94 protein-coding genes, 3 tRNA genes, 1 other RNA gene and 1 pseudogene (2 of these 99 running past the window's edge) are annotated in these 115,343 nt (G+C 66.3%); 43 read left to right on the top strand and 56 right to left on the bottom strand.

Annotated elements, in window-relative coordinates:
* Both glmU and glmS read left to right on the top strand, forming a co-directional pair.
* Positions 1 to 984, top strand: partial view of a bifunctional UDP-N-acetylglucosamine diphosphorylase/glucosamine-1-phosphate N-acetyltransferase GlmU gene (gene glmU, locus NFE57_RS04800; RefSeq protein ID WP_252134427.1) — the 3' portion only. Its footprint begins 363 nt before the window's first position; the window shows 984 of its 1,347 coding nt (coding positions 364–1,347); its start codon lies beyond the left edge, outside the window; it ends in the stop codon at positions 982 to 984.
* A gap of 99 nt (positions 985 to 1,083) precedes the next feature.
* On the top strand, positions 1,084 to 2,907 hold the full coding sequence (gene glmS, locus NFE57_RS04795; RefSeq protein WP_252134426.1) for a glutamine--fructose-6-phosphate transaminase (isomerizing): 1,824 nt from the start codon (positions 1,084 to 1,086) through the stop codon (positions 2,905 to 2,907).
* A 77-nt stretch (positions 2,908 to 2,984) separates the two neighbouring features.
* Here the strand turns inward: glmS and NFE57_RS04790 are convergent, their stop codons facing one another.
* On the bottom strand, positions 2,985 to 4,106 hold the full coding sequence (locus NFE57_RS04790) for a mandelate racemase/muconate lactonizing enzyme family protein (RefSeq protein WP_252134425.1): 1,122 nt from the start codon (positions 4,104 to 4,106) through the stop codon (positions 2,985 to 2,987).
* A 162-nt stretch (positions 4,107 to 4,268) separates the two neighbouring features.
* Between NFE57_RS04790 and NFE57_RS04785 the strand changes: the two genes are divergently transcribed.
* The 12 genes from NFE57_RS04785 to NFE57_RS04730 all read left to right on the top strand — a co-directional run bounded on the left by NFE57_RS04785 (position 4,269) and on the right by NFE57_RS04730 (position 18,980).
* Positions 4,269 to 7,007, top strand: a complete 2,739-nt coding sequence (locus NFE57_RS04785) for a TonB-dependent receptor (RefSeq protein WP_252134424.1) — start codon at positions 4,269 to 4,271, stop codon at positions 7,005 to 7,007.
* Positions 7,008 to 7,021: 14 nt separating this feature from the next.
* Entirely contained in the window at positions 7,022 to 8,878 is a 1,857-nt protein-coding gene (locus NFE57_RS04780; protein WP_252134423.1) for an alpha-L-fucosidase, read from the top strand.
* Positions 8,879 to 8,885: 7 nt separating this feature from the next.
* Complete coding sequence (locus NFE57_RS04775) at positions 8,886 to 10,346, top strand: sugar porter family MFS transporter (protein ID WP_252134422.1); 1,461 nt, start codon at positions 8,886 to 8,888, stop codon at positions 10,344 to 10,346.
* A complete protein-coding gene (locus NFE57_RS04770) occupies positions 10,346 to 11,131 on the top strand; it encodes an SDR family NAD(P)-dependent oxidoreductase (protein ID WP_252134421.1) in 786 nt (261 codons plus the stop codon). The genes NFE57_RS04775 and NFE57_RS04770 overlap by 1 nt, the downstream gene beginning before the upstream one ends.
* Positions 11,132 to 11,145: 14 nt before the next feature.
* Complete coding sequence (locus tag NFE57_RS04765) at positions 11,146 to 12,720, top strand: alpha-L-fucosidase (protein WP_252134420.1); 1,575 nt, start codon at positions 11,146 to 11,148, stop codon at positions 12,718 to 12,720.
* 79 nt (positions 12,721 to 12,799) lie between these two features.
* Positions 12,800 to 14,368, top strand: coding sequence for an alpha-L-fucosidase (locus NFE57_RS04760; RefSeq protein WP_252134419.1), 1,569 nt, complete (start codon positions 12,800 to 12,802; stop codon positions 14,366 to 14,368).
* Between the two features lie 82 nt (positions 14,369 to 14,450).
* Positions 14,451 to 14,750 (top strand): UxaA family hydrolase, encoded by a 300-nt coding sequence (locus NFE57_RS04755; protein WP_252134418.1) that lies wholly within the window; start codon positions 14,451 to 14,453, stop codon positions 14,748 to 14,750.
* On the top strand, positions 14,747 to 15,949 hold the full coding sequence (locus NFE57_RS04750; protein ID WP_252134417.1) for a UxaA family hydrolase: 1,203 nt from the start codon (positions 14,747 to 14,749) through the stop codon (positions 15,947 to 15,949). The genes NFE57_RS04755 and NFE57_RS04750 overlap by 4 nt, the downstream gene beginning before the upstream one ends.
* A complete protein-coding gene (locus NFE57_RS04745) occupies positions 15,949 to 16,386 on the top strand; it encodes a hypothetical protein (RefSeq protein WP_252134416.1) in 438 nt (145 codons plus the stop codon). Before NFE57_RS04750 ends, NFE57_RS04745 begins: the two co-directional genes overlap by 1 nt.
* Positions 16,387 to 16,406: 20 nt before the next feature.
* Positions 16,407 to 17,201, top strand: a complete 795-nt coding sequence (locus NFE57_RS04740; protein WP_252134415.1) for an SDR family oxidoreductase — start codon at positions 16,407 to 16,409, stop codon at positions 17,199 to 17,201.
* A gap of 46 nt (positions 17,202 to 17,247) precedes the next feature.
* Positions 17,248 to 18,087: an amidohydrolase family protein gene (locus NFE57_RS04735; RefSeq protein WP_252134414.1), complete on the top strand. Its 840-nt coding sequence runs from the start codon at positions 17,248 to 17,250 to the stop codon at positions 18,085 to 18,087.
* A gap of 125 nt (positions 18,088 to 18,212) precedes the next feature.
* Positions 18,213 to 18,980 (top strand): IclR family transcriptional regulator, encoded by a 768-nt coding sequence (locus NFE57_RS04730; RefSeq protein ID WP_252134413.1) that lies wholly within the window; start codon positions 18,213 to 18,215, stop codon positions 18,978 to 18,980.
* Between the two features lie 36 nt (positions 18,981 to 19,016).
* Here the strand turns inward: NFE57_RS04730 and NFE57_RS04725 are convergent, their stop codons facing one another.
* From NFE57_RS04725 to NFE57_RS04680, 10 genes are all read right to left on the bottom strand, one after another.
* Positions 19,017 to 19,859, bottom strand: a complete 843-nt coding sequence (locus NFE57_RS04725) for a fumarylacetoacetate hydrolase family protein (protein WP_252134412.1) — start codon at positions 19,857 to 19,859, stop codon at positions 19,017 to 19,019.
* A 39-nt stretch (positions 19,860 to 19,898) separates the two neighbouring features.
* Positions 19,899 to 21,578, bottom strand: coding sequence for a D-lactate dehydrogenase (dld, locus tag NFE57_RS04720; RefSeq protein WP_252134411.1), 1,680 nt, complete (start codon positions 21,576 to 21,578; stop codon positions 19,899 to 19,901).
* A gap of 136 nt (positions 21,579 to 21,714) precedes the next feature.
* The gene (gene eda / locus NFE57_RS04715; protein ID WP_252134410.1) at positions 21,715 to 22,320 is read right to left on the bottom strand and encodes a bifunctional 4-hydroxy-2-oxoglutarate aldolase/2-dehydro-3-deoxy-phosphogluconate aldolase; all 606 of its coding nucleotides are present in this window, start codon (positions 22,318 to 22,320) and stop codon (positions 21,715 to 21,717) included.
* A complete protein-coding gene (gene glk, locus NFE57_RS04710) occupies positions 22,317 to 23,285 on the bottom strand; it encodes a glucokinase (RefSeq protein ID WP_252134409.1) in 969 nt (322 codons plus the stop codon). The genes eda and glk overlap by 4 nt, the downstream gene beginning before the upstream one ends.
* Positions 23,286 to 23,319: 34 nt before the next feature.
* Positions 23,320 to 25,143, bottom strand: a complete 1,824-nt coding sequence (gene edd / locus NFE57_RS04705; protein ID WP_252134408.1) for a phosphogluconate dehydratase — start codon at positions 25,141 to 25,143, stop codon at positions 23,320 to 23,322.
* A gap of 87 nt (positions 25,144 to 25,230) precedes the next feature.
* Complete coding sequence (gene pgl, locus NFE57_RS04700) at positions 25,231 to 25,938, bottom strand: 6-phosphogluconolactonase (protein WP_252134407.1); 708 nt, start codon at positions 25,936 to 25,938, stop codon at positions 25,231 to 25,233.
* A gap of 43 nt (positions 25,939 to 25,981) precedes the next feature.
* Positions 25,982 to 27,442, bottom strand: a complete 1,461-nt coding sequence (gene zwf, locus NFE57_RS04695) for a glucose-6-phosphate dehydrogenase (RefSeq protein WP_252134406.1) — start codon at positions 27,440 to 27,442, stop codon at positions 25,982 to 25,984.
* 31 nt (positions 27,443 to 27,473) lie between these two features.
* Positions 27,474 to 28,400, bottom strand: coding sequence for an N-acetyl-gamma-glutamyl-phosphate reductase (gene argC / locus NFE57_RS04690; RefSeq protein WP_252134405.1), 927 nt, complete (start codon positions 28,398 to 28,400; stop codon positions 27,474 to 27,476).
* Positions 28,397 to 28,696: an SH3 domain-containing protein gene (locus NFE57_RS04685; RefSeq protein ID WP_252134404.1), complete on the bottom strand. Its 300-nt coding sequence runs from the start codon at positions 28,694 to 28,696 to the stop codon at positions 28,397 to 28,399. The genes argC and NFE57_RS04685 overlap by 4 nt, the downstream gene beginning before the upstream one ends.
* A 25-nt stretch (positions 28,697 to 28,721) precedes the next feature.
* Positions 28,722 to 29,042: a MarR family transcriptional regulator gene (locus NFE57_RS04680; protein WP_252134403.1), complete on the bottom strand. Its 321-nt coding sequence runs from the start codon at positions 29,040 to 29,042 to the stop codon at positions 28,722 to 28,724.
* 232 nt (positions 29,043 to 29,274) lie between these two features.
* On the opposite strand from NFE57_RS04680, the gene secG reads away from it, so the two are divergent.
* Positions 29,275 to 29,688, top strand: a complete 414-nt coding sequence (secG, locus tag NFE57_RS04675) for a preprotein translocase subunit SecG (RefSeq protein ID WP_252134402.1) — start codon at positions 29,275 to 29,277, stop codon at positions 29,686 to 29,688.
* A gap of 93 nt (positions 29,689 to 29,781) precedes the next feature.
* The gene (pyrG, locus tag NFE57_RS04670; protein ID WP_252134401.1) at positions 29,782 to 31,416 is read left to right on the top strand and encodes a CTP synthase; all 1,635 of its coding nucleotides are present in this window, start codon (positions 29,782 to 29,784) and stop codon (positions 31,414 to 31,416) included.
* 96 nt (positions 31,417 to 31,512) lie between these two features.
* Here the strand turns inward: pyrG and NFE57_RS04665 are convergent, their stop codons facing one another.
* Positions 31,513 to 31,980, bottom strand: coding sequence for an Hsp20 family protein (locus tag NFE57_RS04665; protein ID WP_252134553.1), 468 nt, complete (start codon positions 31,978 to 31,980; stop codon positions 31,513 to 31,515).
* Between the two features lie 460 nt (positions 31,981 to 32,440).
* Between NFE57_RS04665 and NFE57_RS04660 the strand changes: the two genes are divergently transcribed.
* The 4 genes from NFE57_RS04660 to NFE57_RS04645 are packed head-to-tail and all read left to right on the top strand — an operon-like array spanning position 32,441 to position 35,439.
* Positions 32,441 to 33,691 (top strand): lipoprotein-releasing ABC transporter permease subunit, encoded by a 1,251-nt coding sequence (locus NFE57_RS04660; protein ID WP_252134400.1) that lies wholly within the window; start codon positions 32,441 to 32,443, stop codon positions 33,689 to 33,691.
* Entirely contained in the window at positions 33,684 to 34,367 is a 684-nt protein-coding gene (locus tag NFE57_RS04655) for an ABC transporter ATP-binding protein (RefSeq protein ID WP_252134399.1), read from the top strand. The genes NFE57_RS04660 and NFE57_RS04655 overlap by 8 nt, the downstream gene beginning before the upstream one ends.
* A gap of 17 nt (positions 34,368 to 34,384) precedes the next feature.
* Positions 34,385 to 34,963, top strand: a complete 579-nt coding sequence (locus NFE57_RS04650) for a GNAT family N-acetyltransferase (RefSeq protein WP_252134398.1) — start codon at positions 34,385 to 34,387, stop codon at positions 34,961 to 34,963.
* The gene (locus tag NFE57_RS04645; protein ID WP_252134397.1) at positions 34,960 to 35,439 is read left to right on the top strand and encodes a glutathione peroxidase; all 480 of its coding nucleotides are present in this window, start codon (positions 34,960 to 34,962) and stop codon (positions 35,437 to 35,439) included. The genes NFE57_RS04650 and NFE57_RS04645 overlap by 4 nt, the downstream gene beginning before the upstream one ends.
* Here NFE57_RS04645 and NFE57_RS04640 read toward each other — a convergent pair.
* The 5 genes from NFE57_RS04640 to NFE57_RS04620 all read right to left on the bottom strand — a co-directional run bounded on the left by NFE57_RS04640 (position 35,436) and on the right by NFE57_RS04620 (position 45,836).
* Positions 35,436 to 38,294, bottom strand: coding sequence for a TIM-barrel domain-containing protein (locus tag NFE57_RS04640; RefSeq protein ID WP_252134396.1), 2,859 nt, complete (start codon positions 38,292 to 38,294; stop codon positions 35,436 to 35,438). The two genes, NFE57_RS04645 and NFE57_RS04640, sit on opposite strands and share 4 nt — an antisense overlap.
* Positions 38,291 to 39,904, bottom strand: a complete 1,614-nt coding sequence (locus NFE57_RS04635; protein WP_252134395.1) for a DUF5597 domain-containing protein — start codon at positions 39,902 to 39,904, stop codon at positions 38,291 to 38,293. Before NFE57_RS04635 ends, NFE57_RS04640 begins: the two co-directional genes overlap by 4 nt.
* A gap of 74 nt (positions 39,905 to 39,978) precedes the next feature.
* Positions 39,979 to 41,415: an efflux transporter outer membrane subunit gene (locus NFE57_RS04630; RefSeq protein WP_252134394.1), complete on the bottom strand. Its 1,437-nt coding sequence runs from the start codon at positions 41,413 to 41,415 to the stop codon at positions 39,979 to 39,981.
* Positions 41,412 to 44,621, bottom strand: a complete 3,210-nt coding sequence (locus NFE57_RS04625; RefSeq protein ID WP_252134393.1) for an efflux RND transporter permease subunit — start codon at positions 44,619 to 44,621, stop codon at positions 41,412 to 41,414. The genes NFE57_RS04630 and NFE57_RS04625 overlap by 4 nt, the downstream gene beginning before the upstream one ends.
* Positions 44,622 to 44,627: 6 nt before the next feature.
* Complete coding sequence (locus NFE57_RS04620) at positions 44,628 to 45,836, bottom strand: efflux RND transporter periplasmic adaptor subunit (RefSeq protein WP_252134392.1); 1,209 nt, start codon at positions 45,834 to 45,836, stop codon at positions 44,628 to 44,630.
* A 516-nt stretch (positions 45,837 to 46,352) separates the two neighbouring features.
* Here NFE57_RS04620 and NFE57_RS04615 point away from each other — a divergent pair.
* Together NFE57_RS04615 and mgrA are read left to right on the top strand one after the other, a co-directional pair.
* Positions 46,353 to 46,814 carry a hypothetical protein gene (locus tag NFE57_RS04615; RefSeq protein ID WP_252134391.1) on the top strand — a complete coding sequence of 154 codons (462 nt, stop codon included), beginning with the start codon at positions 46,353 to 46,355 and terminating at the stop codon, positions 46,812 to 46,814.
* 130 nt (positions 46,815 to 46,944) lie between these two features.
* Positions 46,945 to 48,012: an L-glyceraldehyde 3-phosphate reductase gene (gene mgrA, locus NFE57_RS04610; RefSeq protein WP_252134390.1), complete on the top strand. Its 1,068-nt coding sequence runs from the start codon at positions 46,945 to 46,947 to the stop codon at positions 48,010 to 48,012.
* A 3-nt stretch (positions 48,013 to 48,015) separates the two neighbouring features.
* Here the strand turns inward: mgrA and NFE57_RS04605 are convergent, their stop codons facing one another.
* The 9 genes from NFE57_RS04605 to NFE57_RS04565 all read right to left on the bottom strand — a co-directional run bounded on the left by NFE57_RS04605 (position 48,016) and on the right by NFE57_RS04565 (position 62,215).
* Positions 48,016 to 49,602, bottom strand: a complete 1,587-nt coding sequence (locus NFE57_RS04605; RefSeq protein WP_252134389.1) for a sensor histidine kinase — start codon at positions 49,600 to 49,602, stop codon at positions 48,016 to 48,018.
* Entirely contained in the window at positions 49,587 to 50,285 is a 699-nt protein-coding gene (locus NFE57_RS04600; RefSeq protein ID WP_252134388.1) for a response regulator transcription factor, read from the bottom strand. Before NFE57_RS04600 ends, NFE57_RS04605 begins: the two co-directional genes overlap by 16 nt.
* A 130-nt stretch (positions 50,286 to 50,415) precedes the next feature.
* On the bottom strand, positions 50,416 to 52,197 hold the full coding sequence (gene ggt, locus NFE57_RS04595) for a gamma-glutamyltransferase (RefSeq protein WP_252134387.1): 1,782 nt from the start codon (positions 52,195 to 52,197) through the stop codon (positions 50,416 to 50,418).
* 11 nt (positions 52,198 to 52,208) lie between these two features.
* A complete protein-coding gene (locus NFE57_RS04590; RefSeq protein WP_252134386.1) occupies positions 52,209 to 54,806 on the bottom strand; it encodes a TonB-dependent receptor plug domain-containing protein in 2,598 nt (865 codons plus the stop codon).
* A 142-nt stretch (positions 54,807 to 54,948) separates the two neighbouring features.
* Entirely contained in the window at positions 54,949 to 58,143 is a 3,195-nt protein-coding gene (locus tag NFE57_RS04585; RefSeq protein WP_252134385.1) for an autotransporter outer membrane beta-barrel domain-containing protein, read from the bottom strand.
* A 68-nt stretch (positions 58,144 to 58,211) separates the two neighbouring features.
* A complete protein-coding gene (locus tag NFE57_RS04580; protein ID WP_252134384.1) occupies positions 58,212 to 60,614 on the bottom strand; it encodes a TonB-dependent receptor in 2,403 nt (800 codons plus the stop codon).
* Complete coding sequence (locus tag NFE57_RS04575; protein WP_252134383.1) at positions 60,601 to 61,569, bottom strand: FecR family protein; 969 nt, start codon at positions 61,567 to 61,569, stop codon at positions 60,601 to 60,603. Before NFE57_RS04575 ends, NFE57_RS04580 begins: the two co-directional genes overlap by 14 nt.
* A gap of 33 nt (positions 61,570 to 61,602) precedes the next feature.
* Positions 61,603 to 62,115, bottom strand: coding sequence for an RNA polymerase sigma factor (locus NFE57_RS04570; protein WP_252134382.1), 513 nt, complete (start codon positions 62,113 to 62,115; stop codon positions 61,603 to 61,605).
* Positions 62,116 to 62,141: 26 nt separating this feature from the next.
* Positions 62,142 to 62,215: transfer RNA gene (locus NFE57_RS04565), tRNA-Cys, on the bottom strand.
* Between the two features lie 156 nt (positions 62,216 to 62,371).
* On the opposite strand from NFE57_RS04565, the gene NFE57_RS04560 reads away from it, so the two are divergent.
* The 4 genes from NFE57_RS04560 to NFE57_RS04545 are packed head-to-tail and all read left to right on the top strand — an operon-like array spanning position 62,372 to position 67,886.
* Positions 62,372 to 63,040, top strand: a complete 669-nt coding sequence (locus NFE57_RS04560; RefSeq protein ID WP_252134381.1) for a protein-L-isoaspartate O-methyltransferase family protein — start codon at positions 62,372 to 62,374, stop codon at positions 63,038 to 63,040.
* Between the two features lie 8 nt (positions 63,041 to 63,048).
* Positions 63,049 to 64,572 carry a TolC family outer membrane protein gene (locus NFE57_RS04555; protein WP_382279547.1) on the top strand — a complete coding sequence of 508 codons (1,524 nt, stop codon included), beginning with the start codon at positions 63,049 to 63,051 and terminating at the stop codon, positions 64,570 to 64,572.
* A gap of 28 nt (positions 64,573 to 64,600) precedes the next feature.
* A complete protein-coding gene (locus NFE57_RS04550; protein ID WP_252134552.1) occupies positions 64,601 to 65,074 on the top strand; it encodes a DUF2497 domain-containing protein in 474 nt (157 codons plus the stop codon).
* A 52-nt stretch (positions 65,075 to 65,126) separates the two neighbouring features.
* Entirely contained in the window at positions 65,127 to 67,886 is a 2,760-nt protein-coding gene (locus tag NFE57_RS04545) for a valine--tRNA ligase (protein ID WP_252134379.1), read from the top strand.
* An 89-nt stretch (positions 67,887 to 67,975) separates the two neighbouring features.
* Here the strand turns inward: NFE57_RS04545 and NFE57_RS04540 are convergent, their stop codons facing one another.
* Positions 67,976 to 68,872, bottom strand: coding sequence for a diacylglycerol/lipid kinase family protein (locus tag NFE57_RS04540; RefSeq protein WP_252134378.1), 897 nt, complete (start codon positions 68,870 to 68,872; stop codon positions 67,976 to 67,978).
* Between the two features lie 190 nt (positions 68,873 to 69,062).
* On the opposite strand from NFE57_RS04540, the gene hemB reads away from it, so the two are divergent.
* Both hemB and NFE57_RS04530 read left to right on the top strand, forming a co-directional pair.
* Complete coding sequence (hemB, locus tag NFE57_RS04535; RefSeq protein ID WP_252134377.1) at positions 69,063 to 70,052, top strand: porphobilinogen synthase; 990 nt, start codon at positions 69,063 to 69,065, stop codon at positions 70,050 to 70,052.
* Complete coding sequence (locus tag NFE57_RS04530) at positions 70,049 to 70,579, top strand: GNAT family N-acetyltransferase (RefSeq protein ID WP_252134376.1); 531 nt, start codon at positions 70,049 to 70,051, stop codon at positions 70,577 to 70,579. Before hemB ends, NFE57_RS04530 begins: the two co-directional genes overlap by 4 nt.
* Here the strand turns inward: NFE57_RS04530 and NFE57_RS04525 are convergent.
* The gene (locus NFE57_RS04525) at positions 70,576 to 71,082 is read right to left on the bottom strand and encodes a hypothetical protein (RefSeq protein WP_252134375.1); all 507 of its coding nucleotides are present in this window, start codon (positions 71,080 to 71,082) and stop codon (positions 70,576 to 70,578) included. The genes NFE57_RS04530 and NFE57_RS04525 overlap by 4 nt on opposite strands.
* Before the next feature lie 80 nt (positions 71,083 to 71,162).
* On the opposite strand from NFE57_RS04525, the gene NFE57_RS04520 reads away from it, so the two are divergent.
* The 3 genes from NFE57_RS04520 (at position 71,163) to gdhA (ending at position 74,868) form a co-directional block, all read left to right on the top strand.
* A tRNA-Arg gene (locus NFE57_RS04520) sits at positions 71,163 to 71,239 on the top strand.
* Positions 71,240 to 71,479: 240 nt separating this feature from the next.
* Positions 71,480 to 73,255, top strand: coding sequence for a GGDEF domain-containing protein (locus NFE57_RS04515; protein WP_252134551.1), 1,776 nt, complete (start codon positions 71,480 to 71,482; stop codon positions 73,253 to 73,255).
* Positions 73,256 to 73,518: 263 nt separating this feature from the next.
* Entirely contained in the window at positions 73,519 to 74,868 is a 1,350-nt protein-coding gene (gene gdhA / locus NFE57_RS04510) for an NADP-specific glutamate dehydrogenase (RefSeq protein ID WP_252134374.1), read from the top strand.
* A gap of 99 nt (positions 74,869 to 74,967) precedes the next feature.
* On the opposite strand, the gene NFE57_RS04505 is transcribed toward gdhA, so the two are convergent.
* The 5 genes from NFE57_RS04505 to NFE57_RS04485 form a co-directional block, all read right to left on the bottom strand.
* Positions 74,968 to 75,186: a hypothetical protein gene (locus tag NFE57_RS04505; RefSeq protein WP_252134373.1), complete on the bottom strand. Its 219-nt coding sequence runs from the start codon at positions 75,184 to 75,186 to the stop codon at positions 74,968 to 74,970.
* 65 nt (positions 75,187 to 75,251) lie between these two features.
* A complete protein-coding gene (locus NFE57_RS04500; protein WP_252134550.1) occupies positions 75,252 to 76,508 on the bottom strand; it encodes an N-succinylarginine dihydrolase in 1,257 nt (418 codons plus the stop codon).
* Positions 76,505 to 77,521 (bottom strand): arginine N-succinyltransferase, encoded by a 1,017-nt coding sequence (locus NFE57_RS04495; protein ID WP_252134372.1) that lies wholly within the window; start codon positions 77,519 to 77,521, stop codon positions 76,505 to 76,507. The genes NFE57_RS04500 and NFE57_RS04495 overlap by 4 nt, the downstream gene beginning before the upstream one ends.
* On the bottom strand, positions 77,518 to 78,726 hold the full coding sequence (locus tag NFE57_RS04490) for a hydrolase (RefSeq protein ID WP_252134371.1): 1,209 nt from the start codon (positions 78,724 to 78,726) through the stop codon (positions 77,518 to 77,520). Before NFE57_RS04490 ends, NFE57_RS04495 begins: the two co-directional genes overlap by 4 nt.
* 202 nt (positions 78,727 to 78,928) lie before the next feature.
* Complete coding sequence (locus tag NFE57_RS04485) at positions 78,929 to 79,156, bottom strand: hypothetical protein (protein WP_252134370.1); 228 nt, start codon at positions 79,154 to 79,156, stop codon at positions 78,929 to 78,931.
* A 125-nt stretch (positions 79,157 to 79,281) separates the two neighbouring features.
* Between NFE57_RS04485 and NFE57_RS04480 the strand changes: the two are divergent.
* Positions 79,282 to 80,048: pseudogene (locus tag NFE57_RS04480) on the top strand (IS5 family transposase).
* Here the strand turns inward: NFE57_RS04480 and NFE57_RS04475 are convergent.
* The 3 genes from NFE57_RS04475 to NFE57_RS04465 all read right to left on the bottom strand — a co-directional run bounded on the left by NFE57_RS04475 (position 80,045) and on the right by NFE57_RS04465 (position 82,591).
* Positions 80,045 to 81,043, bottom strand: coding sequence for a DUF481 domain-containing protein (locus tag NFE57_RS04475; RefSeq protein ID WP_252134369.1), 999 nt, complete (start codon positions 81,041 to 81,043; stop codon positions 80,045 to 80,047). The pseudogene NFE57_RS04480 and the gene NFE57_RS04475 overlap by 4 nt on opposite strands.
* Before the next feature lie 85 nt (positions 81,044 to 81,128).
* Entirely contained in the window at positions 81,129 to 81,614 is a 486-nt protein-coding gene (locus tag NFE57_RS04470; protein ID WP_252134549.1) for an RNA pyrophosphohydrolase, read from the bottom strand.
* Between the two features lie 2 nt (positions 81,615 to 81,616).
* Positions 81,617 to 82,591, bottom strand: a complete 975-nt coding sequence (locus NFE57_RS04465; protein ID WP_252134368.1) for an alpha/beta hydrolase — start codon at positions 82,589 to 82,591, stop codon at positions 81,617 to 81,619.
* Between the two features lie 140 nt (positions 82,592 to 82,731).
* On the opposite strand from NFE57_RS04465, the gene NFE57_RS04460 reads away from it, so the two are divergent.
* On the top strand, positions 82,732 to 83,778 hold the full coding sequence (locus NFE57_RS04460) for a cupin-like domain-containing protein (RefSeq protein WP_252134367.1): 1,047 nt from the start codon (positions 82,732 to 82,734) through the stop codon (positions 83,776 to 83,778).
* 5 nt (positions 83,779 to 83,783) lie between these two features.
* On the opposite strand, the gene dinB is transcribed toward NFE57_RS04460, so the two are convergent.
* Positions 83,784 to 84,863, bottom strand: a complete 1,080-nt coding sequence (gene dinB / locus NFE57_RS04455) for a DNA polymerase IV (RefSeq protein ID WP_252134366.1) — start codon at positions 84,861 to 84,863, stop codon at positions 83,784 to 83,786.
* A 72-nt stretch (positions 84,864 to 84,935) separates the two neighbouring features.
* Between dinB and NFE57_RS04450 the strand changes: the two genes are divergently transcribed.
* Positions 84,936 to 86,312, top strand: coding sequence for a DUF4139 domain-containing protein (locus tag NFE57_RS04450; protein ID WP_382279535.1), 1,377 nt, complete (start codon positions 84,936 to 84,938; stop codon positions 86,310 to 86,312).
* An 8-nt stretch (positions 86,313 to 86,320) separates the two neighbouring features.
* Positions 86,321 to 87,919: a DUF4139 domain-containing protein gene (locus NFE57_RS04445; protein ID WP_252134364.1), complete on the top strand. Its 1,599-nt coding sequence runs from the start codon at positions 86,321 to 86,323 to the stop codon at positions 87,917 to 87,919.
* 137 nt (positions 87,920 to 88,056) lie between these two features.
* Here NFE57_RS04445 and NFE57_RS04440 read toward each other — a convergent pair whose 3' ends face one another.
* The 9 genes from NFE57_RS04440 to NFE57_RS04400 all read right to left on the bottom strand — a co-directional run bounded on the left by NFE57_RS04440 (position 88,057) and on the right by NFE57_RS04400 (position 97,833).
* Positions 88,057 to 89,373, bottom strand: coding sequence for a sensor histidine kinase (locus NFE57_RS04440; protein ID WP_252134363.1), 1,317 nt, complete (start codon positions 89,371 to 89,373; stop codon positions 88,057 to 88,059).
* 38 nt (positions 89,374 to 89,411) lie between these two features.
* Positions 89,412 to 90,128 (bottom strand): response regulator, encoded by a 717-nt coding sequence (locus tag NFE57_RS04435; RefSeq protein ID WP_252134548.1) that lies wholly within the window; start codon positions 90,126 to 90,128, stop codon positions 89,412 to 89,414.
* An 85-nt stretch (positions 90,129 to 90,213) separates the two neighbouring features.
* Complete coding sequence (locus tag NFE57_RS04430; protein WP_252134362.1) at positions 90,214 to 90,738, bottom strand: EF-hand domain-containing protein; 525 nt, start codon at positions 90,736 to 90,738, stop codon at positions 90,214 to 90,216.
* Between the two features lie 219 nt (positions 90,739 to 90,957).
* A complete protein-coding gene (locus tag NFE57_RS04425) occupies positions 90,958 to 91,653 on the bottom strand; it encodes a glutathione S-transferase N-terminal domain-containing protein (RefSeq protein ID WP_252134361.1) in 696 nt (231 codons plus the stop codon).
* Between the two features lie 126 nt (positions 91,654 to 91,779).
* The gene (locus NFE57_RS04420; RefSeq protein ID WP_252134360.1) at positions 91,780 to 93,039 is read right to left on the bottom strand and encodes an adenosylmethionine--8-amino-7-oxononanoate transaminase; all 1,260 of its coding nucleotides are present in this window, start codon (positions 93,037 to 93,039) and stop codon (positions 91,780 to 91,782) included.
* Complete coding sequence (bioD, locus tag NFE57_RS04415) at positions 93,036 to 93,662, bottom strand: dethiobiotin synthase (RefSeq protein ID WP_252134359.1); 627 nt, start codon at positions 93,660 to 93,662, stop codon at positions 93,036 to 93,038. The genes NFE57_RS04420 and bioD overlap by 4 nt, the downstream gene beginning before the upstream one ends.
* Positions 93,659 to 94,783, bottom strand: a complete 1,125-nt coding sequence (locus NFE57_RS04410) for an 8-amino-7-oxononanoate synthase (protein WP_252134358.1) — start codon at positions 94,781 to 94,783, stop codon at positions 93,659 to 93,661. Before NFE57_RS04410 ends, bioD begins: the two co-directional genes overlap by 4 nt.
* A 191-nt stretch (positions 94,784 to 94,974) precedes the next feature.
* Positions 94,975 to 96,396, bottom strand: a complete 1,422-nt coding sequence (gene astD, locus NFE57_RS04405; protein ID WP_353653866.1) for a succinylglutamate-semialdehyde dehydrogenase — start codon at positions 96,394 to 96,396, stop codon at positions 94,975 to 94,977.
* Positions 96,397 to 96,450: 54 nt separating this feature from the next.
* Complete coding sequence (locus tag NFE57_RS04400; protein WP_252134356.1) at positions 96,451 to 97,833, bottom strand: protein adenylyltransferase SelO; 1,383 nt, start codon at positions 97,831 to 97,833, stop codon at positions 96,451 to 96,453.
* A gap of 37 nt (positions 97,834 to 97,870) precedes the next feature.
* Here NFE57_RS04400 and NFE57_RS04395 point away from each other — a divergent pair, with 37 nt between their 5' ends.
* Both NFE57_RS04395 and NFE57_RS04390 read left to right on the top strand, forming a co-directional pair.
* Positions 97,871 to 98,746 (top strand): alpha/beta fold hydrolase, encoded by an 876-nt coding sequence (locus tag NFE57_RS04395; RefSeq protein WP_252134355.1) that lies wholly within the window; start codon positions 97,871 to 97,873, stop codon positions 98,744 to 98,746.
* 32 nt (positions 98,747 to 98,778) lie between these two features.
* Positions 98,779 to 99,897 (top strand): glycoside hydrolase family 130 protein, encoded by a 1,119-nt coding sequence (locus NFE57_RS04390; RefSeq protein WP_252134354.1) that lies wholly within the window; start codon positions 98,779 to 98,781, stop codon positions 99,895 to 99,897.
* 3 nt (positions 99,898 to 99,900) lie between these two features.
* On the opposite strand, the gene NFE57_RS04385 is transcribed toward NFE57_RS04390, so the two are convergent.
* The 5 genes from NFE57_RS04385 to NFE57_RS04365 all read right to left on the bottom strand — a co-directional run bounded on the left by NFE57_RS04385 (position 99,901) and on the right by NFE57_RS04365 (position 106,774).
* Positions 99,901 to 100,788 carry an acyl-CoA thioesterase gene (locus tag NFE57_RS04385; protein ID WP_252134353.1) on the bottom strand — a complete coding sequence of 296 codons (888 nt, stop codon included), beginning with the start codon at positions 100,786 to 100,788 and terminating at the stop codon, positions 99,901 to 99,903.
* A gap of 125 nt (positions 100,789 to 100,913) precedes the next feature.
* Positions 100,914 to 102,041 (bottom strand): acyl-CoA dehydrogenase family protein, encoded by a 1,128-nt coding sequence (locus NFE57_RS04380; RefSeq protein WP_252134352.1) that lies wholly within the window; start codon positions 102,039 to 102,041, stop codon positions 100,914 to 100,916.
* A gap of 65 nt (positions 102,042 to 102,106) precedes the next feature.
* Positions 102,107 to 103,294, bottom strand: a complete 1,188-nt coding sequence (locus NFE57_RS04375; RefSeq protein WP_252134351.1) for an acyl-CoA dehydrogenase family protein — start codon at positions 103,292 to 103,294, stop codon at positions 102,107 to 102,109.
* Between the two features lie 35 nt (positions 103,295 to 103,329).
* Complete coding sequence (locus NFE57_RS04370; protein ID WP_286207652.1) at positions 103,330 to 104,640, bottom strand: amidase family protein; 1,311 nt, start codon at positions 104,638 to 104,640, stop codon at positions 103,330 to 103,332.
* Between the two features lie 106 nt (positions 104,641 to 104,746).
* Complete coding sequence (locus tag NFE57_RS04365) at positions 104,747 to 106,774, bottom strand: 3-hydroxyacyl-CoA dehydrogenase NAD-binding domain-containing protein (RefSeq protein ID WP_252134349.1); 2,028 nt, start codon at positions 106,772 to 106,774, stop codon at positions 104,747 to 104,749.
* A gap of 185 nt (positions 106,775 to 106,959) precedes the next feature.
* On the opposite strand from NFE57_RS04365, the gene NFE57_RS04360 reads away from it, so the two are divergent.
* The 3 genes from NFE57_RS04360 (at position 106,960) to NFE57_RS04350 (ending at position 110,167) form a co-directional block, all read left to right on the top strand.
* On the top strand, positions 106,960 to 108,702 hold the full coding sequence (locus NFE57_RS04360; RefSeq protein ID WP_252134348.1) for a class I adenylate-forming enzyme family protein: 1,743 nt from the start codon (positions 106,960 to 106,962) through the stop codon (positions 108,700 to 108,702).
* Positions 108,703 to 108,921: 219 nt separating this feature from the next.
* The gene (locus NFE57_RS04355) at positions 108,922 to 110,037 is read left to right on the top strand and encodes an AI-2E family transporter (RefSeq protein WP_252134547.1); all 1,116 of its coding nucleotides are present in this window, start codon (positions 108,922 to 108,924) and stop codon (positions 110,035 to 110,037) included.
* Positions 110,038 to 110,090: 53 nt separating this feature from the next.
* Positions 110,091 to 110,167: transfer RNA gene (locus tag NFE57_RS04350), tRNA-Asp, on the top strand.
* On the opposite strand, the gene NFE57_RS04345 is transcribed toward NFE57_RS04350, so the two are convergent.
* The 5 genes from NFE57_RS04345 to NFE57_RS04325 all read right to left on the bottom strand — a co-directional run bounded on the left by NFE57_RS04345 (position 110,156) and on the right by NFE57_RS04325 (position 111,653).
* A complete protein-coding gene (locus NFE57_RS04345) occupies positions 110,156 to 110,365 on the bottom strand; it encodes a DUF2842 domain-containing protein (protein ID WP_252134347.1) in 210 nt (69 codons plus the stop codon). The genes NFE57_RS04350 and NFE57_RS04345 overlap by 12 nt on opposite strands.
* Positions 110,362 to 110,913: a 5-formyltetrahydrofolate cyclo-ligase gene (locus tag NFE57_RS04340; RefSeq protein ID WP_252134346.1), complete on the bottom strand. Its 552-nt coding sequence runs from the start codon at positions 110,911 to 110,913 to the stop codon at positions 110,362 to 110,364. The genes NFE57_RS04345 and NFE57_RS04340 overlap by 4 nt, the downstream gene beginning before the upstream one ends.
* An 81-nt stretch (positions 110,914 to 110,994) precedes the next feature.
* Positions 110,995 to 111,150, bottom strand: a non-coding RNA gene (ssrS, locus tag NFE57_RS04335) — 6S RNA.
* A gap of 12 nt (positions 111,151 to 111,162) precedes the next feature.
* Entirely contained in the window at positions 111,163 to 111,471 is a 309-nt protein-coding gene (locus NFE57_RS04330; protein WP_252134345.1) for a cell division protein ZapA, read from the bottom strand.
* Entirely contained in the window at positions 111,471 to 111,653 is a 183-nt protein-coding gene (locus tag NFE57_RS04325) for a hypothetical protein (protein WP_252134344.1), read from the bottom strand. The genes NFE57_RS04330 and NFE57_RS04325 overlap by 1 nt, the downstream gene beginning before the upstream one ends.
* 164 nt (positions 111,654 to 111,817) lie before the next feature.
* Between NFE57_RS04325 and tkt the strand changes: the two genes are divergently transcribed.
* The 3 genes from tkt to NFE57_RS04310 all read left to right on the top strand — a co-directional run.
* Positions 111,818 to 113,782 carry a transketolase gene (gene tkt / locus NFE57_RS04320; protein ID WP_252134343.1) on the top strand — a complete coding sequence of 655 codons (1,965 nt, stop codon included), beginning with the start codon at positions 111,818 to 111,820 and terminating at the stop codon, positions 113,780 to 113,782.
* 85 nt (positions 113,783 to 113,867) lie between these two features.
* Entirely contained in the window at positions 113,868 to 114,878 is a 1,011-nt protein-coding gene (gap, locus tag NFE57_RS04315) for a type I glyceraldehyde-3-phosphate dehydrogenase (RefSeq protein WP_252134342.1), read from the top strand.
* Between the two features lie 61 nt (positions 114,879 to 114,939).
* A protein-coding gene (locus NFE57_RS04310; protein WP_252134341.1) for a phosphoglycerate kinase crosses the window boundary here: on the top strand, positions 114,940 to 115,343 show its start. 790 nt of this gene lie beyond the right edge of the window; the window shows 404 of its 1,194 coding nt (coding positions 1–404); its start codon is at positions 114,940 to 114,942; the stop codon falls past the right edge of the window.

Raw genomic sequence — 115,343 nt, 5'->3', positions numbered from 1 at the left:
CACGGCGACGATGAACCGGCGACGGTGGTGCTCGGCTTCCGGCCGGTCGATCCGGGCGCTTATGGTCGCGTGATCGCGGATCGCGATGGGCGGATCGCCAAGATGGTCGAATTCAAGGACGCGTCGCCCGAGGAACGCGCCGAAACGCTGTGCAATTCGGGGCTGATGGCGGTGCGCGCGCGCGATCTGTTCGCGCTGCTGGCGCGCGTCGACAATGAGAATGCGGCGGGCGAATATTATCTGCCCGATATCGTCATGCTCGCCGCCGCCGATGGTCGCGCCTCGGCGGTGATCGAGACCGATGCGCACGAGGTTGCGGGCGTCAACAGCCGCGCCGAACTCGCCGGCGTCGAGCACGCCTGGCAGCAGCGGCGGCGCGCGGCGGCGATGGCCGAGGGCGCAACGCTGATCGCGCCCGAGACGGTGTGGTTCGCGCACGACACCGCGATTGGTCGTGACGTGACGATCGAGCCGCATGTCGTGTTCGGGCCCGGCGTGTCGGTGGCCGACAACGCGGTGATCCGCGCGTTCAGCCATCTCGAGGGTGCGACCGTGGGCGAGGGCGCCAGCGTTGGGCCGTATGCGCGACTGCGCCCTGGCGCGGTGCTGGGGATGGGCGCGAAGGTGGGCAATTTCGTCGAGATGAAACAGGCCGTGCTGGGGGCCGGTGCCAAGGCCGGGCATCTGACCTATCTCGGCGATGCCGATGTCGGGGCGGGTGCGAATATCGGCGCGGGCACGATTACCTGCAATTACGACGGTTTCTTCAAATATCGCACGCGCATCGGCGAGGGTGCGTTCATCGGCTCGAACAGCGCGCTGGTGGCGCCGGTTGCGATCGGTACGGGCGCGATCGTCGCCGCCGGATCGGTGGTCACGCGCGATGTCGAGCCCGATGCGTTGGTCGTGGCGCGCGGCGAGCAACAGGTGAAGCCCGGCTGGGCACGCCGATTCCGTGACCGGATGACGGCAAAGAAAAAGTAACGCGCTTCCCCGCAAGGGAGGCGCATCGGGGCATCGCGCCCCGCCACCACTGACCCACCCCCAGCCCCTCCCTTTGTCGGGAGGAGGGAGAATGATCGTATGTGTGGAATTGTCGGGATCGTCGGCCAGGATAACGTCGCCGAGCGACTGTTCGACGGGCTGAAGCGGCTCGAATATCGCGGTTATGATTCGGCCGGGATCGCGACCGTGTTCGACGGCGCGATCGAGCGGCGACGCGCCTCGGGCAAGCTCGTCAATCTGGGCAGGGAACTGGTCGGCGAGCCGCTGCCCGGGGCGATCGGCATCGCCCATACGCGCTGGGCAACGCATGGCGGGCCGACCACCAACAATGCGCATCCGCACGCGACGCGTGAGGTGGCGCTGGTCCACAACGGCATCATCGAGAATTTCAAACCGCTGCGCGACGAACTGATCGCGCGCGGCCGCCATTTCGACAGCGAGACCGATACCGAGGTCGTCGCGCATCTGGTGAGCGAGAAGATCGAAGCGGGCGTGTCGCCCGAAGCAGCGGTGCGCGACGTGCTGCCGCGGCTCCAGGGGGCGTTCGCGCTCGCGATCCTGTTTCGCCGGCATCCCGATCTGCTGATCGGGGCGCGGCTCGGCTCGCCGTTGGTGGTCGGTTATGGTGAGGGCGAGACCTATCTCGGCTCGGACGCGCTTGCGCTGGCGCCGCTGACGCAGCGGATCGCCTATCTCGAGGAAGGCGATTGGGTGATCGTGACGCGCGATGGCGCGCGGATTTTCGACAAGGACAACAACCCGGTCGAGCGCCCGATCACCATCTCGGGGGTGACCGGTGAACTCGTCTCGAAGGGCAACCACCGTCACTTCATGCTCAAGGAGATTTACGAGCAGCCGATCGTGGTCGCGCAGACGCTGCGCAGCTATCTCCAGCGGATGGAAGGGCGGATCACGCTGCCCGTCCCCGATGTGGATCTGAGCGCGATCCGTCGTGTCACGATCGTCGCGTGCGGGACGAGCTTCTACGCCGGGATGGTCGCCAAATATTGGTTCGAGCAATTCGCGCGGGTGCCGGTCGATCTCGATGTCGCGTCCGAATTCCGGTATCGCGCGCCGGTGATGGAGGCGGGCGGGCTGGCGCTGTTCATCTCGCAATCGGGAGAGACCGCCGACACGCTCGCCGCGCTGCGCCATGCGCGCAGCGAGGGGCAGCGGATCGCGGTGGTGGTCAACGTGCCGACCAGCACGATGGCGCGCGAGGCGGACTTGCTGCTCCCCACCCATGCCGGCCCCGAAATCGGCGTCGCCTCGACCAAGGCCTTCACCTGCCAGCTTGCGGTGCTGGCGGCGCTTGCGGTCAATCTCGCGCGCGCCAAGGGCACGCTCGCCGAAGGCGAGGAGAGCGAGATCGTCCGGCAGCTCGCCGAGGCGCCCGCCGCGCTCAACGCCGCACTGGCCGAGGATGAGGCGATCGAGGCGATGGCACACACGATCGCCAGCGCGCGCGACGTGCTCTATCTGGGGCGCGGCACCGATTATCCGCTGGCGCTCGAAGGCGCGCTCAAGCTCAAGGAAATCAGCTACATCCACGCCGAAGGCTATGCCGCGGGTGAGATGAAACACGGGCCGATCGCGCTGATCGACGATGCCGTGCCGGTGATCGTGATCGCGTCGTCAGGCCCGCTGTTCGACAAGACCGTCAGCAACATGCAGGAAGTGCAGGCGCGCGGCGGCAAGGTGGTGCTGATCTCGGACGAGGCGGGAATCGCCGCGGCGGGCGAGGGGTGCCTCGCCACGATCGTGATGCCCAGGGTCCACCCGCTGATCGCGCCGCTGGTCTACGCGATCCCCGTGCAATTGCTCGCCTATCACGTCGCGGTTGCCAAGGGCACCGATGTCGATCAGCCGCGCAACCTCGCCAAATCGGTCACGGTCGAATAGGCGCACCGCCGAGGGCGGGCGAAGAACGGCCCTTCGACAGGCTCAGGGCGAACGGGTTGGGCTTAACCTTCTCGGTTCTAATCGCGCAGCGGCTTCGCATAGGCGCGCATCGCCGCGTCGGTCGGCGTGCAGCCCGCGCCGGGCGCCTGTGGCAGCACGTAATGGCCGGCGTCGATCGCGATCGGCTCGACGAAGCAGTCGCGGATCCAGGGGATATATTCGAGCATCGTCGTCGCCGGGTGCCAGAATGACAGATGGACATGGACCTGCCCCATGTCGCCGACATGCGCGACCACCGGCAGGCGGCGACCGTGCGCGGCATCGGCCACGCGGATATATTCGGTGATTCCGGCGAGGCGTGTCACATCAGGCTGCGCGTAATGGACCGCGTGCGCGCCGAGGAAATTCTCGAAGGCGTCGGCACTATAGAGCTGCTCGCCGAGCGCGATCGGGATCGTGGTCGAGGCGGCCAGTTCGGCGTGTGAGCGGACGTCATCGTACCACATCGGCTCCTCGAGCCAGAAGATGTCGAGCGCCTCGGCGCGCGCGCAGAAGCGCTTGCAGGTCGGCAGATCCCATGTGCCGTTGGCGTCGAGCGCGATCGTGACATGGGGGCCGACCGCCTTGCGCACCGCCGCGATCCGATCGACGTCGATCATCGGATCGGCGTGGCCGACCTTGAGCTTGAGCCGCTGGAAGCCGTCATGCTCGATCGTGCGCAGGCTGCCCTCGACGAGCTTGTCCTTGGTGAACGAAAGCCAGCCGATATCGGTATTATAGGCCTCGAGTCGCGCGCTGGTCGCGCCGCCGAGCAGTTTCCACAGCGGCAGCCCCGCTTGCTTGGCGCGCAGATCCCACAAGGCGATGTCGATCGCGGCGAGTGCGAGATGCGCGATGCCTGCGCGCGCGACCCATTGGATCGCGGGAAAGCGCGCGAGCTTGAGCCACAACCGATCGCCGTCGGCGGCATCCTCACCCAGTAGCAAGGGCGCGTAGCAATCGCCGATGCACGCCGCGATCAGCCGATCGGAGGCCAGATGCGCGTGGGTGCCGGTGAAACCATAGCCTTCGCGCCCGTCATCGGTGGCAATCCGCACCCCGACGATGCCCCAATGCGTGATCGTATTCGTCGAATCCGAAATGGTGCCGCGCGCGATCGGCGCGTGGAGAATGAACGGCTCGATCGAAATAATCCGCATGAATGTGTCCCCTGCTGAGGCTGGCGCGTGAAAGAAGGCGGCTCTTTTTTCCACCTCTCTTTTGGCACAGTCCATCCCTAAAGTTTCATAATTGACACGACGTATCATGGGTGACACAAGGCGGCAAGGCCTGGAGAGTCGTCAATCAAGGAGGAGGGGATCATGAGATATATGGAGATAAAGGGTGCGCTTCGTGCGGCGGCCGCGTTTTCCGCCGGGTTTTCGGCACTGGCGCTGGCGGCGCCGGCCTGGGCACAGGATGCGGGCGATCAGCGCGACGATTCGGCAGTGGCATCGGACGATCAGGATGCTGCCGGCAAAGAGATCGTCGTCACCGGCTTCGCGGCGAGCCTGCAGCGCGCGATCGAGAACAAGCGTAACCTCGACGTCATCAGCGATGGCATCGCGGCCGAGGATATCGGCAAATATCCCGAGCAGAACATCGCCGAATCGCTCCAGCGCGTCACCGGCGTGCAGATCAGCCGCAACCTCGGCGAGGGGCAGTTTCTGAGCGTCCGCGGGCTCGATCCGAAATTCACCAATACGCTGTATAACGGGCGCCAACTCCCGTCGGGATCGGGGACGCGCGCGTTCGATTTCCAGGTGCTGTCCGCGAACTTCGCGAGCCAGGTCGACGTCTACAAGTCGCCGACCGCCGACATGCTGGAAAGCGGGCTCGCCGCGACGGTCAACATGCAGTCGATCCGGCCGCTGGCGGTCGGCAAGCGCCGCGTCGCGATCACCGCGGAAGGCACGTATGACGAGCAGGCGCGCGGCAGCATGCGCCCGCACATTTCCGCGCTCTATACCGACACCTTCCTCGACAACCGGCTCGGTTTTTCGATTGCGATCGATGTCAACAAGCGCAACCTCGACGACCAGCAGTTCGTCACCGAAGGCGTGCTCCAGGATTCGACCTGGGCGGGGCCGGATACGCGCTATCGCGTCTTCGCGGTCCACCAGAACGATATGGTCGGTGATGACGAACGCATCAGCGCCACCAGCGCGCTGCAATTCAAGGCGACCGACAGCCTCGAACTCTATGTCGATACGATCGTGTCGCAGTTCGACCAGCGCTACAATTATTTCCAGGGCAACCAATGGTATGCCGGGGCCGGCGCGCTCGGCCCGTCGCCGACCGATTCGGTGACGGTCGACGGCAACGGCGTCGAGACCGCGTGGCGCGGCAGCAACGTGTTCGCGTGGACGCAATCCAACCGGTTCGCGTTCAAGCAGAGTATGTGGTCGTCGGCGTTCGGCGCCAGATACGATCTCGGCGGCTGGAAGGTCGATGCCGAGGGCTCGTACGGCAAGGCGACCGAGCGGACGACGCAAACCTTCGTTTCCTGGGCGACGAAATCACCCGGCGCGAGCATGTGGTATGATACGACGGTCGATCCGGACGGCCCGATCAGCTTCGGTTTCTACGACGGTTTCGATCCGACCGACCCCTCGCATTATTACTTCTTCGGCGTGCAGGGCACGTACAAGCAGCCGACCACCGACAAGGTCTGGAACGGCCGGATCGACGTGACCCGCGAGGTCGATCTCGGGTTGATCCGTGCGATCCGCTTCGGCGGCACCTATCAGGATCGCACGCTGGCGACGACGCCCAACGCGATGCCCGCGTCGGCGGCCGGCTTCCCGGCGGATATGTCGCCCTATCTGTTCCTTTATGACAACCCGACCTATTTCAAATCCTATGACGGGCCGGCCGAGTTCCCGAGGAGCTTCCTGACCGTCGATCTCGACAAGTTCTTCCATGATTTCCCGATGTCGGAGATTGTAAAGAACAATCCACCCACCCAGGTGCTCAGCACGACCACCAAGGTGCAGGAGCGCTCGGGCGCGGGCTATGTCCGGCTCGATCTCGCCAGCGACAACAGCCGCCTGCGCGGCAATGTCGGCCTGCGCTATGTCGTCACGCAGGAGGCGTCGTCGGGGTTCATCCCGACGCCCGATGCGAAGCTCGTCTACGGCTTCTTCGGCGCCAATACGCTGGGCTACACCGATGCCGCGTTGCAGGCGCAGAAATTCACTTACCGGAACCTGCTCCCGTCGCTCAACCTCGCCTATCAGGTCGGCAACGACATCGTCGTCCGCTTCGCCGCCGCCAAGGTCATGCAGCGGCCGGACATGAACCTGCTCGCGGCCGCGAGTAGCCCGAGCGCGCCGACCGTGCCGCCCCCCGATCAGCCGTGGCGCGGCAACCTCAACCTCGGCAATCCGGCGCTGAAGCCGTATCTGGCGAACCAGTTCGACCTCTCGTTCGAATGGTATGTCGGCAAGCGCGGGCTGCTCGCGGCGGCGGTGTTCGCCAAGGATGTGAAGAACCTCGTCCTCACGAGCTATTACGACATGCCCGCGGTGGTGACGCAGAGCGACGGCAGCACGCGGCCGATCACGCTTGCGGTCGCGCAGCCCAAGAATACCGAAAAGGCCACGGTCAAGGGCATCGAGGCCGGGTTCCAGCAGGCGCTCGATTTCCTGCCCGGGCCGCTCAGCCATCTCGGCATCCAGGTCAATTACACGCATATCTGGTCGGATAAGGTGGTGCTCAATCAGGGCCAGCCCGCGCTGCCGCTCACCGGTATCTCCAAGAATACGTATAATATCACCGGTTATTACGACGACGGGCGCTTCTCGATCCATGCCGGTTACAATTATCGTAGCCGGTGGGTGCAGGATCCGTTGAGCTTTTTCGGCGATGGCAGCTTCGTCAACGCTTACGGTCAACTCGATATGTCGTCGAGCTACAGGATCACCGACAAGATCAGTGTCCTGGCATCTGTTGCCAATGTCACGCAGGCGGGGATGCATATGGTCAATAAGTACGACATCACCCGTTATTACGGGCTGAGCGGTCGCCGCTTCAATATCGGCGTGCGCGCCAGCTTCTGATGAGGGGGGAAACGATGATCACGCGCAGACAAATCCTCGGTCAGACCACCGCAGGTGCGGCGATCGCCGGAATGTGGCCGGGAGTCCCGGCTGCATTCGCGGCCGATACCAAGCCGTATAACAATCCGCCGCCCGATGTCGGGCCGCTGATCCCCGCTGACCAGCAGGCGCTGACGCGCTTCATGGGGCTGCGCTACGGGGTGTTCATCCATTGGAACCCGGCGACCGTCGCGGGCAAGGAGATCAGTTGGTCGCGCGAGCGAGAAATACCCTCGGCCGAATATGACCAGCTCTACAAACGCTTCAATCCGGTCGATTTCAACGCGGACGCCTGGGTCAGGATGCTCAAGGAGGTGGGGTTCCGGTACCTCACCTTCGTGCCCAAGCACCACGACGGGTTCGCGATGTGGGACACCAAAACGTCCGACTATTCGATCATGAACACGCCGTTCGGCCGCGATATCGTCAAAGAGATTTCGGTCGCGTGCAAGAAGCACAAGATGGCGTTCTGCCTCTATTATTCGATCGCCGATTTCTACCATCCCGATTGCATCGGCGCGAACCACGCCAACGGCATGTATCTGGGCCCGAAGGGCTATGAACTGCCGGCGGGGGTGAAGCCCGATTTCGACCGCTACGTCACTTATATGAAGATGCAGCTCAAGGAACTATCGCAGAATTACGGGCCGGTCACCGCGTGGTGGTTCGACGGCGGCTGGATGCGCGACTGGACGCACGAGCGCGGCGTCGATCTGCTCAACTACATGCGGATGCTCCAGCGCGATACGATCGTCGATCACCGCGTCGGCTGCGCGTATAACGGGCGGGTCTATCTGCCGACCTGGTTTCCCACCGACAAGGATTATGTCGGCGATTTCGCGGTGCTCGAAGTCGATATGCCGCGCTTCAACCGCGACATTCCGTGGGAATATACCACCCCCGCCAACGGTCGGAGCTATTGCTGGACGGCGGGGCCGTATCTCGATCAGGACGTGTGGGTCGACAATTTCGTCAAATCGGCGTGCGGCGACGGCAATTACCTGCTCGGGATTTCGGCACCCGCGAACGGCCGGTTCGAGCCCGCGCTGGTCGATAAGCTCGCGCGCGCCAATTTGTGGCTCGAACGGCACGGCGAAAGCCTGTTCGAGACACGTGGCGGCCCGTTCAAGCGGACCAGTGGATATGGCGCCACGTGCAAGGGCAAGCGCGTCTATCTCCACGTGTTCGATCAGAAGCTTACGACGGTGAAACTGCCGCCGCTGCCGGCGAAGATCGTGGCGTGTTCGATGCTCCACGGTGACAAGGTGAGCTTCACACAAGCCGCCGACGGGATCACCGTGACGATCGATCCCAACGCGATGGAATCGCCCTCGACGATCGTCATCCTCGATCTCGATCGCTCGGCCGAGGCGCTCGCGCCGGTGGGTGACGTGCCGCTCAATCGGGGGGTGAAGGCCACATCGTCGAACGTCGATCCGGCGACCGACGGCTTTGCGTGCGACGGCAATATGCGCACCGCTTGGCGGGCCGAGCCCGGTACCAAGCAACCATGGATCGAATTCGATCTCGGCGCCGAAAAGACGATCGGCCGCGCGATCCTGTTCGAAGGAGCGTATGAAGGCGAGTTGGCCAACATCCACCGCTATCAGGTCGATGTGCGTGCCAAGGATACCGATGCGTGGAAGCGGATCGACGACGTCAAGACCTGGGGCTTCGACACCAGCGAAGAAGAAGATTTCTACGAATGGCCGGTGTCGGTGTTCAAGCCCGAGATGCGCTTCACGCCGGTGAGCGCGCGCTACGTTCGCGTCAAGATCCTCAGGATGGTCGCGCCGCCGGTGATCCATTCGTTCGAAATCTACGAAAGATAATCGCGATATGGCGCATGGTATCGACCCCGCCGCTTTCCGCTCCGACGCCGCACAGGCGGCGTCGGATGGCGGCAATCTCGCCTTTGTAACGCTCGTCAGCCTCGTCTCGGCGATGGGCGGGTTCCTGTTCGGTTACGAGACCGTCGTGATCGCGGGCACGCTCGCGCCGGTGAAGGCCCAATTCGGCTTTTCGGCGATGATGGAAGGCTGGTTCGTGAGTTCGGGGCTGCTGGGGTGCGTATTCGGCGTGCTCGCGGCGGGAAAATTATGCGACAGCATCGGGCGCAAGCAGGTGATGCTGCTCTCGGCGGCGCTGCTGGCGATCGCGGCGGTGGTATGCGCCGCGGCGCCCGCTGTATCGTGGCTGATTATCGGCCGCTTCATCGGCGGGGTCGGCGTCGGTCTCGCGTCGGTGGTCTCGCCGCTCTACATTTCCGAAGTCGCTCCGCCCAGATATCGCGGGCGGCTGGTGTCGCTGTTCCAGCTTACGATCACGCTGGGCATCGTTGCGGCGATGCTCGCCAATGCCGGGCTGCTCAATTATTCGCTCGGCGCGTCGTCGTCGGCCGCTGAGGGCCTGTGGGGCTGGCTGTTCGTCGGTGAAGTGTGGCGCGGCATGTTCCTGGGGCAGGTGGTGCCGGCGCTGATGTTCCTCGGCTTCGCATTGGTCGTGCCCGAAAGTCCGCGCTGGCTGAGCCTCGTCGGGCGATCCGAGCGCGCACGCAATGTGCTGGCGCGGTTGCGCGGTGGCGATGCCGCCGCCGGGGTGGAGCTCGGCCAGATCGAGGAATCGATCCGGCTCGAAACCAGAACCGACGGGCGCGCCCACCTTGCGGGGATGGGGCGGCCGCTGTCGCTGGGCATCTTTCTTGCGGTCTTTTCCGAACTCAGCGGCATCACCGTGGTGATGTATTACGGCCCGGTCATCCTCGAACGCGCCGGGATTTCGGCGGGGTCGTCGCTTGGCGGCCATGCCGTGATCGGGATCGTGCTCGCGTGCTTCACCGTGCTCGCGCTGTTCGTGGTCGATCGTTTCGGGCGCCGACCGGTGTTGCTCACCGGGTGTGCGGGGGCCGCGATCGCGCTCGCGCTGACGGGGATCTGCTTCGCGATCGGCGTTACCGACGGCGCGGTCATCATCGCCTTGCTGTGCATGTTCGTCGCTTTTTTCGCTTTCTCGCTGGGGCCGATCAAATGGATCGTGATCTCCGAGATTTTCCCGACCGGCGTCCGCGCACGGGCAATGGGGATCGCGACGGTTGCGGTGTGGCTGACCGATATCGTCATCAACCAGGCCTTCCCGCTGGTGCGCGATACCTTCGGCGTCTCGGCGATGTTCCTCGGCTGCGCGTTCTTCCTCGCCATCCAGTTCGTCGTCGTCGCCCGCAAACTTCCTGAAACCAAGGGCATGGCGCTCGAGGACATTTTGTCGCTGTGGAGCGACCGGCCGGCAAAGGAGGCCCGCTGATGCGCAATGATTTTTCCGGCAAGGTCGTCATCATCACCGGTGGCGCGGGGGGGCTGGGCAAGGCGTTCACGCTCGAGTTTGCAGCCGTTGGGGCAGACGTTGTGTGCAACGATCTCGATCCGGCGGCGGGCGAGGCGGTGATCGCCGAGGCTGCCGGATTGCCGGGTCGCGTCCATTATGTCGGCGGCAGCATGGGGCTGCCCGAGACGTGCGATGCGCTCGCCGCCAAGGCGCGCGAGCTCGGTGGGGTGGACGTTCTGTGCAACAATGTCGGCATCCAGCCGCCGACCAGCTACGTGCCCGCGCATGAGCTCGACGATGCGCTGTGGGATGCGATCCTCACCGTCAATCTGAAATCCTATTTCTGGATGGTGAAGCGCTGCGTGCCGATGATGAAGGCCAAGGGGCAGGGCGTCATCATCAACACCGCCAGCGTCCAGGGGCTGCAATCGCAAAAGGGCGCGGCGGCTTATGCGGCCTCCAAGGGCGGCATCATCTCGATGACGCGCCAGCTCGCGCTCGAATATGCCGAGGACAATATCCGTGTCGTCGCGATCGCGCCGGGCACGTTCGATACGCCGCTGCTGCGCGATGTCGCCGCCGGCATTCCCGACAAGGGATATATGGAGCGGCTGCGCCAGGCGTATCCGATGAAGCGCTTCGGTCGCCCCGAGGAAATGGCCCGCGTGGTCGTCTTCCTCGCCAGCGACGGCGCATCTTTTCTGACAGGCGAATGCATCACCGTGGACGGCGGCATCATGGCGCAAGGCGGTTGGGCACAATGAAGGGGGTTTCTGAAATGAATCTGAGTCGCAAGGAGTTCCTGCGGAGCGGCCTGTCCACGATGGCAGTCGCCGGGCTGCCGACGACGGGCGTTGCCGCCGCCGCAGTGGCAGGTGCCAGCCCTGCGGCTGACGGCGGGCCGGTCACGATCACGACGCTCAACCCGACGATCCGGCTGTATCCGGTGAAGGCGTTGGGGCGCATGGGCGACATCCGCTTCGGGACCGCCGAAATCGGTACGATGATGCCCGTTCTGGGCGAAGCCGAAATCACCTGGACGGTGTCGGTGCCCGAGGCCGGGCGCTATGATCTCGCGTTGTGCTGCTCGACCACCAATAAGGGCCAGCCGATCAACGTCACCGCGGGCAAGACCCGCATCGATTTCGCGATGCCGGTCACCGACGGCTATTTCTATCCGCATCCCGATGGGCCGGACGACAACCCCGGCGATCCCAGCGGCGAGAGTTTTTTCCGGCTGAAGGAATATTATAATTTCGATCGCGTGCCGGTGGGCGAATTCGATCTGATCCGCGGCGTCAACATGGTACGGCTGCGCGTGGCGGGCACCAAGGGCAAGGAAATCCTGCGGCTGCGCTCGGTCGAACTGACCCCGGTCGGCGCTCGCGCCGCGATCGAGGCCGACAAGCAGCGTGCCCGCATGCACCGCGCCAACACCGATTGGTTCGCGCGCGCCGGTTATGGCCTGTGGTTCCATTTCCTCGATCTGACGACGCCGCCGAGTGGCCCGCGCAAGCCCTATGAGCAGGCGGTCAACGAACTGGATATCGAAAAACTGGTCGGGCAGGTGGCGGAGACCGGCGCCAAATACATGATGTGGGCGGTCAATCACGGCAATCCGACCTGCCCGGCGCCGATCAAGAGCTGGGAGAAGCTGCATCCGGGCTGGACCACCAAGCGCGATCTGATCGCCGAAATGGCCGACGCGCTGGGCAAGCGCGGGATGCGGCTGATGCTCTACATGAACCCGCCGGGCGTGGGCGGGATGGCGCTCAATCCGGGGACGGTGAACGGCATCCCCGGCTATAACGAAGACGAATATGCCAATCAGCTGATCGATGTGTTTCGCGAATTCGGGGAACGCTATGGCCCGCGCGTTGCCGGTTATTGGTTCGATTCCACCTTCGAGGCTACCGAATGCTATCCGAACCTGCCGTTCGATAAGCTCAACGACGCGATCAAGACCAATTATCCCGATCGCCTCGTCGCCTGGAACAATTGGGTGTTCCCGCATGAGACCGAATGGCAGGACTATTTCGCGGGCGAACTGACCGATCTGCCGGTCAAATCCTATGGCGGCCGCTATGTCGGCTATGGCACCGCCAAGGGGCTGCAAAGCCACGTCGCGCTGCGCTTCGACGCGGACTGGCTGCACATCAAGCAAGACACGCCGATGCCGCCGCCGCGCTTCAAGGCCAAGGAACTCGCCGACTTTATCAAGACGTGCCAGGCCGAGCAGGTTCCCGTGACGCTGGGCGTCGGGATTTTTCAGGATGGCTCGCTGGGACCGCAGGCGCTGCCGGTGCTCCGCGAAGTGGGGCGTCTGGTTCGCGGCAAAGGCAAGAAGGGCTGATCGGACCGCGCGCCGCCACCGCGGTGGCGGCGCGCGGGTAGCTGCCTGACTCGCACGCATTTTTTGGACGGGGATCATAATGCTGACGATGAATCGTAAGGAATTTCTGCGCACCGGGCTGTCGACGATGGCGGTTGCGGGGTTGCCGGCATCGGCGGCGGCCGCCGCCTTCGGCGCCGCGGACGCGCCGGGCGATCCGATCACGGTGACCAGGCTCGATCCGGTGATCCGGCTGTATCCGGCCAAGGCGTCGTCGCGCTCGGGTGAATTGCGGTTTGGCCCGGCCGAACTGAGCATCATGCTGCCGTTCCTCGGCGCGGGTGAATTGCTGTGGGAAGTCGAAGTGGCCGAGCCGGGCGAATATGATCTCGCCTTGTGCTATTCGACCACCAAACCAGGCACGCCGGTGACGATCGAAGCCGGTCCCTCCAAGGTCAATTTCGCGGCGCCGGTGACCGAGGGCTATTTCTACCCCGATCCCAACGGCCCGTCCGAGAATCCCGGCGATCCCGACAGCGACAGCTTCTGGACGATGCGCGAATATTATCTGTTCGAGCGCGTCCCCGTGCCCGGCCGGATCAAGCTGGTGCGCGGCGTCAACGTCGTGCGGCTCAAGGTCGCGGGCGAGAAGGGCAAGGAGATTTTCCGCCTGCGCTCGCTGGAGTTGACCCCGGTTGCACAGCGCGCGGCGATCGAGGCCGACAAGCAACGCGCCCGCTCGCGTCGCGCCAACACCGATTGGTTTGCCGATGCCGGCTACGGCATGTGGTTCCACTTCCTCAATCTGACGATGCCGCGGCATGGGCCGCAGGTGCCGTATGAGCAGTCGATCAACGCGCTCGATGCCAGGAAGATGGCGAAGATGGTCGCCGATTGCGGGGCGAGCTATCTGATCTGGGCGGTCAACCACGGCCACCCGACGTGCCCGGCACCGATCAAGAGCTGGGAGAAACTGCACCCCGGCTGGACGACCAAGCGCGACTTCATCGGCGAGCTGGCCGATGCGCTGGGCAAGCACGGCATCCGGCTGATGCTTTATATGAACTGCCCGGGCATCGGGAAGCTCGAGCAGCAGGCGGGCACCGCGCTCGATCTGCCGGCGTTCAGCGAGGCCGAATATTCCAACCAATTGGCCGATGTCTTTCGTGAATTTGGCAACCGATACGGGTCGCGCGTCGCGGGATACTGGTTCGATTCGTGGTTCCAGACCACCGAGAGCTATCCCAATCTGCCGCACGAGGCGCTGTTCGACGCGGTCAAGACGGGCAATCCCGATCGCATGGTCGCGCTCAATTACTGGGCGTTTCCGGTCGAGGTCGAATGGCAGGATTATTGGGCCGGTGAGATCACCGATCTGCCCGCCAAGCCGTTCAAATCGCGCTATATCAAGCGCGGGGCAGGGGCCGGGTTGCAGGCGCATTCGGCACTGCGGTTCGATGCACCCTGGTTCCATATCAAGCAGGACACGCCGATGGACGCGCCGCGTTACTCGGCGGCCGAACTGGGTGAGTATATCCGAACCTGTCAGGCCGATCGTGCGCCGGTGACGCTGGGGGTCGGCATCTTTCAGGATGGCACGATTGCCGAGGAATCGTTCACCGTCCTCAAGCAATTGCGCAAGATCGTGCGAACGGGCCGAAAACCATGAGGCCGGCCCGCGCGCGCGCCGCCGTCGACACCCCATCCAGGCGCGGACCTGCTCTCGCTCCAATTGCGGGTGGGTCAGCGCAATGATCGGATCACCCGTGATTGTTCTCTCTCCGACCGATAATGTCGCCGTTTGCCGCCGCAACGTGGCCAAGGGTGAGACGCTGGCGATCGAGGGCGGTGCCCTCGTCGCCCGCGGCGATGTGCCACTGGGGCACAAGGTGGCGTGTCGGCGCATCGCGCGCGGCGCGGCGGTGATCAAATACGGGATGACGATCGGCACCGCGACCGCCGATATCGAGACCGGCGACTGGGTCCATCTCCATAATTTGCAGAGCAATTACATCGCCACCCGCCTGCGTACTGCGAAGGTGTCATCATGATCGTTGCCAATGGTTTTCTGCGTGCCGATGGCCGCAAGGGCATCCGCAACGTGGTCGCGGTGATCTATCTCGTCGAATGCGCGCATCACGTTGCGCGGCGCGTGGTCGATCAGGCGCAGGATGAGGATGTTCACCTGCTCGGGTTTCCGGGCTGCTACCCCAATGATTATTCGCTGCGGATGATGAAGGCGCTGGCGACGCATCCCAATGTCGGTGGTGCCGTGCTGGTGTCGCTGGGGTGCGAGGGGTTCAACCGCGACGGGCTGGCGGCCGCGATCACCGACAGCGGTCGCCCGGTCGAGACGATCGTCATCCAGGAAGTGGGCGGCACGCGATCGGGGATTACGACCGCGCTCGCGGCGGTCGAACGCGTGAAGGCGACGATGCGCGAGCGTGCGCAGCGCGTGCCGATGGCGCTTTCCGATCTCACGATCGGGGCGATCTGCGGCGGATCGGACGGGACCAGCGGGATCGCCGCGAACCCGGCGGTCGGGCGCGCGTTCGATCGGCTGGTCGACGCGGGGGCGACCTGCATCTTCGAGGAAACCGGCGAGATGATCGGGTGCGAGGATGCGATGGCGACACGCGCCGTCTCGCCCGAGGTCGCTCGCAACATCGATACCGCGATCAGGAATGCCGAGACCTATTATCTGGCGATGGGCCATGGCAGCTTCTCGCCGGGCAATGCCGATGGCGGGTTGTCGACGCTCGAGGAAAAATCGGCGGGGGCTTATGTCAAATCGGGCAGCAGGCCGATCAGCGGGGTGATCCGCCCGACGCAGGCGCCCGACGCGCCGGGGCTCTATCTGCTCGATGTGGTGCCCGATACGGCACCCAAATTCGGCTTCCCCAACATCTCGGACAATGCCGAGATCGTCGAACTGATGTCGTGCGGCGCCCATCTGACGTTGTTCACCACTGGGCGCGGCTCGGTGGTCGGCTCGGCGATCGCGCCGGTCATCAAGATCACCGGCAATGCCGAAACCTATGCCCGGATGCGCGAGGATATGGATATCGACGCCGGACGTATCATGCAGGGCGAGGCGACGCTCGATCAGGTCGGCGGCGATATTTTCGATCTCGTGCTGGCGGTGGCGGCGGGGGAGCAATCCAAGTCCGAAATGCTCGGGCACCGCGAGTTCATTCTCGGCTATAAGACGATCGATGCGGTGGGGCCGGCGTGCCATCCGGGGACGTAATGACGGGTGCCAATGCGGTGCCGCTCGCCGTCGCCGCGCTCGATCCGGTGATCCGGCTATATCCGGCGAAAGCGTCGTCGCGCTCGGGTGAGTTGCGGTTCGGCCCGGTCGAGTACGATCTCGCCTTGTGTTATTCGACCATCAGGACGAGGACGCCGGTGACGATCGAAGCGGGCGCGTCGAAGGTCGATTCCGCGGTACCGGTGACCGAGGGCTATTTCTACCCCGATCCCAACGACTCGTCCGAGAATCCCGTCGACCCCGGCAGCGATCGCTTCTGGGCGATACGCGAATATTATCCGTGCGAGCGCGTGCCGATGCCCTGCCGGATCAACTTGGTGCGCGGCGTTAACGTCGTGCGGCTCAAGGTGGACGGCACGATCGCCGAGGACTCGATCCCCGTTCTCAAGCAATTGCGCCGCCTCGTGCGTCGTTAACCCACAACAGGCCAGACCCTATGATCAACGACCTTCTCGCCGCGCATCGCAACACCGAAGCTACGCCCGCACAGGCCGCGCCGGCGCCGAACCGCCTAGCAGGCAAGCGTGCGCTCATCACCGGTGCGGGGCAGGGGATCGGCCGCGAGACTGCGGCGCTCTTCGCTGCACAGGGGGCGACCGTCTGGGCGAGCGACCTCCATGGTGCCGCGCTGGAAGGGCTCGACGGGTGCATCCCGATTGCGCTCGATGTGACCGACGCCGGGGCGGTGCAGGCGATCGGCGAACGGGTGGGCGCGATCGATATCCTGTTCAATTGCGCCGGGATGGTGGTGAGCGGGACCGTGCTCGATTGTTCGGACGACGATTGGGCGCGCTCGCTCGACGTCAACGTCACCGCGATGTTTCGCCTCATCCGTGCGTTCCTGCCCGGAATGATCGCGCGCAACAGCGGATCGATCATCAACATGGCCTCGATCGTGGGGGCGCCCAAGGCGGCGCCCAACCGGTGTGCCTATGGCATGTCGAAGGCCGCCGTCGTCGGGCTGACCAAATCGGTCGCGGCCGATTATGTGACGCAGGGCATCCGCTGCAACGCGATCTGCCCTGGTACGATCGAGACTCCGTCGCTCCACGATCGCCTGCGCGAGACCGGCGATTTCGAGGGCGCACTGGCGGCGTTTCGGGCGCGCCAGCCGATGGGGCGGCTGGGCCAGCCGCAGGAGATCGCCGCGCTGGCGCTGTACCTGGCGTCGGACGAATCGGCCTTCATGACCGGCCAGTCGTTGATGATCGACGGGGGCTGGTCGGCCTGATGATGGCACGTCACTCTGTGCGCGATGGAAGCAAGGGAGCACGCCGATGAACATCGTCGATACGCACGCGCATTTCTGGGACGTCGAGCGCATCGATTACCCGTGGATCGAGGCCGGATCGCCGTTCGACCGCAGCTTTTCGCTGGAGGATTATCAGCGCGCCTCGGCGGCGGTGCCGATCGAGCGGATGGTGTTCGTCGAATGCGATGCGCACCCGCGCTGTTCGGTCGTGGAAGCCGAATGGGTGACGGGGCTCGCCAAGGCCGATCCGCGCATTCAGGCGATCGTCGCGCGGGTGCCGTTGCTCGCCGACGATGCTGCCGCGCGGCTCGAAGCGGTGGCGGCGATGCCGCTGGTGCGTGGTGTGCGCGACAATATTCAGGGGCAGGCGCCGGGCTTCGCGCTGCACGATTCGTTCGTGCGCGGGGTGCGAGACGTGGCGCGATGCGGGCTGCATTTCGAACTCTGCCTCAAGCATCACCAACTCGACGAGACGATCGAACTGGTGCGCCGCTGCCCCGAGGTGCGCTTCGTGCTCGATCACTGCGCCAAGCCCGACATCGCGACCGGACTGCGCGAGCCCTGGCGGTCACAGATCACCGAGATGGCAGGATTGCCCAATATCGTGTGCAAGATTTCCGGACTCGTCACCGAGGCGGATTGGACACGCTGGGAGCCCGAGGAGGTGCTGTGGTATGCGCGCGCCGCTGCCGAGGCGTTTGGTCCGGAACGGATCATGTTTGGCAGCGACTGGCCGGTCAACGAGGTCGCGGGCGGCTATGAGCGTTGGTTCCAACTAGCCAAAGATCTCGCATCTGCGTGGGATCAGCGCGATCGAGACCGGTTTTTTCGCGGCAATGCGGAACGAATCTATCGGCTTGGGTAGAAGGGCTTGGGCCTCGCAGACCTGCATGGAACCGCCTTCCGTTTCGTGTCATACGGCAAGCGAAGAGCCGGCCGGACACCGAACGGTACCGCTCACAAACTGGGGCAGACGAAAGAACAATAAAGATGCCAAAGAAGGAGAAGCCCACCAAGGCGCCGACCTATGCCGCGCCGGCGTTGGAAAAGGGCCTCGACATTCTGGAGTTGCTGTCGGGCCTGTCGCAACCGATGGGGCTGTCGGATATTTCGCAGGCGGTGGGGCGTTCGAAGAACGAGATTTTCCGCATGCTCCATGTCCTCGAAAAGCGGCATTATATCGAGCGCGCGCAGGGCAACGATCTCTACACGCTGACCAATCGGCTGTTCCTGCTCGGGATGGAGCGCCCGCCGCTCAAAGGGCTGCTCGATATCGCGCTGCCGATGCTGCACGAATTGTCCGACGACACCCAGCAATCGTGCCACCTCGTCGTGCCGTCCGAACAGTTCATGGTGGTGATCGCGCGTATCGATCCGCCGGCCGATCTGGGGCTGGTGGTGCGGATCGGTCACCGTCGGCCGATCCTCGAGGGCACGTCGGGGATGGTGCTCACCGCGTTCCAGCTCGAGCCCGTGCGGCAACGCTGGATCGAGGATTATGGCGCCGACATGACGCCCAAGAGCCGCGCCGAGCTGGAAAACAGGCTTGCCGACATCACGCGTAAGGGCTTCGCGGCGATCAAGAGCACCGTCGTGCCGGGGATTACCGATATTTCGGTACCGGTCATGAGCAACGGTGCGGCGGTGGCGTCGCTGGCGATTCCCTATATGAAGCGCAGCGGTGTTCCCGTGTCGCAGACAGAGGCGACCACGATGGCGCGCACCGTCGCAGCCGCGATTTCGGCGCGATTGCCGTGATGGGGCGACGGTCCTCAAACCGTCGCCCGCGTGCCATTATCCGCCGATCACCTGCTGACGCTGATCGCCGAGCTTCTCGATTCCCAATGTGACCACGTCGCCCGCCTTGAGATAGCGCGGCGGCTTCTGCCCCATGCCCACGCCCGGCGGGGTGCCGGTGGTGATGACGTCACCGGGCAGCAGCGTCATGAAATGCGAGACGTAGGAAACGAGGTGCGCGACGCCGAAGATCATCGTGCGCGTGTTGCCGGTCTGCACACGCTCGCCGTTGACGTCGAGCCACATCGACAGCGCCTGCGGATCGCCGACCTCGTCCGCCGTCACCAGCCAGGGGCCGAGCGGGCCGAAGGTGGGGCAGCCCTTGCCCTTGTCCCACGTGCCCGAGCGTTCGAGTTGATAGGCGCGTTCGGATACGTCATCGACGACACAATAGCCCGCGACGTGGCTGAGCGCGTCGGCCTCGGTGACGTAGGAGGCTTTGGTGCCGATCACGACGCCGAGTTCGACCTCCCAATCGGTCTTGGTCGAACCCGGCGGGATCGCGATCGGATCGTTCGGGCCCTGGATGCAGCTGACGCCCTTGGTGAACAGCACCGGTTCGGCCGGGATCTCCATCCCCGATTCGCGCGCGTGGTCCGAATAATTCAACCCGATCGCGAGGAATTGCCGCGTGCCGGTGATCGGCGGCCCCAGCCGTTCGGTCGCCGCGACCAGCGGGAGCGTGGTGAGATCGATCGCGGCGAGCGCGCGCAGGCGCTCGGGCGCCAGTTCGGCGGGGCCGAGATCGGCGATCACGCCCGAGAGATCGCGAATCCGGCCATCACCGTCGATCGCGCCGGGCTTTTCTTCGCCCGCTTTTCCGAAACGGCAGAGTTTCATGCGTTTGTTCCTTCAGTCATGCGTGGATGAGGGCGCGCGCTAACTGGCGTAATCGCGCTTTTTGGACATGCCGCCGATCCCCGCGTTGAAGCGGTTCCCCGGATCGAGCGTGCGATAGAAGTCGGCGAGTGCCGGTTCAGCGGGATAGAGATGGCCGACATTGTGCTCGGCCGGATAGCGCGCGCCGCGGCTGTCGAGCAGCGCCCACATCCGATGCTCGATGCCAAGGCAATCATGCCCCGGCGCGACGATGTAATCCTGATGCAGGACGTGGCACAGGAAGTGGCCGTAATAGATTTTGTGGACCAGTGCGGCGTCGAGATCGGCGGGCAGCGCCTCGAACCAGTCGGTGTCGTTACGGCGCAGCGCGATATCGAGCGCGACGATTCCTGCGGTCTGTCGCGGATGGATCGCGCGATAGCGCACCGCCGCGCCCGCGACGACGAAGCGGTGGAGGAAGGCCTTGCGCGCCTCGGTCGCGGTGCAGGCGAACCAGTCGTTCGCGTCGCCGCGCCAGCGATCGAGCAGCGCGCGCATCTCGTCTGCGGCATCGGCCGACACGCGCAGCAGCAGATGGTGCGCGAAACGATCGCGCCACTGGCGCAGCCGCGCGGGCAGGTGATCGGGCCACCATTTGCCGAGCGCGAACAGCAGCCGATCGGTGAGATTTTCAGGCAACCAGCGCAGCCGGGCGAGCGCCGCGTCGATCCGGCTCTTGAATGCGAAAAAGCTGGGCAGCCGTCCGGTCCCGAGCCGTTCGATCGTCACGAACTGATCCTTGCCGTAGCGATCGGCGAGGTCGAACGCGTCGCGGTGGATATATTCGCCCGCGATCGGCAGCGACGCACATTCGGTCAGGATCAGGCGGCGCAGCTTGCCCAGGTCGGCGGGGTCGTTGCAGCCGACGTAGAAGGTCTGCGACTGGGGCTCGGCCTCGAATGTATCGAGCCGGACCGCGAACACCATCATCTTGCCCGCCGACCCCGATGCCTCGAACAGGCAGCGCGGATCGGCGTTGAAGCGCGCTGGGGTATCGGCATCGACGTCGCGGACGTGGCGCGGATAATCGTGCGCGCTTGCGGCGCTACGATCGTGGCGGACATCGGCGTCGTCGAACCGTCCGGCCTGCAAGCGTTCGAGGATCTGCTCGGGCGCGTCGCCCAAGTCGATGCCGAGATGGTTGACCAGCCGGAGCGTGCTGTCGGCATCGACCTGCGCGAACAGCGCCATCTCGGTGTAGGCCGGGCCGCGCCGCGTGAGCGCGCCGCCCGAATTGTTGCACACGCCGCCGATCACCGAGGCGCCGAAGCAGGACGAGCCGATCACCGAATGCGGTTCGCGGCCCAAAGGCTGTAACCGCCGTTCGAGCGCGTGGAGTGTCGCGCCGGGCAGGCACACGACCTGCTGCCCGCCGTCGAGCACGAATATGCCTGCCAGCCGCGCGACGCTGACGATCACGACGTCGCGGTCATAATCGTCGCCATCGGGGGTCGAGCCGCCGGTGAGCCCGGTATTCGATGCCTGCGAAATGACGATCACGCCCGCGCGGACGCAGCAATCGAGCACCTGCCATTGTTCGAGCAAGGTGCCGGGGCGCACCACCGCGAGCGTATCGCCGCTGCCGAAGCGGAATCCGGTGCGATAGCGCCGCGTGGCGTCGGGGCGGGTCAGGAGATGGCGCTTGCCGACGATCTCGCGCAGCGACCGCAAGAGTTCCATGCGGCGTTGGGCATCGGCGGACAAACGGCGTCTCCGGGTCGTTGGAAGGGGATCAGGCGCGAACGGCCTGTGCGCGTTACGAGGGCTTTCCCAATCTCATATGGAACAATGTTTTGTCAATGGAACAGCAATGCGGTCAGCGCGCCAGTAGCGACGCGGCACGGGCCTTGTCCTCGATCTCGGCCGTGGTGCCGCCGGTCACCCAGCTGCCGCCGACGCACAGGACGGGGGCGAAGGCGAGCCAATCGGGGGCGGTCGCCGCGCTGATCCCGCCGGTCGGGCAGAATTGGCACTGGTAGAAGGGCGCGGCAAGGCTCTTGAGTGCCTTGAGGCCGCCCGAGGTTTCGGCCGGGAAGAACTTGAAGTGCGTCAGCCCCAGATCGAGCCCCCGCATGATATCACCGGCATTGGCGACGCCGGGCAGGAAGGGAATCGCCGTCTCGGCCACGGCATGGCCGAGCCGATCGGTGAGCCCCGGCGAGACGATGAACTCGACCCCGGCATCGGCGACCTGCCGGAGTTGGTCGCTATTGACCACGGTGCCTGCGCCGACGATCGCGCCGTCGACCTTCTTCATCTCGGCGATCGCCTCGATCGCGGCGGGGGTGCGCATCGTCACTTCGAGCACCCGGAGCCCGCCCGCGACCAGCGCTTCGGCCAAGGGCCGGGCGGTGGCGGCGTCGTCGATGACCAGCACCGGGATCACCGGGCTGGTAAGCATGATGGTCTCGATATTGCTCACAAGGTGTGCTCCTGGGCGAAGGCGGCCGCGGCGCCGAGCAGGCCGGGCTGCGAATGGGTGATGAGCTTGACGGGGATCGAATTCATCAGCCCCTGGAAGCGCCCCTTGGCGGCGAAGCGCTGGCCGAAGCCCGAATTGAGCAGATGATCCTTGAGCCGGAGCCCGAGCCCGCCCGCGATGACGACGCCCCTGGGCCCGTGCGCGAGCGCGAGATCGCCCGCGACCGCCCCCAGCGCGAGACAGAAGCGATCGAGCGCGGCGACTGCGAGTGCGTCCTTGCCCGCAAGAGCCATGTTCCACAGCGTCTTGTCATCGTGTCTTTCAATGGACTTGTGTTCGAGTGCTGCCAGCGTTTCGTAGATCGGGACGATGCCCGGCCCGGCACAGATCCGTTCGGCCGAGACGCGGGTATATGTCGCGCGCAACCGCTTGACGATCGCGTCCTCGATTGCGTCGAGGGGAGCGAAATCCATATGGCCGCCCTCGGTCTCGATGACGTGATAGCGATCCTTGGTGCGGAAGACCTGCGCGACGCCGAGCCCGGTACCGGGGCCGCACACCGTGATCGCGCCGTGCCGGGGCAGCGGCGCATCGGGGCCGCACAGATGGATGAACTCGTCGTCGGGAAGCTGCGCCACCGCATGACCGACCGCGCCGAAATCATTGATCAGAACCCACTGATCGACGTCGAGCCGCTCGGTGATCAGGGCCGGGCGGATGATCCACGGATTGTTGGTAAGCCTGATCAGATCGTCGTTGATCGGCGAGGCGACCGCGATCCCGGCAGCGCGGGGGAAGGGGCGACCGAGCGTCTCCTGCGCGGCGCGCCAGGCGAGTTGCAGGCTGCCATGCTCGGCGGTCTTGAGCGTGATCGGCTCGCCCAGCGTGGCGACGCGGCCGCTCGCCACCTCGGCGATGGCGAAACGCGCGTGCGTGCCGCCGATATCGACCGCGACAACCTCCATCAGCCAATCTCCTCCATTGCTTAGCGGCTTTTGTTTACAATTCTTCCGAGGCGAGGAGCGCCGAGGCGCCCTTTTCGGCCTCGGTGGCGTAACGGCGCATCAGCCCGAACAACTCGCGCCCGGTGCCGACCGCCGGACGCGGTGCGGCGGCATGCGCGCGCGCGGCCCATTCGGCCGGGTCGACCAGCGCCTCGAGCGTCCCGGTTTGCGCGCAGACGCGGACGATATCGCCATCGCGGATCTTGCCGATCGGGCCACCCCCCAGCGCCTCGGGGCTGAGGTGGATCGCGCACGGGACCTTGCCCGACGCGCCCGACATCCGGCCATCGGTGACCAACGCGACGCGAAACCCGCGGTTCTGGAGCACGCCGAGCGGCGGGGTGAGCTTGTGCAATTCGGGCATGCCGTTGGCGCGCGGCCCCTGGAAACGGACGACGACGACCACGTCGCGATCGAGCTCGCCCGCCTTGAAGGCATCCTGCACCTGCTGCTGATCGCTGAAGACGCGCGCGGGCGCCTCGATCGTCCAGCGATCCTCCTCGACCGCGCTGATCTTGATGCAGGCGCGGCCGATATTGCCGGTGAGGATGCGCATTCCGCCTTCGGGCTGGAAGGGGGCGGCGACGGTGCGGACGATGCTGTCGTCGATCGGCGCTGCGGGCAGATCGCGCCACACCAGCGTGTCGCCGTCCATCTCGGGCATCCGGCCATAGGCGCCCAGATCGTCACCCGCGACGGTGAGGATATCGCGGTGAAGCAGCCCGGCGCCGAGCAGTTCGCGGATCACGAACGGCGGCCCGCCGGCATCCTGGAACGCGTTCACATCGGCCGAACCGTTGGGATAGACGCGCGTCAGCAGCGGCACGACCTTCGAGAGGCGGTCGAAATCCTCCCAGTCGATCACGATCCCCGCCGAGGCGGCGATCGCGGGCAAATGGATCAGATGGTTGGTCGATCCGCCGGTCGCGAGCAGCGCCACCATCGCGTTGACGATCGCCTTTTCATCGACGCATTCGCCGAGCGGGCGATAATCGTCGCCCTTCCAGCCGATCTCGGCGAGCCGGTGGACCGCGGCGCGGGTCAGTTCCTGCCGCAGCTTGGTGCCCGGATTGACGAACGCGGCGCCGGGCATGTGCAGCCCCATCGCCTCCATCATCATCTGGTTGGTGTTGGCGGTGCCGTAGAAGGTGCAGGTGCCCTTTGAGTGATAAGCCGCGATTTCCGAATCGAGCAGTTCCTCGCGGCTGGCCTTGCCCTCGGCGTACAGCTCACGCGTGTGGGCTTTCTGCTTGTTCGAAATGCCCGAACGCATCGGGCCGCCGGGGATCATGATCGTCGGCAGATGGCCGAAGCGCAGCGCGCCCATCAGCAGACCGGGGACGATCTTGTCGCAGATGCCGAGCAGCGTCGCGCCTTCGAACATGCCGTGGCTGAGCGCGATCGCGGTTGCCAGCGCGATCGTGTCGCGGCTGAACAGCGACAATTCCATGCCGGGATAGCCCTGCGTCACGCCGTCGCACATCGCCGGCACGCCGCCGGCGACCTGTGCAGTGATCCCGACCTCGCGCGCCCAGATTTTCATCTGTTCGGGGTAGCGATAATAGGTCGCATGCGCCGAGAGCATATCGTTGTAAGCGGTTACAATACCGATATTCATTGCCCGCCCGGCCTTGAGCGTATCGCGATCCTCCGCGGTGCCCGCGAAGCCGTGCGCCAGATTGGCGCAGCCGAGGATCGGGCGGTCGACCCCCGATTCGCGTTCGCGGCGGATCAGATCGAGATAGGCGCGGCGCGTGGCGATCGAGGCCTGGATGACGCGATCGGTGACGGCGGCGACTTCGGGGTGGAGATTAGGCACGGGCCTTTCCTTCGTTCGGGCTGAACCTGCCGCAGCCCGGAAAATCGAGAACGCCCTTCGACAGGCTCAGGGCGAACGATGGTGCGATCATGCAGGGCTCCAGTGGATGTCGACGGGAAGTTCGACATCGGCGAGCACGCGCCCGATCGGGAAAGGCGACAAGGGGCCTTGTTCGATCGCCTGTTCGATCACGTCGCGCTTGGCCTGGCCGGTGACGGCGAGCGTCAGCGCGCGCGCGGTGATCATCGCCGCGCGGGTCAGCGTGACGCGTGCCACCGGGGCCTCGGCCGGGAGCGCGGCGGGCATGACGCCGATCGCGCGGCGTTCGCGCGGGCCGGCGACAGCTTCCTCGAAATCTTCGCCGGGGAAGATCGAGGCGGTGTGGCCATCGGCGCCGACGCCGAGCAGGCACAGATCGAGCGGCCAGTGGACGTCCTGGAGGCGTGCGTCGGCGGCGCGGCCGGCGGCACGATAATCCGCCGCCGCCTCGCTGGTGATCGGCATCACCCGCGCCTTCACCGGCAGGAACACCTTGGCCATCGCGGTGACGTTCGACAGCGGATCGCCCATCGGCACCAGCCGGTCGTCGGTCGGGATGATCGTCACCCGCTTCCAGTCGAGCTTGGTGTCGGCGAGCTTCTGGTAGATCGGCAATGGAGTCTTGCCGCCGGGCAGCGCGATCACCGCCTGGCCGCGCGCTTCGAGCGCGCTTTCGATTACGAACGCCGCGTCGCCCGCAACGGCCGTGGCCATCTCGTCGGCGTCGTCATAATCCCACCATTCGATTTCGGTCATGCAATCCTCAATTTATGTCCATCATGATCGGTAACGATCGACGTCAATCGTCGTGCCACGTTACCCCGTCGCGCTCGGTGAGCGCGATCGCCGCCGACGGGCCCCAGCTTCCCGCAGGATAGGGCTTGGGCCTGACGGCATGTTCCGCCCAGCCGCGGCGGATCGCGTCGATCCACTGCCACTGCGCCTCCACCTCGTCGCGGCGCACGAACAGCGCCGGATCACCCTCGATCAGGTCGAGCAGCAGCCGTTCATAGGCGATCCGCCGCCGCGTGCCTGCGAATTGTACATCCAAGCTGAGGTCGAGGGGCACTTCGCGCAAGTGGATACCTTCGCGATCGAGCCCCGGTTCCTTCGCCATCACCAGCAGCCGGACATATTCGTCGGGCTGGAGACGGATCACAAGCTTGTTGGCCTGCAACGTGCCGCCGCGCTGCGCAAACATCGAATGCGGCACCGGCTTGAACTGGATGAAGATTTCCGACTGGCGCGCTGGCAGGCGCTTGCCGGTGCGCAGATAGAAAGGGACGCCTTGCCAGCGCCAATTGTCGATATGCGCCTTGAGCGCGACAAAGGTTTCAGCGCCCGAGGCATGGCCGAGTTCGTCGGCATAGCCGCGCACGATCTCGCCGCCCACCGCGCCCGCGTTATACTGGCCGGTCACCGTCAGTTGCGGCACTTCCTCGGGCTTCATCGTGCGCAGCGATCGCAGCACCTTGACCTTTTCGTCGCGGATCGCGGTGCCGTCGTACAGCGAGGGCGGCTCCATCGCGATCAGCGCGAGCAACTGGAGCATATGGTTTTGCACCATATCGCGCAGCGCGCCGGTATCGTCGTAAAAGCCCGCGCGGCCTTCGAGCCCCACGGTCTCGGAGACGGTGATCTGGACATGCTCGATCCCGCGCGCGTTCCAGATCGGCTCGAACAGCGCGTTGCCGAAGCGCAGCGCAAGAATGTTCTGGACGGTTTCCTTGCCGAGATAATGGTCGATGCGGAAGGTACGCTCCTCGGGAAAGACCTCGGCGACGGCATCGTTGATCTCGCGGCTCGATTGCAGATCGTTGCCGAGCGGCTTTTCGAGCCCGATCCGCACATTGGCGCCCGCGAGCCCGGCCGATTCGAGCCCCTTGATCGTCGCGCGGAACAGCGAGGGCGCGGTCGACAGGAAAATCGCGAGCCCGCCCGAGGTATCGCCGATCTTGTTGGCGAGATCGTCATAGCCTTCGATCGTCGAGGCATCGAGCGGCTGATAGCCGAGCCGATCGAGGAAGCCCGCGATCGCATCATGATCCTTGCGATCGTCGGGCAGGAATTCGTCGAGCGCGGCGGCGGCGAAGGCGCGATAGCTCGTATCGTCATGGTCTGAGCGCGCGGTGCCGGTGATCGTCAGCCCCTCGGGCAGCAGGCCATCGGCATGGAGGCCGAACAGCGAGGGGAGCAACATGCGCTGGGCAAGATCGCCCGTGGCGCCGAACAAAAGCAGTTTCGTCACCGGATGGCGCATGATGTTCCCTCTTTTGCCGGCTGGCTGCATCCTACAGTCGCAGCCCCGCGACAGGATCGAGCCCGGCCATGATGTTGAGATTCTGGACCGCGGCCCCCGCGGCGCCCTTGCCGAGATTGTCGAGCGTCGCGATCAGCTGCGCGTGCCCGGCGGCGTCGTTGCCGCGCACCCGCAGCGTCAGCCGGTCGCTGCCGGCATCGTCCTCGATCCGCACCACCGACGGAATATCTTCCGCGACCCGCACCACCGGGCTGCCCTCATAGGCGGCGAGCAGCACTTCATGGACCGCATCGACGCTGGGGCGGCGCGGCAGGGCATGGAGCGGCAACGGCACTTCGACCACCATGCCGCGATAGGTGTCGACCACCGCCGGCGAGAAGATCGGCGGATGCGCGAGCCGGGCGTGGCGCTGCATCTCGGCGACATGTTTGTGCGCGAGATCGAGCGCATAGGGCCGGTAGGCCGAGCCGCCGTCGCCTTCGAATTCGGCGATCATCGCCTTGCCGCCGCCCGAATAGCCCGAGGTCGCGCTGACGTTGATCGGCCAATCGTGCGGGACGATGCCGGCGCGCACCAGCGGCCGCACCAGCGCGAGGAAGCCGGTCGGATAGCAGCCCGGATTGGAGACGCGCGGCGCGGCGGCGATCGCCGCCTGCTGGCCGGGCTCGAGTTCGGGGAAGCCGAACAGCCAGCCCTCGGCGGTGCGATGCGCGGTCGAGGCGTCGATCACCCGCGTGTCGGGGTTGGTGATCAGCCGCACCGCTTCGCGCGCGGCGTCGTCGGGCAGGCAGAGAATCACGATATCGGCGGCGTTGAGCGCCTCGGCGCGCGCGGCTGGATCCTTGCGGCGGGCGTCGTCGATCTCGACCAGTGCGAGATCGCTGCGCCCGGCGAGTCGGTCGCGGATTTCGAGCCCGGTGGTGCCGGCGGCGCCGTCGATGAAAACTGAAATGCTCACGCGCGAGACTCCTTCGGGCCGGCGCCGAGCGCCTCAGCCTCGATATAACCGACCAGGCCCTGCTGTGTCGCGATTCCCCATGCGGTGCCGCCGACCGTGTCGAGCAGGTCGAATGCGTCGCCCGCCTTTACGTCCGTGACCGGGGCGGCATCGGTGGCGGGCGATTCGCGCAGCGTGGCATCGCGTAGCACGATGCGGGCCAATGGTTCGACATAATGTGGCGCAAAGACCTGTTCGGCGAGGCGAACATCGGCGAGATCGCGCCGTGCAGCGTAGGTTCGCGGGTCGAACGCCACGCGGGGCCCCGCGAGCGTAAAGCTTTTACGCGGAAGCGTCGGAGACGTCGGGCAGGGGCCTTTCGTCGATAAAATGGCCGAACTCTTCAAGAAACACTGCCCCTTCAGACGTGCGCGCGACAAAGATATTGCGCTTGTCGCTGTCGTCGCGCTGGCGGCGCAGATAGCCCAGCGCGCCAAGTCTATTCAAGGCACGGGTCACAACCGGCTTCGAAACGTTGAGACAATGCGCCAAACCGCGCACCGTGTGCGGGCCGGGGCGAAGGTAGACGACGAGCAGCAGCGCCATCTGCCGATTGGTAAGATCGGGCTCGCCCGATCGGACGTAATCGACCAGCGTCTCCATCCATGTCGTCAGAGAATTCCGCGCTAGCGTTGCCACTGTCAAAACATTCCGCTTGCTGTCGGGGCCCATGTCGGGCGTTCCACCTGAGCCCTTAACGCCTTTGTGGCGTGCAGGTTTCAGTGCGGTGCCGAAATATTGCCGGAAATAAGCGCGACTCGCGATCACGGTTGATCGGAAAGCCGCGCGCGCCTATGTGCCTCGCGGTTCCCGCACTCGGTTATTCAGGCGTTCGATGTTCACCTTTCTCCTTGTTCTGCAAGCTATCATCGGCGCCGCATTGGTGACCGTCATCCTCATGCAGCGTTCCGAGGGCGGTGGCCTGGGCATGGGCGGCAGCCCGTCGGGCCTGATGTCGGCGCGCGGCGCGGCCGATTTCCTCAGCCGCGCGACAGCGATTCTGGCGGGCATCTTCGTGCTGCTCAGCATCGCGCTGGCGACGTTGGCGGCAACCCGGCACGCGACGACGATCGATACGTCGCTCGCAACCAGCGCCCCGGCACCTTCGGCCACACCGCCGGCAGGCGCGACCGTTCCGCAGACCGATGCGGCGCCGTTCGCCGGCGCAGCGCAGAATGCGGCGGGTGCCACGGCCCCGGCCAATGGCGCAGCCCCGGCCGATACCGGCCCGGTTCCGCTCCAGCAATAAGCTTCGCCGGTTCGCCGGCCGCATAATTATTCGCGCGTCCGTGGATTCGGGCGCTTGTCCTTCCATGTGTTCTAACGCTAGGCGGTAAACCCCATGGCGCGGTTTATTTTCATTACCGGCGGTGTGGTCTCCTCGCTCGGCAAGGGTTTGATGGCAGCAAGCCTCGCGGCGTTGCTCCAGGCGCGCGGGTATCGCGTCCGCATCCGCAAGTTCGATCCGTATCTCAACGTCGATCCGGGCACGATGTCGCCCTATCAGCACGGCGAGGTCTATGTGACCGACGACGGCGCGGAAACCGACCTCGATCTCGGCCATTACGAACGCTTCACCGGGGTTGCCGCGCACCAGAGCGACAATGTGACCTCGGGCCGGATCTATCAGCAGATCATCCAGCGCGAGCGGCGCGGCGACTATCTGGGCGCGACGGTCCAGGTGATCCCGCACGTCACCGACGCGATCAAGGCGTTCGCGCTCGACGATACCGACGATCTGGATTTCGTGCTGTGCGAGATCGGCGGCACGGTGGGCGATATCGAGTCGCTGCCCTTCATCGAGGCGATTCGCCAGCTTCGCAACGAACTCGGGCGCCACCAGTCGATCAGCATCCACGTCACGCTGGTGCCGTATATTTCGGCCGCGGGCGAATTGAAGACCAAGCCCACGCAGCATTCGGTGCGCGAACTGGCCGCGCTGGGGGTCCAGCCCGATCTGCTCGTCTGCCGCTGCGAACATCCGCTGCCCGATAGCGAGCGCGCCAAGATCGCCTTGTTCTGCAACGTGCCCAAGGAAGCGGTGATCCCCGCGCTCGACGCGTCGAGCATCTATGCGGTGCCGCTGCAATATCATGCCGAGGGAATCGATCGGGAAGTGCTCAAGGCGTTCGCGATCGAACCCGGCGCGGCGCCCGATCTGTCGCGCTGGTCGGAAATCGTCGAGCGCGTCGAGAATCCCGAGGGCGAGGTCACCGTTGGCGTCGTCGGCAAATATGTCGGCCTTCAGGACGCGTATAAATCGCTCAACGAGGCGCTGGTTCACGGCGGCATCGCCAACCGGGTGAAGGTCAACATCCGCTGGATCGACGCCGAATTGTTCGAGACCGACGACACCGACATCGCCTCCAAGCTCGAACCGTGCCATGCGATCCTCGTCCCCGGTGCGTTCGGATCGCGCGGCGCCGAGGGCAAGATCGCCAGCGTGCGGTTCGCGCGCGAGCGCGGCGTGCCCTATTTCGGCATCTGCTTCGGGATGCAGATGGCCTGTATCGAAGGCGCGCGCGACCTCGCGGGCATCGCCGAGGCGTCATCGACCGAATTCGGGCCCACGGATGAGCCCGTGATCGGCCTGATCACCGAATGGATGTCCGAATCGGGGCTGGAGAAGCGCGAGGCGGGCGGCGATCTGGGCGGCACGATGCGGCTTGGCGCCTATCCGGCAGTGCTCGCGGGGAACAGCGTGGTGGCGTCGATCTATGACAGCAATGAGATCAGCGAGCGCCATCGCCACCGCTACGAGGTCAACACCGCCTATCGCGAACGGCTCGAAGCCGGCGGGCTGGTGTTTTCGGGCATGTCACCCGACGGCACGCTGCCCGAGATCGTCGAGCGCCCCGATCATCCGTGGTTCGTCGGCGTGCAATTCCACCCCGAATTGAAGTCGAAGCCGTTCGATCCGCACCCGCTGTTCGCGAGCTTCATCGCCGCCGCGGTCAAGCAAAGCCGGATGGTCTGAACCGCGGCACTGGCGGCGGGGCGCGAGAAAGAAGGGGCGCCCAGGCGGTTGCCCGGACGCCCCCGATCGGCGACGGATTTTACCGTAAAGGCTGGCTTAGGCGGCGTCGTTTTCTGCCGCCCCGGTGCCGATTGTGGGCACGTTGCCGGTATTAATTGCAATCGTTTTGGGCTTCATCGCCTCGGGCACTTCGCGCACCAGATCGATGGTCAGCAAACCGTCGGCCAGTGTGGCGTTTTCAACCCGCACGAAATCGGCCAGTTCGAAGCGGCGTTCGAAACTTCGATTGGCGATGCCGAGATACAGGAAATCACCATCGGCCTTGTCTTCGGCCCGGCGGCCTTCGACGAGCAGCAGATTTTGCTGCGCGGTGATCTCGATCTCTGCGCGGGAGAAGCCGGCCACCGCGAGCGTGATGCGATAGCGATCCTCGGACAGGCGCTGGAGATTGAAGGGAGGGTAAGCGTCGCCCGATGCGGCGCGTGCATTGTTTTCGAGCAGATCGAACAACCGGTCGAAACCGATCGTCGAGCGGCGGAAGGACGTGAGATCGAACTGTCGCATTGTCAAAACCTCCAATGAGCGAATTGAACGAAGTGGAGCCCACACCATGCGGCGCTCCCGTGGCACGACCCGTTTGCGGCGTCGTGCTGTTCGTTTATCTGGGATTGTCTTCGAGGTGTTCAAGAGGGCCGCAAACGGCAAACGCCCGGGTCGTTTCCGACCCGGGCGCCTGCGTGACGATTGCTCGTCAGCCCCCTTGATTGCTTCCGCCCGCACGCCTGTTTGCCAGACGGGGCTTTAGAAGCTCCCCAAACCACGGCCGTTGCCTATGATCAGCAGCGCGTGCCTACCAAGCAGGGCGGCGGGTTGCCACCGTAAATGCTGCGTTCAGGGTACGATTGCCCGATGCCTGTGGTCAATTCGCCACAGCCCGGCTGGCGGGTCGATGGAGTTGCCAGTCCGCCGGATGCCCCGTAGAGCAACGGCTCATCGCCGTTTTCCCGGACCGGACCGCAACCGCATGATCCTTTCGCGCTACGAACGCATGATCGCGCGACGCTATCTGCTTCCGGGGAAGGGCGAGGGCTTCATTTTCCTTGTCGCCTCGATCAGCCTGGTGGCGGTGATGCTGGGCGTCGCGGCGTTGATCGTCGTGATGAGCGTGATGAACGGCTTCCGGGTCGAACTGTTCGACAAGATCGTCGGGCTCAACGGCCATGCGGTGGTGCAGGGCTATAACGGGCAGTTGCGCGACTGGCGCAAAATCGCGGCCGACGCGCGCGCGCTGCCGGGCGTCACCAGCGCGGTGCCGCTGATCGAGCAACCGTTGATGGCGACCTATCAGGGCCGCGTCGAAGGTGTGCTGGTCCGCGGGATGCCGGCTGACGATATCCGCACCAACAGCACGATCGGTCACAAGGTCATCGCGGGCTCGCTGGCGACGCTCACGCCCGACAACCGCACCGTTGCGGTCGGCGCGCGGCTTGCCGAGGCGCTCGGCGCCAAGCTCGGCAGCGAGATTTCGCTGGTCAGCCCGCAGGGGCAGGCGACGCCGTTCGGCACCGTGCCGCGCGTCGTCACCTATACGATCGGCGCGATCTTCGAGATCGGCATCTACGATTACGACAAGACCTATGTCGTGATGCCGATGGAGGATGCGCAGACCCTGCTGCTGATGGGCGACAGCGTCGGCATGATCGAGATCAACACCGTCGATGCGAACCGGATCGGGCAGATCCTGCTGCCGCTGGCCGACAGGGTCGGCGGCGAAGCGGTGATCGCCGACTGGCGCTCGCTCAACGCGCAATTGTTCGAGGCGCTGACGGTCGAGCGGGTGGCGATGTTCATCGTGCTGTCGATCATCATCCTTGTCGCGGTGTTCAACATCCTGTCGTCGCTGATCATGCTGGTCCGTGCCAAGACGCGCGACATCGCGATCCTGCGAACGATGGGGGCGACGCGCGGCGGGCTGATCCGCGTGTTCGTGACGGTGGGGACGACGATCGGCGCGCTGGGCACCGCCGCGGGGCTCGTGCTGGGGTTCGTGTTCCTCTATTTCCGGCAGGATGTGGTCCGCCTCATCGAACTGGTGACGGGGCAGAATTTGTGGGACCCCTCGATCCGCTACCTCACCGAATTGCCGTCCCGGACCGATCCGGTCGAGGTGATCGGCATTGCGCTGATGGCGCTTCTTTTCTCGTTCCTCGCCACGCTTTATCCGGCGTTCAAGGCGGCGAGCACCGATCCCGTGCAGGTATTGCGCTATGAATGAATTGTCCGATGCCGTTCTTCAGACCGCCGGCCTGACCCGCAGCTTCGAACAGGGTGGGCAGACGATCCACGTCCTGCGCGGGGTCGATCTCGCGATCGCGCGCGGCGAGATTGTCGCGCTGCTGGGCCCGTCTGGCTCGGGTAAATCGACGCTGCTCCAGGCGGTGGGGTTGCTCGAAGGCGGGTTCGGTGGCTCGATCCGTATCGCGGGTGCCGAGGCGGCGCAGCTCGACAGCCATGCGCGCACGATCGTCAGGCGCGACACATTGGGCTTCGTCTACCAATTTCACCATCTGTTGCCCGATTTTACCGCGCTCGAAAATGTCGTGCTGCCGCAGCTGGTCAAGGGGGCCGAGCAACCGGCGGCGGAAGACCGCGCCGCCTCGCTGCTGACCGCGCTCGGGCTCGGCCACCGGCTGACGCATCGGCCGAGCCAATTGTCGGGCGGCGAGCAGCAGCGCGTCGCGGTGGCGCGGGCGCTTGCCAACCAGCCCGCGCTCGTGCTGGCCGACGAACCCACCGGCAATCTCGACGAAGCGACCGCCGACGTGGTGCTCGCCGAATTCCTGCGCCTCGTCCGCCACGAAGGGACCGCCGCGCTGATCGCGACGCATAACGAGCGGCTGGCCGAGAAGATGGATCGCGTCGTGCGGTTGCACGAGGGCCATCTGGAGTGAGCGCGTGGCGGCAACCCGTGACGCTCGCCGGGCGCCATGTCACGCTGCGCCCGATCGACCGCGCCGATCGCGCAGCGCTGTTGGAGGCGTTCGGCGACGGGCTCGACAACAGTTTCGCCACCATCGTTCCCGCCGAGGCGACGATCGATGGCTGGTTCGACCAGATCGAGCGCGACAGCGCCGCGGGCAGGGCGATGGCGTTCACCGTGCTCGATTCGGCCGGGCGCGTTTCCGGGACGACACGGTTCCTGCGGATGGCCGAGCCGCATCGGCGGCTGGAGATCGGCGGCACTGTTTATGCGCGCCGCGTCCAGCGCACCGGGCTCAACACCGACGCCAAGCGGTTGCTGCTGACCCACGCCTTCGAAATGCTTGGATGCCAGTGCGTCCAGTTGCGCACCGATACGCTCAACCGCCAGTCGCGGCGCGCGATCGAGCGGCTGGGCGCGCGACAGGACGGCGTGCTGCGCGGCCACAAGGTGATGCCGGGGCATGTGCGTGATACGGTGGTCTATTCGATCCTCGCGCACGAATGGCCGGGCGTGCGCCGCAATCTCGATGCGCTGCTCGCTGGCCATGAGGAGGCGTTGCGATGACAAGGATCACCGATCTGCACGTTACGGCCGCCGATGGGACGGACGTCGATCTCGCCGCTTATGCGGGCTCGGTGCTGCTGATCGTCAACACTGCGTCCAAATGCGGCTTCACCCCGCAATATGAAGGGCTCGAGGCGCTCCATCGCCGGTTCGGCGCGCGCGGCTTCGAGGTGCTGGGCTTTCCGTGCAACCAGTTCGGCGGGCAGGAGCCGGGCAATGCCGAGGAAATCGCGAACTTCTGTTCGCTGACCTATGACGTCACCTTCCCGGTCTTTGCCAAGATCGAGGTCAATGGCGATGGCGCCGATCCGCTGTTCCGCGCACTCAAGGATCAGGCGCCGGGGCTGCTCGGCTCGAAGGCGATCAAGTGGAACTTCACCAAATTCCTCGTCGATCGCGCGGGCAAGGTCGTCGCCCGCTACGCCCCCACGACCAGGCCCGAGGACATCGCCGCCGACATCGAACGGCTGCTCTAGCGCCGCTTCACGACGAGCGGTTTGCCATCGTAGACCAGGCTGATCGCGGGGTTTTCCGTGAAATCGGGCGGGGTCGCCCGATCCTTGCCGTAGAACCGCACCGAGATCGCGCGTTTCGCCGGCATCCCCTCATAACCGCCGGTGCGTGTGCCGATCGTCAGCGTGCCCGCCGCATCGTTCCAGACCAGCGGAATACGGGTGAACTTGCCCTGCCGATAGGCCGGGCTGGTGCCGTCATCCTCGTAGAGCGAGAACGCCCCATCGGCGCCGGTGAAGACGTGGAGAACGATCGGCCCGTCGGCATCCTGATCGACATATTGCTGCTCGGGGCCGGTCGGGACGATCGATCCGGCGCGGACGAACAGCGGCATCCGCTCGCGCGGCGCGGCGGCGGTGATCGTCGCGCCGCCGGCGTGGAACGCGCCCGAGTTGAAATCGTACCAATCGGCGCCGGCGGGCAGATAGACTTGCCGGCTGCGCGCCTCGAACGCGGTGACGGGGGCGACCAGCAGCGCGTGGCCGAACAGATATTCGTCGTCAATATTCCACGTCTTGGGATCGGCGACGAAATCGCTGACCAGCCCGCGCATGATGCTGCCGTCGTCGAACCAGGTATCGGCGGTGGTCGTGTAGATGTACGGCATCAGCCGGTAGCGCAGGTGATCGTACCACAGCATCGACTCGTACATCGCGTCGTCGTCCGTCGCGATCTCGTAAATCTCGCGGTGCGGGAATTCGCCATGGCTGCGGAACAGCGGCGAGAAGGCGCCGAACTGGAACCAGCGCAGGTTGAGTTCGCGCCATTCGGCCTGCGCCTCGGGGCGCTGATCGGTATAGCGCTGCTCGACCGCGAAGCCGCCGATATCGTGCGTCCAGTTGGGGATGCCCGACATCGCGAGATTGACCCCGGCCGAAATCTGGTCGCGCAGATCATCCCAGCGCGCCGCGACATCGCCCGACCAGAGCGCGGCGCTCGCGCGCTGCAACCCGCCGAACCCCGATCGCGTCAGGATGAAGGGGCGCTTGTCGGGCTGCGTTTCGCGCAGGCCGTCGGCGACGCCCTCGGCATGGACGAGCGGGTAGGAATTGAACAGCGCGGCGGCCGGGCCGAACGCGGTCGGCCCCATCGTCTCGATCCGTTCCTCGATCGAGAGGTTGGAATGGATGTCGGGTTCGGTCGCGTCCATCCACCAGGCGTCGAAACCCTTGGAGACGAGCTTGTCGCGGATCTGCTCGAAATACATTTTGCGCGCGCCCGGCGCATAGGCGTCGTAATCGGTGTTGAGATAGCCCGGCCCGACCCAGTCCTTATTCCCCATCTTGAGGTTGCCCTGATAGAGCCAGCCGTGCGCGGCGAGCGCCTTGGCATTGTCGGTGGTCGGGTAGAATTTGGGCCACACCGAAATCATGACTTGGCCGTGGAGGGCATGGACCTCGTCGACCATCGCCTTGGCGTCGGGGAAGCGGGTCTTGTCAAAATCGTGGCTGCCCCACGCGTTTTCGGGCCAGTAGAACCAGTCCTGCACGATATTGTCGATCGGGATGCGGCGCTTGCGGTATTCGCGCATCACGCCGAGCAACTGCTCCTGCGTCTCGTAACGCTGGCGGCTCTGCCAGAAGCCGTAGGCCCATTTGGGCATCAGCGTCGCCTTGCCGGTGAGCGCGCGATAGCCCGCGATCGCACCGTCGACGGCCCCTGCGAGCGTGACGTAATAATCCACGCCCTTGGCGACGTCGGCGGTCATCCAGAGCGAATGGCGATCGGGCGCGGGCAGCGGATCGTTGTGGAAGAACGCCATATAGCCGGCATTGGGCTCCCATTCGATGCGGATCGCGACCGATTTGCCCGCGGTCATCGGCAGGTCAAAATTGTGAAACCACGGGTTCCAGTTCTGCCGCCAGCGGTTCAGCACCAGCTTGCCGTCGGCATAGACTTTGAAATAGCTCGACCCGTAGAGCCGGAATTTGTGGACGCCGCTCGTCTTGGCGGTGACGTCGCCGCTCCAGACGACCTTCTGTTCCTGCGTGGCGACCCCGGCGGTGTTCTGACCGCTATCGGCCGAGGCCTTGGTGGTGGCCTTCGCCGCCTCGGGCCAGTTCTTCTGGTCGCGGATGAACTGATAATCGATCGTCGCTTCCTGCCGCGTCACCGCGAGCGTGCCGTTGAGATAATAATCGGCCTTCCAGCCCGCTTTGCCGCCGCTGGTGACCGTGAGATCGTCGCCGACGAGGTAATAGGGGCGGGGATTGCCGAAGCGGCTGATGCCGTCATTGTCCCACAACAGGCCATAGCCCTTGGTCGAGACGACGAACGGGATCGCGATATCCATATTGTGCTGTGCGAGTTCGACGTCCTCGCCATTGTAGTTCATCTGGCGGTTCTGGTGCTGGCCGAGCCCGTAGAACCCCTCGCCGGTGCCGCGGTTGAATTGCTGGCTGACGGTGACATAGCGCTGCCCTTCGATCGTCTCGGGGGTGAAGGCGCCGCGCGCGGATTCGGTGAGCACGGCCTGACCGCCGGCGTCGAGGAAACTCACAATGCCGTCGGACAGGCGCACGCGCGCGCTCGCTTTGGGCAAGGTGAGCGTCACATAGCCCGCGGCCTCGCTGATCGCGGGATCGCCTTGCGGCTGCGCGATGACCATCAGGCTTTTGGGCAGCACATCCAGATCGGTGCCCGCGACCGCGCTGACGCGAAAACGATCGTCGCCATAAGCGAGCACGCGCACGCGCTTGGCCGGGCCGCTATCGGGCGTCACCACCACGCCGTGGGGCACGCGCGCCACCTCGCTTGCCTGCGTACTGCCCGCCAAACCGATCGCGGCGACCCCCGCCAGCATCCATGCGCGCATCATTTGAACCTCCCCATCGTCACCCGGAGCATCACCGGCGTGGCCGTGAAATTGAGCCCGTAATCGGTCTGATCGCCGTTCCAGACGCGCTCGAACACCCAGCGCCCGTCCGCGCCGTAATGCCCCTCCTCGGCGCGGATCATCATCGCGCGATCATCGGGGGTGGCGGGGCCGAAGCGCAGCCGGATATCGCTGCCCGCGACGACGAATGTGTCCGGGGAAAGCTGTGCCACCACTGCACCGCCGACGGGCTGGCCGGTGGTCGGTGTCGGGTCTTTGGCAATCCAGCTCCACTCGCGCTCGCCCATCTGCCATTGGTCAAACTGCGCGGTGATCTTCCAGCCGCCCATCACGGTCGATTGGTCGGCGCCGTCCTTGCCTTTGGCGACGCCCCAGGTCGGATGCTCATAGGCGATTTTCGCCCAGACGCGCGCGATCGGCGCGAACAGCGCATAAGCGCGCCCGAACGCGGCGATCGTCGCATCGTCGAGCGTCTTGGTGCCGAGCGGGTAATTGTTATAGCCGGTCGCATCCATTCCGAACGGCGCGACGCCGATCGCGCCCTTGCCGAGCATGGGCCAGAAGAAGCGCGCATAATCGGCCGAATTGCCGAGTTCGGGCACCATCAGCGCGTTATCGGGCCGCGCGTAATGATCGAGATATTTCACGAACGCGTCATGGTCGCGATTGTAGATATCGGGCGCGACCAGATCGAGATGCGGCGCGCCCGCTTTCCAGATCGGGATCACGTTCCAGTTCGGCCCGCCGCTTTGCACGCCGGTCGGCTTGGGCTCGACGAACGGATCGCTCAGCGAGGCGTTGGTGTACATCGGCAGCGGCTTCACCGCCTTGCCCGCCGCCGCGATCGCGTCGACATAGCGCGCGGTGTACCAGCTGTTGAACGCCTGCTCGGCGATCGGGCCGAACACCGCGCTCCACGTGCCGGGCTGCTTGCCGAGCGCCTTCACCAGTTCAGCCGGGACGGGCCCAGCGAACAGGCGGTTGCCCTCGGGTGAATAATCGCGCGGCGTGCCGTAGCTGCCGGTCTCGTTCTCGACCTGCACCATGATCACCGTGTCGTCGGGATCATTGGCCTTGAGATGCTCGATGAGCCTGACGAACGCGCGCTTGTCGGCGGCCAGCGTGTTCTGGCCGAGCGGCGACAGCGCATAATGCGGTTTGCCGTCCTTGGTGCGCATCCGGGGGAAGCGCGTGTCGTCGGTCTTGACCCATGCGGGCGCATAGCTCGGGCTGCCGTTCTTCCACGTCGCGAACCACAGCAGCACCAGCCGTTTGTCGCGCGCGCGCGCCTGTTCGAGCAAGGTATCGACGAAGCTGAAATCGAACCGGCCCTCTTGCGGTTCGATCTGCTCCCACGCGATCGGCATTTCGAGCGTGTTGGCGTGCATCGCATCGAGCACCGGCCAGACCTTGGGCAGCGCGGCGGCGTAATTGCTCGAATTATTGGCCTGCGCGCCGAGCATCAGGAACGGGGCACCATCGACGATCAGCGCGTGGCGGCCGTTCTGGGTCGCGATCGAGGGGGGTTGGGCAGGAGCGGGTAGCGCTAACAACAGCGCGGGCGCAGCGGCGAGAAGCGTGCATTTGTGCATATATGAAATTCCCCGTCGCCAGCGAATCGCGAGCGGGGCGCATGCTGACGGCAAAAAGCCGTCGAGGCAAGCGTTCAGCCCGCCGGGTTGGTCGGGCTTACGGGCTGCGGCCCGGCGTCGGTTGCCTCGAGTGAGGAATCACCGCCGAGCACGCGGTAGAGCGTGACGAGGTTGGTCGCCTTGGTCAGCTCGGTCGCGATCAGCGATCGCTGCGCATTGTAGAGCGATCGCTGCGCGTCGAGGCTTTGCAGGAACGTATCGATGCCGCCGCGATAGCGCGCATCGGAGAGCTGGTAATTGTCGGTCGCCGAGGCGACGAGCTGATCCTGCGCACGCTCCTGATCGGCGATCGTGCCGTGCCGCGCGAGCGCATCGGAGACTTCCTGGAACGCGGTCTGGATCGCCTTTTCGTACGCCGCCAGCGCGGCGTCGCGATCGGCCTCGCTCTGCGCCACGCCAGCCCGGCCTGCGCCGCCGCTGAAGATCGGATAGGCGATGCCGGGCGATCCCGAATAGCTGAACGCGCCGTTTTCGAACAACGAGCCAAGCGCGTTGCTCGCGACACCGAGCAGGCCGGTGAGCGAGATCCGCGGGAATAGTGCCGCGCGCGCCGCGCCGATCTCGGCATTGGCGCTGCGCAGCCGATATTCGGCCTGCACGACATCGGGGCGGCGCAGCAGGATGCTCGAATCGAGTCCGGCGGGAAGCGCGGTCAGCGTTGGTGCGGCCTCGTCGATCGAGGCGGGCAGCAACGCCGGGTCGATCGGCGCGCCGACCAGCAACTGAAGCGCGTTGACGTCTTGTGCCAACGCGGTCCGTTGTTCGGCGAGGTCCGATTGCGCCTGCGCCAGCACCAGTTCGGCCTGTCGCAGATCGGTGCGCGGCGCGACGCCGCCGTCGAGCCGCGCGCGGGTCAGTTCGACGCTGCGGCCGGCATTGGTCACGGTCTCCCGCGCGATGCCAAGCAGGCTCTGGTCGGCCGCATAGGTGAGCCAGGCGTTGGCGATGTCGCCGACCAGCGCCAGCCGTGTCGCGCGCGCCGCGGCTTCGGTCGCGAAATACTGGTTGAGCGCCGAATCGCTCAGCGAGCGCAGCCGCCCGAACAGGTCGAGTTCGAACCCGGTCGCGCCGATATCGGCGCTGTACGATTCCTTCGCGCCCGTGGCGCCGTCGCCTCCGCGGAAGGTGGCGCCCGCGCTGGCGTCGATTTCGGGCAGGATGCCGGCGCGCCGGATGCGATATTGCGCGCGCGCCGAGGCGATATTGGCGGCGGCGACGCGCAGGTCGCGATTGTTGATCAGCGCCTGTTCGATGAGTTGCTGAAGCCGGGGATCGCGGAAAATTTGGGTATAAGTGACGCTCGGCAGCGCGGCTTCCTGCTGCGCCAGATAGGCGTCGCCCACGGGCCAGCCCGGCGGGACCGGTGCGGCGGGTCGCTCATAATGCGGGGCCATCGAGCACGCGCCGAGCGCAGCGGTGCAGGCGAACAGGAGCGCGGCGCGGCGGATCATGCGGCGGTCTCCGGCGCGGGGGCGGGCGGGGTGCCATCGTCGTCATGGTGACGCAGTTTGGCGAAGGTATCGCGCGTCGTGCGGCGCACGAGGACGAAGAACAACGGGATGTAGAAGATCGCGAGGATCGTCGCGGTCAGCATCCCGCCGATTACCGCGGTGCCGATCGCGACGCGGCTGTTGGCACCCGCGCCGGTCGAGATCGCGAGCGGTAGCACCCCGAAGATGAACGCGAAGCTCGTCATCAGGATCGGGCGCAACCGGATCCGCGCGGCCTCGAGCGCGGCATCGATCACGCGCTTGCCCTTCTTTTCCGCCTGTTCGGCGAATTCGATCATCAGGATCGCATTCTTCGAGGCGAGCCCCATCGTCGTCAGCAGCCCGATCTGCATATAGACGTCGTTCTCCAACCCCCTGAGCGTCACTGCGAACACCGCGCCGACCAGCCCAAGCGGGATGACAAGCAACACCGCGACCGGGATCGTCCAGCTTTCGTAAAGCGCCGCGAGGCACAGGAACACCACCAGCAGCGACAAAGCGTAGAGCAGCGGCGCCTGTCCCGATGAAATCTGTTCCTGATACGATAGCCCGCTCCACGCGACGGTCGTGCCGGGGAGCTTGGCGGCGTGCGCGGCGATCCGCGCCATCGCTTCGCCCGAACTGACGCCTGGTGCGGCCTGGCCCTGAATTTCAAACGCCGGCAGCCCGGAAAAACGCGACAGCGAGGTCGGGGCCTGTTCCCATGACGTGGTGGCGAAGGACGAGAAGGGGGTCATGCTGCCGTCGGCGGCGCGGACATACCATTGGCCGAGATCGCCCGGCTGCATGCGATAGGGCGCCTCGCCCTGCACATAGACGCGCTTGACGCGGCCGCGATCGATGAAGTCGTTGACGTAGCGCCCACCCCATGCGGTCGACAGCGTCGTGTTGACGTCGCTCTGGTTGAGCCCGAGCACCGCAAGCTTCTGCTGATCGATGTCGATATGCACGGTCGGTACATCGGGCAGATCGCTCGGGCGCACGCCGACGAAGCTCGGGTCCTTCATCGCCTCGCCGAGCAATTTGTCGCGCGCGGCGGCAAAGTCCGCGCGGCTCAGCCCGCCCGAATTTTGCAGTTCGAGCGTGAAGCCGTTCGATTGGCCCAACCCGCGCACGGCGGGCGGCACCAGCGCGAACACCTGGGCATCGCGCATCCCGCCCAGCGCCGCCTGCATCCGGCCGGTGATCGCATCGGCGCTGTTTTCCTTGCCCGGGCGATCGCTCCAATTCTTGAGCGCGACGAAGCCGAGGCCGGTGTTCTGGCCGCCCGCCGACCCGCCGCCGCCGAAGCCCGACACGGTAAAGACGTGGCTGGTGTTCTTGCCTTCGTCCTGCATCAGATATTTTTCGATCGCCTTCTGCACCTCAAGCGAGCGCGGCTGGGTGGCGCCCGGCGGCAGGCGGAATTGCACCATCGCGCCGCCCTGATCCTCGGTCGGCAGGAAGCTGGTCGGCAGGCGGAAGAACATCAACGCGAGCATCGCGACGACGAGCGCGTAGATGACGAGGAAGATCAGCTTCTTGTCGACCGTGTAGCGGACCGCGCCCTGATAGCGATCGACCATCCGCTCGAAGCGGCGGTTGAACCCGTCGGCGGCGGCCGTGCCCCATTCGCCGATCTGCGGGAAACGCCGCGCGAGGAAACCCGGGCGGTGGTCCTGCTTGCGCTTGAGCATCGTCGCGCACAGCGCCGGCGACAGGATCAGCGCGACGAACACCGACAGCACCATCGCCGAGACGATCGTGAGCGAGAATTGCTTGTAGATGACCCCGGTCGAGCCGCCGAAGAAAGCCATCGGCAGGAACACCGCCGACAGCACGAGCGCGATCGCGATCAGCGCGACCTGGATCTCGCCCATCGACTGGATGGTCGCGTCGCGCGGGCTCATCTCCGGATTCTCTTCCATCACGCGTTCGACATTCTCGACCACGACGATCGCATCGTCGACGAGCAGGCCGATCGCGAGCACGAGCCCGAACAGGGTGAGCGTGTTGATCGAGAAGCCCGCGACATAGAAGACCGCGAACGTGCCGAGCAGGACGACCGGCACCGCGATCGCGGGGATCAGCGTCGCGCGCCAGCTTTGCAGGAAGATGAAGATGACGAGCACGACGAGGACGATCGCCTCGAACAGCGTCTTCACCACTTCCTCGATCGAGAGCTTGATGAAATCGGTCTGGTCGAACGGGAAGGCGACCTCGAACCCCGCGGGGAAGGATTTCGCGTGTTCGGTAACCGCCTGCTTGACGATTTCCGCGGTCGTCAGCGCGTCGGCACCGGGGGCGAGCGACACCGCGAGCCCCGCGCCGGGATGCCCGTCGATCCGGCTCAACGCGACGTAGCTGGCCGCGCCCAATTCCACCTTGGCGACATCGCCGAGCCGAACCGTGGCGCCGCTGGTCTGCGTCTTGATGATGATGTTACGGAATTGCTCGGGGGTCTGGAGGCGCGATTGCGCCGTCACCGTCGCGCTCAGCATCTGCCCGGGGGGCATCGGCTGCTGGCCCAGTTCGCCCGCCGCGACTTCGGTGTTCTGCGCCTGGATCGCCGAAATCACGTCACCGGGCATCAGCGAATAGGACCGCAGCCGGGCGGGATCGAGCCAGATCCGCATCGCATATTCGGAACCGAACACATTGGTGTCGCCGACCCCGGGCAGGCGCCCGAGTTCATCCTGGAGGTTCGAGGTCAGATAATCCGCGACGTCGACATTCGAGCGCTGGTCGGTCGAATCATAAACCGCCGCGATCAGCAGGAAATCCGGGTTCGATTTGGTGACGGTGAGGCCCTGTTGCTGCACCTGCTGCGGCAGTCGCGGCAGCGCCTGCTGCACCTTGTTCTGGACCTGCACCTGCGCGATGTCGGGGTCGGTGCCCTTCTCGAACGTCGCCGAGATCGACGCGCGGCCCGACGAATTCGATGTCGAGCTGAAATAGAGCAGCCCGTCGATCCCGGTGAGCTGCTGTTCGATCACCTGCGTGACCGAATTTTCGAGCGTCTGTGCCGAGGCGCCGGGATAGGAGGCACGGATATTGACCTGTGGCGGCGCGACATCGGGATATTGCGCGATCGGCAGCGACAGGATCGCACCGACGCCGAGCAGCATCGTGATGATCGAGATGACCCACGCGAAGATCGGGCGATCGATGAAGATCCGCGACAGCATATGCGATCAGCGCCCGTTTGCCGGGGCCGCACCCTGCGGCGGCTTGGGCGGTGCCCCGATTTGCTGCTGCGTCGAGGCGAGCACCGGCTTCACCACCTGACCGGGCATCGCTTTCGCGGTGCCCTGCGTGATGACCTTGTCGCCGGGGTTGAGCCCGTCGGTCACCACCCAGTTGGCACCGTCAGTGCGCTCGGCCTTCACGATGCGCTGGATCACCTTGTTTTCCGGCCCCACGATCAGCACCGTCGCATTGCCCTTGGGATCACGCGTCAGCCCTTGTTCGGGGACGAGGAAGGCCCGCGTGTTGATCGCCTGGGTAAAGCGCGCCCGCACGAACATGCCGGGCAACAGCAGCCCTTGCGGATTGGGGAAGCGTGCGCGCATCGTGACGGTGCCGGTGTTCGGATCGACCACGACTTCGGAGAATTCGACCGTGCCGGTCTGGCCGTAATCGCTGCCGTCTTCGAGGACCAGCCGCACCGCGGCCGAGGCCGGTATCGTGCCGCCGTCAGCGAGCGCGCGGCGCAATGCGAGCAGATCGCTGCTCGATCGCTGGATGTCGACATAGATCGGGTCGAGCTGCTGGATCGTCGCCAGCGGATCGGCCTGGCTGGTCGTGACCAGCGCGCCGACGGTGAACAGCGACCGGCCGATGCGGCCGGTGATCGGCGCGGGCACCGTGGTGAAGTTGAGGTTGACCTTCGCGCTCTCGAGCGCCGCCTGCTGCTGCTTGACCGCCGCCTCGGCGCTGCGTGCCTGCGCCAGCGCGTCGGCATAATCCTGCTCGCTCACCGCCTGCTGCGCGGCGAGCGGCTTGTAGCGATCGGCGCGGGCGCGGGCGGCCTCGGCGCTGGCGCGCGCGCTCACCAGATTGGCCTCGGCCTGATTGGCGCTCGCGCGATAGAGCCGGGGGTCGATCTGATACAGCGGCTCGCCCTGGCGCACGATCGCGCCTTCGGTGAAATAGCGCCGGGTGATGAGCCCGGTGACCTGCGGGCGGACCTCGGACGATTTATACGCCGATGTGCGCCCGGCAAGTTCGGTGGTCAGCGGCGCCTGCGTCGGCTGCATGACGACATAGCCGACCTCGGGGGTTTGCTGCCCTGCCATGCCGCGCCCGGCATCCTTGCCGCTCCCGCCGCAAGCTGCGAGCGCCAGCAGCGATGCGGCGAGCAGGGGACGAAACGAGCGGGTGATAGTAGCGACCGGAGGCATGGAGGCAATCCTCGCAACGCAGAGATGACAATGGCGCCAGTCCATGCCGGTAGCATGAGCGTGATCGACGAGGCTCTTGAACAACTTAGGCCCAATCGACCCCGCCGAAGAGGCGGCGGGGTGTGATTGGCCCCGAGGATGCAAGGCGTCAAGCATTTATGATGCAATGCAGCGATCGTCGTGCGGGCAATATGAACACCATTGATAAAGGAGATGATCGTCGTCGGATCAGATCGACATAAACGCTGTACGGCGGACAACGTGCCATTCGGGCACGATTAAGATCGCGTGCGATACTGTCCCGATGTGATGCGGGGTGCAAATGATGCACGGTTCATCGCGCGAAACACTTGATTCGATGGCATGGAAATGCCAGCCATGCCGACGAAATTCCGAGCGCAACGAGCCAATACCTGAGGAGTCGATCGAATGAAGTTTTCTGCTGCGCTAATTCTTGGTACGTCGTTGCTCGCTATGTCGCCGGCCTCGGCGCAAAACGCGCCGGGCAGGACAGCCATGCCTGAGGCGCCCACCCCGGTCGCCGGTGCCACCATTTTTGACCCGCAGGGCGCCGTGATCGGGACGATCGAAATGGTGACGGCGGATGTCGTCGTGGTCAACACCGGCGCGCACACCGTCGGGTTGCCGCCGGCGGCGGTCGGATCGAACGAGAAGGGGCTGGTCGCGTCGACGACCAAGGCCGATCTCGATGCAGCGGCGGAAAAGGCGCAGGCCGACGCCGCGGCACAGCTCCAGGCCTTGCTGGTTGCCGGCACCGTGGTGAACAGCTCCGATGGTCAGCCGGTCGGCACGATCAAGCAGGCCGACGCCGAATTCGTGACGGTCACGACCTCGAAGGGTGTCGATGCCAAGCTGCCTGCCAACGCCTTTTCGCTCGGCGAAAGCGGCGGGCTCACGCTCGCGATGACCGCGGAGAATTTCAACGCGGCGGTCGCGGGGTCGGCGCCGGCGCCATAACCGGCGATTCAGTCCGAACGAACAAAGGCCGCCGGGGGGTAAATCCGGCGGTCTTTTTTGTCGCGGCACGGTTTTGACATCACCGCGCTCCACGGCTTACCGCTGCATCATCATATCGCAGGGGATTGCCATGCCGTATTCGCCGCCTTTTGCTGCCGACCCCGATCGTTACGATGGCCGGATGCCCTATCGCCGCTGTGGCCACAGCGGGCTCGATCTGCCGGCGATCAGCCTGGGCCTGTGGCAGAATTTCGGCGGGGCCGACGTGTTTGAAACCGGCCGCGCGATCCTGCGCCGGGCGTTCGATCGCGGCGTCACGCATATCGATCTCGCGAACAATTACGGCCCGCCTTACGGCTCGGCGGAGGAAAATTTCGGCCGCGTCCTCGCGACCGATCTGGCCCCGCACCGCGACGAACTCATCGTCTCGACCAAGGCGGGGTGGGATATGTGGCCCGGCCCCTACGGCGATGTCGGGGGCAGCCGCAAATATCTGATCGCGAGCTGTGACCAGAGCCTCAAGCGGATGGGGCTCGATTATGTTGACATTTTCTATTCGCACCGCGTCGATCCCAAGACCCCGCTCGAAGAGACGATGGGCGCGCTCGCGCACCTCCACCAGCAGGGCAAGGCGCTCTATATCGGCATTTCGAGCTATTCGCCCGAACTGACGCGCAAGGCCGCCGCGATTCTGAGCGAATACAAGGTGCCGTTGTTGATCCACCAGCCGAGCTATTCGATGCTCAACCGCTGGATCGAGGACGGCCTGCTCGATACGCTCGCCGATCTCGGCACCGGGTGCATCGCCTTTTCGCCGCTCGCGCAGGGGATGCTGACGAGCAAATATCTGAACGGCGTTCCTGCCGATGCCCGCGCCGCGAAAACGGGCGGCCGCTCGCTCGGCAAGCATATGTTGAACGACGACAATATCGCCCGCATCCGCGCGCTCAACGCGATCGCCGAGCGACGCGGCCAGAGCCTCGCGCAAATGGCGATCGCGTGGGTGCTGCGCGATTCGCGTGTCACCTCGGCGCTGGTCGGGGCGCGCACCGTGGCGCAGCTCGATGATTCGCTCGACGCGGTGAAGCGGCTCGATTTCAGCGCCGACGAACTCGCCGAGATCGATCGCTATGCGACCGAGGGCGACATCAACATCTGGGGCGTGTCCTCGACGCTTGGAGAAGCCGAGACCGCCTGACGTTCAGGAGTCGGCGATAGGAAGGCCGATGACGAACGCCGCGCCGCGATCGCTCGGCGCGAGCGCGATCGTGCCGCCGACCGCATCGAGCAGTGATCGTGCGATCGCCAGGCCAAGCCCGGTGCCGCCTTCGGCGCGGCGCGAGGTGAAGAAGGGCGTGAACAGCCGCTCGGCATCGGCGGGCGGAACGCCGGGGCCGTCATCGTCCACGCGTAGCAGTACGCGCGAGGCCGCGGCGCTCACGCTGATCGTCGCCCGCGTTGCGCCGGCCTGACGGCTGTTGTCGAGCAGCGTCACCAGCACCGCCTCAAGCGTCGCCGGTGCAGTGGCAATGACCGGCAACGATGGCGTGGCGTCGAGCGTCACCGTGAAGCCGGGGCGGATTGCGCTATCGGCCACGCGGGCCAGCAGCGCGGCGGGATCGTCGAGCCGCCCGCCGTCGCCGCGCGCCATATCGGCGCGCGCAAGGTCGAGCAGCCGCGAGACGAGGCTCGCCAGCCGCCGCGCATCGGCATCGGCATTGGCGAGGAAGCGCCGCCGCTCGTCTGCCGACATGGCCGCGTCGTGATCCTCGAGCAGTTCGATCGCACCGCGAATCCCCGCCAGCGGGGTTTTGAACTCATGGCTCATCGCGTGCGCGAAATCGCGCAGATAGCGCGAGCGGCGCTCGATCGCTTCGGCCATCGCGGCAAAGTCGCGATAGAGGCCCTGGATCTCGATCGCGGCGGTCGGCGGCGGATCGGGGACGCGCCCGCGCCCCATCGCCACCGACCGCGTGGCGACGCCCAGCGCCTCGATCGGCCGTGCAATCCCGCGCGAGAGCACGCCGCTGAGCACGATCAGCACGATCAGGATCGCGGCGATGCCGATCGCGATCTTGCCGCGATCCTCGTACATTCCCTTGAACAGCGCGCGCGCCGATCGCGACAGCAGCAGCACGCCCACGATCTTGCCGTCGACGACGATCGGGCGCGCGTGATGCACCCGGATCGCCGCCGCGCGCGACAGCCATTCGAACCGATAGACCGCGCGATAACCGGCGTTGCGCCGCAAGACGGTTTCGGGCTGCCCGGCGAGCGCCGCGCGGACTTCGGGAAGCATGGCGAGGCTGCCGCCGCTTCCGCCGACGACGATCCCGTTGCGATCGAGCAGCACGATCGCGGCCAGCGTCGTCTGCCGCGTATGACCGATGATCGGTGCGAGCTGCCTGCCGGCCGCGACGGCATCCGCACTCGGCGGCCCTGCGGGTAAGGGGGTGGGGCGCTCGTGCAGGATCGGCGTCGCATTGAGGTCGATCCGCGGCGGCTCGGGGGTCAGCGCATCGCGCGGCGGTACGGCAAGCGGCGGCGCGCCCGGCCAGAGCGCTTCGGCCGTGGCCGCCAACGCCGCGCCTTGCGCGACCAGTTCGGCCTCGGTCTGGCGGACCAGCGTATTCTCATAGACGCGCAGGAACACCGCGCCGACCCCGGGCAGCGCGGCGACAAGGAACAGGCTCGCAAACAGGATCGTGCGCAGGTGCAAGCGCGGCCAGCGGCGCTTGATCGCTTCCTTGGCGCCACGGATCGCGGTGCCGATCACCTCCCGCAGCACGCGCCGAGGCTATAGCCGATCCCGGCGCGCGTCTCGATCACGTCGCCGCCGCCCACGTCGGCGAATTTGGCACGCAGGTTGCGGATATGGCTGTCGATCGTGCGGTCGGTGATCGCAAAGCCGGGGCCGTGGAGCCGATCGATGATCGCGTCGCGGCTGAACACCTTGGCGGGCATCGAGGCGAGCGTGCGCAGGATCGAGAATTCGGTGACCGTCAGCGGCACCTCGCTGCCCGCCCAATGCGCGCGCCAGCCGTCGAGATCGAGGCGCAGCTTGCCCTGCTGGATCGCGCCGCCGTGATCGGCGGCGGGCGGGTGCGCGGCGGTGCGGCGCAGGATCGCCATCACGCGCGCCACCACCTCGCGCGGGCTGAACGGTTTGACGACATAATCGTCGGCGCCCAGTTCGATCCCCAACACGCGATCGATCTCGTCGTCGCGCGAGGACAGGAACAGGATCGGTACCTCGCCCTCGGCGCGCAGCCGGCGGCAAACCTCGAGCCCGTCCATTCGCGGCATATTGATGTCGAGGATCACCAGATCGGGCGCGTGCGCCGCCGCCATCGCCAGTGCCGCCTCGCCATCCCCCGCCTCGATCGCGGTCAGCCCCGCCTTGTCGAGCGCGAAGACCAGCAACTGGCGAATGTGCGGATCGTCGTCGGCGATCAAGATGGTGCGCGGCATGGGGCACAGGATCATTGTTCGGCCTCTCCGGTCAATCACCTCCGGAGAATGTATCGAAACAATCAAGCCGCGCCCGCGCCCGGCGGGCAGCGGTGCGGGAATTCAGGTGCAGATTCGGTGCAGGCCGCCCTCAATAGCCCTTGGCGAGCCCCGCCGGGCGCGTGCGGTCGTTGGCGCCGTGCCGTTCGCCTGTCTTGGGATCGACGAGGATCGCCTCATCGGCGCCCCAGGGCGCAGAATCGCGGAAGCTGTGGCCCATCGCCTCGAGCGCGGCGCGCGTGTCAGGGGTCAGATAATGCGGGTCGACCATCACCACATCGGGCAGCCATTGGTGGTGGAAGCGGGGGGCATCGACCGCCTGCTTCACGTTCATCCCGAAGTCGACGACGTTGATAATGCTCTGGAGCACGGTGGTGATGATCGTCGAGCCGCCGGGGCTTCCCGTCACCATGAATACCTTGCCGTCCTTGAGCAGGATCGTCGGCGTCATCGAACTGAGCGGGCGCTTGCCCGGCGCGACCGCGTTGGCCGCGCCCTGAACCAGCCCGAAGCCATTGGGCACCCCCGGCTTCGAGGTGAAATCGTCCATCTCGTTGTTGAGGAAGAAGCCGGTATCGCCGGCGATCTTGCCGACCCCGAACAGGTAATTGATCGTGTAGGTGACCGCGACCGCGTTGCCTTGCTTGTCGACCACCGAATAATGCGTCGTGTCCATGCCCTCGGCGGATGCGCCGACGCCGCCCTTGATCTCGCTGGAGGGCGTCGCGCGGTTGGGCAGGATGCTCGCGCGCAGCTTGGCGGCGTGCGCGTCGGAGATCAGTGTCTGGACTGGATTGGCGATGAACGCCGGGTCGCCAAGATCGGTGTTGCGATCGGCATAAGCGCGGCGTTCGGCCTCGATGATATGGTGTGTCGCCTCAACCGAGCCATAGCCCCATGTGGCGAGCGGATAGCCTTCGATCGTGCGCAGGATCTCGCACAATGTCGTGCCCCCCGAACTCGATGGCGGCGCCGAAACTACGGTGTAGCCGCGATAGGCGCATTGCACGGGCTGGTCCCAGCGGACGGTATATTTGGCAAAGTCCTCAGTGGTGAGCAGCCCGCCGCCCGCCGCGCTCGCCGCCGCCACCGTCTGCGCCAGCTTGCCGTGATAGAAAGCGTCGGTGCCGCCTTCGGCGATGCGGCGCAAGGTCGCGCCAAGCTGCGTCTGCACCAGCCGCTCGCCCGCGACGAACGGGCGGCCGTTGTTGAGGAAGATCGCCGCGACATTGGGCTCGGTGGCGAAGTCCCTGGTGCGGTTGTCGAGGATCTTCACATCGCCGGGCTGGAGCACATAGCCCTGTTCGGCGAGCGCGATCGACGGCGCGATCACCTCGGCCAGCGGCATCGTGCCATAGCGCGCGAGCGCCTCGTTGAGCCCCATCACCGTGCCCGGCGTCCCGACGCCGAGCCAGGTGCCGGTGCTGCGCCCCGCGACGACATTGCCGTTCGCATCCTGAAATACCGTCGCGGTCGCTTTGAGCGGGGCCTTCTCGCGGAAATCGAGGAACAGGTTTTCGCCCGACGCGAGATGGACCGTCATGAATCCGCCGCCGCCGATATTGCCGCAGCACGGGTGGACGACGGCGAGCGCATAGCCCACCGCGACCGCGGCATCGATCGCATTGCCGCCGCGCTTGAGGATGTCGACGCCAACCTCGGTCGCATAATGCTGCGCCGAGACGACCATCGCGTGCGGCGCGACGACCGGCGTGCTCGCGCGCCAGTCGATCGGCGCGGCGCTTGCCGTATCGAGCGCGCGCGCGGAAATCTGGTGCGATGCAGGCGGCGGGCTGCTCTGGGTCGCGCAGCCCGCCAGCAGGGCGAGCGGCGCCAGCACCAGCGGCGTCAGGAAGGTGCCGGCGTGCCGCATATCATCCTCGCTCAATAGGTTACCGAGAGCCGTCCGTAGAGGAAGCGCCCGTTGAAGCCAAATGGCGAGAAGCTCGAATAGGGCAGGTAATAGCCCGAGGTGCCGAACGCGCCGCCGATCGGCACATGATCGGGATAGACGTCGAACACATTGTCCGCGCCCACCGCGATCTCGATGCCCTTCATCAACGCAACGCGGGCCTCGATATCGGTCACCCATTTCGCGCCCAGCGTGTAATCGGCGGGGGCGTCGCCGGGGCCGACGGCAAGATCGTTCGAGCCACCGGGGCTCAGTACCTTGCCGTAGCGGTTGGTCCGGAGCGTAAGCCCGACCGGCTTGAGGCTCCAATCCGCCGACAGGTTGATCTTGTCGCGCGGCTGGCCGTGCGTGAGGCGCAGCGATTCGGTGCGCCCGAACAGGATCAGCCCCGGCAGCGACGGCAGCGAGGTGCGATCGGTGATCTTGGTCTTGTTGTAATTGTAGCCCGCGGTCAGGAGCAGCGTGCCGAACCCGGTATCGGGCACACGATAGCTGCCGACGATGTCGAGGCCCTGTGTGCGCGTGTCGACGCCGTTGACGAAGAACCGGGCCGAGGTGACGTTGTTGATCCCCGCATTCTGCAAAATCGTGACGACCGCCGCGCCTTGCAAATTCTCGGTCAACGTCACGCGGTCGCGCACCTTGATGTTGTAATAATCGGCGGTCAGGCTGAACCCCGAGAACGGATTGAGCGCGATGCCACCACCGAAATTGGTCGATTTCTCGGCCTTGAGCGGCTTCGATCCCAACGCGACCGACACCGGATTGGAGACCGGGAAGGTACCGACCTCGATCAGCGTACCCGCAACGTTGTTGGTCGAGGTGGTCGCGAAGAACTGCTGCGCGAGGCTCGGCGCACGGAAGCCGGTCGAGGTCGATCCGCGCAGCGCCACGCCCGGCACGATCTCGAACCGTGCCGCGATCTTGCCGTTCAGCGTATCGCCGAAATCGGAATAATGTTCGTAACGGCCCGCGATCTGGAACGAGAGCGCGTCGCTGACGTCGCCATCGAGTTCGACATAGCCGGCGAAGCTGTCACGCGAGACGTCGACCGCGTTGTTGGGGCGGAAGCCGGGGAACACCTGCGATCCGCCGGGGGCGCCATTGGCGCTGTACGGGCCGTTGATATAGCTCGATTCCTCGCCCGCGCGGATCTTGTAATTCTCGTTGCGATATTCACCGCCGACCGCGATGCCGAGGCTGCGCATGAAGCTGACGTCGAACGGGTGGCTGAGGTCGAGATTGACCACGGTCTGGCCCGCTGCCAACCCGCCGGCATCGAAGGTCCGCTGGATATTCGGCGCGCCGAGCGAGGTGTTGAAGCTGTTGGCGACACCGTAATTGAGTTCGTTCGAGCCGTAGACCACCGAGAGATCGGCGTTCCAGCCGGCCCCGATATCGCCCTTGATCCCGACCGCGCCCGAGACATCCTCGATCTCGCTGGTGATGAAGGGCAGGAAGCCGTCGGCATAATAAGGTACGAAATCGACCAGCGAGGCGGCATAGTCGCGGTTGCGGCTGTCGTTGCTGCGGCGGTAGAAACCCGCCGCATCGGCGTCGCGGATGCCGTAGCTGCCGAACGCGTAAAGCTCGAACGACGCGCCGATATCGTGCCCGGCGTTGACGAAGAAATTATAATCGGTCGCCTTGCCGTCGCCGAACCGGTGGTTGTAGCGATCGATCGTCAGTTCGCGCGGATCGCCCACGTCATTATACTGGCGGCGCGGATCGGCGCCCGAGCGGTTGGTCGGGTCGCGATCGCGGAACTGACCCGAAAAGACGAAATAGCCGCCATGGATCGGCAGGCCGATGCTGGTCGCGAGCGTCAGCGTGTCGCCGTCGTGGCGTTCGCGGTCCTTGCCGGTGGTTTGCAGCTCGAGGAAATCGCCCGAGGGGGATGAGCCCGCGGTCGCGACGACGGGCAGGCCGCCCGCGCCGGTGACGACGCCGGTGACGTCGTCGACGCCCTTCATGCTCGTGCGGTACTGGCCGTAGGTCACCGAACCGCGCACGCCGGGGCGCTTCGACAATTCGATGTTGATGACGCCGGCGATCGCGTCCGACCCATAGAGCGACGAGGCGCCGTCGCGCAGCACTTCGATCCGGTCGATCGCGATCGGCGGAATCTCGTTGAGATCGACCGCCGACGAACCCCGGCCGACCGAACCGTTGAGGTTGAGCAGCGCCGAGACGTGGCGGCGCTTGCCGTTGACCGTCACCAGCGTCTGATCGGGGGCGAGCCCGCGCAGCGTGGCGGGGCGCATCGAATCGGTGCCGTCGGTCAGCGACGGCTGGGGGAAGTTGAACGAGGGGACGAGCTGGTTGAGAACCTTGTTGGTCTCGGAATAGCCGCTGCTCTGAAGCTGCTCGCCGCCGATCACATCGACCGGTACCGGGCTGTCGGCGACGGTGCGATCGCGCACCCGGCTGCCGGTGACGATGATGGCCTGTGCGGGATCATACGCACCGCTGTCGGTCGCGGAGGGCTGGTCCCCAACCGTCTGACTCCAGGCTGGCGTCGCAACGGCGGCGGTGCTGCAGGCGAGCGCGATAAGCAAGGTCGGGCGCATGACATTCTCCCTGTTCAACCTGGATCGATACCGGATTGTTCGGGGAGAATGTCTCGCACCCGTCGCTTTATTGCAACGCAGCGTAGCTTTATGGCTCTAAAGGCGTTTCATTTATGCAACACTGCTGCGTCGCGGTGGTCCTTTACAGGCTGAAATTGAGCGACACGCGCGCCGATACGGCGGCATGGCCGAGTTGCTGTTCGGCCCCGGCCTCGCCGGTGATGCTGAACCGGTCCGAACCGCCGCCCGCGCGCAGCCGGCCCACCCAGCCGCTCTTGCGCTTGTCGGCTTGCAGCGTGAACGGGTCGCCATCTTCGAAATGCGCGATCGTATCGCCCATCGTGCCGCCGACGATCTCGCGCCGGCCGCCTTCGAGTTCGACGCGGAACCAGCCGTCGCCCGGATCGGCCTTGCCCAGATTGTAGCCGAGCGCGAGCAGCCCCGATGCGGTGGCTTCGTCGCTGGTGCGTTTGGCGACGATCAGGTTGAACGCAGGGCCGCCGCCCTGATCGGTATGGCCATCCTCGCTGAGCTTGTAATAATCGACTTGCGCGGTTGGGCGGACGTAGAGCCGCTTGCCGAGCGGAAGCTCGTACGAGGCGCGTCCGATCGCCGAGACCAACGTGCCGCCCCAATTGGACGAGGCGACGCGGCTGAACTCTGCCGCATCGAACCGGCGCTGACCGTCGAGCTCGACCTTGGCGATGCCACCGCGCGCGGCGAGTGTAAACCCGCCCCAGCGCCCGCGCCAATGCGCCGCGATCTCATATTGCTCGGTCGAGACTTCGTTGTCGGTCGAGCCGTCGTTGTCATGGCCCAGCGCGGCGCCGATCGTGATGCCTGCGAAGCCTGCACCGCCCAGCGCGCGCTCGGCGCCCGCGGTCGCGCCCCAGCCGCCGATATCGTAGGCGGCGGTATCGCCGAGATTCTTCGAGGTGCCCCAGGCGATCTGCTGGACCCAGAAGTTCCAGCCGCCGCGTTCGACCATCGGCTGGTAATCGCCGAGGAAGCGCGAGGCGGCGCGCGAGGCCTGCGTCACCGATTCGAACACGCCGCCGGCATGATCGGGCAGGAAGCTGCGATAGCGCGCGCGCAGCGTATCGCCGTCGCCGATCGCCAGGATCGTGCCCGCGATATCCTTGTCCTTGTCGAGCACCGCGAATACGGCGTCATAGACGCTCGCGTCGGACCGGTTGAAGCCGAGTTCGGTCGCGGTCTTGCGATCGATCGACAGCGTGACGGTGCCCGCGGCGGCGTCGCTGGAAAGCTCGCTCTTGAACAGGAACGGCAGCTCGGCGTTGGCGCTCGACACATTGTCGCCGCCGGTCAGCGTGCCCGCCTGGACGATGACATGATCGCCGACCGAGCCCGAAACGCTGGTGAGGTGGACGCGCACGGTCGATCCTTCGGCGAAATTGGCGGCGCCGGCGACCTGGTAGAGCGTGTTGGTGTCGTTCTCGCTGTCGATCGTGACGCCGAGCACGCCCTTGGCGCCGACATCGAGCGACGCCAGCGCGACGTTGCCGGTATTGGTCGGATCGAACGTGCCGCCGATCGTGGCCGCGACGCCCGCGCTGTTGCTCAGCTTGCCGCTGAACATCGTGCCGTCGCCCATCGTCAGAATGTCGGCGCCGCCGCCGAAATCGACATCGGCGGCAAGCCGCGACGTGCCGGTGAGGCTCAGCGTGTCGGCGCCCGCGCCGAAGGTGACGCTGCCCGATTGCTGGGCGTCGCCCGACAGCGCGAGCCGGTTGGTGCCCGCACCGAAATCGACCGCGCCTGCAACACTGCCGGCGGCAATGTCGAACACGTCATCGCCCGATCCGAAGCGGACATCGCCGTTGATTGCGGGGGCGGCGCCCGATTCGACTGCAAGCTGCCTGATCGTCGCGCCGGTGTTGTTTGCCGACAGGTCGATCGCGATCGCCTGCGCGGTGGCATCCGAGGTCGAGGCACCGATCGCGCCCGAATTCTCGATCAGCGCCAGGTTGCCCGCACCGTCGTGGATCGCGGTTGCCGCGCCCTTGCCGCTGGTCGAGGCGGTGATCGTGCCGCTGTTGGAAAGCGTCGTGACGGTCGAGCCCGCAGCGATATCGATCGCACGCGTCACATGGCCTTCGCCGCTGCCGCCCTTGGCGCCGATCGCGCCGGCCACGCTGATGTCGGGCGCAGAGGTGCCCGCGCCGATCCGAAGCGCGGTGGCGCTCGCCTGGCCTTGCGCGGCGATCGTGCCGCCGACGGTGATGCCGCCGGCGAGATCGACCGCATGGCCCGTGCCGCCGATCGAGACCGCGACTGCATCGACATCGGCATAGACGCCGTTCGCCGCGATCCCGCCGTCGATGACGAGGCCGTGCCCGCCGCTATTGCCCGCGACCGCGCCGAGCGCGATGTCGCGCGTGTCCGAACCGATCTCGACCGCCGGCGCGCTGCCATAGGACGCGATCGCGGCGGTACCTTCCTTGTCGTCGTCGACGCCGTCCTTGTCTTCGTCCTTGTCGTCCTTGTCATTATCCGCCGGGGGCCGGGCGAAGATCAGCCCGCCATCGATATTGCCCGCGATGCGTACCGCGGGGCCGCCCTGAAGCAGATCGTCGGCGTCGAGCTTGCTGGTGTCGGCAGGCGCCGTCGTGCTGCGATAGCCGGTGACCGCGACCGCCCCCTGAAACACCGCCGCGCCGCCGATATCGCCGTCGAGCGCGACCCCGACCGAATCCTTGCCCTGCACCTGCACGCTGCCGTTGATGGTGACATCGCCGCTGACGTCGCCGAGGCCGATGCCGACCGAATTGTCGCCGGTAACGGTCACCTTGCCGTCGTTCTTGAGCGAGCCGGTGAGCGGTCCCCGGGCGACGATCCCGCCCGAATTGTTGCCTTCGACCGTGATCTCGCCCGCATTGGCGATCGCGCCGGTGAACGCGCCGTCGGTGAGGATGCCGAAGCGGTTGTTGCCCTTGGCGAACGGGCCGTCGAGATCGCCATCCTTGTCGTCGTCGGTTGCGGTGTAATCCTCGTCGACGATGATCTTGCCGCTGTTGGTGATCGTGCCGCTGCCGGTGGTGGTCGCGCGAATGCCGACCGCGCTGTTGGCGTCGCTGATCTGGATCGTGCCCGCATTCTTGACGTTGTTGGCGCTGTCGAGCGTCACCGCGGTACCGCCGGTGGGGACGACCGATCCCTTGTCGGTGATTTCGATATCGTCGGGAGCGCCGCTATTGGCGGTCGAGGTCGCGATCGGCGTCGTGACCTTGGTCTCGATCTTGGTCTGGGCGGCCGCCGGGAACGCCGCCAGCAGGGCCACGGATGTCAGGCTGGTGGTGCACAAAAGAATACGCATATCGCTCCTCTGAACCTTGTGGTTTCGAGAAGCGTGACGAACCGGCGGCGCCGATCCCGTAAAAACTCTTAGAATCCGAGTTCCAGCCCGAGACGAACCGTGCGTGGCCTGAGCGGGGTGATGTAATCGCCGCGGCCGATCAGGAACGGGCTGCCGAGCGCGAAGCGATTGCCGCGCGTGTCGAACAGATTGGTGATTCCGAGCGAGACCGCATGGTTCGCGCCCCCGAGGCGCATCTCGATCCCGGTATCGAGCAGATCGCCCTGCGGTTGATCGAGCCGCGGGCCGATCCCCAGCCGCGATTTGCCGACATAGCGTGCATAACCGCTCACTCGGAGCAGCAGCCCGTTGCCGATCTCGGCGCCGTAATCCGCGCCGATCCGCGCGCTGACCCCGGCGATGTTGGGCAGCGAATCGGCGATTCGCGAGGCCGCGGTGGCCGAATCGAGCGCAATGCCGTTGAGCGGGCGCATGAACGCAGCGATCAGTTCGGGTGCGGGGGCGGTGACCTTGCTGTCGTTGAGATAGACCGAGGCGTCGAGCTTGAGCGCGGGCACCACGCGCCAGGTCGCGTTGATCCCGGCCGAATGGATGCGCCCGTCGCCGATATTGGCGGTGGTGGGAAAGCCGATGCCGTCGATCAGATCGGCCTGAATGTCGTGCCAGCGTGTCGCCGCGAGCGAGGCGCCGATCTCGATATCGCCGTCGGCCGCGCCGCCATAGCGGATGCCGATCTCGGCGGTGCCGATCCGATCGCCGCGGAAACGCTGGATGAAATCGCTGGCGATCGATAGCCCGCCGGGCCGGTATCCCTCCTCATAGCGCGCATAGACCATGACATCGTCGACGGGCGTGTAGCGCAGCGACACCGACGGCAGCGCGCGCCATTCGCCCCGGCTCGCGCGCGCCTCGGCATCGAAGCGGAAGGCATAGAGTGCCGACACGTCCTCGGCGGTGCCCGACAGCCACGAATAAGTCACCCGGCCGCCCGCGCTGATCGCCAGCCGGGGCAGGGGCACGATCGTCGCCTCGCCGAACAGCGTGCCTTCGTCGACGCGGTTGCGTACCCCCGTGGCCGGCGCGAGCATCGCCATCGTGCCGATCTCACGCGTCAATCGGGTGCTGTTGTGGAGCAGGCTGACGCCGACCAGCCAGCCGCTGCCGTCGGCGCCGCGCTGCGATGCCCGCGTCTCGGAGGTGATCATGCGGATCTTGCTGGTCTGCGAAAAGGCACGCGGCGTGTTGCCGGTGGTCGCGTCGAAGGTTTCGGTCACATATTGATCCGACAAGCTCGTCGCCGAGACCAGCCGCACGTCGCCGATCATCCCGCGCACGGTGACATCGCCGAGCAGATAATCGTTGCGGAACGGCTGCGCGACGGCGCTGGCGCGGCTCAATCCGTCGCCGGCGCGATCGGCATATTGGGCGTCGTCGCCCTTGATGCTCTGGAACGTGCCCGACAGATCGATCGTCCAGTCGGGCGATACCGCGACGCGCACCGCGCCGCGCGCACCCAGCGTGCGGACGCGGTTGACGTCGTTCTTGTCGCGCTGCCGATCGTCGATATAGCCGCCGTCCACGCCGCCATAGAGGAGCCCGCGAAACGCGGCGCTGCCTTGCACGATCGGGACGTTGAGCACGGTGCCCGCCTCGCCGCCGGGGCTGCCGTGCTGGGTGATTTGCCCAGCCGCCCACGCGCCGCCGCCGGCGTCGTACAGATCGGGGGGCATCGGCTCGATGCGGATGATCCCGCCCAGCGATCCTGCGCCGTAAAGCGTGCCTTGCGGGCCTTCGAGCACTTCGACCGAGGCGACGTCGTAAAGCTTCAGATTGGGATCGGGTGCGCTGTAGGTCAGCCGCGCATTGCCCCAATATTGGCCGACGGTCGATTGGGTCGGGCCGGTGAAGCTCGAATCGGCGACGCCGCGGATGAACAGCTTGTTGCGCCCCGGGCCGAGATGCGTCGAGGTCAGGCTCGCGACGCGATTGGCGATGCTGTCGGTGCCCAGCCCGGCCTCGGCGAGCGAAAAGACCGCGCCGTCGATCACACTCGCGGTGCCGGGGAATTGCGCGAGCGGGGTATCGCGCTTGCTGGCGGTGACGACGATCTCTTCGGGCGGCGGCGGCTCGGCGGGCGCCGCCCGCGGCACGATGGCCGGCGCACGGCGGGTGATGGCGACCCGTTCGATCAGGAAGGTATCGGCGGCGATGCGCCGCGCCCGCGCACCGGTATCGGCGAGCAGCACCGCCAGCGCCTCGGCGGCGCTCAGATCGCCCTTGACGGGGTGGACACGGAGAGGCGCGAGGCTGGGGTCGCGCAGCCCGATGCTGGTGCCGGTCTGCCTGCCGATCGCGATGATCGCCCGATCGAGCCGGACCTCATCGACCGCCACAGGCGCGCGCTGCGCCGCCTCGGCCGGGGCGGCGAGGGCGGCCCCTATCAGGGCGATCGATAGACTAAGGGTACGCACGGTTCGGGCTGGTCAGCATCCAGCCTTCGCCTTTAGCCTCCGGCACGACCCCGAGCAACGGCGCGATCCGGGTCAGCGTCGCCTCCGCCTTGCCGTCGCCGAGCGCGAGCGTGCCGGTGAAGCGCTGCGCCGCGATCGCCGGCGCGACATCGATCGGCCGCCCGAGGCTGCGCGAGAGATCGGCGGCCACGGTCGCCAGCGCGGCACCCGCATAGACGAGCGTGCCGGTGCGCCAGCCGCCGATATCGCCGGGCGTCATCCGGCCGAGCGTGACGCCGTCGGGCTCGATCAGCAGCGTCGCGCCCGCGTCGAGCGCGAGCTTGTCGAGATCGGGGTTGTAGATCACCTTGCCCTCGGCGACCTGGACGCGCGTCGTCTGGGCCGTGCGCATCACATCGAATGCCGTCCCCGCATCGACCAGCTTGTCGCCGCCGACCATGACGACGAACGGGTCCGAATCATCGTGGCGCACATGGAACATCGCTTCGCCGTGCTCGAGGCTCGCGAAGCGCGGCGCGGCCTTGTCGAGCACGATTCGGGTATCGCCGTTGAGCTCGATCCGCGATCCGTCGGCGAGATCGATCGTGCGGCGCGCGCCGGGTTCGGTGGCCACGGTATAGGGCTGGCTCGGATCGAGCGCGGTCATGTTGAGCCCCAGCGTCACCGCCAGCGCCGCCGCGACCGCACCGCCCGCGCCCAGCCACAGGAACCGGCGGCGGCTCGGCCCCGGCGTGTCGACGGGGGCGGCAAGCGGCGCCGGGGGAACGTCGAACAGCGCGTCGGTGGCCGCATGCTCGTCGGCCACCGCGTCATAAGCGGCGGCGTGCGCGGGATCGGCGGCGAGCCAATCGGTGAAGCCGTCCCAATCGTCGGCATTGGCGCCGAAAGCGGGATCGGCGACGCGAATCGCCCACAGGCGTGCGGTGTCGCGAAGCAGGTCCGAGGGTGCGCTCATGGCCATATCCCCGACACGACGGAACCGGATGCGTCAATCCGCATCGAATTGTTCCCGAAGCGCGGCGAGCGCGCGATAGGCCTTTTGCAGATCCTTCTCGATCGTGCTCAGGCTGACCCCCAGATCGCGGGCGATCTCGGCCTGGCCGGCGCCATCGATTCGATAGCGGCGAAAGACGGTGTCGGCGCGTTCGCCAAGCCCTGCCAGCACAGCGTCGGCTTGCCGCAGCCGTTCGCGCGCCAGCAGCACGCGTTCGCCGCTGGGGGGCGGGGCAGGGGCACCGTCGCTCTCCTGCCAGTCCTGTTCGCGGCGCGCGCGCGCCTGATCGGCACGATGGCGATCGCGCATCAGGTTTTCGGCGGCGCGGAACAGATAGGACAGGGGCTGCGCGACCGGCCTCGCGGGCTGGCCTGCGATCTTCTGCCAGAGCTCGTGGAACACGTCCTCGGCATTGTCGCCCGCACCGCGCGCCGCGAGGAACCGGACCAGACGGGCACGGTTTTCGAGGAGGATGGCTTCGAGGCCGGTGGTCGGGCCAGCGGTCATCGCGTCAGCCGCCTTCGTGCAAAATCTGGAGGCCCGACCGGGAATCGAACCCGGGTGCAAGGATTTGCAGTCCTCTGCGTCACCACTCCGCCATCGGGCCAGAGCGGGGCCAGATGCGGCGGGGCGACGCGCATGTCAACCTGGGTTGGTGAAAATGGCGCGACGTTCTTGGCGTCCTGCGGCCCGCACGATACAAGCCGCTCGAACCAATAAGTGTATTGCATGACTAAAACAGTTGTGCGACAGGGATGCGATCATGATTCAGCAAGCGACCGATACGACCGATTTCACCGCCATGCGCGAGGCGATGGTGGCCTGCCAGTTGCGCACCAACGCGGTGGATGATCCGCGGATCGTGGCGGTGATGCTGCGGGTGCCGCGCGAGGCGTATCTGCCCGAGGACGTCGCCCGGATCGCCTATCGCGATACGGCGGTGCCGCTGGGGCGCAACCGCGCCGCCAACGCGCCGCTCGCGACCGCGCGGCTGCTGACCGCCGCGACCATCACCCCCACCGATTCGGTGCTGCTGATCGGCGCGGCCGGTGGTTATACCGCGGCGGTGCTCGCCGAACTCGCCGCGACGGTGACCGCGGTCGAGTCCGACCCCGACCTCGCGACGGCCGCGCGCGCCGCTCTGGGCGGCAATGCCCGCGTGACGGTGGTCGAAGGGCCGCTCGAGGCGGGCGCCCCCGATGGCGCGCCCTATGACGTGATGATCGTCGACGGCGCGGTCGAGCATTTGCCCGACGCGCTGGTCGCGCAGGTCAAGACCGGCGGCACGGTTGCCTCGGGTGTGGTCGATAATGGCGTGTTCCGGCTGGCGGCGGGGACGCGTAGCGAGGGCGGGTTCGCGTTGCGCGATTTTGCCGATACCGATTGTGTTGCATTGCCGGGGTTTGCACGACCAAAAAGCTTCCAATTCTGACGGTGGGGATGCCCTTGACGCTTCGACCTGTCCTGCTCGCCGGCGTCGCGCTGGCCCTGATCGCAAGCCCGGCGTCGGCCGAAACGCTGCGAGAAGCGTTGCTCAAGGCCTATCAGACCAACCCCACGCTCAATGCCGAGCGCGCCAGCCAGCGCGCCAATGACGAGAATGTGCCGATCGCGCGTTCGCGGGGAATGCCGCAACTCAATGTCAACGGCGGCTATTCCGAAAGCGTGCTGTCGGCGACCAACAATTTCGTCTCGCCGCCGCGCTCGGTGAATGCGCAGGCGCAGGCGTCGCTGCCGATCTTCAGCGGCGGCGCGGTGCGCAATGCGGTTGCCGCGGCCAAGACCCGCGTCGAGGCCGGGCGCGCGGGCCTGCGCGGGACCGAGGCCGATCTCTTCTCGGCCGTCGTCGCCGCCTATATGGATGTGATCCGCGACGAGGCGATCGTGTCGCTCAACCAGCAGAATGTCCGCGTGCTCGACGTCAATCTGCAGGCGACGCAGGATCGGTTTCAGGTCGGCGATCTCACGCGCACCGATGTCGCCCAGTCCGAGGCGCGCCTGGCGCTGGCGCGCAGCGACCTCCAGAGCGCCGAGGCCAATCTGATCGGCAGCCGCGAGAATTACATCCGTCTGGTGGGCACGCCGCCGGGCGACCTCGAGCCGCCGCCCGCACTGACCGGCCTGCCCGGCGCCCCCGAGGCGGCGGTCGATGTCGCGCTCGAGAACAATCCGACGCTGATCGCGGCGCGCAAGGCCAGCCGCGCCGCCGATTACGATATCGGCACCGCGCGGGCGGGGCGTCTGCCGACGATCAGCGTCGGGGCGACCACCAATTATTACAATTATCTCGGCTCGCTGCGCGCGGGCGACAGCGCGGGGACCGTCCAGCAATCGGGCACGTCGGCGGATGCCGGGGTATCGATCTCGATCCCGCTGTTCCAGGGCGGCCGCCCTGCCGCCGAGGTGCGTCAGGCGCAGGCGCGGCGTAGCCAGGCGATCGAACAGGCGCTCGATGCCGAACGCAGCGTCGTCTCGCAGACGCGCTCGGCCTATGCGATCTGGCAATCGGCGCAGCAGGTGATCCAGTCGTCCGAAAAAGCGGTGAGCGCGAACCGGCTGTCGCTCGAAGGCGTGCGCGCCGAAAACAGCGTCGGCAACCGCACGATTCTCGATATCCTCAATGCCGAGCAGGAATTGCTCAATGCGCAGGTCACGCTCGTCACCGCGCGGCGCGACGCCTATGTCGCGGGCTTCGCGTTGATCGCCGCGATGGGCAAGGCCGAGGCGCGCGATCTCGGGCTCGACGGCGGCGTGCTCTACGATCCGGTCACGAATTACGAGCGCGTCCACGATCGGATCTGGGATTGGGATAGCGATCCCGCGCCGCGGGCGGTGGGCACCAGCACCGCCGAAACGCCGGCGCAGGGGGCCGAGGTGCATCAGGCGCTCGATCCGATCCTCGACACGCCGGTTGACAGAAGCCTTGCGAATCCCGCAGGTGACACGCTTTCCGATCGTCCATGAGGGCGGTCCCATGCGCGTGGGGTTGAGGATGGGGGACGTGAGCGCTGAACCGTCGATGGAAGACATTCTGTCTTCGATCAAACGCATCATCGCCGAAGAAGGCGATGTGACCGCGTCCGCCAAGGCGCGCCGCGCGACGCGTGGCACGGCCAAGCACGCGCCAGCCGCCGCCGATGAGCACGATCACGATCAGGATGAGGCGCACGAGGAAGTGCTCGAGCTGAGCGATCCGGTGCCGACTCCCAAACCCGATTCGCGGCTCGCCTCGCAGGGGCGCCGCGAACAGATCCTGTCCGAACAGGCGGCACAGGCCAGCCGCGGCGCGCTCGCCTCGCTCTCGAAGCTGATCGTCAAGCCCGAGGTCGCGGGCAGCGATACGCTCCAGGCGATGGTCGAGGACATGCTGCGCCCGATGCTGCGCGATTGGCTCGATGCCAATCTGCCCGAGCTGGTCGAGAAGATGGTGGCGCGCGAGATCACGCGGATCACGGGCCAAGAGTAAATCGTCCCCGCAGGCTTGGCGAAATACGCCTCGCCCCGCTAAGGGCGCTGGCATGACCGAGCTCGCAAAAACCTTCGACCCCGCTTCAATCGAACAGCGCTGGTACGCGCACTGGGAGGCGCACGGGCTGTTCCATCCCGAGCGCCCCGGCGCCGAGCCGTGGACGATCGTCAACCCGCCGCCCAACGTCACCGGCAGCCTCCATATCGGTCATGCGCTCGACAATACCTTGCAGGACATCCTCGTCCGCCACGCGCGGCTCAAGGGCAAGGACGCGCTGTGGGTGGTCGGCACCGATCATGCGGGCATCGCGACGCAGATGGTGGTCGAGCGCCAGATGGCCGCCGCGCAGGATAAGCGCACCAACTACACCCGCGAGCAATTCGTCGAGAAAGTGTGGGAATGGAAGGCCGAGAGCGGCGGCCAGATCACGCAGCAATTGCGGCGGCTGGGCTGCTCGATGGATTGGGCCAACGAACGCTTCACGATGGATCCGGGCTTCTCGAAGGCCGTGCTCAAGGTCTTCGTCGATCTTCACAAGCAAGGGCTGCTCTACCGCGACAAACGGCTGGTGAATTGGGACCCCGGCCTCGGCACCGCGATCAGCGATCTCGAGGTCGAGACGCGCGAAGTGCAGGGCAGCTTCTGGCACCTCAAATATCCGCTGGCGGACGGCTCTGGCTTCATCCACGTCGCCACCACGCGGCCCGAGACGATGCTCGCCGACATGGCGGTCGCGGTGCATCCCACCGATGAACGCTACACCGCCTTGATCGGGAAGATGGTGCGCCTGCCGATCACCGGCCGCGAGATCCCGATCGTCGCCGACGAACACGCCGATCCCGAACTCGGTTCGGGCGCGGTGAAGATCACGCCGGGGCACGATTTCAACGACTTCGAGGTCGGGAAACGCGCCGGGTTCAAGCCCGCCGACATGCTCAACATGCTCGATGCCACGGCCAAGATCGCGCAAACCGCGGACGGCCTGATCCCCGCCGATCTGATCGGCCTCGAGCGGTTCGAGGCGCGCAAACGCGTCGTGGCGCTGCTCGAGGAGGGCGGTCTGCTCGAACGCGTCGAGGATCGCGTCATCCAGACGCCTTATGGCGATCGTTCGGGCGTGGTGATCGAGCCGTGGCTGACCGACCAATGGTATGTCGACGCCGCGACGCTGGCCCAGCCCGCGATCGAGGCGGTGCGCTCGGGGGCGATCAAGATCGTTCCCAGGACGTGGGAAAAGACCTTCTTCAACTGGATGGAAAACATCCAGCCGTGGTGCGTCTCGCGGCAACTCTGGTGGGGGCACCGGATTCCGGCCTGGTATGCCGACGACGGCCGCATCATCGTCGCCGAAACCGAGGAGGAGGCGCAGCGTCAGGCGGGCGAGGGCGTTGCCCTGCGTCGCGACGAGGATGTCCTCGACACGTGGTTTTCCTCGGCGCTGTGGCCGTTTGCGACGATGGGCTGGCCCGACGAATCCCCCTCCCGCTCGCGGGAGGGGCTAGGGGAGAGCCTGTCCGCAGCCGCCGACACCTCCGCCTCGACAAGCCCTCCCCCGACCCCTCCCGCAAGCGGGAGGGGCGTCAGCCTCGCCGGCCGCTACCCCAACGATATCCTCATTTCCGGCTTCGATATCCTGTTCTTCTGGGACGCGCGGATGATGATGCAGGGCTTGCACTTCATGGGCGATGTGCCCTTCAAGACTTTGTATCTCCACGGACTTGTCCGCGCGTCGGACGGGCAGAAAATGTCCAAATCGAAGGGCAATACGGTCGATCCGCTCGGGCTGATCGACCAGTACGGCGCCGATGCGCTGCGCTTCTTCATGGCGGCGATGGAAAGCCAGGGCCGCGACATCAAGATGGATGAGAGCCGCGTCGCGGGCTATCGCAACTTCGCGACCAAGCTGTGGAACGCGACGCGTTTCTGCCAGGCCAACGGTATCGCCGCGAGCGCCACGCGCGATGCGCCGCCCGCCACCCTCGCGGTCAACAAATGGATCATCGCCGAGACGGTCGAGACCGTGCAGGCGGTCGATCTCGCGCTTGCCGATCTGCGCTTCGATGGCGCCGCGAACGCGCTCTATCACTTCGTCTGGAACCGTTTCTGCGACTGGTATCTGGAACTGATCAAGCCGCTGCTCGGCACCGCCGACGGTCCCGCAACCGGCGCCGAGGCGGACGAAACCCGCGCCGTGGCCGGCTGGGTGCTCGATCAGATCCTGGTGCTGCTCCACCCATTCATGCCCTTCATCACCGAGGAATTGTGGCACGCCGGCGGCGCGCGCGCGTCCGAACTGATCGTCGCGGCGTGGCCGAATGCCGACGCGCAGGCGCTTGATGCCGAGGCGGTGAAGGAAATCGACTGGCTGATCCGGCTGGTCTCCGATCTGCGTACCGCGCGGACCGAGCTCAATGTGTCCCCCGGTGCGCGGATGCCGCTCCATGTCCGCGACGCCTCGGCGCAGACCGTCGAACGCCTCACGCGTCAGACCGCCGCCCTGGCGCGCCTCGCGCGCGTGGACGTTGCCGACGGTGACGCAGCGGCCGGTGGCGCCGCGCAGGTGGTGGTCGACGAAGCGACCTTCGTCCTGCCGCTGGCAGGCGTGATCGACCTCGACGCCGAACGCGCGCGGCTCGCCAAGGGGATCGCGGCGGCCGAGAAAGAACGCGACGCGCTCGCCGGACGGCTCGGTAATCCAAGCTTCGTCGAACGCGCCAAGCCCGAAGCCGTCGAAAAGGCCCGCGCCGACCACGCCGACAAGGCCGCCGAGGCCGACCGCCTGCACGCCGCGCTCGCCCGGCTCGGCTAACCCGCCGTCACCCCAGCGTAGGCTGGGGTCTATCGCTGTCTCGATGACGACCGACGGCGGAGCAAATCGCCACAGACATGGACCCCAGCCTACGCGGGGGTGACGGATTCTTCCGCCGGCACGATCACCTCGATCACGCCCGCCGCGATCCGCGCGGTCACCGGCGTTTTTGCCAGTACCTCGCCGTCGATCGAGATCGGCAGCCGGGGCGTGGTGGAAACGCGCAAGGCCGTACCGGTGAAGCTCACCGTGTCGTCATGGCGCGCCGGGAGGCGCAGTGCGCTTGCGATCCAGTTCTTGAGCAGGCGGCGTTTGAACGATCCGGTCACCGCCTGGACGATGATCTCGCCCGAATCGACGCGGGCGTCGTCGACGATCTCGGTACCGCCGTGGAAGCCGCCGTTCGAGATCCGCACCTCGACCACGGTCACGCTACGCCGAATACCCGCGTCCTCGATCACAAGCTCGAATGGCCTGAATTTGGCATATTGCAGCGCCGCCCAACTCAGATAGCCGAGCCGGCCGAGATATTTCTTGAGAGTGTGCGGCACCGTCTGGGCGATCTGCGGGGCGATCCCGATCGCGGCACAATTGGCGAAATAATCCTTGTCGATCATGCCGAGATCAATCCGCTTGCGCCGCCCGGTCCGCAGCACCTCGACCGCGCCTTCGATATCGAGCGGAATGCCCAGCGTGCGCGCAAAGCTGTTCGCGGTGCCCAGCGGCAGCACGCCCAGCGCGGTATCGGTGCCGACCAGATGATCGACCAGCCCCGAAATCGTGCCGTCGCCGCCGCCCAATATCATCAGATCGGGTTTGGCTGCGAGCGCCGTCTTGATCACGGTGTCGAGCGTGTCGGGATCGGTGATCGCGTGCGCGTCGACCGGGAAGGGCAGGGCCTTCAGCGCCGCACATGCCGCCGCGAACTGGGCCTGTCCCTTGCGCGACTGCGCGTTGACGATCAGCACGGCGGATCGGGTGGTCATCGGGAATATCGCCTGCGCTGTCCTACATGAGGCGCATCTGATACAGCGAGCCTGCTGCAATCACACCTTATTCGGTTGTCGGCCGATAAGGCGAACATGGGCTCGGGGGTGTCAACTTTGTCAACTTGGCACCGCCGATCGGGCGGCTCGTGACTTGCACCGTTCGCGGTGACGGCGCACAGGGCTGGCTATGAGCCACTATCCCGCCCTCCGCCTTCGCCGTACCCGCGCCTCCGGCTGGAGCCGCCGTCTCCACGCCGAAACCGTGCTGACCCCCGCCGATCTGATCTGGCCGTTGTTCGTGGTCGAGGGCGCTGGCGTCGAGGAACCGATCGCCAGCCTGCCGGGCGTCTCGCGCTGGTCGGTCGACGGCATCGTCGCGCGCGGTAAGGAAGCGCGCGATCTCGGTATCCCGTGCGTCGCGCTGTTTCCCTATACCCAGCCCGATCGGCGCAGCGATGACGGCCGCGAGGCGCTCAACCCCGATAATCTGATGTGCCAGGCGATCCGCGCGCTCAAGCACGCGGTGCCCGAGGTGGGGGTGCTCACCGACGTCGCGCTCGATCCGTATACCAGCCACGGCCATGACGGGCTGCTCGATGCGACCGGCTATGTCGTCAACGACGCGACCGCCGAGACGCTCGTTGCGCAGGCGCTCAATCAGGCCGCCGCGGGCGCCGATATCATCGCCCCCAGCGACATGATGGATGGCCGCATCGGCCTGATCCGCGACGCGCTCGAAGCCGATGGCCATGTCAACGTGCAGATCATGTCCTATGCCGCCAAATATGCGAGCGCCTTCTACGGCCCGTTCCGCGACGCGGTCGGCAGCCGCGGGCTGCTGAAGGGCGACAAGAAGACCTATCAGATGGACCCGGCCAATTGGCAGGAGGCGCTGCGCGAGGTCGAACTCGATCTCGACGAGGGCGCGGATAGCGTGATGGTCAAGCCGGGGCTGCCCTATCTCGATATCATCACGCGCGTAAAAGACGCGTTTGAAGTCCCTGTGTTCGCGTATCAAGTCTCGGGCGAATACGCGATGATCGAGGCCGCGGCGGCGGTCGGCGCGGCCGATCGCGATGCGGTGGTGCTCGAAACCTTGCTCGCGCTCAAACGCGCGGGCTGTTCGGGGGTGCTCACTTATTATGCGCGCCACGCCGCGCAATTGCTCGCCGGATGATCGCGACCGACCGTTTGATCCTGCGGCGCTGGGAAGAGGCCGACCGGCCGATCTTCCACGCGCATTGCAGCGATCCGGCGGTGATGGAATTTCTCGGTCCGCTGATGACGCGTGCTGAGATCGATGCCGCGCTCGATCGGCAGAATGGCTATCTCGACAGCCACGGTTTCTGCTTCTGGGCGGTCGAACGGCGCGCGGATGGCGCGTTGCTCGGCTTCTGCGGGCTCAAGCCCGGCGCGCCCGACACCCCGATCGCCGACGATGTCGAGATCGGCTGGCGCTTCGGCCGGGCCTATTGGGGGCAAGGCTATGCCCGCGAGGCCGCCGAGGTGAGCCTCATCTGGGGCTGGGCCAACACATCGGCCCCGCGCATCGCTGCGATCACGGTCGCGGCCAACACGCGCAGTTGGGGATTGATGGAACGGCTTGGCATGAAGCGCGTCGCCGATGGCGATTTCGATCATCCCGCGGTGCCCGACGGCAGTCCGCTCAAGCGCCACCTGCAGTATCGGATCGCGCGCCCCTAATCGGCGGGCAGCCGCGCCGAGAGCGTCGCGATCCGGTCGGCCTGGGCGGCGATCTGCGCCTGCGCCGCGGCGCGCAGCGATTCGAGCGCGGGATAAGGCGGCGCGCCGGTGATCCCGCGATCGATCGCGCGTTGGTCGAGATCGCTCAGGATCGCAAGGCTGGCCGCGCGGTCGTCGTCGAGCCCCGCGAGCGCGACCTGCGCATCGAGCCACGAATCGCTGCCCGGCGCGGCTCCCTTCGCGGCGGCGATCAGCGCGTCGGCCCTCGTTGCAGCAGCCGTGAAGCGGTTCGCAGTGGTCGTCAGCGTCGTTGTGGCCTCGGCGATGGCGGCGTCGAGCGCGGGGTCGGGCACTGCCACCGCCGGGACGGCGGCCGGCGGTTCGTCGAAGCTCAACGTCTCGCTGGCCCGCGGCAGCAACGACGGCGCGTCGACGATATTGGGGGTACACGCCGCGAGTGGAATCGCTGCGGCGAACAGGGTGTGGGGGAACCGTATCATCATAAAAGGTCTATGGTGCCCGAAAGCCCGCCGCAACGGGCTTGCGCAATCCGGCGACCCCTTCTATGTCGCCTCCACCCTGCGCGCCCGTAGCTCAGCTGGATAGAGCATCAGACTACGAATCTGAGGGTCGGACGTTCGAATCGTTCCGGGCGCGCCAATGTAAACCCCGGCAGGTCAATGACTTGCCGGGGTTTATGTTTTTTGGCGCTGCGACGGCGTTTAACGAAAGTGTGAAAAGGCATGCCGGTCGGTCGGGCCACGGCCGATCGTGCCGATCCGTGACGCCCGATATCGTGGCTGCGCAGCGTTTGGTGGCTGGTCTGGTAAGGTTTTGCTCACGCTAAGCTGGCAGGGCGTGGGGATCATGCTGGGTGTAAACGAGTACCGGGTCGTTGTGATGCGGCTGATAATCGCGCTGATCGCGATGGCTGGCGCGCTTTGGCCGCCGCCAGCGACGGCCGAATCGGTGGCTTTCGATGCGTTTTGTCATGCCGTGACTGGAACGGCGACGCCCGATTCGGCGCTGCCGCGGCTGACGTTCGCGTGCCGTGGCGCGCCCTCGGCCTATCAACAAGGCAGTCTGTGGTTGCGCACGGACCTTCGCGATCTTTCGGTCGATCGGACCGATGTGGCGCTGATGGTGCGCCAGAGCCGGTTCGATCGGCTCGCGGTCGCCTTCACCTATGCCGATGGTCACGTCGTGTGGCAGCAGGTCGCGAGCGGCGCCTTCGGTGCGCACTGGCGGGTGGGGGGCCAGATCGCGTTCGAGGCACCCGTGCGTGATGCGTCACTGGTAGCGGCGACGATGCGGCTCGATCGCGTGGCGAGCCACAATCTTCTGCGGATTCGAATCATCACCGGCGCTGAGTCCGCGACGCAGTCGGCGATCCTCGCGGCGCTCACCGGTGCCGCGCTGATGCTGTTGCTGGTCGGGGTGGTCTACAATATGTCGCTGGCGATTGCCGTGCGGCGTCAGTTCCTGCTGTGGCACGGCCTTTGGGCCGCGTGCGTGCTGACCTGGGGTACATTGTGGTCACAGCTCGAACTCATCGTCCTGCCAGGGCTTGCAGGCACCACGGCGGCACGCATCTGTACCTTTCTCGCCTGCGCCGCGATCACCGCCGCGACCGTCAGCGCCGTCACCTCGATCGAACGATCGCTTCTGCCGCGCTGGGCGACGACGGCCACGCTCGCGCTCGGTATTGCGATCGGTGTACTCGGCATTCCCACAGCAATCGTACGAGGTGCCGCGATCGACGGGCTTGGCCAAATGCTCGATCTGCTCGTGCTTGCCGATCTTGCTGCGGTCGCGCTGTTGCTCGGCTGGGCTTGGCGGCGAGGATGCACGGTGGCGCGCGACGTGGCGTTGGCATGGTCGGTGCCGATGGCCGCGTTGGGGTTCATTCAGATCGTCGATGTCGGCGGGGCATTGTGGGGCGGCGGCTCGCAGATGCTGGTGTTGTTCGCCGCGGCGCTCCAGACGATGTGGCTGGCGATAGCGATTACGCGCAGGATTGCGCTGCTTCGCGTCGAGCGCGATCGCGCGCGCGCCGCCGAGAAGCGGGCGAGTGCGCTCGCCGGCCGCGATCCGTTGACCAATCTCTACAATCGGCGCGGCTTCATTGCCCGAACGACCCCGTTGCTCGGCGCCGAACGGCCTGCCGAGGTGCCCGTCGCCTTGCTGTTGATCGACGTCGACCGGTTCAAATCGGTCAACGATGCTTACGGGCACGAGGCGGGCGATATTGTGCTGTGCAACATTGCCCGGCGACTCCAGCGCTGGGAAAGCGTGTCCTGTGCGGTCGCGCGACTGGGCGGCGAGGAATTCGCACTGGCGATCACCGGGATCGATGGTTTCGCGCTGGTCCGCTTTGCCGATAGCGTGCGGCAGGAACTGGGCGCGATCGATCACGGCGCGGTGATCGGCGAGCGCCCGGTGACGGTCAGCGTCGGGGTAACGCAGGCACGAGACCCGTGTTCGTTCCAGCAACTGTATCGCCACGCCGACGCCGCACTCTATGCCGCGAAGCAAGGGGGAAGAGACCGCGTCGTGGTTCGCGATATCGCGATTGCCGGCAAGGCGTCTCCTGTTCCCGCCGAACCGCCGTCAACCAATGCGCGCATTGATCCGGCGCGAGACGATCTTCCGAGCCGGGTATCGAGGATAACGTGATAAGGCCTTGATCCGCACGCGTATCGCGGGTTGATGGCGTCGCGACATGCAAGACGAGCCTGGGGCGGCGTAGCGTTTGAAACCACATCGGCGGCAGCGCGAAGCAGCGTTAGCGTTCCGCTGAACCGGCTGTGACGAGTCGCGCGGACTGCACGACTTGCTCCCGACAGACCGTCTTGGGTGCAGGTGCGAAAAAGCTTTTCGTGCTTTTGTCGTACATTTCGCTATGAGCGCCAGCGTATTGTGTTTAGCGAGGAGCCGGAATGCCGAAAATTGATGAGAAACTTCTTCCGGTTTTTGAAGATGTCTTACGGCGTAATGCGGGCGAAGTGGAATTCCACCAGGCGGTCGAGGAGGTTCTCGAGAGCCTCGGTTGCGTGATCGCCAAGCATCCCGACTATATGAGTCGGGCGCTGATCGAGCGGCTTTGCGAGCCCGAACGCCAGATTATCTTTCGTGTGCCGTGGATCGACGACAAGGGTCGGTTCCGCATCAATCGCGGGTTTCGCGTCCAGTTCAACTCGGCGCTCGGGCCGTATAAGGGGGGACTCCGTTTCCACCCGTCGGTCAACGTCGGGATCATCAAATTCCTCGGATTCGAACAGACCTTCAAGAACGCGCTGACCGGGATGCCGATCGGCGGCGGCAAGGGCGGATCGGATTTCAACCCGCGCGGCCGCACCGATGCGGAGATCATGCGCTTCTGCCAGTCGTTCATGACCGAACTCTATCGCCATCTGGGCGAATATACCGACGTTCCCGCCGGCGATATCGGCTGCGGCGCGCGCGAGATCGGCTATCTGTTCGGCCAGTATAAGCGGCTCACCAACCGTTACGAGGCGGGCGTGCTCACCGGCAAGGGGCTGACCTATGGCGGCTCGCGTGCGCGCACCGAGGCGACCGGTTACGGCGCCACCTATTTCGTCGATCAGATGCTGCGCACGCGGGGCACCAGCTTCGACGGGCGGCGCGCGGTGGTGTCGGGATCGGGCAATGTCGCGATCTACGCGATCGAGAAGATCACCGAGTTCGGCGGCAAGGTCATCGCCTGTTCGGATTCCTCGGGCTTCGTGGTCGATGAGAGCGGAATCGACCTCGATTTGCTCAAGGAGATCAAACTGGTCCGCCGCGAGCGCATCTCGACCTATGCCGAATTGAAGGGCGCAAGCGCGGTTTATTCGGAAAAGGGCTCGATCTGGGATGTGCCGTGCGACGTCGCGATTCCTTCCGCCACGCAGAACGAATTGACCGGCAAGGACGCCAAGAGCCTGATCGAAAACGGCCTGATCGCGCTCGCCGAGGGCGCCAACATGCCGAGCACCCCCGATGCCATCCGCCTGTTCCAGCAGGCCGGCATCCTGTTCGGGCCGGCCAAGGCCGCGAATGCCGGCGGTGTCGCCACCTCGGCGCTCGAAATGCAGCAGAATGCCTCGCGCGACAGCTGGACCTTCGAGGAGACCGAAGCGCGGCTCGAGGCGATCATGCGCCGGATCCACGATCGTTGCGCCGAAACCGCCGAGGAATATGGCGCGCCCGGCAATTACGCGCTCGGTGCCAACATCACCGGCTTCGTCCGCGTGGCCGAGGCGATGCAGGCGCTTGGGGTGATCTAAAGCCTCTTTGGCTTACGTCTTGATGGTGGTTTTCCGTATATCCGGCGGTCGCATGCGTGGCGTTCGGGGGCACGGAAAGCCACCATTCTGGTTTCAGCCTTACCCGTCGGGATTGCGCTCGACCGATTCGAGGATCCGCGTGCCCGCCATGAACACCGCGATCGGGCACACTACGAACAGCAATTTGCCGCCGAATCCCGGATATTGGTGCATATAATGAATCCCGCGCTCGACCGCGCCGAGGCCGAGCCCGTAGATCACGAGAAACGCCTCGAACTTGGTCTTGATGACGAACAGGCGGGCGATCTTGCGGAGCATTCCCAAAGGGCAAGCAAGCCTTGGGCCAGCCGCGCACACCCGTCGTTCCGCCTTAACGGACATGGTTAAGTGTAAAGTAACTCGACGATTCCGAGCGTTTCGATAAGCGATCGGCGCGCGCGCTCGATGCGGGCGATCAGTCCGGGATCGCCGATCGCGCGCGGATCGATCGTCTCGGGCCAGTGGCTGTGGACCACCGTGGCGATCCGGTCGAGCCTGTCGCCGTCCACCAGAAAGCGCGGGTCGACCGTTGCGGGATCGGCGACGACGCGCAGCCGCAGACAGGCGGGGCCGCCGCCATTGGCCATCGATTCGCGTACATCGACCACCTCGAGCCGCCGGATCGGGCCGTTGCCCGCGACATGCTCGCGCAGCCACCCCCAGACGGCGGCATTGGCGCGCGCTTCCTCGGGCAATATCAGCGCCTGCTCGCCGGTGGGCAGGCTGACGAGTTGGGCGTTGAACAGATAGGACGACACCGCGTCGGCAAGGCTGACGCGCGCGGTGGGCACCTCGACGATCTCGACCTCGGGCATCGCGGCACGCAGATCGTCGTACAGCCGTTCCTTGTCGGCGAACGCCTGTTCGTGCGCGAACAGCACGCGCTCGTTGGCGACCGCGACGACATCATTGTGGAACGCGCCCGCCGCGATCGCCACCTCGGATTGCTGCGCGAACAGCGTCCGTGCGGGATCGGTGCCGTGCCGCCGCGCGATCGCTTCGCTCGCCTCGCGATGCTGACGGGCGGGGTAGGGGCCGCCGGTCACGCCGTAAACGAAGATCTCGATCCCCGCCTCGCCGTGGCGCGGGGTGAGCCGCATGTGGTTGGCCGCGCCTTCGTCGCCGAACGGGGGCGGGACGGGGCCGTGCACCGCGAACGCCGCATCGGCAAAGGCAAGACGGAGCTGCGCCAGCGTGTCGGGCCATTCGTGGCTGCGGTGCGGCATCGTCACCAGATTGGCGACACTCAGGTGGCAGCGGCCATCGGCGGTGTCGGGCGCGGGCGAGACGGTGGCGGCATTGGCGGCCCACATCGCCGAGGCCGACAGCGCCTGCGCGCGCAGATGGGGTGCGGCGCGCGCATAATCGGTCGCGAGCGTCTCGAGCCAGCCATGGTTGGGGCGGGGGAGTGGCAGCAGCACGCCCTGCCGCAGCCCCAGCGCCAGATTGGCGCGCATCTTGGCGATGCCCTGAAGCGCGGCGGCGCGCGGATGCGAGACCCTGCCCGCGTTGCTCGTCGCGGCGAGGTTGCCCGGGCTCAGCCCCGCATAATTGTGGCTCGGGCCAATGATCCCGTCGAAATTGATCTCGGTGAGCATCAGCGGCCTGCGTAGCAGATCGTATCGTCCTCGGTGACGCCGAGCGCCTGAGCACAGCCGGGGTCGATCACCACGCGGTTGCCTTCCTGCTCGCGCACGACGCCGTAAGCGCAGCGGAAATCGGCGAGCCGCCCGGTCGCCACCAGCGCCTGATCGCCGCCGTCCTTGTCGCATGTCAGCACCGTCGCGGTGCGGGCCTCGCGCACTGCTTTCACCTGATCGGTGCGCGCGGTCATCGTCGGGCCGCCATCGAAAATGTCGATATAATTGTCGAAGCCGAAGCCTTCATGTTCGAGCATCCGCATCGCCGCGCGGCCCGAGGGGTGCGGCAGGCCGATCGCGGCGCGCGCGGTCTCGGTCAGCATCGCGATATAGATCGGGTGCTTGGGCATCAGATCGGCGATGAACTGGTTGCCGTGGATCGCGTTGAACTGGTCGGCGTCCTGGAAATTCATCCCGAAGAACCGCCCCGCCAATCCGTCCCAGAACGGCGATCCGCCGGCCTCGTCGATGATCCCGCGCAATTCGGCGAGGATGTGATCGGCAAAGCGCGCGCGGTGCATCGCGATGAACAGATAGCGGCTGCGCGCGAGCAGCATCCCGAGCCCGCCCGCGCGTTCGCCCGGATGGAGGAACAGCCCGCCGACCTCGCTCGACCCTTCCAGATCGGTCGATAGCGACAGCATGTCGGCGCGAAAGGTGCGGTCGAGCTCGGCCGAATGCTGGGTCAGCGTGCCGAGACGATACGAATAGAAGGGCCAGGTCTGCCCGACGCGGGTGAACATCTGGCAGGTGCCGCGGACCTCGCCGGTCGCGACGTTCTCGAGGATCAGCACGAACAGATCGTCGCTCAATGTATCGTCGTCGCGCGCGAAGCTCGCCCGGCTGCGATCGAGCTTCACGCGCAGCGCGTGCTTGTCGGGCGGCAGGTTGGTGAAGCCGCCCCCGGTCAGCTTGGCCATTTCGTAAAGCGGTTGCAGATCCTCGTCGCGCGCCGCGCGGATGCGAAAGCTCATTGATCCCCCTTTGCTGCGATCCTGAGAATCGTGACGGTCGATAAGGCCGCGCGCTCGGCGAGGCTGTCGACCAGCAGGAATTCATCGGGCGAATGGATCGCGCCGCCGCGCGCGCCCATCGTATCGACCACGGGCACGCCGGCAGCGGCGATATTGTTGCCGTCGCATACCCCGCCGGTGTCGCGCCAGCCGATGGCGAGCCCCAGATCGGCGCCCGATTTCTTGACCAGGTCGAATAGCCGCGCCGCGCCGGCATCGATCGGCTTGGGCGGGCGATTGAAGCCGCCGTGGACCGCGATCCGTACGTCATGGGCGGCCGCGATCTCGGCCACTGCCGCGTCGATCGCGGCGCGCGCGCGCGCGATTTCCTCGGCGGCCCTCGGGCGGAAGTTGACGCGCAGCACCGCGAGATCGGGCACGACATTGTTGGGGCCGCCGCCCTCGATCCGCGCCGGGTTGACCGAAAGCGCCGGGCTTTTCGCGGCGGCAAGCCGTACCGCGATCTCGGCCGCGGCGACGATCGCGTTGCGCCCGTCATCGGGGTTGCGCCCGGCGTGCGCGCTCTTGCCACGGACGACGATCGAAAAATTGCCGGTGCCGCCACGTGCGCCGGCCAGCGTGCCATCGGGCAATGCAGGTTCATAGGTGAGCGCCGCCACCTTGCCGCGCGCGGCCTCCGCCAGCAGCGCCGCCGACGAGAAGGAGCCGGTTTCCTCGTCCGAATTGATCACGACCTCATAGCCGAGACGTTGGGCGAGCGGCGATGCCTCGACGCCTTCGAGTGCGGCGAGCAGCAGCGCGAGACCGCCCTTCATATCGGCGACGCCGGGGCCGTTGAGCGTGTTGGCGTCGAGGAAACGCTGCTGCTGGAACGCGTGATCGGCGGGATAGACGGTGTCCATATGCCCGGTGAACAGCATCTGGACCGGCGCATCGGGGCGCACCGCGAGGTGGAGGTGCTTGCCGTGCGGTTGCGCGCTGACGACGCCCGTCGCCGAGACGGAATCGACCGGCGCGGGCTCGATCAACTGCAATGTCCCCGGCAGCACCGCGAACGCATCGGCGAGCGTACCCGCAATCCGGGCGAGCCCCTCGAGATTGGCGGTGCCGCTGTTGATCGCCGCCCAGGCCTGCACCCGATCGAGCATCGGGGCGGCGGCGGCATGCGCGACCGCGTCGCGTTCGATCGGCGAAAGCATCTCCATCGACCGAGCCTAGCGCCAAACCGGTTGCGAATGAAACCGTTGTCCGTGTGGACTGTTTTGCTCATCTCCGAAACGGAGACGGCACCGGCCCGCTCCCCCATCCGGCCTCCCATCCAGGATACTCTTGTGGAAGGCCGGATGGGGGAGCGGGCCGATGCCGCTGGCAACTAGGTCGTGAACTCATAAATAGGAATTTTTGTCGTTACTCGCGAAGCCATGCGAGCGCCGCGGTCGCGTCGGCTTCGACCGCTTCCACAGACTCGTAGAGCCCGGAAAAAGCATCAATCGTCCATTCGGGTGGATTCTGAAAATCCGGGTCGTTCCGAAAACGGTCATCGAAGGTGATGTAACGGTATAATCCGCCGGAACTGACCTCAATGTCGAGGCGATGCTTGCCGTCCTTGCTGATGATTTTCTTGATCGTCTCCACCAGTCGATCTTCGCAGCACAGCTAGGGGATGTCGAGGCTGGATTGGGGACCCTGAATGCTTGCAACTGAGGGCCAATGCCGACTGGCGGCTTTCATATTGTATCGAACTCTGATTCAGCGACTGCATGAGCCGATATGATTTGACCGACTTCGAGTGGCGTGTGATCGAACCGCTACTGCCCAACAAGCCGCGAGGCGTTCCACGTGTCGACGACCGGCGCGTGCTGAACGGCATCTTCTGGGTGCTGCGCTCCGGCGCGCCGTGGCGCGACCTGCCCGAGCGCTATGGTCCGCGCACCACCTGTTACAATCGCTTCGTGCGATGGCGGAAGGCAGGCGTCTGAGGTCGGATGATGGATGCCATCACTGCCGCCTATGACGGCGACATCCAGATGATCGATAGCACTTCCATCCGGGTGCACCAGCAAGCTGCGACGGCAAAAAGGGGGATCGAGACCATTGTCTCGGTCGCTCCCGAGGAGGCCTCACGACCAAGATACATGCCGTCGTCGATGCGCAAGGTCTCCCGATCCGGCTCGGCCTGACCGCCGGGCAGTCACATGATGGCCAAGTCGCGGACGATCTGCTCAACCACCTTGGGCCGCACATGATCGTGCTGGCCGACAAGGCCTATGATGCTGATCGCATCCGTTCGCTCATTGAGGAACAGGGCGCCACGCCCAACATACCGCCGAAGAGCAACCGACGATGGAAGCCGTGCTTTAGCAAGCGGCTCTACCGCGAACGCAACCTTATCGAGCGGTTCTTCTCAAAGCTGAAGCACTTCCGACGCGTCGCCACACGATATGACAAGCTCGCCGCCAACTTCCTCGCGATGGTCCAACTCGCCTCAATACGACTATGGCTGCGCGTTTATGAGTCTACGGCCTAGAAAGCGTAGACGATCGACGCGCGGCTGGTGGTGTCGGTGGTGAGGTTGCGTCCCGGTGGGTCGCTTTCATACTGGACGTTGTACGAAAGCTGGGCCGAGAGCGGGCCGAATAGCTTGGCGTTGAGCGCGGTGGTGGCGCTCAGCGTGCTGTTGTAGCTTTGCCAGTAAAGCGAGGCGTTCTGCGTCAGCGAGATCGCGTGGGTCAATTGCCACGCGAAATCGAACGATCCGCGTCCGGCGAGGCTGCGTTCGTCGGTGCCGTCGGTGAACGCGGTCGCGCGATACGCCGGGCCGAGTTCGAGGTTGAGCTTGGTTTTGGGGCCCGTCAGCAGGCTGTAACCGGCACCGATCGAGGCCGAATAGCGGCTGTCATAGCCCAGGAAATGATCGCCTTCATATTGCATCGCCCCGTAGACGTAGGAGCGATCGTCGATCTTGAAATTGGGCTCGTACGACGCGAGATAATGTTCGCGCGTGGTGACGCCAAGGCTGCGCTGGAAATCGACCTGCAGGCGGACCTTGTGGCGCCATTGCAGGCCTTCGCGCGTCACATCGACCACGCCGCTGACGCCGACGTTGTTGGTATTGCCCGTGGTCAGCCAGCCGCCGAGCGTCGCCTTGCCCTTCCAGAGTTCGAAAATTCCGGCGGCCTCGACCATCGCTTCGTGTTTGAGGCGGCGATCGGTGCGCCACGCGTTGACGCGTTTCTTCATCGCATCCTGCGCCCAGGGCGCGCGCTTGCCGGCATATTTGACGAGCGTATCGATCTCGCCGTCATTGCCCGCGGCGATCGCGGCATCGAGCATCGCGCTGAAATCGAGCGGCACCGCTGGCGGTACCTCGACCAGGTCGATTTCGTCGAGATCGATCGGCCGGGCATAGGCGATTTCGGGGACGTAGAAGTCGAACCCCTGAAAGGGTTCCGGTTCCACGACCGGTTCGAGCCATTGGGGCATCGCGGCAGCGAGCATGAGGGGAGCAAGCAGCATGACCATGATTGCAGCCTTCCCTAATCAGACAAAAAGGCAGAGAAAAGGCCTCAAACGGGACTTTTGCCGCATTGCGTCATGAAAACCGCCCTCAACCGAGGTGATCCGCGAAGGCTGCCAGCACGCGTTGGTAGAGCGGTTTCTTGAACGGCACGATCATCTCGGGAAGGTCGGCGGGCTCCGCCCAGCGCCACGCCCTGAATTCCTGATCGGCGGTGTGGATGTCGACATCCTTGTCGTCGCCGGTGAAGCGATAGAGGAACCAGCGCTGCCGCTGCCCGCGCCAGCGCCCCTGCCACAATCGGCCGATCAGATCGTCGGGCAGGTCGTAGCAGAATTCTTCAGGCGCGGCGGCGACCAGCATTACCTTATCGGGAGCGATCCCGGTTTCTTCGCCCAGTTCGCGCAACGCCGCGGCCTCGGCGTCCTCGCCCGGCTCGATCCCGCCCTGCGGCATCTGCCATGCCTCGGTCTTCGAATCGAGCCGCTGGCCGACAAAGACCTTGCCCTCGCGGTTGACCAGCATCACCCCCGCGCACGGGCGATAGGGCAGCGTCGAGAAATCGGTCGTGGTCATCGTCACCCTGCCGCCTGCGCCATCACGCGATTGGCTTCCGCCTCGACGATCACTGCCTTCAGCGCGGCAAGCGCGCCGGCAACGTCGCCCTCGCTCGACGGGATCGCCCGGCGCAGATTGGCGAAGCCGTGGATGTTGCCGCGCGCCTCGCGGAACACCACCGGGACCCCGGCATCGACCAGCGCACCGGCATAAGCACGCCCCTGATCGCGCAGCGGGTCGAGGCTCGCGGTGACGACGACCGCGGGCGGCAATCCGCCAAGATCGCCCTGCATCGGCGACCCGCGCATATGCGTCAGGTCCGCGGCATAAGCGTCGGCAAACCAGGCCATCGTCGCTTCGGTGAGCAGATAGCCTTCGGCGAATTCCTCATAAGAGGGGTAGATTTTGCTCATGTCCGCGGCTGGATAGATCGGGAAATGCGCGATCGCCGGCACGGCTGCGGGCCGATCGCGCAGTGCCATCGCGGTGACGATGGAAAGCGTGCCGCCCGCGCTGTCGCCGGCAAGGACGAGGCTGGTGACGGGCCGCCCCAGCGCGGCGCTATTGGCGGCGATCCAGCGTGCGGCGGCCTCGCAATCATCGGGGGCGGCGGGCCAGCGGTGTTCGGGCGCGAGCCGGTAATCGACCGCGATCACCGGCAGGTCGAGCGTCCGCGCCATTTCAGCGCACAGCGAGGCGTGGGTATCGAGATCGCCGAACACGAACCCGCCGCCGTGGAAGAACACCATCGCCGGACCGGGCTCGCGCGACGCGCGGGCATCGAACAGCCGCAGCGCGATCGGGCCGCCGGGGCCGTCGATGCTCAGATCGGTGATGCATGCCAGCTCGCCGACAGGCGGATCGGCGATGTCCTTCATCGCGAGATAGACCTGGCGCGCCTGTGCCGGGGTCATCTCATGTGTCTTGGGGCCCGGCACGCTGGCCAGATAATCGAGAAACCCGCGAACATCGGGGCGAACGAACGGTCCGGTCATGCGCATTTCTCCCATCGGCGGTGGTCGCTCTTGTTTCCTAGGAAGTCGGCGCGGGCGCGTCCACGCTTTCGATACGTTTTCCTGCCCGGCAGAAGCGCCTATGGTGCAGAATCACGGAATGGTTTGGGGGTGCTGGGGCAATGACGACGAGCGTGGCGGACGGGCAACAGGCGTCGCCGCCGATTCGCGAGGTCGATGATGTGCTGCGCCGCGCGATCGCCGAATTGATCCTCGATGGGGCGGCCGACGAACCGCTGGCGCGGATGCTGTCGGATGCGGCGGCGATCCCGGTCGATGTGATCGCCCGCGAGATCGCGATCGCGCGCCAGAGCCCCTATCTCATCGGCGCGCACCGGTTGCAGCGCCGGCTGCAGAAATGGTCGTGGGTGTTGCAGAATCGCGCGCGGCTCTATGCCGGTACGGCCAATGGCCTTGCCGTGCCGACGGTGGCGGCGATTGCCCCGGCGCGCTTCTACAGCGAACTGTATATCGGCCACCGCCCGGCGGTGATCCGCGGGCTGGTCGATCATTGGCCCGCGCGCGACAAATGGTCGCTCGATAGCATCGCCGAAACGCTGGGCGATCAACCCGTTCAGCTCCAATGGGATCGGAGCCGTGATCCTTCCTACGAATCCAATTCGAACAGGCACCGCGCGAGCAAGCCCTTTTCGGCGGTCGCCGCACGGCTGCGCTCCACCGAGCCGAGCAACGATTTCTACGTCACCGCAAACAACAGCGGTGAGAATCGCGAGGTGTTCGCGCCGTTGTTCGAGGATGTCGGAGAAATACCGGGTATCCTCAAGCCCGGTGGCGCGCGCGAGGGCTTCTTCTGGATCGGGCCGCGCGGCACGATCACGCCGTGGCACCACGATCTCACCAACAATCTGCTGGTGCAATTCGTCGGCCGCAAGCGCGTGCGGCTGGTCGCGAGCCACGATACGCCGCTGATGCGCAATCATCTCCATTGCTACAGCCTGTGGGGCAGCGACGATCTGCCACCCGGCCCCGCGGCAGGCGACAAGCCGGCGGTGCTCGAATGCACGATCGGGCCGGGCGACGCGCTCTTCCTGCCGGTGGGGTGGTGGCATCATGTCGAGGGGCTCGATCAGACGATCGGCATGTCGTTCACGAGCTTTGCGTGGAATAACGATTTCTACAGCAGCTACCGCAGCCACGGCTCGTTGTGAGCCGATTATAGCGGCAGCGTCGGCTGCGGATCGGGGCGGCCCGTCTCGCCGGTGATGTTCGACAGCGTCAGCCCGAGCAGGCGAATGCCGAGCGGGGTCGGCAGCAGCGCGTCGAGCAGCGCAAGGCCGGTGGTGAGGAACAGCGCGCGGTCGGCGATCGGAATGTGGCTCGATCGCGCGCGGGTGATCGTGCGGAAATCGGCATAGCGCAGCTTGAGCGTCACCGTGCGGCCGAGCGCGCCGTAGCGTTCGATCCGCGCCCAGGCGGCGTCGGCGACATTCTCCAGTGCGGTGTGGAGCGCGTCGCGTTCGCTGAGATCGTCGAAAAAGGTGCGCTCGGCGCCGATCGATTTGGATGGCCGGTCGGCGCGCACCGGGCGATGATCCTCGCCGCGCGCCGCACCATAGAGATAGGTCGCGAAGCTGCCGAAATGCGCTTCGAGAAAGGCGAGCGGCTGCGCGCGCAGATCGGCGCCGCTGTGGATGCCCAGCGCCTCCATCTTGCGCCCGGTGACGGGGCCGACCCCGTGGAAACGCCGCACCGGCAGGCTCGCGACGAACGCCGCGCCCTTCGCGGGCGGGATCACGCACAGCCCGTCGGGCTTGTTCTGGTCCGACGCGAGCTTGGCGATGAACTTGTTGTACGACACGCCTGCGGAGGCGGTGAGGCGCGTCTCGGCCCTGATCCGTGCACGGATTTCCTCGGCGATCGCGCGCGCCGAGCCGAGCCCGCGAATATCCTCGGTGACGTCGAGATAGGCTTCGTCGAGCGACAGCGGTTCGATCAGCGGGGTGTAATCGGCGAAAATCGCGCGGATCTGCTGCGACACGGTGCGATAGACATCGAAGCGCGGCTTGACGAACACGAGATCGGGGCAGCGCCGCAGCGCGGTGACCGAGGGCATGGCCGAGCGCACGCCGAACACGCGGGCCTCATAACTCGCGGCGGCCACCACGCCGCGCCCGCTCTTGCCGCCGACCGCCACCGGTCGCCCGCGCAAGGCGGGATCGTCGCGCTGTTCGACCGACGCGTAGAAGGCGTCCATGTCGACATGGATGATCTTGCGGAGGGGCGCGTTGGCCATGCGGTGCTGCGGAACAATTTTGTAACAACGGGATGCCAAGCCTATACGAGGCCAAAGCCGGGAGGAACGGGAATGATGCGTTTCGCGATAACCACCGCGCTGCTGCTCACGGGGACAGCGGCACTCGCGCAGGATCGCGACCTCGCGGTGACGATCTATTCGAACGATCTCGCTTTGGTGCAGGATACGCGCGCGATGGCGATCGGCGAGGGGCGCCAGACGCTCGAATTTCCCGATGTCTCGGCGCAGATCAGGCCCGAGACGGTGCAACTCACCGCCGCCGATACCGGGATCGTCGAACAGAATTTCGATTTCGACCTGCTGACGCCGGGCAAGCTGATGGAAAAGGCGGTGGGCGATATTGTCACGATCGTCCGTACCAACCCCGCGACCGGCGCCGAGACGCGCCAGCAGGCCAAGGTGCTCGCGACCAATAGCGGGGTGGTGCTCCAGGTCGGCGACCATATCGAGGTGCTGCGCGATGACGGCCTGCCCGCGCGGGTGATCTTCGATCGCGTGCCGGGGAATCTGCGCGCGCGGCCGACGCTCTCGGTTCTGGTCGATTCGGCGCGTGCCGGTAAACGAACCGCGAGCCTGCGTTATCTGACCCCGGGGCTCGGCTGGAATGCCGATTATGTCGCCCTCTATGACGAGGCGGCGGGCAAGATCGACGTGCAGGGCTGGGTGACGCTGACCAACGCCACCGGCACCACCTACACGCAGGCGAACACGCTGCTCGTCGCGGGCTCGCCCAGCCAGCAGAACAATTTCAACCCGCGCAATCGCCCCTATCCGCCGCCGCGTGGGACGATCGTGCAGGCGGGCACCGAAAGCGGGACGCGCGATCGGCTCGGCGATTTCTACCTCTATCCGCTCGCCGAACGCACCACGATCGCCAATATGCAGACCAAGCAGGTCAGCTTCCTCGACGTTCACGGCGTCCCCGCGACGCATGGCTATGAGTATCGCAACGCCTGGCTCGGCACCGTCGAAGAGCCGCAGAGCGCGCAGACGATCTACCGTTTCTCGACCAGCGGGCAGGAAGGGCTGGGCGACCAGCTTCCCGCCGGCACGCTGCGCTTCTATCTGCGCGACAAGCGCGGCGACCCGCAGTTCATCGGTGAAAGCGCGATTGGGCATACGCCGATGGGGTCGGATCTGTCGCTGGCGACCGGCGACGCGTTCGACGTCAAGGTCAAGCCGGTGGTCGAACAGCGTGAGCGGCTCGGCCTGCTGCGCTGGCGCACGACGATGCATTATACGCTCACCAACGCGCTGCCGCGCAACGTGACCGTCGATCTGCTCCAGGACGGGCTGTGGGGCGATACGCGGATCGTCTCGGAGAGCACCAGGAGCGAGCGGCAGAGCGCCGATGTCGCCAGATGGCGCGTCAGCGTGCCCGCGAACGGCAGTGCAGAGGTGCGCGCCGTGTTCGACTCGCGCTACTGATCGCGCCGGTGCCGCGGCGCCTGATCCTGCCGCTCGTCGGGCTGGCGGTGGCGACGCCCGCCGCGGCCGAAGATGTCGTCGCTTCGGCGCCGAGCGCGCTGTCGGTCACGATCTATCGCGCGCCCGATCGCGACGCGGGGAGCATCGATCTCGACGATCTCGGCGGGTTCGCGCTGATCTCCGAAACCCGCACGATCCACGTCCCCGCAGGCGTCAACCGGTTGCGCTTCGAAGGGGTCGCCGATGGGATCGACGCCGTGACCGCGATTCTTACCGGTCTGCCGGGCGCGGTGATCGAGAAGAATCGCGATGCGGCGTTGCTCAGTCCGTCGGCGTTGCTCGACGCGTCGCTCGGGCGGTCGGTCGCGCTGGTGCGGACCAATCCCGCGACGGGGGTGAGCGTCAGCGTCGCTGGCACGGTCCGTTCGGATGCCGGGGGCGGGGTGGTGTTCGAGAGTGCCGAGGGGATCGAGGCGTTGCGCTGCTCGGGGCTGTCCGAGACGTTCGCGTTCGCGCTCGCGACCCCCGGCCTGTCGGCGCGCCCGACCTTGTCGGTGACGACGCGCAGCGGCCGTGCGGTGGAGGCGACGGTAACGCTGTCGTATCTGGCGCGCGGATTCGACTGGTCGGCCGATTATGTCGCGACGCTGAGCCCCGACGGCACGACGCTCGATCTGGGGGCGTGGGTGACACTCGCCAACGGCAACGGCGCGGGCTTTCCCCGGGCCAGCACCAATGTCGTCGCGGGGCGGCTCAACAAGGAGACCGACGAGATCGAGCCGATCGACATCGGCACGCCGATCCTCGCGCGCTGCTGGCCGCGTGGCACGACCAGCGATGTGTCGTCGGGGATGATGCTCGTTGCCAACCGCAGCCTTGCTGCCGGGTTACCGGCGCCCGCGCCACCGCCGATGGTGATGATGGCGGATGCGCGCGAGATCATGGTGACGGCCCAAAAGGTCAGTCAGGAACAGCTCGGCGACCTCAAGCTCTATCGCGTGCCCGAACCGACGACGGTCGCGTCGCGCCAGAGCAAGCAGGTCCGCCTGCTCGATCGTTCGGCGGTGCCGGTCCAGCGGCTCTACACCGCCGAGATCGGGGCGAATGCGACGATCGATTATCACCCCGCCGGCGTGCTGCTGCGCACGACCAACGATGCCGCGCATCATCTCGGGCTAGCCTTGCCCTCGGGCAAAGTTGCGGTGTTCGCGCCGCACGGCGCTGCGTCGCTGCTCATCGGCGAAGCGGCAATCGGCGACACCGCGATTAACGAGGAGGTCGAACTCGCGCTCGGCGCGGCGCCTGATGTTCAGGTCCGCCAGACCATCGAGGAACGCATTGTCGATCAGGCCGAAGCCAAAACGCTGGCGCTGGTGCCCGGCGTCATCATCGCTCGCGCGGTGCCGGTCAGCAGCGTCGCGCGGATCGATCTCAGCAACGCCGGATCGTCGCCCGCGACCGTCGAAGTACGATTGGCACTCGATCCGTCGCAGCGCGTGGTGCGTGCCGATCACCCGGTCGCGCGCAAGAACGGCCGCCCGCTCTTTCGGGTTGCGCTGCCCGCAAACGGCAGCGCGACGATCCGCTACCAAATTCAGGCGAATTAGCACAACGCCTCAAACCTGATCCGTTCGCCCTGAGCTCGGCGAAGGGCCGTTCTTGCCCCCGCCGCAGCGGTCGGGAAGGGCGGTGCTTCGACAGGCTCAGCGGGTGGTGCGCTTCCACGTCAGTGGAACAAAAACCTCTACCCCCGCACCGGCAGCGCGATGATCGCGTCGAGGCCACTGCCCTCGCGGTTGACGAGGCGGATGTCGCCGCCTGCGTCGCGGACGATCGCCTGCGCCAATGCAAGGCCGAGCCCGGATCCCCCGGTCTCGCGGTTGCGCGAGCTTTCGAGCCGGGTGAAGGGATCGAACACGTCGGCAAGCCGATCCTCGGGAATGCCGGGGCCGCGATCGGCGACGACGATCCGCACTTCGCCCGCGTCACGGTCGATCCGTACATCGGCGCCACCCCCATATTTGATCGCGTTCTCGATCAGATTGCGCACCGCGCGGCGCATCAGCGAGGGCCGCAGCCGCATCGTCAGCCGGCCGGATTCGGGGAACACGACATTGTCGCCCAGATCGCGGAAATCCTCGACCACGGCATCGACCAGTGCCGCAAGATCGACCTCGGTCGGCGGCTCGCTTGGGCGGCCGAGGCGCGCCAGCGACAATATGTCGTCGAGCGTCCGGTTCATCTCGGCAATCGTCTCGGCCATGCGCTGGCGGTCATTGTCGTCGTCGACCGATTCGATGCGGACGCGCAGCGCGGCGAGCGGCGTGCGCAGATCATGCCCGATCGCGCCCAGCATCCGGTCCTTCTCGTCGAGCATCGCGGTGACGCGCAGCTTGAGCGCGTTGAACGCCGCGATCACGTCGCGCACGTCGCCGGGGCCGCGTTCCTCGAGTGGCGTAGCGCCATCGCCGGGCGCGAAATCGCGCGCCGCTCCCGCCAGCGAGCGCAGCGGGCGCGAAATCCGCCGCCCGATCCACAGCACGGGGATGAGCACGATCACGTAAAGGATCAGCGTCTGCCCGATCAGCCGCCAGATAACCGACGAATCGGTGCCGCGTGGCCAGGGCGCGTGCTGGACCAGCCAGCCGCGGCCGGGCACTTCGACCACGATCAGGAGCTCGGCACCGAAACGCTGGATAATGCGCGCGGTGTGGCGGGGGCGGATATGGTCGATCCGGGTGTTGCGCGTGTCGAGCACGTGGAGCGCGGCTGCAATCGGAGGCGCGGCCTGTCCTGCGTCGGCGAGCGTGTCGCGAATCGCCTGTTCGACATCGGGCAGGCGCTTCATCGACGGCGTGATCGGGTTGTGGCGCTCGAACCGCACCGGGCCGCGATCGAAGGCGAGATCGGGGCGGACCCGCGCGCGCTCGACGGCATCCGCCATCCGGGTGATCGCCGGCGCGGTGATGCGTTCGAACACGAACCGGCGCTGCTCGCGCAGCAGCAGCCCGAAATTGATCGCCTGCGCGACGAACAGCGCGATCGCGACCAGCAGTGCCATCTGCCCCGCCAGGCTGCGCGGCCACAGCGCGATCCGTCTCACAACCGCGTCACCTCGGCAGCGAGCGTGTAGCCGCCGCCCCAGACGGTCTTGATGATCTCGGGGGTCTTGGCATCGGCCTCAATCTTGCGGCGCAGGCGGCTGACCTGGTTGTCGATCGCGCGATCGAACGCCGCGGCTTCGCGCCCTTGCGTCAGATCGAGCAACTGGTCGCGCGTCAGCACCTGGCGCGGACGCTGCACCAGCGCGAGCAGCAGGTTATATTCGCCGGTGGAGAGCGGCACCGACACGCCGTCGGAATCGACCAGCACGCGCTCACCGGTCTTGAGCACCCAGCCGGCGAAGCCGTAGCTGCCGCTGTCAGGCGCGTGCTGGCGCGTACCGGTGGCGGCACGACGCAGGATCACCTTGACGCGCGCGGCCAGTTCGCGCGGGCTGAACGGCTTCACGACATAATCGTCGGCGCCCATTTCGAGCCCGACGATGCGGTCGGTTTCCTCGGCGCGCGCGGTCAGCAGGATCACCGGGATATCGGTCGTCTCGCGGATATGGCGCGTCAGGCTGAGCCCATCCTCGCCCGGCATCATGATGTCGAGGATGATGAGATCGATCGCATAGGCTGCCAGCCGCGTCCGCGCCGCCTCGGCGTCGCCCGCCTGCGTGATGCGAAAGCCCTGTTTTTCAAGGAATTTGGCGAGCGGCTCGCGAATCGAGCGCTCGTCATCGACCAGCAGCAGGTGCGGGGTTTCGGCCATATCCATGTCGCTTGGCATAGCGCGCCTTCGAAAGAAAGGCGCCGGGCGGGTGTGGAGGATACCCGCCCGGCGGCCGGTGAGGCGTTTACTCGCCGGCGGGCTTGGGCGCGGCCTGGCGCTGCGCTTTCATCTGCTGCCAGCGTGCCTTCATCTGCGTGCGGGCCGCTGTGATCTCGGCCTGATCGACACGGCCATCCTTGTTGAGGTCGATCCGGTCGAATTGCTTCGCGGCGCGCGCGGCACCTGCCGCCTCGGCCTCGGCGCGGGTGACCACGCCGTCGCCGTTGGTGTCGAGGCGCTTGATCATGTCGCCGTGGCCGCGGCCCGCGCCCCGATGCCCGCGGCGCCCGCGGTGCATCTTGGCGCCCCGCATTTCGGCGGCCGAGAGCTGGCCGTCGCCATTGACATCCTGTCGTGCGAACCGCGCCTCGGCCGCCGCGAGCATTTCGGCACGGCTGATCGTGCCGCTGCCGTCGGTGTCGATCGACGCCATCATGCGCTGGGCGCGCGGCGGCGCGTCAGGGGCGGGGGTGGGGGCCGCCTGGGCGGCCAGCGCGGCACCGCCGACAATCGTACCGGCCAGCGCAGCGACAAGAACGATCTTTTTCATGTGCATATCCCTTGAAGTGGCGGCGGATCGCTCCGCCTTGATCAAGGGTTTGCACCTCATCTGTCGCAACGCTTTGTCAGGTCGCGGCAAAAGTGTCGCAAATTGTCGCAATGTTGGGATTACGGCCCCGGCCCGCTCCCCCTCCCCACCACCCATGCAGCATAATGTCTTGGGTGGTGGGGAGGGGGAGCGGGCCGGAGCCGCAGCCACGTAAGTGGCTCAAACGCTCGTCGCGGTCTGGCCGAACAGGATCTTCTTTTGCGCGTCGGTCATCGGTGCGTCGCTGGGGCGGATTTCCTCGCCCTTGCGATAGGCCTCGATCGTCGCCGGCCGCGCTCGGATCGCCTCGAACCAGCGCTTGAGATCGGGGAAGTCGTTCAGGTCCTGCCGCTGTGCCTCGTGCGGCACGATCCATGGATAGCAGGCCATGTCGGCGATCGAATAGGCGCCGGTGATGAAATCGCGCCCCTGCAGCCGTCGGTCGAGCACGCCGTAGAGCCGGTTGGTTTCCTTGACGTAACGGTCGATCGCATAGGGAATCTGCTCGGGGGCGTAGCGGCCGAAATGGTGGTTCTGCCCCGCCATCGGGCCAAGCCCGCCCATCTGCCACATCAGCCACTTGATCGTCGCGATCTTCTCGCGCGGGGTCTCGCCGACGAAGCGGCCGGTCTTGTCGGCGAGATAGAGGAGGATCGCCCCCGATTCGAAAACACTGATCGGCGCGCCGCCACCGGCCGGATTATGATCGACGATCGCGGGCATCCGGTTGTTGGGTGCGATCTTCAGGAAATCGGGCTTGAACTGGTCGCCGGCACCGATGTTTACCGGCTTGATCCGGTAATCGAGCCCGGTTTCCTCCAGAAACATCGTGATCTTGTGCCCGTTGGGCGTGGGCCAATAGTGCAGATCGATCATCGGGTGAGCTCCGGTTCAGGCAATGGTGCCGCCCGAACATAGGGAGCAACGGCCGGATGATAAGCTGGGCGGTGCCGAACGATCCGATATCGGCCTTTGGCGCATGTCGTATCGGATACGAGCCCGCTATCGCCCGAAGCGCGTGCCCGCCTCGGCGATCAGCCCGTAGACAAGATCGAGATCGGCATCGTCGATGCAATAAGGCGGCATGACGTAGATCGTATTGCCCAGCGGCCGCAGCAGCACGCCGCGATCGATAAAGAAGCGCATCAGCGTTGGGCCCAGCGCCGACAGATAGTCGCTATGCGGGTCGGCGAGTTCGAGCGCGGTGACGGTGCCGATCTGGCGCACGTTGCGGAACATCGGCTGGTCGGCGAGCGGCGCGTGGCGCGTGCGCTGGCGTTGAGACAGGTCGGTGATCCGATCGAGCACGGGCTCGTCGCGCCAGATGGCGAGGTTGGCGCGTGCCGCCGCGCAGGCGATCGGGTTGGCGGTGTAGCTCGACGAATGGAAGAACATCCGCGCGCGATCGTCGGAACGATGCGCCGCGAAGATCGCGGGGGTCGCCATCGTCACCGCGAGCGGCACCGCGCCGCCGGTCAGCCCTTTGGACAGGCACAATATGTCGGGCACCACGCCGGCCTGATCGCAGGCGAGCAGGCTGCCGGTGCGGCCCCAGCCGGTCATCACCTCGTCGGCGATCAGCAGCACGTCGTGGCGCGTGCAGATCGCGCGCATCTCGGCGAGTACCTCTGGCGTATAGATCCGCATCCCGCCCGCGCCGAGCAGCAGTGGCTCGACGATCAGCGCCGCCAGCGGATCGGTGCCGCGCGCCAGCCGGTCGAGTGCGTCGAGCGTCGCCTGTTCGCGGCCGGGCTCGGGGAAGGGCAGCGTCTCGACCTCGAACAGCAGCGGTGCATAGGCGCGGTTGAACACCCCGCGCTCGCCCAGCGACATCCCGCCCACGGTATCGCCGTGATAACTGCTTTCGAGCACCGCGATCCGGTGGCGCGGTCGGTCGGTGTTGAGCCAGAAACCGAGCGCCATCTTGATCGCGACCTCGACGCTGGTCGAGCCGCTGTCGGAGAAAAAGACGTGTGCGAGCGGTGCGGGCATCATCTCGACCAGCGCGGCGGCCACCGCCTCGGCGGGTTCGTGCGTCCAGCCCGCGAAGATGATCTGGTCGAGGCTTTGGGTCGCTTCGGCGATCGCGGCCATGATCGCGGGATGACGATGGCCGTGCGTCGTCACCCACCACGACGAGATCGCATCGACGATCCGCGCGCCATCGGCGGTATGGAGCGCGGCGCCCTCGGTGCGGACGACGGTGGGGATCGTTTCGCCAAGCCCGTGCTGGGTGAAGGGATGCCAGACGGGCGAGGTCATACGAACTCCTCTATGGGGAATGCCGCGGCAAAGGCGGCGGCGAGCGTTTCGGGGGTCAGCGGATCGAGGCGCGGCAGGCGCCCCAGACGCCGCACCTTGCCGATCGCACAGATGATGCGTTCGGTTTCGGCAATCTCATCGCCGATGAAGGCGATGCCGTGGAGCGGGACGTTGCGGTGGCGCAGCGCCTCAATCGTCAGCAGGCTGTGGTTGATCGTGCCGAGCGCGGTCGACGCGACCACGATCACCGGCTCGTGCCAGCGCGCGAACAGATCAGCATAGAGCAGCGTCGGGGTCAGTGGCACCAGCGCACCGCCCGCGCCCTCGATCACGAGCGGTCGGTCGGTTGCCGGTGGATCGAGCCGCACGGGATCGATCGTCACGCCGTCGATGGCCGCGGCGGCGTGCGGCGAGCAGGGCGTGGTCAGCCGATAGGCTTCGGGCAGCACGCGCGCCGGCGGCAACGCCGCGAGCGCGGCGACGCGCAGTGCATCGGTGCCGTCGTCGAGCCCCGCCTGCACGGGCTTCCAGTAAGCGCCGTCCAGCCGCCGCACGAGCCCGGCGGCGAACACGCTCTTGCCGATATCGGTGTCGGTGCCGGTGACGACGAAGCGCTGCGTCATGCCAGCGCCTCGGCCAAGGCGGCGTCGAGTCGGTCGATCGCCGCTTCGTCGACGTTGAGCGTGATGCAGATTCTCAGCCGCGCGGTGCCTGCCGGCACGGTCGGCGGGCGGATGCCGCGAACGTCGAGTCCGCTCGCTTGGAGCGCTCCTGCCGCGTGCATCGTCGTCGTGTCGTCCCCCAGGATCAGCGGCAAGATCTGCGATCCCGATCGCAGCGCGCCGTGCCGTGCGAGCCGGGTTTGCGCATAATCGATCAGCGCCGTCAGCCGTGCGCGCGGCGCGGGGTCGTCGCACGCCAGCCGCAGCGCCGCGCGCCCGACGGCGGCGATCAGCGGCGAGGGCGCGGTCGAGAAAATGAACCCGCGCCCGCGATTGACGAGGAAATCGGCGAGCACGCGCGGCAGGCACAGCAACGCACCCTCGGTACCCAGTGCCTTGCCGAACGTATGGAGCGTGATGACGTTCTCGCGTCCCTCGACCCCCTCGGCGAGCCCGCAGCCGCGCACGCCGAATACGCCGGTCGCGTGCGCCTCGTCGATGACGAGGAAGCCGTCGTTGGCGTCGGCGATATCGGCCAGCGCGGTGATCGGCGCGCGGTCGCCGTCCATGCTGTAAAGGCTTTCGATGACGATCCACGGCCGCCCGGTGCCGCCATCGCGGCGCCACGCCGCGATCGCGTCGGCGAAGGCGTCGGCGTCGTTATGCGGCACCGATTGCGCGCCGCACCGCGCCAGCCGCATCCCGTCGTGTGCGCTGGCATGGATCAGCGCGTCGTGGAAAATCCGGTCACCGGTCTGCGGCAGCGCGGAAAGCATGGCGACATTGGCGGCATAGCCATTGGCGAAGAACAGCGCCGCCTCGGTGCCGAACCGCGCCGCTGCTTCCGCTTCGAGCGCTTCATGCTCGGCATGGTTGCCGCGCAGCAGCCGCGATCCGCCCGCGCCCAGCGGCACGCCGCGCGCCAGCGCCGCACGCGCGGCATCGGCCAGCGCCGTGCTGTCGGCGAGGCCGAGATAATCGTTCGACGAAAAATCCGCGCCCGCGCGCGGCTGCAACGCACGGCGCCGGTCGGCGGCGGCGAGCCGATCGAGGTCGGCGGCATAGGGATCAAGCAACGCCATCGGCGCCGCTGCTAGACCAAGGCGACCCGATTGGCGAGGCCGCGACTCGTTATGGGCGGGGAGGGGGTTTTTGCCGATCGCCTGTCATGCCGGATTCATTCCGGCATCCAATGTCCCCTCGGGCGGCGCCGGTGTAGAGGATGCGTGGCCCCCCGGAACAGGTCTCGGGTGACGTGGGGCTATGGGCTTTTCTATCCGTCGCGCAACCCGATCCCGATCGAGGCGCGGGCCTGATCGGCTTCGCTCGACACCACCGGATAGGCGCAATAATCGGCGGCGTAATAAGCGCTGGGGCGGTGGTTGCCCGACCAGCCGATGCCGCCGAACGGCGCCGCCGACGAGGCGCCGTTGGTAGGCTTGTTCCAGTTGACGATGCCGGCGCGCGCATTCGCCCAGAAGCGGTCGTACAGCGCCGGATTCTGGCTGATCAGCGATGCCGACAGGCCGTAGCGCGTGTTGTTCGCCTCGGCGATCGCGGCGTCGAAATCGTGCGTGCGGATGATCTGGAGGATCGGGCCGAACAATTCGATATCGGGCCGCTCGGCCATGTCGGTGGTGTCGATCAGCGCGGGGCTGAGGAACGGCCGGTCGTCGATCGGGCGTTCGAGATGGCGGATGGGGTGGCCGCCGCGCATCATCAGCGCCAGAAAGCTCTCGGTAAGCTGGTCGGCGGCCTCATTGTCGATCACGCAGCCCATGAACGGCGCCGGATCGGCATGCGGTTCGCCGACGATCAACCGCCCGACGAGCTTGTTGAGCGTCTCGATCAGCGGCTCATAGAGCTTTTCGTCGACGATCAGCCGCCGCGCGGCGGTGCAGCGCTGGCCCGCGGTCGTGAAGGCCGATTGCACGATCAGCGTCGCCGCGGTGAACAGATCGGGCGTGTCCCAGACGACGATCGGGTTGTTGCCCCCCATTTCGAGCGCGAGGATCTTCTCCGGCCGGTCGGCGAACTGGCGGTTGAGCGCCAGCCCGGTGCGCGCGGATCCGGTGAACAGCAGCCCGTCGATCCCGTCATGCCCCGCCAGCGCCTTGCCTTCGGCCGGGCCGCCGATCACCAGCCGCGCGCAGCCTTCGGGAACCCCCGCTTCGTGGAAGCATCTGATGAGGAATTCGCCCGATGCGGGGGTCTTTTCGGAGGGCTTGAACACCACGGCATTGCCCGCGATCAGCGCGGGAACGATATGGCCGTTGGGCAGATGCGCGGGGAAGTTGTACGGGCCGAGCACCGCGAGCACGCCGTGCGGCTTGTGGCGCAAGGCCATGCGCGAACCCATCTGCGCGTCGAGCCGGCGCTGCGAACTGCGATCGGCATAGGCCTTGGCCGAAATGTCGACCTTGGCGATCACGGTATCGACTTCGGTGCGCGATTCCCACAGCGGCTTGCCGGTCTCGCGCGCGATCGTGTCGGCGAACGCCTCGTGGTGCGACCGGACCACATTGGCAAAGCGGCGCAGCGTCTCGACCCGATTGGCGAGCGGGCGCGCGGCCCATTCGGCCCAGCTTTCCCGCGCCCGCTCCACCTCGGCATCGACGTCGCTCACCGGATGACGCCACAGTTCCGCGCCGGTGGCGGGTTCGGTGGAAATGATCTCGACCATAAGGCTGTTTATTCCTTCCCCCTGCGCTTGCTCTTGCCCGATATTACGCGGCTTTGCCACACCTGCTCAGCCGCCCAGTGCGGCGCCCATCTCCCGAATTGCGACAATCTTCGCCTCGAATTTTTGCCAGTCGTCCTGCCCGTCGATCGCGGCCCAGATCGCCTCGACCTCGTCGATCAGCATCGCACACGGCGCGCCCTGCCAATAAGCGTGATCGCGTGGCGCCCGCGCAACATAACCCGCCAGCCGCCCGCGCAGGTCGGCGAACGCCTCGCCGGCATAAGGCGCGGCGTCGGGCAGCGCGCCGCCGAAGCCATCGAAGAAGAAACGATCGATCGGCGTGTCGCCGCCGTGCAGCGCCTTTTCCATCGCGGTGATCAGGCCGCCGTCATGCGGTGCGCCGCGCGGTCGCACGCCCAACCGCCACAGCAGCGCCTCGGTCACTTCGCGCTGATAATGATCGCCGAAGCTGTCGAGCACGGCGATCAGCGGTTCGGCCGCGCTCAGCGGTCGCAGCGATACGGCGAGTTGCGCGGCGTCCCAATGGATCGCCTCGGGCTGGCGGCCGAAGGCATAGAGCCCGGCATGGTCGAAATAGGCCGCGGTGAAGCCGGGATTCCACGTCGGGTTGAAGCGCCAGGGGCCGTAATCGAAACTCTCGCCGGTAACGTTGATATTGTCCGAATTGAGCACGCCATGGACGAATCCCGCGGCCATATAGCGCGCCGCCAGTCGCGCGGTGCGGCGCACGACATGATCGAGCAGCCGCACCGGCGCATCGTCGCCCGGCTCCTCACCGTAATAATGACGTAGCACATAATCGGTCAGCGTGCGCAGCCCCTCCTCGTCGCGCAGATAGGCGAGCCGCTGGAAGGTGCCGATGCGGATATGGCCGTGGCTGAGCCGCACCAGCACCGACGAGCGCGTGGGGGAGGGCTCGTCACCGCGAGTCAGCGCCTCGCCGGTTTCGATCAGTGAGAAGCTGCGCGATGTCTCGACCCCCAGCGCCTCGAGCATCTCGGTCGCCAGCACTTCGCGCAGGCCTCCTTTCAGCGTCAGTCTGCCGTCGCCGAAGCGGCTGTACGGGGTCTGCCCCGATCCCTTGGTGCCGAGATCCATCAACCGCCCGCGATCGTCGCGCAGCTGCGCGAACAGGAAGCCGCGTCCGTCGCCGATATTGGGGTTGTAGTTGCGGAACTGATGGCCGTGATAGCGCAGCGCCAGCGGTTGGGGCAGGCCATCGGGCAGCGGCGCGAACCGGCCGAAATGCGCGATCCATTCGGCCTCGTTCAGGTCGCCCAGCCCCACGCTTTGCGCCGCGCGGTCGTTGCGGAAGCGCAATCGGGTCTCGGGAAAGTGCGCCGGTTCGACGCGATCGTAAAAGGCGTCGCCGAGATCGAGGATGGTGGTTGCGGGGGAATAATGGGCGGGTTGCGGGCAAGCAGGCATAAGGTGATATGGGTGGCTGGGATCAAGGGACGCAAGCATGGCCGCATATGAAAACCGATATTGGTGGTCGCGCGACGGCCTCAGGCTCCATTATCGGGACTATCCGGGCCGCGAGGATCGGCCGCCGATCGTGTGCCTGCCCGGCCTGACACGCAACGCCCGCGATTTCGAGGCGCTCGCCGATCGGCTCGCCGGGGAATGGCGCGTGATCGCGGTCGATCTGCGCGGGCGCGGCGAAAGCGCCTATGCCAAAGAGCCGATGAGCTACGCCCCGCTTACCTATGTTCAGGATATCGAGGCGCTGCTCGAGGATGTGGGCTGCGATCGCTTCATCGCCTTCGGCACCTCGCTGGGCGGGATCGTGACGATGCTGCTCGCCGGCACGGCGCCGCAGACGATCGTCGGCGCATTGCTCAACGATGTCGGGCCCGAGATCGAGGCGGCGGGGCTGGGGCGGATTCGCAGCTATGTCGGCAAGGCGAGTTCGCTGCCGACCTGGATGCACGCCGCCCGCGCGGTCGCCGAGGCCAACGGCAGCGTCTATCCCGATTACAAGACCGCAGACTGGCTCGCGATGGCCAAGCGGCTTTATCGGCTCAACAACCAGGGGCGGGTCGTGCTCGATTACGATCTCCGGATCGCCGAGCCGTTCCGCGTGCCGGGGAATGAGGCGGGCCCCGATATGTGGCCGGCGTTGCGCGCGCTCGGCAAGGCGCCGGTGCTGCTCGTGCGCGGCGCGCGATCCGATGTGCTCGGCGCGGCGACCGCCGATCGGATGATCGCGGCATTGCCCGATGCCGAACTCGTCACGGTGCCCGATGTCGGCCACGCCCCGACGCTCGACGAACCGGCGGTGGTCGCGGCGATCGATCGCCTGCTCGGCCGGGTCGCGACGGAACCCGCCATCGCCTGACGCGTCTTTCCAGAGATGTTGCGGGGGTTTGCATGGGTTTCTTCTTCGATCACCTTGTCCTGACGCCGCGCGATATCGATCTCGCGCGGTCGCCGCTCGCGGGGCGGATCGATGCCGACACTTATGTGCTCGGCGCGTTCAATCCGGGGATGACGCGGCGCGCGAACGGCAATCTGCTGCTGATGGTGCGGATTGCCGAGGCGCTCAGCGACCCCATCCGCGATGGGCATATCCACGCGATCCGCTGGCACGATGGCGGCTATGCGCTCGATGCCTGGCCGCTCGAACAGGTCGATACCGCCGATCCGCGCACCTTCACGGTACGCGGCGGTGGCTGGCCGGTGATGGCGCTGACCTCGCTGTCGTGGCTGCTGCCGGTCGAATTGTCGGCCGACGGCAGCCGGGTGGTGGCGATGCATTACGATCGCGCGATCGCGCCGGCGGCCTCGTATCAATGCTACGGTGTCGAGGATGCGCGGATCAGCCATGTCGGCGACCGCTTCCTGATGACGGTCTGTTCGGTCAGCCCCGAGCGGCAGGCGACATCGCTTTATTCCTCGCCCGACGCGCTCGACTGGACGTTGGAGGGGCTCGTTCTCGATCATCAGAACAAGGACATGCTGATCTTCAACGGGCTGATCGACGGGCAATATTGGGCCGAGACGCGCCCGCTCGGCGATCTGTATTTCGCCTATCCACCGGGCAGCGGCTGGCGCGCGGGGCCGTCGATCAACCTCGCGAGTTCACCCGATGCGCTGCACTGGAAGCCGTGCGACCGGCCGTTCCTGCGCCCGCGCGCGGCCATGCCGGCGGCCGCGCGGATGGGCGGTGGCGCCCCGCCGATCCTCACCGATCGGGGTTGGCTCAGCCTGTGGCACGGGGTCGAGCCCAACGCGGGCGTCGGCATCTATCGCACCTATTGGTCGCTGCTCGACGCGCATGCGCCGTGGCGCGTGCTGCATACCGATGAGGCGCCGCTGATCGCGCCCGATCCCGCGCTGACACGGCCGATCGAGCAATTGCTCTATTTGCGCGACATCGTCTTCACGACCGGCATCGTCGATGCGGGCGATCATTTCATCGTCGCCAGCGGTGAGGCCGATCTGGCGTGCCGTATCACCCATATCCCGAAGGCACGTTTCGGGGTTTGATGTCTATTTGCGCAGGCGGGTCAGCCCCTCCTGCGCGGCGCTGGCGACGAGGCGGCCGTCCTCTGTGTAGATCTTGCCGCGGTTGAACCCCCGCGCGTGCCCCGCCCACGGGCTGTCGCATGCATAGAGCAGCCATTCGTCGGCGCGGAAGGATTCGTGGAACCACAAGGCGTGGTCGAGGCTCGCGGTTTGCATATTGGGCGTCGTCCAGTTGACGCCGTGCGGCAGCATCGCGGTTCCGAGCAGCGACATATCCGACGCATAGGCAAGGACGGCGCGGTGCATCGTCATATCGTCGGCGATGGGCGCGGCGAGGCGGAACCAGCTATATTGCGCGGGCGGCCGCTTTTCCGCGGTGAACCAAGAGCGCGGGTGGACAGGCCGAATCTCGATCGGCCGCGCGCGCAGCATGTGGCGACGGAACTTCTCGGGAATCGAGTCGATCATCTCGTGGCGCAATTCGGCCTCGGATTTGAGCGTGTCCGGCCCCGGCACATCGGGCATGGCATCCTGATGGTGCAGGCCGTCTTCCGGGGTTTGGAAACTTGCGGCCATGTTGAGGATCGGCTTGCCCTGCTGCATCGCGATCACGCGCCGCGTGGCGAAGCTGCGCCCTTCGAAATCGCGGACGACGCGATAGATGATCGGGTAATCCTCGTTCCCCGGCCGCATGAAATAGGCATGGAGCGAATGCGCGGTCTTGGGCGCCTCGGTCGAGCGTTGCGCCGCCTGGAGTGCCTGCGCGATCACCTGCCCGCCGAACACGCGGCCGACACCACCCGGCTGGCGGCCACCACGATAGAGATCGGTATCGAGTTCCTCGACGGTGAGCAGATCGACCAGCGTCTGCGTCAGTTGGGCGGGGGAGGGGGTGTGCGCGATGCTATCCATGATCCAGGAAATCCGTTCGTGCTGAGCTTGTCGAAGTACCGTTCTTTTCGGTGTTAAGGGGAAGAACGGCCCCTCGACAAGCTCAGGGCGAACGGTTCACAAGGGGACGGACGCTACGTTCGGGGTCAATACCCCGCCGCCCGAGCCAGCTGGTCGGCGTGGAAATTGGTGTCGCCGAACATCTCCGCCAGCACGCGCGCGCGCTTCATGTAGAAGCCCACGTCATATTCGTCGGTCATCCCGATCCCGCCGTGCATCTGCACGCTTTCCTGAACGCTCAGCGTCGTCGCCATCCCCGTCATTGCCTTGGCGACCGAAACCGCGGCGTCGGCGCCCGTATCACCCGCGTCGAGCAATTGCTGCGCCTTGAGCACCGCCGATCGCGCGACCTCCATTTCCGAATAGAGATGCGCGGCGCGGTGCTGGAGCGCCTGGAAGCTGCCGATTAGTGTGCCGAATTGCTTGCGTTCCTTCAGATAGCCGATCGTCAGGTCCATCGCGCCGCCGCCAACGCCGAGCAATTCCGCCGCCGCCCCGGTGCGCCCCGCTGCGAGCAGCCGCTTGAGCGGTCCCGCGCCCGCATCGACCTCGCCGATCACCGCATCGGCATCGACCTCGACCCCGTCGAAATCGAGCCGCGACGCGAGGCTGGCATCGGCCAGCCGCTCGGGCGTGTCGGTGAGCCCGGCCGCGTTGCGATCGACCGCGAACAGCGTGATGCCGTCGTCATCGTCGGCGCTGCCCGCGGTGCGCGCGGCGACGATGATCAGATCGGCGACATGCGCGTGGGTGACGAATTGCTTGCGGCCCGTCAGCTTGAAGCCGTTGCCCGATCGCTCGGCGGTCATGCCGATCCGGGCGCGGTGCTTGGGGCCTTCGTCGATCGCAAGCGCAGCGACCGTATCGCCCGCAATGATGCCGGGGAACCAGCGCCCGGCGTGCTGCGTGCCCTTGAGCGCCTCGGCCGCCGCGACGGCGGTGGCGAGGAAGGGGGAGGGCGAGAGGTTGCGCCCGATCTCCTCGAGCACCACCCCCGCCTCGACATGGCCGAGCCCGAGCCCGCCTTCGTTTTCGCCGATCAGGATGCCGGTGAAGCCCATCTCGGCGAATTGCTTCCACAGATCGCGCGAGAAGCCGGTCGCGTCCCTGGCATCGCGCAAGGCCCGCAGGTGGCTGACGGGGGCGTGTTCGGCGACGAAATCCTTCGCGGTATCGCGCAGCATCGTCTGTTCGTCGTTGAGATAGAGGGGCATGTTTTTCTCCGTCATCCCAGCGCAGGCTGGGATCTTGCGCCACGCGAGCGTGCTGGGGGTGACGATCAGTTCGGCAATTCCAATATCCGCTTTGCGATGATGTTGAGCTGGATCTCGCTTGTCCCGCCCTCGATCGAATTGGCCTTGGTGCGCAGCCAGGCACGCGCGCCAGCGCCACCCGACGAGGCCTCGCTTTCCCATTCGAGCGCGTCCGATCCGCCCGCCGCCATCATCAGTTCGTGGCGGCGCTTGTTCAGCTCGGTGCCGTAATATTTCATCATGCTGGGCTGCGCGGGATGCGCCTTGCCCGCCTTCAATTCGTCGATGAAGCGCTCGGATGTCATCGCGAACGCCTTCGCGCGGACCTCGAATTCGGCGATTCCAGCGCGCAACAGCGGATCGGCGAGCCGGCCGTTGTCGTCGAGCCCCACCGTCGCGATCGCGCCGTCGATCAGCGGATTGCCCGCCGCCCCGCCAAGCCCCATGCCCGAGATCATCTCGCGCTCGTGGCCGAGCAGATATTTGGCGACGTCCCAGCCCTTGTTCTCGTCATGGACGCGCTGGCTCTTGGGCACCTTCACATTGTCGAAAAAGGTCTCGCAGAACGGCGAATTGCCCGAAATCAGCAGGATCGGTTTGGTCGAGACGCCCTCGCTCGCCATGTCGAACAGCACGAAGCTGATCCCGCCCTGCTTCGATTCCTTCGAGGTGCGCACGAGGCAGAAGATCCAGTCGGCCTTGTCGGCATAGCTGGTCCACACTTTCTGCCCGTTGACGACATAATGGTCGCCCGCATCCTCGGCCGAGGTCGCGAGCCCGGCGAGGTCGGACCCCGCATTGGGCTCCGAATAGCCCTGGCACCAGCGGATCTCGCCGCGCGCGATCTTGGGCAGATAGTCGAGCTTCTGTTCTTCGGTGCCGTATTTGAGCAGCGCCGGGCCGAGCATCGAGATGCCGAAGCTGTTCAAGGGATTGCGCGCGGTGATCCGGCGCATCTCCTCGCGCAGCACCTTGGTCTCGGCTGGCGACAGCCCGCCGCCGCCATAGGCCTTGGGCCAGTCGGGCACCGTCCAGCCACGCGCGCCCATCGCGTCCATCCACTGCTTTTGCGCAGGGGTAAGTTTCGATTGGTCGCGCCCGCCCCAGCACACGTCGGTTTCGGCGCGCACCGGTTTGCGCATCTCGGGCGGGCAATTCGCTTCCAGCCACATGCGGGTATCGGCGCGGAACTGGGCGAGATCGGTATCGGGCATTGTCTACTCCGTCGCTGGGGTGACGAAAGAAAGGGTCATCGCATCACCAGGTCATGCGCGGCCTTGGCGACAGCGATCGCGGTGAAATCGCGGTTGGTGTCGGCAATCACCTGCACGCCGATCGGTAACCCCTCGGCATCCGTGCCTACGGGCACGCTGGTGGCGGGCAGCATCGGGAAGGTGGCGAGGCCGGGCCAGGCGAGCTGGAGCCCGAACTGGGTATCCTCACCATCCATGTCGAGCCGGCGCTCGGTGATCGGCGTGTCGTCGTGCGGAAAGGCGGTGGTGCCCCAGGCGGGAGCGATCACCGCGTCATAATCGGCGAACAGCCGCTGCCACACCCGCACGTTGCGCGCCTGATCGTCGAGCAACCCGAACCAGTCGGCCAGCGTCGGCAGCGGGCGGCTTTCCTGCTTGGCACCGCGCGTCATCGCGATATTGAGCATGTGCATGTAATCCCCATATTGCTCGGCGAGATCGGGCAGCAGGTCGCTCGCGCGATCGACCCGCGCCCCGGCTTTCTCGAACGCATCGCCGACGCCGTGGATCGCCTGTTTGATCGCGGCCTGTGCCTTGGCGACGGGATGTTCGGGCAGCAGCAGGATGCGCCAGTCGCCATGTTTGCGCGGCGCGGGCCGGGGCAGCGGGATATCGGTGAGTACGGCGAGTTCGGCGGCGAGATCGTCGGGATCGGCGGCCAGCGGGCCGATCACCGACATCGCGATACGCGCATTGTCTGTGCGGGGGAAATAATGGCCCTCGGGGGCGATCGCGGTGAAGCTCGATTTGTGCCCCCACACGCCGCAGAACGCCGCCGGCACGCGGATCGAGCCGCCAATGTCCGAACCCAGTTCGATCGGCACATACCCCGCCGCGAGCGCTGCCGCCGCGCCGCCCGATGAGCCACCGCAGACACGCTTAAGATGATGCGGGTTGCGCGTGCGCCCGTAATTGGGGTTGTTCGATTGCAAATCGGCGAGCCCGACCGGAACGTTGGTCTTGCCGAGGATCACCGCCCCCGCCGCCTTGAGCCGCTGGACGGTGACCGCGTCGGCGCTGGCGATATGGTCGGCGTGCTCGGCAAAGCCCCAACTCGACGGCAGCCCGGCGATGTCGAAACTCTCCTTGACCGTCATCGGTACGCCGAACAGCGGGCGGTCATCGGGCCCGCGATCGTCGAGCGCCTTGGCGGCGGCCCGCGCGCGATCGAAATCGCGTACCACGACCGCGTTGATCTCACCGTCGCCCGCCTCGATCCGCGCGATCGCCGCCTCGGTCTCGGCGAGCGCCGAACTTTGGCCAGCCCGAATCGCGGCGGCGGTCTGGAGAGCGGTGCGCCTCACCAACCCCCTCCGTCACCCCGGACTTGTTCCGGGGTCCAACGCGCCGCACAAGCTGCCGCCGGTGCGTCTTGGATGCCGGAACACGTCCGGCATGACGAGGAGGGCGCGCTCATGACGTGAACCGCCCGCCCTTGTCGGCCTTTTCGCGCAACAGCGGCGCCACATCGAACCCGTGCTTCTCCAGCCCGGCGACGATTGTCTTCAGGCCCTCGGTATCGGCCCAGAACATCGGCCCGCCGCGATAGACCGGCCAGCCATAGCCGTAGATCCACACCACATCGATGTCGCTCGCACGCTGCGCCTTGCCTTCTGCGAGGATCAGCGCGCCCTCGTTGACCATCGTATACAGCGTGCGCTCGACGATCTCCTCCGTCGTCACCTCATGCTGCTTGGCCCCGGTTTTCTTCCGGAAATCCTCGATGATCTCGGCGACGCGGGGGCTGGGGGAGGGGTTCCTCTTGTCGTCATAATCGTAGAACCCCGCCTTGGTCTTCTGGCCCCAGCGCTTCTCGGCGGCGAGGGCGTCGCGGATGCTTTCGATCCGCGTCGGGTCGCGGTGCCAGCCGATATCGACGCCCGCGAGGTCGCTCATCTGGAACGGCCCCATCGGCATCCCGAACTCGACATGCACCTTGTCGATCTGTTCGGGCGTCGCGCCTTCCATCAGCAGCTTCATCGCCTCGACCTGGCGCGGCATCAGCATCCGGTTGCCGATGAAGCCGTGGCACACGCCCGCGACCACCGCGACCTTCCTGATCTTCTTGGCCAGCGCCATCACCGTCGCGAGCACATCGTCCGCCGTCTTGTCGCCGCGCACGACCTCGAGCAGCTTCATCACATTGGCGGGCGAGAAAAAGTGCATCCCCAGCACGTCCTGCGGCCGCCTGGTGACGGCGGCGATCTCGTTGATGTCGAGATAGGAGGTGTTCGAGGCGAGAATCGCGCCGGGTTTGGCGATCGCGTCCAGCTTGCCGAAAATGTCCTTCTTGACGCCCATTTCCTCGTACACCGCCTCGATGATGAGGTCGCAATCGGCGAGGTCTTCGAGCGTGAGCGTCGGGGTGAGCGCGCCCATTGCCGCCTCGACCTGTGCGGCGGTCATCCGGCCCTTGGCGGCGGTGGCTTCGTAATTCCTGCGCATCGTATCGGTACCGCGATCGAGCGCTTCCTGCTGCATCTCGACGATCGTCACCGGGATTCCCGCCGACAGGAAGTTCATCGAAATGCCGCCGCCCATCGTGCCCGCGCCGATCACGCCGACGCGTTTGATCGCGCGCAGCGCGATGTCGTCGGCGATGCCGTCGATCTTGGCGGCCTTGCGTTCCGCGAAGAAGATGTGGCGCTGCGCGGCGGATTGGACGCCCATCATCAGCTTCATGAATTCCTGCCGCTCGAACTGGATACCCTCCTCGAACGGCACTTCGGTCGCCTTGACGACGCAGGCGATGTTGGCGGCGGGCGCGTCGAAGCCGCGGAAGCGGCGCGCGTTGGCCTTGGTGAACGCCGCGACCGCCTCGGGGTCGGGCGTGACGGTTTTCTGGCTCGCGCGCGGCAGCGGCTTGCCGATCATTTCCCTGGCGAAGCGAAGCGCGTCGGCCTCGAGGCTGGCCTCGCCCGCGAGCCGATCGATCAGCCCCGCGTCGAGTGCCCTTTTCGCCGCGATCGGATCGCCCTTGGCGGTCATCTCCAGCGCGAGCGCCACGCCGGCGACGCGGGGGATGCGCTGCGTGCCGCCCGCACCGGGAAGCAGGCCGAGCTTGACCTCGGGGGTGCCGAGCTTCGCCGACGGCACGGCGATCCGGTAATGGCAGCCCAGCGCGACCTCGCACCCGCCGCCCAGCGCGGTGCCGTGGATCGCCGCGATCACGGGCTTGTCGGCGGCCTCGATCATGTCGACCAGCGTGGGCAGCGCGGGCTCGACCATCGGCTTGCCGAATTCGGTGATGTCGGCGCCCGCGAAGAAGGTCCGCCCGTCGCAGCGGATCACCATCGCGGCGATGCTCGCATCGGCGATGCCCTCCTTCACCGCGGCTTCAAGCCCCTGCCGTACCGCGGCGCCGAGCGCGTTCACCGGCGGGTTGTCCGACACGATGACGAGCACGTCGTCGTGGCGGTGGAGGGTGATGGGGCTCGTCATGATTCCGGTCTCTCCTGTGGCGACAGCGGGGCGTGAGCGCCCGCGTCTGTCTCGGGGTATGGCATACCCTGTGTTCAAATGCTGATTCTCCTATTGCCTTGAGCGGCGTATGAATCAACACTAACGTCATAAGCGTCGGATAAATATCCAAACCCGACATTCTGAATATGATGGAGAGGTGCCCTATGAGCAGCCAGCCTGTCGTCGCGCTCGATCCAGCCTGGCCGGCCATGTCGATCGCCGAGGCGGAAGCGCTGCTCACCGCGCCGGGCCAGAAGTTCGAGATGGAAACGGTGACGATCCGGGGCGTGCCGACGCGGGTCTGGAAGCATTCGCCGGCGCATCTGCGCGCGCTGATCGAGGCGGCGCGTGCCTATGGCGACTTGCCCTTCACCGTCTACGACAACGAACGCGTCAGTTACGAGGCCAATTTCCGCGCGATTGCCGCGCTGGCGACGCATCTCGCCGCGCTGGGGGTGGGCAAGGGCGATCGCGTCGCGCTGGCGATGCGCAACCTGCCCGAATGGCCGGTGGCGTTCTTCGCGGTGGTGACGCTCGGCGCGATCGTGGTGCCGCTCAATGCGTGGTGGACCGGGGCCGAGCTTGCCTATGGGCTGGCCGATTCGGGGGCGGCGGTGCTGATCGCCGACGAACGGCGCCACCAATGCCTTGCCGATCACTATGCCGACCTGCCCGACCTGCACCATGTGATCGTCACGCGCGCGGCGGACCCGCTCGGCGGAGCGACCGCGCTTGAGGCCGTGATCGGTACGCCTAGGGATTATACGACGCTCCCCGATTCGCCTCTGCCCCCAGCCGAGATCGCGCCCGACGATGCGGCGGGGATTTTCTATACCAGCGGCACCACGGGCGCCCCCAAGGGCGCGCTCGGCACGCACCGCAACATGGCGACCAACATCCTGTCGGGCGGTTTCGCGGCGGCGCGCGCGTGCCTCAGGCGCGGCGAAACCCCGCCCGAGCCGACCCCGCGCTCGATCCTGCTCGTCATCCCGCTGTTCCACGTCACCGCGTCGAGCGCGGTGATGATGGGCGTGATCGCCACCGGCAGCACTTTGGTGTTCATGCGCAAATGGGAACCGGTCGCGGCGATGGCGATCATCGAGCGCGAGAAGGTGGCGATGACCGGCGGGGTGCCGACGATCGCGTGGCAATTGCTCGAACATCCCGAGCGCGACCGTTTCGATCTGTCGAGCCTCGAATCGATCGCTTACGGCGGCGCGCCCGCCGCGCCCGAACTGGTGCGGCGCATCCATGCCGAATTCGGCGCGCTGCCCGGTAGCGGCTGGGGGATGACCGAGACGATGGCGACCGTCACCACGCATTCGGGCGAGGATTATCTCAACCGGCCCGAAAGCTGCGGCCCCGCCGTCGCCACCGCCGATCTCAAGATCATGTCGGAAGATGGTACGCACGAGCTCCCGCTGGGCGAGGTCGGCGAATTATGGGCGAGGGGCCCGATGATCGTGAACGGCTATTGGAACAACCCCGCCGCCACCGCCGCGACCTTCGTCGACGGCTGGGTCCGCACCGGCGATATCGCGCGGCTCGATGACGAGGGGTTCTGCTTCATCGTCGATCGCGCCAAGGACATCGTCATCCGCGGCGGCGAGAATATCTATTCGAGCGAGGTCGAGAATGTCCTCTACGCGCACCCCGCGGTCACCGATTGCGCGCTGATCGGTATCCCCCATCGCACGCTGGGCGAGGAGCCCGTGGCGGTCGTCCATCTTGCGCCGGGCAGCAGCGCGAGCGAGGCCGAATTGCAACAATGGGTCGGGCGCCACCTTGCCGCGTTCAAGGTGCCGGTGGCGATCCGCTTCGTCGCTGAAACGCTGCCGCGCAACGCCAACGGCAAAATCCTCAAGCGCGATCTCAAAACCTTGTTCGCCGTCGAAGCGGCCTCCTGATTTCCGGGCGCCGCATTGCCGGCGCGGCCCGTCGCGATCGTCCGCGTTGCGCGGGATGACGCGGTGCGCCAAATCCCGCTAGGATCGACTCGCAAGCTCGGTGTCCGGGCACGGGCGCTGGTGCGGGCAAAGGTCTGGGAAAGGCAAAGTGTGGACAAGCGTTTGGCGACCAGGGACGAGGCGACGCGCACCGGCGACGACGGCTGGCTGCGGGAACCGATGCGGCGCGATCGGCTGCTTGCCGCGCTGACGTTGCTGGTCGGGACGGGGGTGGCGATCGCGACTCCGTTCGCGCTCAAGGCCGGCGCTGAATTCTTCCTGCCTGTCACCGCCGCGCTGGTGATCGCGGTCGCGCTGGTGCCGGTGCTCGAATGGCAGGAACGCCACCGCATTCCCGCGCCGATCGCGGCGCTTGTGTGCGTGCTGCTGTTCCTGATCGCCGCGAATATCGCGCTGGCGGCGATCGTGGTGCCCGCGACCGAATTCTTCCGGCTGCTGCCCGAACGAATCGATCGCATCCAGAGCAATGTCGCGCCGCTGCTCGATTTCTACGCGAGCCTCACGCATTACGTCGATGCGACGATCGAGAAATTCGCCTCGGGGCCGATCGGCCGCGCCGAGCAAGCCGCGGTCGCGCCGCCCAATTCGCTGATCGAACTCGCCGCGACCTCGGCGCCGGTGGTCATCATCCAGCTCTTCTTCGGCATCCTCGTGGTCTATTTCTTCCTCGCCGGCTGGACCAGAACGCGCGCGCGCGCGATCACCAACCGCTCGAGCTTCGGCGGCGCGATGGCCACCGCCCGCGTCATCCAGGCGGTGGTCGACGATGTGTCGGCCTATCTCGGCACGATCACCGTCATCAACATGTCGCTCGGGCTGTTCGTCGCCTTCTGGCTGTGGATGATCGGGATGCCCTATCCGCTGATGTGGGGCGGGGTCGTCGCGCTGCTCAACTACATCCCCTATTTCGGCCCGATCGTCGCCGCGCTGCTGATGGCGCTGGGCGGGCTGATGACCTTTACCGATATCTGGATGGCGATGGTGCCGGCCGCGATCATGATCGGGTGTCACCTTGTCGAAGCGAATGTGGTGACGCCGCTGGTCGTCGGGCACCGGCTCACGATCAGCCCGCTGATGATTCTCGTCTCGCTCAGCTTCTGGGGGTGGATCTGGGGCACGCCGGGCGCGCTGCTCGCGGTCCCGCTGCTCATCATCATGCAGACCGTGATCGGCGCGGCGGGCAAGCCCGACATCGCCGGATTCCTGTTCGAACACGGCACGCTGACGACGTATCGGCAACGAAATGATGAAACCACCACCGAAGAGGAGGTGTGACCTGTTGACAGGGGTGGGTAGCTCCCCTAGTTGGCCCGCCTCACGCTTAGTACGCGGGTGTAGCTCAGTTGGTTAGAGCGCCGGCCTGTCACGCCGGAGGTCGCGGGTTCGAGTCCCGTCACTCGCGCCATTTCCCGGTTTCCATCCACCGGAGGAGTGGCTTCAGCGGCATGATCCAGATGATCCCCGTCACCGCGTAAAAGCCGAGCTGGCCCAGCCAGTGCCAGCGCCCGACCACGCCCGACAGGCTGGCGACAAGCCCCGCCCACACCACGATCAATGCGATAATCGCGAGCATTCCTGTGGGCTTGCGCCAGCTTGGTGTCATTCATTGTCCCTTTCGATCCAGCCGGATTCGGTGATGATGGCGTGCAGTGGCACATCCCAGGGGTCGGGCGTTAGCGCCGCGACGTGCTGGACCGACCATGCCACGCCGATGCGCTGCGCCTCGGGGTGCGCGGCGAACGCCCGATCGTAATGCCCCGCGCCCTGGCCGAGCCGATTGAGAATCGCATCGAATCCCACCAACGGCGTCAGGATGATGTCGGGAACGGTCTCGCGCCGCATCGCTTGCGGCTGGCGCAGGCCGAACGGCCCGTCGTCGAGCGGGTGGGTGGGGTGCCATTCGAGGAAGCGCAGCGGTTGTTCACGGCTGACGACATGCGGGAGCGCGAGCGCGCACCCCGAATCGATCGCGGCCGCCACCAGCAAAGCGGGGTCGGCCTCGCTGCCGATCGGCACATAGGAAGCGATCGTCAGCCCCGGCCGCAGCAAGGCGAGATAGGGGGCGGGCGGCGCGATCGCGCCGCTGTGTTCGGCGACGAACGCGTCGCGCGCGGCGCGCAACTCTGCCCGGAGGAGGCGTTTGTCAGTCAAGGCCGGCTCCTGGCGCGGTCAATTGCCGTGAACCCATCCGGCACGGCGCGAAAAAGGAGCGGTGTTTCGCTGCGGCAAGGTGGTGGGACCGCCGGGACCGTTTGCTTGAGAATCCACTGACGCCCAAAACGTCAGGTGGGCGCCATGTACGTCGGGCCAGGGCCCGGGCAGGGACAGCTCCCATGGATGATGAATAGCCTCAGGGATAATCGAACAGCTCGTATCGGGCAGTTCCCACCGCCTTGCAATCTAGGCGTTCGGGGCCGCATCCTCAAGGGCTGTGGCAAGCGCTTCGAGCTTGTCCGCGATCCGGTCGAGCTGCGCGCTGTCGACGCCTGTCGCGGCCGGGGGCTGGCGGCGCGCTTCGGTGAGTGCGTCGGCGAGCATCAGCGCGACGAACAGCATCGCGCGTTCGTTGCCCATATTGCCCGAGGCGCGCAGCGCGGCGTCCCAGCGTTCCTCGATCAACGTGCCGAGATGGCGCACCTGTGCCTCTTCGCCATCGCGACAGCCGACGATGTGCGCGCGATCGCCGATCGTGAGGGTAACGTCGGCCATCAGTCTCGCTCCTCGCGGGCGATGACGTCGTCGAGCGCCTCGACCGCGTCGGCGATCTGCGCGCGCAGCGTTGCGTGACGTTTGGCGATCGCATCATGTCGCTGCTGGTGGGTCGCCACGGCGCGCTCGATCCGCGCGATCGCGCGGTCGATGCGGGCGGTGGCGGCAATCGGGTCGGCCATGCGTCGGGGATAGCACGGCTAGGCGCCACGACAAGAAGGATTCCCGGCCCACCGGTTGACGGCGGCATCACGTCACCGCAAAGACCCGGTCATTCGTCGACTCGTCGGTTGTGCGCGATTCCCGGCTGGGGCGCGCGCGGCCAAGCCCCAAAAGGACTTCCCGAATGGCCGTTTCTTCGCCCGATCTCGCAAACGCGATCCGCGCCCTGTCGATGGACGCGGTGGAGGCCGCGAATTCGGGCCATCCGGGAATGCCGATGGGCATGGCCGATGTCGCGACCGTGCTGTTCACCGATTATCTGAAATTCGATCCCGCTGATCCGGCCTGGCCCGATCGCGATCGCTTCGTGCTGTCGGCCGGCCATGGCTCGATGCTGATCTATTCGCTGCTCTATCTCACCGGCTATGCGAAGCCGACGATCGACGACATCCGCAATTTTCGGAAGCTCGGAAGCCCGTGCGCGGGGCATCCTGAAAATTTCGAGATGCCGGGTGTCGAATGCACCACCGGTCCGCTGGGGCAGGGGCTGGCGATGGCGGTGGGCATGGCGCTGGCCGAGCGCCACCTGAACGCCGTGTTCGATGACAGCCTCGTCGATCATCGCACCTGGGTGATCGCGGGCGACGGTTGCCTGATGGAAGGCATCAACCACGAGGCGATCGGGCTCGCCGGGCATCTCAAGCTCGGCCGGCTCAACGTGCTGTGGGATGACAACAAGATCACGATCGACGGCGCCACCTCGCTGTCGACCAGCGAGGATATCCCCGCGCGTTACCGGGCGTCGGGCTGGCATGTCGTCGCGTGCGACGGCCACGATCCGGCGGATATCGCACGCGCGCTCGATGCGGCGCTCGCCGACGATCGGCCGTCGCTCGTCCAGTGCCACACGATCATCGGCAAGGGCGCGCCCAACAAGCAGGGGACGGCGAAGACCCACGGCTCGCCGCTTGGGCCGGACGAGATCGCCGCGGCGCGCGAGACGCTCGGCTGGACGGCGCCGCCGTTTGACGTGCCCGCGCCGATCCTCTCGGCATGGCGCACGGCTGGTGCCCGCGGCGGCGCGCTGCGCTCGGCGTGGCAGGGGCGCCTCGTCACGCACGACGATCGCGTCGAATTCGAGCGCCGCATCGCCGGGCATCTGCCCGCCAACGATGCGACCGCGACATCGATCGCCGGCTGGCTCGCCAACCCGCAAAAGGTCGCGACGCGCCGCGCCTCCGAACTCGCGCTCGACGCGCTGACCGCGGCGATCCCCGAGATGATCGGCGGCTCGGCCGATCTCACCGGCTCGAACAACACCAAGACCCCCGCGACCACGCCGCTGACGGCGGCCGATTATGCGGGCCGTTACCTTTATTACGGCATTCGCGAATTCGGCATGGCGGCGGCGATGAACGGCATGGCACTGCACGGCGGCGTGATCCCGTTCGGCGGCACCTTCATGGTGTTTTCGGATTATGCGCGCCCCGCGATCCGGCTGTCGGCGCTGCAACGCGCGCGCGTCGTCTATGTGATGACGCACGATTCGATCGGGCTCGGCGAGGATGGGCCGACCCACCAGCCGATCGAGCATCTGCAAAGCCTGCGCGCGATGCCCGGCCTCCATGTCTATCGCCCGTGCGACATCATCGAGACCGCCGAATGCTGGCAGCTCGCGCTCGAACGCGCCGACGGCCCGTCGCTGCTCGCGCTCACCCGGCAGAACCTGCCGCAATTGCGCGACGGCGGCGAGATGCTCAGCGCGCGCGGCGCCTATCGCCTACGCAGCGCCAAGGCCGCGCGGCGCGTGGTCCTGATCGCCACCGGCTCCGAGGTCGAGATTGCGTGCGGCGTCGCCGAACGGCTTGAGGCCGAGGGGATCGGTGCCGACGTGGTGTCGATGCCCTGCACCTCGCGCTTCGATGCGCAGCCCGCCGATTACCGCGCGGATCTGTTGCCTGATGGCGTGCTGCGCGTCTCGATCGAGGCGGGCACGACCTTCGGCTGGGAACGCTATACCGGGCTCGACGGCCTGCGTTTCGGCATCGATCGCTTCGGCGCCTCGGCCCCGGCGGATCAACTCTACGATTATTTCGGCCTCACGGCGGAGAAGATCGCCCCCAAGGTCATTGCGCGCGTGCAGCACTGACCTACCTAGCAGACGGACCCCCAAAACGGCCCGATCTCATTTTCGCCTCGCGAGAGGCGGCTGACTGCAAGTTGGAGAATGACAGATGAGCGTGAAGGTAGCGATCAACGGCTTCGGACGGATCGGGCGGCTGGTGGCGCGCGCGATGCTCGAGCGCGGCGATACGGGGATGGAACTGGTCGCGATCAACGATCTCGCCGATGCCAAGTCCAACGCCTGGCTGTTCTCGCGCGATTCGGTCCACGGCAAATATCCGGGGTCGGTCTCGGCCGACGGCAACGATCTGGTGATCGACGGCAAGCGCATCCGCGTCACCGCCGAGCGTGATCCCGCCAATCTGCCGCACAAGGAACTCGGCGTCGATCTGGTGCTCGAATGCACCGGCTTCTTCACCGATCGCGCCAGCGCACAGAAGCATATCGATGCGGGCGCCAAGAAGGTGCTGATCTCGGCACCGGCCAAGGGCGTCGATCTGACCGTCGTCTACGGCGTCAACCACGATAAGCTGACCGCCGATCAGACGATCGTCTCGAACGCCTCGTGCACGACCAACTGCCTCGCGCCGGTCGCCAAGGTGCTCAACGACGCGTTCGGGATCGAGCACGGGCTGATGCTCACCGTTCACGCCTACACCAACGATCAGAAGATCCTCGATCAGGTCCATCCCGATCTGCGGCGCGCGCGTGCCGCGGCGGTGTCGATGATCCCGACCACCACCGGCGCCGCGCGCGCCGTCTCGCTGGTCCTGCCCGAACTCGAGGGCAAGCTCGATGGCGCCGCGATCCGCGTGCCCGTGCCCGATGGCAGCATCATCGACCTCACCTTCACGCCCAGCCGCGCGGTGACGCGCGACGAGGTCAACGCCGTGCTCAAGGCCGCGTCGGAAAGCGGGCCGCTCGCCGGGGTGCTCGATTATACCGATGAGCCGCTGGTCTCGGTGGATATCGTCCACACGCCCGCCTCGTCGACCGTCGACAGCCTCGAAACCGCGGTGATCGGCGGCAAGCTGGTTCGCGTCGTGTCGTGGTACGACAACGAATGGGGCTTTTCGAACCGGATGGTCGACACCGCCGGCGCGATGGCGAAGCTGATCTGATCGCAGGGCGCCCCGTAACGGGGCGCCCTTGCCATCCGAGGCGCGAGAACGAAGGTAAACAATGGCGGCCAAGAGCTTCAAGACGCTGGACGATATCGGCGATGTGCGCGGCAAGCGCGTGCTGGTGCGCGAGGATCTGAACGTGCCGATGGCGGGGGGCGTGGTCACCGACGATACCCGCCTGCGCGCGACGCTCGCCACCGTCACCGAGCTGGCCGACAAGGGCGCGATCGTCCTCGTGCTGGCGCATTTCGGTCGTCCCAAGGGCGTGCGCGATCCCGAACTGTCGCTGGCACGTATTGCCGAGCCTTATGCACAGGTGCTTGGCCGCCCGGTGCATTTCATCGATTGGGACGGCGCCGGGCAAGCGGTCGCGGCGCTCGCGCCCGGCGACATCGCCATGCTCGAAAATACGCGCTTCTTTGAAGGCGAAGAAAAGAACAGCCCCAAAGTCATTGATCGCTT

Origin of the sequence: Hephaestia sp. MAHUQ-44 (assembly GCF_023806085.1) — a bacterium.
GTDB lineage: Bacteria > Pseudomonadota > Alphaproteobacteria > Sphingomonadales > Sphingomonadaceae > Sphingomonas.
The sequence above is the reverse complement of the archived record's forward strand: the minus strand, read 5'-3'. Positions and strand labels throughout refer to the sequence as shown.

Bases quoted from the DNA above. Each gene is read 5' to 3' on its own strand.
- NFE57_RS04410 (WP_252134358.1), bottom strand. From the start codon at position 94,783: ATGGCGTTGCTTGATCCCTATGCCGCCGACCTCGATCGGCTCGCCGCC.
- NFE57_RS04330 (WP_252134345.1), bottom strand. From the start codon at position 111,471: ATGGCCGACGTTACCCTCACGATCGGCGATCGCGCGCACATCGTCGGC.
- NFE57_RS04620 (WP_252134392.1), bottom strand. From the start codon at position 45,836: ATGCCTCCGGTCGCTACTATCACCCGCTCGTTTCGTCCCCTGCTCGCC.
- NFE57_RS04745 (WP_252134416.1), top strand. From the start codon at position 15,949: ATGACGGGTGCCAATGCGGTGCCGCTCGCCGTCGCCGCGCTCGATCCG.
- tkt (WP_252134343.1), top strand. From the start codon at position 111,818: ATGGCCGTTTCTTCGCCCGATCTCGCAAACGCGATCCGCGCCCTGTCG.
- NFE57_RS04630 (WP_252134394.1), bottom strand. From the start codon at position 41,415: ATGATCCGCCGCGCCGCGCTCCTGTTCGCCTGCACCGCTGCGCTCGGC.
- NFE57_RS04750 (WP_252134417.1), top strand. From the start codon at position 14,747: ATGATCGTTGCCAATGGTTTTCTGCGTGCCGATGGCCGCAAGGGCATC.
- gdhA (WP_252134374.1), top strand. From the start codon at position 73,519: ATGCCGAAAATTGATGAGAAACTTCTTCCGGTTTTTGAAGATGTCTTA.
- pgl (WP_252134407.1), bottom strand. From the start codon at position 25,938: ATGACCGAAATCGAATGGTGGGATTATGACGACGCCGACGAGATGGCC.
- NFE57_RS04375 (WP_252134351.1), bottom strand. From the start codon at position 103,294: ATGCCCGATACCGATCTCGCCCAGTTCCGCGCCGATACCCGCATGTGG.
- NFE57_RS04425 (WP_252134361.1), bottom strand. From the start codon at position 91,653: ATGATCGATCTGCACTATTGGCCCACGCCCAACGGGCACAAGATCACG.
- NFE57_RS04365 (WP_252134349.1), bottom strand. From the start codon at position 106,774: ATGACGAGCCCCATCACCCTCCACCGCCACGACGACGTGCTCGTCATC.
- NFE57_RS04530 (WP_252134376.1), top strand. From the start codon at position 70,049: ATGATCGCGACCGACCGTTTGATCCTGCGGCGCTGGGAAGAGGCCGAC.
- NFE57_RS04555 (WP_382279547.1), top strand. From the start codon at position 63,049: ATGCCCTTGACGCTTCGACCTGTCCTGCTCGCCGGCGTCGCGCTGGCC.
- NFE57_RS04725 (WP_252134412.1), bottom strand. From the start codon at position 19,859: ATGAAACTCTGCCGTTTCGGAAAAGCGGGCGAAGAAAAGCCCGGCGCG.
- NFE57_RS04490 (WP_252134371.1), bottom strand. From the start codon at position 78,726: ATGGAGATGCTTTCGCCGATCGAACGCGACGCGGTCGCGCATGCCGCC.
- glk (WP_252134409.1), bottom strand. From the start codon at position 23,285: ATGGAGGTTGTCGCGGTCGATATCGGCGGCACGCACGCGCGTTTCGCC.
- NFE57_RS04355 (WP_252134547.1), top strand. From the start codon at position 108,922: ATGCGGCGCGATCGGCTGCTTGCCGCGCTGACGTTGCTGGTCGGGACG.
- NFE57_RS04785 (WP_252134424.1), top strand. From the start codon at position 4,269: ATGAGATATATGGAGATAAAGGGTGCGCTTCGTGCGGCGGCCGCGTTT.
- NFE57_RS04505 (WP_252134373.1), bottom strand. From the start codon at position 75,186: ATGCTCCGCAAGATCGCCCGCCTGTTCGTCATCAAGACCAAGTTCGAG.
- NFE57_RS04545 (WP_252134379.1), top strand. From the start codon at position 65,127: ATGACCGAGCTCGCAAAAACCTTCGACCCCGCTTCAATCGAACAGCGC.
- NFE57_RS04775 (WP_252134422.1), top strand. From the start codon at position 8,886: ATGGCGCATGGTATCGACCCCGCCGCTTTCCGCTCCGACGCCGCACAG.
- NFE57_RS04790 (WP_252134425.1), bottom strand. From the start codon at position 4,106: ATGCGGATTATTTCGATCGAGCCGTTCATTCTCCACGCGCCGATCGCG.
- NFE57_RS04665 (WP_252134553.1), bottom strand. From the start codon at position 31,980: ATGCGACAGTTCGATCTCACGTCCTTCCGCCGCTCGACGATCGGTTTC.
- bioD (WP_252134359.1), bottom strand. From the start codon at position 93,662: ATGACGCAGCGCTTCGTCGTCACCGGCACCGACACCGATATCGGCAAG.
- NFE57_RS04585 (WP_252134385.1), bottom strand. From the start codon at position 58,143: ATGCGTATTCTTTTGTGCACCACCAGCCTGACATCCGTGGCCCTGCTG.
- NFE57_RS04380 (WP_252134352.1), bottom strand. From the start codon at position 102,041: ATGCCCCTCTATCTCAACGACGAACAGACGATGCTGCGCGATACCGCG.
- NFE57_RS04390 (WP_252134354.1), top strand. From the start codon at position 98,779: ATGGGTTTCTTCTTCGATCACCTTGTCCTGACGCCGCGCGATATCGAT.
- NFE57_RS04600 (WP_252134388.1), bottom strand. From the start codon at position 50,285: ATGCCGCGCACCATCTTGATCGCCGACGACGATCCGCACATTCGCCAG.
- NFE57_RS04515 (WP_252134551.1), top strand. From the start codon at position 71,480: ATGCGGCTGATAATCGCGCTGATCGCGATGGCTGGCGCGCTTTGGCCG.
- NFE57_RS04625 (WP_252134393.1), bottom strand. From the start codon at position 44,621: ATGCTGTCGCGGATCTTCATCGATCGCCCGATCTTCGCGTGGGTCATC.
- NFE57_RS04660 (WP_252134400.1), top strand. From the start codon at position 32,441: ATGATCCTTTCGCGCTACGAACGCATGATCGCGCGACGCTATCTGCTT.
- NFE57_RS04420 (WP_252134360.1), bottom strand. From the start codon at position 93,039: ATGACCTCGCCCGTCTGGCATCCCTTCACCCAGCACGGGCTTGGCGAA.
- NFE57_RS04465 (WP_252134368.1), bottom strand. From the start codon at position 82,591: ATGACCGGACCGTTCGTTCGCCCCGATGTTCGCGGGTTTCTCGATTAT.
- NFE57_RS04385 (WP_252134353.1), bottom strand. From the start codon at position 100,788: ATGGATAGCATCGCGCACACCCCCTCCCCCGCCCAACTGACGCAGACG.
- NFE57_RS04560 (WP_252134381.1), top strand. From the start codon at position 62,372: ATGATTCAGCAAGCGACCGATACGACCGATTTCACCGCCATGCGCGAG.
- NFE57_RS04780 (WP_252134423.1), top strand. From the start codon at position 7,022: ATGATCACGCGCAGACAAATCCTCGGTCAGACCACCGCAGGTGCGGCG.
- NFE57_RS04470 (WP_252134549.1), bottom strand. From the start codon at position 81,614: ATGACCACGACCGATTTCTCGACGCTGCCCTATCGCCCGTGCGCGGGG.
- secG (WP_252134402.1), top strand. From the start codon at position 29,275: ATGTTCACCTTTCTCCTTGTTCTGCAAGCTATCATCGGCGCCGCATTG.
- NFE57_RS04570 (WP_252134382.1), bottom strand. From the start codon at position 62,115: ATGACCGCTGGCCCGACCACCGGCCTCGAAGCCATCCTCCTCGAAAAC.
- mgrA (WP_252134390.1), top strand. From the start codon at position 46,945: ATGCCGTATTCGCCGCCTTTTGCTGCCGACCCCGATCGTTACGATGGC.
- NFE57_RS04550 (WP_252134552.1), top strand. From the start codon at position 64,601: ATGGGGGACGTGAGCGCTGAACCGTCGATGGAAGACATTCTGTCTTCG.
- NFE57_RS04360 (WP_252134348.1), top strand. From the start codon at position 106,960: ATGAGCAGCCAGCCTGTCGTCGCGCTCGATCCAGCCTGGCCGGCCATG.
- NFE57_RS04730 (WP_252134413.1), top strand. From the start codon at position 18,213: ATGCCAAAGAAGGAGAAGCCCACCAAGGCGCCGACCTATGCCGCGCCG.
- NFE57_RS04475 (WP_252134369.1), bottom strand. From the start codon at position 81,043: ATGGTCATGCTGCTTGCTCCCCTCATGCTCGCTGCCGCGATGCCCCAA.
- NFE57_RS04735 (WP_252134414.1), top strand. From the start codon at position 17,248: ATGAACATCGTCGATACGCACGCGCATTTCTGGGACGTCGAGCGCATC.
- NFE57_RS04680 (WP_252134403.1), bottom strand. From the start codon at position 29,042: ATGGAGACGCTGGTCGATTACGTCCGATCGGGCGAGCCCGATCTTACC.
- NFE57_RS04495 (WP_252134372.1), bottom strand. From the start codon at position 77,521: ATGAGCTTTCGCATCCGCGCGGCGCGCGACGAGGATCTGCAACCGCTT.
- NFE57_RS04760 (WP_252134419.1), top strand. From the start codon at position 12,800: ATGCTGACGATGAATCGTAAGGAATTTCTGCGCACCGGGCTGTCGACG.
- glmS (WP_252134426.1), top strand. From the start codon at position 1,084: ATGTGTGGAATTGTCGGGATCGTCGGCCAGGATAACGTCGCCGAGCGA.
- pyrG (WP_252134401.1), top strand. From the start codon at position 29,782: ATGGCGCGGTTTATTTTCATTACCGGCGGTGTGGTCTCCTCGCTCGGC.
- NFE57_RS04590 (WP_252134386.1), bottom strand. From the start codon at position 54,806: ATGCGCCCGACCTTGCTTATCGCGCTCGCCTGCAGCACCGCCGCCGTT.
- ggt (WP_252134387.1), bottom strand. From the start codon at position 52,197: ATGCGGCACGCCGGCACCTTCCTGACGCCGCTGGTGCTGGCGCCGCTC.
- NFE57_RS04450 (WP_382279535.1), top strand. From the start codon at position 84,936: ATGATGCGTTTCGCGATAACCACCGCGCTGCTGCTCACGGGGACAGCG.
- NFE57_RS04525 (WP_252134375.1), bottom strand. From the start codon at position 71,082: ATGATGATACGGTTCCCCCACACCCTGTTCGCCGCAGCGATTCCACTC.
- hemB (WP_252134377.1), top strand. From the start codon at position 69,063: ATGAGCCACTATCCCGCCCTCCGCCTTCGCCGTACCCGCGCCTCCGGC.
- NFE57_RS04430 (WP_252134362.1), bottom strand. From the start codon at position 90,738: ATGAAAAAGATCGTTCTTGTCGCTGCGCTGGCCGGTACGATTGTCGGC.
- dinB (WP_252134366.1), bottom strand. From the start codon at position 84,863: ATGGCCAACGCGCCCCTCCGCAAGATCATCCATGTCGACATGGACGCC.
- NFE57_RS04765 (WP_252134420.1), top strand. From the start codon at position 11,146: ATGAATCTGAGTCGCAAGGAGTTCCTGCGGAGCGGCCTGTCCACGATG.
- NFE57_RS04540 (WP_252134378.1), bottom strand. From the start codon at position 68,872: ATGACCACCCGATCCGCCGTGCTGATCGTCAACGCGCAGTCGCGCAAG.
- NFE57_RS04645 (WP_252134397.1), top strand. From the start codon at position 34,960: ATGACAAGGATCACCGATCTGCACGTTACGGCCGCCGATGGGACGGAC.
- NFE57_RS04615 (WP_252134391.1), top strand. From the start codon at position 46,353: ATGCCTGAGGCGCCCACCCCGGTCGCCGGTGCCACCATTTTTGACCCG.
- NFE57_RS04740 (WP_252134415.1), top strand. From the start codon at position 16,407: ATGATCAACGACCTTCTCGCCGCGCATCGCAACACCGAAGCTACGCCC.
- NFE57_RS04440 (WP_252134363.1), bottom strand. From the start codon at position 89,373: ATGGCACTGCTGGTCGCGATCGCGCTGTTCGTCGCGCAGGCGATCAAT.
- NFE57_RS04435 (WP_252134548.1), bottom strand. From the start codon at position 90,128: ATGGCCGAAACCCCGCACCTGCTGCTGGTCGATGACGAGCGCTCGATT.
- NFE57_RS04640 (WP_252134396.1), bottom strand. From the start codon at position 38,294: ATGATGCGCGCATGGATGCTGGCGGGGGTCGCCGCGATCGGTTTGGCG.
- NFE57_RS04635 (WP_252134395.1), bottom strand. From the start codon at position 39,904: ATGCACAAATGCACGCTTCTCGCCGCTGCGCCCGCGCTGTTGTTAGCG.
- NFE57_RS04345 (WP_252134347.1), bottom strand. From the start codon at position 110,365: ATGACACCAAGCTGGCGCAAGCCCACAGGAATGCTCGCGATTATCGCA.
- NFE57_RS04400 (WP_252134356.1), bottom strand. From the start codon at position 97,833: ATGCCTGCTTGCCCGCAACCCGCCCATTATTCCCCCGCAACCACCATC.
- NFE57_RS04575 (WP_252134383.1), bottom strand. From the start codon at position 61,569: ATGAGCGCACCCTCGGACCTGCTTCGCGACACCGCACGCCTGTGGGCG.
- gap (WP_252134342.1), top strand. From the start codon at position 113,868: ATGAGCGTGAAGGTAGCGATCAACGGCTTCGGACGGATCGGGCGGCTG.
- NFE57_RS04755 (WP_252134418.1), top strand. From the start codon at position 14,451: ATGATCGGATCACCCGTGATTGTTCTCTCTCCGACCGATAATGTCGCC.
- NFE57_RS04325 (WP_252134344.1), bottom strand. From the start codon at position 111,653: ATGGCCGACCCGATTGCCGCCACCGCCCGCATCGACCGCGCGATCGCG.
- NFE57_RS04655 (WP_252134399.1), top strand. From the start codon at position 33,684: ATGAATGAATTGTCCGATGCCGTTCTTCAGACCGCCGGCCTGACCCGC.
- NFE57_RS04770 (WP_252134421.1), top strand. From the start codon at position 10,346: ATGCGCAATGATTTTTCCGGCAAGGTCGTCATCATCACCGGTGGCGCG.
- NFE57_RS04460 (WP_252134367.1), top strand. From the start codon at position 82,732: ATGACGACGAGCGTGGCGGACGGGCAACAGGCGTCGCCGCCGATTCGC.
- zwf (WP_252134406.1), bottom strand. From the start codon at position 27,442: ATGCGCCATCCGGTGACGAAACTGCTTTTGTTCGGCGCCACGGGCGAT.
- dld (WP_252134411.1), bottom strand. From the start codon at position 21,578: ATGGAACTCTTGCGGTCGCTGCGCGAGATCGTCGGCAAGCGCCATCTC.
- NFE57_RS04395 (WP_252134355.1), top strand. From the start codon at position 97,871: ATGGCCGCATATGAAAACCGATATTGGTGGTCGCGCGACGGCCTCAGG.